At 39.3% G+C, this 115,343-nt stretch carries 106 protein-coding genes and 1 pseudogene (1 of these 107 running past the window's edge); 85 read left to right on the top strand and 22 right to left on the bottom strand.

Annotated elements, in window-relative coordinates; genetic code table 11:
• Positions 1-122 precede the first annotated feature (122 nt).
• Complete coding sequence (locus tag ACI6MV_RS05575; RefSeq protein ID WP_407269372.1) at positions 123-662, top strand: acyl-CoA thioesterase; 540 nt, start codon at positions 123-125, stop codon at positions 660-662.
• A gap of 40 nt (positions 663-702) precedes the next feature.
• On the opposite strand, the gene ACI6MV_RS05580 is transcribed toward ACI6MV_RS05575, so the two are convergent.
• Positions 703-1,026: a winged helix-turn-helix transcriptional regulator gene (locus ACI6MV_RS05580; RefSeq protein WP_407269175.1), complete on the bottom strand. Its 324-nt coding sequence runs from the start codon at positions 1,024-1,026 to the stop codon at positions 703-705.
• A 174-nt stretch (positions 1,027-1,200) separates the two neighbouring features.
• Here ACI6MV_RS05580 and ACI6MV_RS05585 point away from each other — a divergent pair, with 174 nt between their 5' ends.
• From ACI6MV_RS05585 to ACI6MV_RS05595, 3 genes are all read left to right on the top strand, one after another.
• Positions 1,201-3,084: an ABC-F family ATP-binding cassette domain-containing protein gene (locus tag ACI6MV_RS05585; RefSeq protein ID WP_407269176.1), complete on the top strand. Its 1,884-nt coding sequence runs from the start codon at positions 1,201-1,203 to the stop codon at positions 3,082-3,084.
• A gap of 125 nt (positions 3,085-3,209) precedes the next feature.
• Positions 3,210-4,454, top strand: coding sequence for an aminopeptidase (locus ACI6MV_RS05590; protein ID WP_407269178.1), 1,245 nt, complete (start codon positions 3,210-3,212; stop codon positions 4,452-4,454).
• Between the two features lie 64 nt (positions 4,455-4,518).
• Positions 4,519-4,689: a hypothetical protein gene (locus ACI6MV_RS05595; RefSeq protein ID WP_407269180.1), complete on the top strand. Its 171-nt coding sequence runs from the start codon at positions 4,519-4,521 to the stop codon at positions 4,687-4,689.
• 1,056 nt (positions 4,690-5,745) lie between these two features.
• Here ACI6MV_RS05595 and ACI6MV_RS05600 read toward each other — a convergent pair.
• Positions 5,746-5,883: a hypothetical protein gene (locus ACI6MV_RS05600; protein ID WP_407269181.1), complete on the bottom strand. Its 138-nt coding sequence runs from the start codon at positions 5,881-5,883 to the stop codon at positions 5,746-5,748.
• A 104-nt stretch (positions 5,884-5,987) separates the two neighbouring features.
• A complete protein-coding gene (gene recQ / locus ACI6MV_RS05605) occupies positions 5,988-8,180 on the bottom strand; it encodes a DNA helicase RecQ (RefSeq protein ID WP_407269182.1) in 2,193 nt (730 codons plus the stop codon).
• Between the two features lie 157 nt (positions 8,181-8,337).
• On the opposite strand from recQ, the gene ACI6MV_RS05610 reads away from it, so the two are divergent.
• Positions 8,338-10,203, top strand: coding sequence for a cation:proton antiporter (locus tag ACI6MV_RS05610; RefSeq protein WP_407269184.1), 1,866 nt, complete (start codon positions 8,338-8,340; stop codon positions 10,201-10,203).
• A 262-nt stretch (positions 10,204-10,465) separates the two neighbouring features.
• On the opposite strand, the gene ACI6MV_RS05615 is transcribed toward ACI6MV_RS05610, so the two are convergent.
• Entirely contained in the window at positions 10,466-10,648 is a 183-nt protein-coding gene (locus ACI6MV_RS05615; protein ID WP_407269186.1) for an SE1832 family protein, read from the bottom strand.
• Between the two features lie 133 nt (positions 10,649-10,781).
• On the opposite strand from ACI6MV_RS05615, the gene ACI6MV_RS05620 reads away from it, so the two are divergent.
• The 4 genes from ACI6MV_RS05620 to ACI6MV_RS05635 all read left to right on the top strand — a co-directional run bounded on the left by ACI6MV_RS05620 (position 10,782) and on the right by ACI6MV_RS05635 (position 15,048).
• On the top strand, positions 10,782-11,639 hold the full coding sequence (locus ACI6MV_RS05620; protein ID WP_407269188.1) for a GNAT family N-acetyltransferase: 858 nt from the start codon (positions 10,782-10,784) through the stop codon (positions 11,637-11,639).
• A gap of 306 nt (positions 11,640-11,945) precedes the next feature.
• Positions 11,946-12,527, top strand: a complete 582-nt coding sequence (locus tag ACI6MV_RS05625; protein ID WP_407269190.1) for a TRAP transporter small permease — start codon at positions 11,946-11,948, stop codon at positions 12,525-12,527.
• A gap of 36 nt (positions 12,528-12,563) precedes the next feature.
• A complete protein-coding gene (locus ACI6MV_RS05630; RefSeq protein ID WP_407269191.1) occupies positions 12,564-13,832 on the top strand; it encodes a TRAP transporter large permease in 1,269 nt (422 codons plus the stop codon).
• Between the two features lie 103 nt (positions 13,833-13,935).
• Entirely contained in the window at positions 13,936-15,048 is a 1,113-nt protein-coding gene (locus ACI6MV_RS05635) for a DctP family TRAP transporter solute-binding subunit (protein ID WP_407269193.1), read from the top strand.
• An 864-nt stretch (positions 15,049-15,912) separates the two neighbouring features.
• Here the strand turns inward: ACI6MV_RS05635 and ACI6MV_RS05640 are convergent.
• The 3 genes from ACI6MV_RS05640 to ACI6MV_RS05650 all read right to left on the bottom strand — a co-directional run bounded on the left by ACI6MV_RS05640 (position 15,913) and on the right by ACI6MV_RS05650 (position 18,832).
• Positions 15,913-16,734, bottom strand: a complete 822-nt coding sequence (locus ACI6MV_RS05640; RefSeq protein WP_407269373.1) for an IS4 family transposase — start codon at positions 16,732-16,734, stop codon at positions 15,913-15,915.
• Entirely contained in the window at positions 16,730-16,963 is a 234-nt protein-coding gene (locus tag ACI6MV_RS05645) for a DUF4372 domain-containing protein (RefSeq protein WP_407269195.1), read from the bottom strand. The genes ACI6MV_RS05640 and ACI6MV_RS05645 overlap by 5 nt, the downstream gene beginning before the upstream one ends.
• Positions 16,964-17,722: 759 nt before the next feature.
• A complete protein-coding gene (locus ACI6MV_RS05650) occupies positions 17,723-18,832 on the bottom strand; it encodes an AI-2E family transporter (RefSeq protein ID WP_407269197.1) in 1,110 nt (369 codons plus the stop codon).
• Between the two features lie 462 nt (positions 18,833-19,294).
• Here ACI6MV_RS05650 and ACI6MV_RS05655 point away from each other — a divergent pair, with 462 nt between their 5' ends.
• The 3 genes from ACI6MV_RS05655 to ACI6MV_RS05665 all read left to right on the top strand — a co-directional run bounded on the left by ACI6MV_RS05655 (position 19,295) and on the right by ACI6MV_RS05665 (position 22,081).
• Positions 19,295-20,089, top strand: a complete 795-nt coding sequence (locus ACI6MV_RS05655) for a TerC family protein (RefSeq protein WP_407269198.1) — start codon at positions 19,295-19,297, stop codon at positions 20,087-20,089.
• Between the two features lie 220 nt (positions 20,090-20,309).
• A complete protein-coding gene (locus tag ACI6MV_RS05660; protein WP_407269199.1) occupies positions 20,310-20,762 on the top strand; it encodes an OsmC family protein in 453 nt (150 codons plus the stop codon).
• 80 nt (positions 20,763-20,842) lie between these two features.
• Entirely contained in the window at positions 20,843-22,081 is a 1,239-nt protein-coding gene (locus ACI6MV_RS05665; RefSeq protein WP_407269201.1) for an aminopeptidase, read from the top strand.
• Positions 22,082-22,088: 7 nt separating this feature from the next.
• On the opposite strand, the gene ACI6MV_RS05670 is transcribed toward ACI6MV_RS05665, so the two are convergent.
• Positions 22,089-23,915, bottom strand: coding sequence for a DNA ligase D (locus ACI6MV_RS05670; protein WP_407269203.1), 1,827 nt, complete (start codon positions 23,913-23,915; stop codon positions 22,089-22,091).
• Positions 23,916-24,012: 97 nt separating this feature from the next.
• On the opposite strand from ACI6MV_RS05670, the gene ku reads away from it, so the two are divergent.
• The 5 genes from ku (at position 24,013) to ACI6MV_RS05695 (ending at position 27,163) form a co-directional block, all read left to right on the top strand.
• Positions 24,013-24,921 (top strand): non-homologous end joining protein Ku, encoded by a 909-nt coding sequence (gene ku, locus ACI6MV_RS05675; protein ID WP_407269204.1) that lies wholly within the window; start codon positions 24,013-24,015, stop codon positions 24,919-24,921.
• A 421-nt stretch (positions 24,922-25,342) separates the two neighbouring features.
• Positions 25,343-25,990 (top strand): RNA-guided endonuclease InsQ/TnpB family protein, encoded by a 648-nt coding sequence (locus tag ACI6MV_RS05680; protein WP_407269206.1) that lies wholly within the window; start codon positions 25,343-25,345, stop codon positions 25,988-25,990.
• Positions 25,987-26,436, top strand: coding sequence for an RNA-guided endonuclease InsQ/TnpB family protein (locus ACI6MV_RS05685; protein ID WP_407269208.1), 450 nt, complete (start codon positions 25,987-25,989; stop codon positions 26,434-26,436). The genes ACI6MV_RS05680 and ACI6MV_RS05685 overlap by 4 nt, the downstream gene beginning before the upstream one ends.
• Positions 26,411-26,569, top strand: a complete 159-nt coding sequence (locus ACI6MV_RS05690; protein ID WP_407269210.1) for a zinc ribbon domain-containing protein — start codon at positions 26,411-26,413, stop codon at positions 26,567-26,569. Before ACI6MV_RS05685 ends, ACI6MV_RS05690 begins: the two co-directional genes overlap by 26 nt.
• 450 nt (positions 26,570-27,019) lie before the next feature.
• Positions 27,020-27,163, top strand: a complete 144-nt coding sequence (locus ACI6MV_RS05695; protein ID WP_407269211.1) for a hypothetical protein — start codon at positions 27,020-27,022, stop codon at positions 27,161-27,163.
• A 29-nt stretch (positions 27,164-27,192) separates the two neighbouring features.
• On the opposite strand, the gene ACI6MV_RS05700 is transcribed toward ACI6MV_RS05695, so the two are convergent.
• Positions 27,193-27,918, bottom strand: a complete 726-nt coding sequence (locus ACI6MV_RS05700) for a YwaF family protein (protein ID WP_407269213.1) — start codon at positions 27,916-27,918, stop codon at positions 27,193-27,195.
• Positions 27,919-28,103: 185 nt separating this feature from the next.
• Between ACI6MV_RS05700 and ACI6MV_RS05705 the strand changes: the two genes are divergently transcribed.
• Both ACI6MV_RS05705 and ACI6MV_RS05710 read left to right on the top strand, forming a co-directional pair.
• Positions 28,104-28,385 carry a YwdI family protein gene (locus ACI6MV_RS05705; RefSeq protein ID WP_407269215.1) on the top strand — a complete coding sequence of 94 codons (282 nt, stop codon included), beginning with the start codon at positions 28,104-28,106 and terminating at the stop codon, positions 28,383-28,385.
• A 105-nt stretch (positions 28,386-28,490) separates the two neighbouring features.
• On the top strand, positions 28,491-28,859 hold the full coding sequence (locus ACI6MV_RS05710; protein ID WP_407269216.1) for a DUF423 domain-containing protein: 369 nt from the start codon (positions 28,491-28,493) through the stop codon (positions 28,857-28,859).
• Here the strand turns inward: ACI6MV_RS05710 and ACI6MV_RS05715 are convergent.
• The 4 genes and pseudogenes from ACI6MV_RS05715 to hemQ form a co-directional block, all read right to left on the bottom strand.
• Complete coding sequence (locus tag ACI6MV_RS05715; RefSeq protein ID WP_407269218.1) at positions 28,852-29,100, bottom strand: hypothetical protein; 249 nt, start codon at positions 29,098-29,100, stop codon at positions 28,852-28,854. The genes ACI6MV_RS05710 and ACI6MV_RS05715 overlap by 8 nt on opposite strands.
• 293 nt (positions 29,101-29,393) lie before the next feature.
• Complete coding sequence (gene gerQ / locus ACI6MV_RS05720) at positions 29,394-29,876, bottom strand: spore coat protein GerQ (RefSeq protein WP_407269220.1); 483 nt, start codon at positions 29,874-29,876, stop codon at positions 29,394-29,396.
• 128 nt (positions 29,877-30,004) lie between these two features.
• Positions 30,005-30,139 (bottom strand): annotated as a pseudogene (locus ACI6MV_RS05725) (cell wall hydrolase); the annotation flags it as partial.
• A gap of 224 nt (positions 30,140-30,363) precedes the next feature.
• Positions 30,364-31,110, bottom strand: a complete 747-nt coding sequence (hemQ, locus tag ACI6MV_RS05730; RefSeq protein ID WP_407269222.1) for a hydrogen peroxide-dependent heme synthase — start codon at positions 31,108-31,110, stop codon at positions 30,364-30,366.
• 267 nt (positions 31,111-31,377) lie between these two features.
• On the opposite strand from hemQ, the gene pta reads away from it, so the two are divergent.
• Both pta and menC read left to right on the top strand, forming a co-directional pair.
• On the top strand, positions 31,378-32,349 hold the full coding sequence (gene pta, locus ACI6MV_RS05735; protein ID WP_407269224.1) for a phosphate acetyltransferase: 972 nt from the start codon (positions 31,378-31,380) through the stop codon (positions 32,347-32,349).
• A gap of 851 nt (positions 32,350-33,200) precedes the next feature.
• Positions 33,201-34,322, top strand: coding sequence for an o-succinylbenzoate synthase (gene menC, locus ACI6MV_RS05740; RefSeq protein WP_407269226.1), 1,122 nt, complete (start codon positions 33,201-33,203; stop codon positions 34,320-34,322).
• Positions 34,323-34,360: 38 nt separating this feature from the next.
• Here the strand turns inward: menC and ACI6MV_RS05745 are convergent, their stop codons facing one another.
• A complete protein-coding gene (locus ACI6MV_RS05745; RefSeq protein ID WP_407269227.1) occupies positions 34,361-35,203 on the bottom strand; it encodes a lipoate--protein ligase family protein in 843 nt (280 codons plus the stop codon).
• 257 nt (positions 35,204-35,460) lie between these two features.
• Here ACI6MV_RS05745 and ACI6MV_RS05750 point away from each other — a divergent pair, with 257 nt between their 5' ends.
• The 4 genes from ACI6MV_RS05750 (at position 35,461) to ACI6MV_RS05765 (ending at position 40,228) form a co-directional block, all read left to right on the top strand.
• Positions 35,461-36,759 (top strand): HD domain-containing protein, encoded by a 1,299-nt coding sequence (locus ACI6MV_RS05750; RefSeq protein WP_407269229.1) that lies wholly within the window; start codon positions 35,461-35,463, stop codon positions 36,757-36,759.
• A 13-nt stretch (positions 36,760-36,772) separates the two neighbouring features.
• Positions 36,773-37,273 (top strand): YwgA family protein, encoded by a 501-nt coding sequence (locus ACI6MV_RS05755; protein WP_407269231.1) that lies wholly within the window; start codon positions 36,773-36,775, stop codon positions 37,271-37,273.
• 223 nt (positions 37,274-37,496) lie between these two features.
• Positions 37,497-39,494 (top strand): ABC transporter permease subunit, encoded by a 1,998-nt coding sequence (locus ACI6MV_RS05760; protein WP_407269233.1) that lies wholly within the window; start codon positions 37,497-37,499, stop codon positions 39,492-39,494.
• Positions 39,495-39,700: 206 nt separating this feature from the next.
• Entirely contained in the window at positions 39,701-40,228 is a 528-nt protein-coding gene (locus ACI6MV_RS05765) for a YwhD family protein (RefSeq protein WP_407269234.1), read from the top strand.
• 685 nt (positions 40,229-40,913) lie between these two features.
• Here ACI6MV_RS05765 and ACI6MV_RS05770 read toward each other — a convergent pair.
• Complete coding sequence (locus ACI6MV_RS05770; protein WP_407269235.1) at positions 40,914-42,989, bottom strand: transglycosylase domain-containing protein; 2,076 nt, start codon at positions 42,987-42,989, stop codon at positions 40,914-40,916.
• A 348-nt stretch (positions 42,990-43,337) separates the two neighbouring features.
• Here ACI6MV_RS05770 and speE point away from each other — a divergent pair, with 348 nt between their 5' ends.
• The 4 genes from speE (at position 43,338) to argS (ending at position 48,089) form a co-directional block, all read left to right on the top strand.
• Positions 43,338-44,165 carry a polyamine aminopropyltransferase gene (gene speE / locus ACI6MV_RS05775; RefSeq protein ID WP_407269237.1) on the top strand — a complete coding sequence of 276 codons (828 nt, stop codon included), beginning with the start codon at positions 43,338-43,340 and terminating at the stop codon, positions 44,163-44,165.
• Positions 44,166-44,637: 472 nt separating this feature from the next.
• Entirely contained in the window at positions 44,638-45,720 is a 1,083-nt protein-coding gene (locus ACI6MV_RS05780; RefSeq protein WP_407269374.1) for an AimR family lysis-lysogeny pheromone receptor, read from the top strand.
• Positions 45,721-45,984: 264 nt separating this feature from the next.
• Positions 45,985-46,419 carry a YwiB family protein gene (locus ACI6MV_RS05785; protein ID WP_407269239.1) on the top strand — a complete coding sequence of 145 codons (435 nt, stop codon included), beginning with the start codon at positions 45,985-45,987 and terminating at the stop codon, positions 46,417-46,419.
• Positions 46,419-48,089: an arginine--tRNA ligase gene (gene argS / locus ACI6MV_RS05790; RefSeq protein WP_407269241.1), complete on the top strand. Its 1,671-nt coding sequence runs from the start codon at positions 46,419-46,421 to the stop codon at positions 48,087-48,089. Before ACI6MV_RS05785 ends, argS begins: the two co-directional genes overlap by 1 nt.
• Before the next feature lie 74 nt (positions 48,090-48,163).
• On the opposite strand, the gene ACI6MV_RS05795 is transcribed toward argS, so the two are convergent.
• Positions 48,164-48,349 carry a hypothetical protein gene (locus ACI6MV_RS05795; RefSeq protein ID WP_407269244.1) on the bottom strand — a complete coding sequence of 62 codons (186 nt, stop codon included), beginning with the start codon at positions 48,347-48,349 and terminating at the stop codon, positions 48,164-48,166.
• Positions 48,350-49,146: 797 nt separating this feature from the next.
• Between ACI6MV_RS05795 and ACI6MV_RS05800 the strand changes: the two genes are divergently transcribed.
• A complete protein-coding gene (locus tag ACI6MV_RS05800) occupies positions 49,147-49,935 on the top strand; it encodes a GNAT family N-acetyltransferase (protein ID WP_407269245.1) in 789 nt (262 codons plus the stop codon).
• A 153-nt stretch (positions 49,936-50,088) separates the two neighbouring features.
• On the opposite strand, the gene ACI6MV_RS05805 is transcribed toward ACI6MV_RS05800, so the two are convergent.
• Complete coding sequence (locus ACI6MV_RS05805) at positions 50,089-50,265, bottom strand: DUF1427 family protein (protein WP_407269248.1); 177 nt, start codon at positions 50,263-50,265, stop codon at positions 50,089-50,091.
• A gap of 18 nt (positions 50,266-50,283) precedes the next feature.
• Positions 50,284-51,498, bottom strand: a complete 1,215-nt coding sequence (gene cls / locus ACI6MV_RS05810; RefSeq protein ID WP_407269250.1) for a cardiolipin synthase — start codon at positions 51,496-51,498, stop codon at positions 50,284-50,286.
• A 206-nt stretch (positions 51,499-51,704) separates the two neighbouring features.
• On the opposite strand from cls, the gene ACI6MV_RS05815 reads away from it, so the two are divergent.
• Entirely contained in the window at positions 51,705-53,840 is a 2,136-nt protein-coding gene (locus ACI6MV_RS05815) for a (Fe-S)-binding protein (protein ID WP_407269253.1), read from the top strand.
• Between the two features lie 48 nt (positions 53,841-53,888).
• Here ACI6MV_RS05815 and ACI6MV_RS05820 read toward each other — a convergent pair whose 3' ends face one another.
• Positions 53,889-54,545 (bottom strand): hypothetical protein, encoded by a 657-nt coding sequence (locus ACI6MV_RS05820; RefSeq protein ID WP_407269254.1) that lies wholly within the window; start codon positions 54,543-54,545, stop codon positions 53,889-53,891.
• 180 nt (positions 54,546-54,725) lie between these two features.
• Here ACI6MV_RS05820 and ACI6MV_RS05825 point away from each other — a divergent pair, with 180 nt between their 5' ends.
• From ACI6MV_RS05825 to ACI6MV_RS05855, 7 genes are all read left to right on the top strand, one after another.
• The gene (locus ACI6MV_RS05825) at positions 54,726-55,313 is read left to right on the top strand and encodes a P-loop nucleotide/nucleoside kinase family protein (protein ID WP_407269256.1); all 588 of its coding nucleotides are present in this window, start codon (positions 54,726-54,728) and stop codon (positions 55,311-55,313) included.
• A gap of 47 nt (positions 55,314-55,360) precedes the next feature.
• Positions 55,361-55,798, top strand: coding sequence for a hypothetical protein (locus ACI6MV_RS05830; RefSeq protein WP_407269258.1), 438 nt, complete (start codon positions 55,361-55,363; stop codon positions 55,796-55,798).
• Positions 55,799-55,918: 120 nt separating this feature from the next.
• Positions 55,919-56,734 (top strand): ABC transporter permease, encoded by an 816-nt coding sequence (locus ACI6MV_RS05835; protein ID WP_407269259.1) that lies wholly within the window; start codon positions 55,919-55,921, stop codon positions 56,732-56,734.
• Between the two features lie 43 nt (positions 56,735-56,777).
• Complete coding sequence (locus ACI6MV_RS05840) at positions 56,778-57,557, top strand: ABC transporter ATP-binding protein (RefSeq protein WP_407269261.1); 780 nt, start codon at positions 56,778-56,780, stop codon at positions 57,555-57,557.
• A 72-nt stretch (positions 57,558-57,629) separates the two neighbouring features.
• Positions 57,630-58,703: an ABC transporter substrate-binding protein gene (locus tag ACI6MV_RS05845; protein ID WP_407269376.1), complete on the top strand. Its 1,074-nt coding sequence runs from the start codon at positions 57,630-57,632 to the stop codon at positions 58,701-58,703.
• Between the two features lie 770 nt (positions 58,704-59,473).
• The gene (rpoE, locus tag ACI6MV_RS05850; protein ID WP_407269263.1) at positions 59,474-60,070 is read left to right on the top strand and encodes a DNA-directed RNA polymerase subunit delta; all 597 of its coding nucleotides are present in this window, start codon (positions 59,474-59,476) and stop codon (positions 60,068-60,070) included.
• A gap of 581 nt (positions 60,071-60,651) precedes the next feature.
• A complete protein-coding gene (locus ACI6MV_RS05855; RefSeq protein ID WP_407269265.1) occupies positions 60,652-62,685 on the top strand; it encodes a LuxR C-terminal-related transcriptional regulator in 2,034 nt (677 codons plus the stop codon).
• Positions 62,686-62,730: 45 nt separating this feature from the next.
• Here the strand turns inward: ACI6MV_RS05855 and ACI6MV_RS05860 are convergent, their stop codons facing one another.
• The gene (locus ACI6MV_RS05860; protein WP_407269267.1) at positions 62,731-63,075 is read right to left on the bottom strand and encodes a DUF4870 domain-containing protein; all 345 of its coding nucleotides are present in this window, start codon (positions 63,073-63,075) and stop codon (positions 62,731-62,733) included.
• A gap of 582 nt (positions 63,076-63,657) precedes the next feature.
• Between ACI6MV_RS05860 and ACI6MV_RS05865 the strand changes: the two genes are divergently transcribed.
• The 19 genes from ACI6MV_RS05865 to upp all read left to right on the top strand — a co-directional run bounded on the left by ACI6MV_RS05865 (position 63,658) and on the right by upp (position 82,975).
• Complete coding sequence (locus tag ACI6MV_RS05865) at positions 63,658-65,262, top strand: CTP synthase (RefSeq protein WP_407269269.1); 1,605 nt, start codon at positions 63,658-63,660, stop codon at positions 65,260-65,262.
• A 174-nt stretch (positions 65,263-65,436) separates the two neighbouring features.
• Positions 65,437-65,796, top strand: coding sequence for a response regulator (locus ACI6MV_RS05870; RefSeq protein ID WP_407269272.1), 360 nt, complete (start codon positions 65,437-65,439; stop codon positions 65,794-65,796).
• A gap of 269 nt (positions 65,797-66,065) precedes the next feature.
• Complete coding sequence (locus tag ACI6MV_RS05875; protein WP_407269274.1) at positions 66,066-66,923, top strand: class II fructose-bisphosphate aldolase; 858 nt, start codon at positions 66,066-66,068, stop codon at positions 66,921-66,923.
• A gap of 364 nt (positions 66,924-67,287) precedes the next feature.
• Positions 67,288-68,574: a UDP-N-acetylglucosamine 1-carboxyvinyltransferase gene (locus ACI6MV_RS05880; protein ID WP_407269276.1), complete on the top strand. Its 1,287-nt coding sequence runs from the start codon at positions 67,288-67,290 to the stop codon at positions 68,572-68,574.
• Between the two features lie 733 nt (positions 68,575-69,307).
• Positions 69,308-70,597 carry a transcription termination factor Rho gene (gene rho / locus ACI6MV_RS05885; protein WP_407269278.1) on the top strand — a complete coding sequence of 430 codons (1,290 nt, stop codon included), beginning with the start codon at positions 69,308-69,310 and terminating at the stop codon, positions 70,595-70,597.
• A gap of 225 nt (positions 70,598-70,822) precedes the next feature.
• Positions 70,823-71,068 (top strand): type B 50S ribosomal protein L31, encoded by a 246-nt coding sequence (locus ACI6MV_RS05890; RefSeq protein ID WP_407269280.1) that lies wholly within the window; start codon positions 70,823-70,825, stop codon positions 71,066-71,068.
• A gap of 246 nt (positions 71,069-71,314) precedes the next feature.
• A complete protein-coding gene (locus ACI6MV_RS05895) occupies positions 71,315-71,944 on the top strand; it encodes a thymidine kinase (RefSeq protein ID WP_407269282.1) in 630 nt (209 codons plus the stop codon).
• 165 nt (positions 71,945-72,109) lie between these two features.
• Positions 72,110-72,499, top strand: coding sequence for a hypothetical protein (locus ACI6MV_RS05900; RefSeq protein ID WP_407269284.1), 390 nt, complete (start codon positions 72,110-72,112; stop codon positions 72,497-72,499).
• Positions 72,500-72,612: 113 nt separating this feature from the next.
• Positions 72,613-73,683 carry a peptide chain release factor 1 gene (gene prfA / locus ACI6MV_RS05905; RefSeq protein ID WP_407269286.1) on the top strand — a complete coding sequence of 357 codons (1,071 nt, stop codon included), beginning with the start codon at positions 72,613-72,615 and terminating at the stop codon, positions 73,681-73,683.
• 13 nt (positions 73,684-73,696) lie between these two features.
• Positions 73,697-74,557, top strand: coding sequence for a peptide chain release factor N(5)-glutamine methyltransferase (gene prmC, locus ACI6MV_RS05910; protein WP_407269377.1), 861 nt, complete (start codon positions 73,697-73,699; stop codon positions 74,555-74,557).
• A 703-nt stretch (positions 74,558-75,260) separates the two neighbouring features.
• A complete protein-coding gene (gene spoIIR / locus ACI6MV_RS05915) occupies positions 75,261-75,905 on the top strand; it encodes a stage II sporulation protein R (protein WP_407269287.1) in 645 nt (214 codons plus the stop codon).
• A gap of 110 nt (positions 75,906-76,015) precedes the next feature.
• Positions 76,016-76,453: a hypothetical protein gene (locus tag ACI6MV_RS05920; RefSeq protein ID WP_407269289.1), complete on the top strand. Its 438-nt coding sequence runs from the start codon at positions 76,016-76,018 to the stop codon at positions 76,451-76,453.
• Positions 76,454-77,253: 800 nt separating this feature from the next.
• On the top strand, positions 77,254-78,288 hold the full coding sequence (locus ACI6MV_RS05925) for an L-threonylcarbamoyladenylate synthase (protein WP_407269290.1): 1,035 nt from the start codon (positions 77,254-77,256) through the stop codon (positions 78,286-78,288).
• A gap of 72 nt (positions 78,289-78,360) precedes the next feature.
• Positions 78,361-78,915: a manganese efflux pump MntP gene (locus tag ACI6MV_RS05930; RefSeq protein ID WP_407269291.1), complete on the top strand. Its 555-nt coding sequence runs from the start codon at positions 78,361-78,363 to the stop codon at positions 78,913-78,915.
• A gap of 289 nt (positions 78,916-79,204) precedes the next feature.
• Complete coding sequence (locus ACI6MV_RS05935; protein ID WP_407269292.1) at positions 79,205-79,819, top strand: low molecular weight protein arginine phosphatase; 615 nt, start codon at positions 79,205-79,207, stop codon at positions 79,817-79,819.
• Positions 79,820-79,842: 23 nt separating this feature from the next.
• Positions 79,843-80,283, top strand: a complete 441-nt coding sequence (gene rpiB / locus ACI6MV_RS05940) for a ribose 5-phosphate isomerase B (protein WP_407269294.1) — start codon at positions 79,843-79,845, stop codon at positions 80,281-80,283.
• Positions 80,284-80,310: 27 nt separating this feature from the next.
• A complete protein-coding gene (locus ACI6MV_RS05945; RefSeq protein WP_407269295.1) occupies positions 80,311-80,874 on the top strand; it encodes a TIGR01440 family protein in 564 nt (187 codons plus the stop codon).
• Between the two features lie 70 nt (positions 80,875-80,944).
• Positions 80,945-82,180: a serine hydroxymethyltransferase gene (glyA, locus tag ACI6MV_RS05950; protein WP_407269296.1), complete on the top strand. Its 1,236-nt coding sequence runs from the start codon at positions 80,945-80,947 to the stop codon at positions 82,178-82,180.
• Between the two features lie 144 nt (positions 82,181-82,324).
• On the top strand, positions 82,325-82,975 hold the full coding sequence (gene upp / locus ACI6MV_RS05955; protein ID WP_407269299.1) for a uracil phosphoribosyltransferase: 651 nt from the start codon (positions 82,325-82,327) through the stop codon (positions 82,973-82,975).
• Between the two features lie 278 nt (positions 82,976-83,253).
• On the opposite strand, the gene ACI6MV_RS05960 is transcribed toward upp, so the two are convergent.
• Entirely contained in the window at positions 83,254-84,228 is a 975-nt protein-coding gene (locus ACI6MV_RS05960) for a nuclease-related domain-containing protein (RefSeq protein WP_407269300.1), read from the bottom strand.
• A gap of 540 nt (positions 84,229-84,768) precedes the next feature.
• Between ACI6MV_RS05960 and ACI6MV_RS05965 the strand changes: the two genes are divergently transcribed.
• The 14 genes from ACI6MV_RS05965 to ACI6MV_RS06030 all read left to right on the top strand — a co-directional run bounded on the left by ACI6MV_RS05965 (position 84,769) and on the right by ACI6MV_RS06030 (position 99,253).
• Positions 84,769-86,970, top strand: coding sequence for a S8 family serine peptidase (locus ACI6MV_RS05965; RefSeq protein ID WP_407269302.1), 2,202 nt, complete (start codon positions 84,769-84,771; stop codon positions 86,968-86,970).
• Between the two features lie 456 nt (positions 86,971-87,426).
• A complete protein-coding gene (locus ACI6MV_RS05970) occupies positions 87,427-87,795 on the top strand; it encodes an ATP synthase subunit I (RefSeq protein ID WP_407269304.1) in 369 nt (122 codons plus the stop codon).
• A gap of 26 nt (positions 87,796-87,821) precedes the next feature.
• On the top strand, positions 87,822-88,547 hold the full coding sequence (gene atpB, locus ACI6MV_RS05975; RefSeq protein ID WP_407269307.1) for a F0F1 ATP synthase subunit A: 726 nt from the start codon (positions 87,822-87,824) through the stop codon (positions 88,545-88,547).
• Between the two features lie 136 nt (positions 88,548-88,683).
• Positions 88,684-88,896 carry a F0F1 ATP synthase subunit C gene (gene atpE, locus ACI6MV_RS05980; protein WP_407269308.1) on the top strand — a complete coding sequence of 71 codons (213 nt, stop codon included), beginning with the start codon at positions 88,684-88,686 and terminating at the stop codon, positions 88,894-88,896.
• 188 nt (positions 88,897-89,084) lie between these two features.
• Complete coding sequence (gene atpF, locus ACI6MV_RS05985; RefSeq protein WP_407269378.1) at positions 89,085-89,549, top strand: F0F1 ATP synthase subunit B; 465 nt, start codon at positions 89,085-89,087, stop codon at positions 89,547-89,549.
• Positions 89,546-90,091 (top strand): F0F1 ATP synthase subunit delta, encoded by a 546-nt coding sequence (locus ACI6MV_RS05990; protein ID WP_407269310.1) that lies wholly within the window; start codon positions 89,546-89,548, stop codon positions 90,089-90,091. The genes atpF and ACI6MV_RS05990 overlap by 4 nt, the downstream gene beginning before the upstream one ends.
• 15 nt (positions 90,092-90,106) lie before the next feature.
• A complete protein-coding gene (atpA, locus tag ACI6MV_RS05995) occupies positions 90,107-91,615 on the top strand; it encodes a F0F1 ATP synthase subunit alpha (RefSeq protein WP_407269311.1) in 1,509 nt (502 codons plus the stop codon).
• 40 nt (positions 91,616-91,655) lie between these two features.
• Complete coding sequence (gene atpG, locus ACI6MV_RS06000) at positions 91,656-92,519, top strand: ATP synthase F1 subunit gamma (protein WP_407269312.1); 864 nt, start codon at positions 91,656-91,658, stop codon at positions 92,517-92,519.
• A 67-nt stretch (positions 92,520-92,586) separates the two neighbouring features.
• Positions 92,587-93,981 carry a F0F1 ATP synthase subunit beta gene (gene atpD / locus ACI6MV_RS06005; protein WP_407269314.1) on the top strand — a complete coding sequence of 465 codons (1,395 nt, stop codon included), beginning with the start codon at positions 92,587-92,589 and terminating at the stop codon, positions 93,979-93,981.
• Between the two features lie 575 nt (positions 93,982-94,556).
• Positions 94,557-94,958 carry a F0F1 ATP synthase subunit epsilon gene (locus tag ACI6MV_RS06010; RefSeq protein ID WP_407269315.1) on the top strand — a complete coding sequence of 134 codons (402 nt, stop codon included), beginning with the start codon at positions 94,557-94,559 and terminating at the stop codon, positions 94,956-94,958.
• Positions 94,959-95,376: 418 nt separating this feature from the next.
• Complete coding sequence (locus tag ACI6MV_RS06015; protein ID WP_407269379.1) at positions 95,377-95,607, top strand: DUF1146 family protein; 231 nt, start codon at positions 95,377-95,379, stop codon at positions 95,605-95,607.
• Between the two features lie 103 nt (positions 95,608-95,710).
• Positions 95,711-96,418, top strand: coding sequence for a YwmB family TATA-box binding protein (locus ACI6MV_RS06020; RefSeq protein ID WP_407269317.1), 708 nt, complete (start codon positions 95,711-95,713; stop codon positions 96,416-96,418).
• Between the two features lie 34 nt (positions 96,419-96,452).
• Entirely contained in the window at positions 96,453-97,766 is a 1,314-nt protein-coding gene (murA, locus tag ACI6MV_RS06025) for a UDP-N-acetylglucosamine 1-carboxyvinyltransferase (RefSeq protein WP_407269318.1), read from the top strand.
• Between the two features lie 566 nt (positions 97,767-98,332).
• Complete coding sequence (locus tag ACI6MV_RS06030; RefSeq protein WP_407269320.1) at positions 98,333-99,253, top strand: S66 peptidase family protein; 921 nt, start codon at positions 98,333-98,335, stop codon at positions 99,251-99,253.
• A 190-nt stretch (positions 99,254-99,443) separates the two neighbouring features.
• Here the strand turns inward: ACI6MV_RS06030 and ACI6MV_RS06035 are convergent, their stop codons facing one another.
• Positions 99,444-102,548 carry a carbohydrate-binding domain-containing protein gene (locus tag ACI6MV_RS06035; protein WP_407269322.1) on the bottom strand — a complete coding sequence of 1,035 codons (3,105 nt, stop codon included), beginning with the start codon at positions 102,546-102,548 and terminating at the stop codon, positions 99,444-99,446.
• Between the two features lie 428 nt (positions 102,549-102,976).
• On the opposite strand from ACI6MV_RS06035, the gene ACI6MV_RS06040 reads away from it, so the two are divergent.
• The 14 genes from ACI6MV_RS06040 to ACI6MV_RS06105 form a co-directional block, all read left to right on the top strand.
• Positions 102,977-103,975, top strand: a complete 999-nt coding sequence (locus ACI6MV_RS06040) for a LacI family DNA-binding transcriptional regulator (protein WP_407269324.1) — start codon at positions 102,977-102,979, stop codon at positions 103,973-103,975.
• A gap of 162 nt (positions 103,976-104,137) precedes the next feature.
• On the top strand, positions 104,138-105,190 hold the full coding sequence (spoIID, locus tag ACI6MV_RS06045; RefSeq protein WP_407269326.1) for a stage II sporulation protein D: 1,053 nt from the start codon (positions 104,138-104,140) through the stop codon (positions 105,188-105,190).
• Positions 105,191-105,261: 71 nt separating this feature from the next.
• On the top strand, positions 105,262-105,768 hold the full coding sequence (locus ACI6MV_RS06050) for a hypothetical protein (protein ID WP_407269328.1): 507 nt from the start codon (positions 105,262-105,264) through the stop codon (positions 105,766-105,768).
• 288 nt (positions 105,769-106,056) lie between these two features.
• Complete coding sequence (spoIIQ, locus tag ACI6MV_RS06055; RefSeq protein ID WP_407269330.1) at positions 106,057-106,881, top strand: stage II sporulation protein SpoIIQ; 825 nt, start codon at positions 106,057-106,059, stop codon at positions 106,879-106,881.
• Positions 106,882-107,289: 408 nt separating this feature from the next.
• Positions 107,290-107,448: a hypothetical protein gene (locus tag ACI6MV_RS06060; protein WP_407269332.1), complete on the top strand. Its 159-nt coding sequence runs from the start codon at positions 107,290-107,292 to the stop codon at positions 107,446-107,448.
• A gap of 267 nt (positions 107,449-107,715) precedes the next feature.
• A complete protein-coding gene (gene spoIIID, locus ACI6MV_RS06065; protein WP_407269334.1) occupies positions 107,716-108,015 on the top strand; it encodes a sporulation transcriptional regulator SpoIIID in 300 nt (99 codons plus the stop codon).
• 443 nt (positions 108,016-108,458) lie between these two features.
• The gene (gene mreB / locus ACI6MV_RS06070; protein ID WP_407269336.1) at positions 108,459-109,460 is read left to right on the top strand and encodes a rod shape-determining protein; all 1,002 of its coding nucleotides are present in this window, start codon (positions 108,459-108,461) and stop codon (positions 109,458-109,460) included.
• 104 nt (positions 109,461-109,564) lie between these two features.
• Positions 109,565-109,924, top strand: coding sequence for a DNA-directed RNA polymerase subunit beta (locus tag ACI6MV_RS06075; RefSeq protein WP_407269338.1), 360 nt, complete (start codon positions 109,565-109,567; stop codon positions 109,922-109,924).
• A gap of 86 nt (positions 109,925-110,010) precedes the next feature.
• Positions 110,011-110,433, top strand: coding sequence for a 3-hydroxyacyl-ACP dehydratase FabZ (gene fabZ, locus ACI6MV_RS06080; protein WP_407269339.1), 423 nt, complete (start codon positions 110,011-110,013; stop codon positions 110,431-110,433).
• Positions 110,434-110,784: 351 nt separating this feature from the next.
• A complete protein-coding gene (locus ACI6MV_RS06085; protein ID WP_407269341.1) occupies positions 110,785-111,204 on the top strand; it encodes a hypothetical protein in 420 nt (139 codons plus the stop codon).
• A 186-nt stretch (positions 111,205-111,390) separates the two neighbouring features.
• Positions 111,391-112,002 carry a hypothetical protein gene (locus ACI6MV_RS06090; RefSeq protein ID WP_407269343.1) on the top strand — a complete coding sequence of 204 codons (612 nt, stop codon included), beginning with the start codon at positions 111,391-111,393 and terminating at the stop codon, positions 112,000-112,002.
• A gap of 157 nt (positions 112,003-112,159) precedes the next feature.
• Positions 112,160-113,053 (top strand): TetR/AcrR family transcriptional regulator, encoded by an 894-nt coding sequence (locus ACI6MV_RS06095; RefSeq protein ID WP_407269344.1) that lies wholly within the window; start codon positions 112,160-112,162, stop codon positions 113,051-113,053.
• A gap of 18 nt (positions 113,054-113,071) precedes the next feature.
• Positions 113,072-113,941, top strand: coding sequence for an efflux RND transporter periplasmic adaptor subunit (locus tag ACI6MV_RS06100; RefSeq protein WP_407269346.1), 870 nt, complete (start codon positions 113,072-113,074; stop codon positions 113,939-113,941).
• A 2-nt stretch (positions 113,942-113,943) separates the two neighbouring features.
• Positions 113,944-115,343, top strand: partial view of an efflux RND transporter permease subunit gene (locus ACI6MV_RS06105; protein WP_407269348.1) — the beginning only. It continues 1,693 nt past the right edge of the window; 1,400 of the gene's 3,093 nt are visible here — the first part of the coding sequence; its start codon is at positions 113,944-113,946; the stop codon falls past the right edge of the window.

A 115,343-nucleotide genomic window follows, 5' to 3' on the forward strand; every position in this document is an offset into this window, starting at 1 on the left:
CGCGGAAAGCGAAGTGGATTTCCGGAGCGGTGCAAGCACTCTCCAAGTTACGACGGAGTTTATCTATTTTGCGCACTAACAACAATCTTTTAGAAAACAGCCAAACAGAAAGAGGGTATCAAATGGTAGCGAAACCCTGTGTAGCATCTTTGACGGTAAAAACTTCCCATGTGATGCCACAAGATACAAATTTTCATGGAACATTATTTGGCGGAAAACTAATGGCGCACATTGATGATGTTGCGGCGATTGCTGCTACGAGACACGCGCGTCAGCTAGTGGTCACTGCATCAACGGATTCTGTAGATTTTCTTCATCCGGTAAGAGAGGGAGATACGATCTGCTTAGAAGCAATCGTGACGTGGACGCATCAAACATCGATGGAAGTGTTTGTTAAGGCGGTTACAGAAAACCTGCTTACAGGAGATAGGAAAGTGTGCGCAACAGCATTTATAACGATGGTTGCGATTGATCAGGATAATAAGCCAGTAACTGTTCCAAGTGTGTATCCGGAATCAGACGAGGAGAAGTGGCTACATCAAGAAGCGCCAAGACGTGCAGAGTTGCGAAAAGAACGGAGAAAAAATTCCAAAGATATGGCACGTGATTTTGGAACGGCATTACCATGGAATGAGCAATCCCGATTCGGCGATGCGCCATAAGCTGTAGCAACAAAAAAACCGCTGTTACATGAACAGCGGTTTACTGTTGTTCTATTTCATTTTGACTAACCCAGTTTTCGGACCAATTCTTTATTTCTCTAATAACCGGTTCCAGTGCCTTCCCTTTATCGGTTAACGTATATTCGATACGTACAGGAAATTCAGAGTAAACCTTTCGTTCCACAATGAGCTCTTGCTCTAATAGCTTAAGTCGCTCTGATAATAATCTACCGCTTACGGGAAGTTCAGTTTCCATTTCTGAGAACCGTTTAGACCCGTCAAGTAGTTCAAATAAGATTAAACCAACCCATCTTTTGCTAAACAATTGCATTGCTTTCTCAAATCGTGGACATAGCTGTTGCATTTGTACTACACCCCAAACTAAAGAACATGTATTTTACATCTTTGAGATAAACTTACTAAAAGTAATTAATATAAGAATAGCATATCTGTTGAAGTTAGTAAATAAGTCGAAACTAGTCGTGCATGGTTTGCATGAGACAGACCTTGCTTTATAATAATCATGAGGGTGATAGCAATGAGCATTTTATCTGTAGAAAACTTACATAAATCATATGGAGATAAAATATTATTTAATGATATATCGTTCGTTATTAGAAAGAATGAACGTATCGGGTTAATTGGTGTAAACGGGACGGGGAAATCCAGTCTACTAAAAATAATTGCCGGAATTGAGACAAAAGATGCTGGTGCGATGAAACATGCCAATGATTTTCGTGTCGAGTACTTACCACAAGATCCAGAGCTTGACCAAAATTTATCCGTGTTAGATCAAATCTATTACGGCGAATCGACATTGATGATTGTACTTCGAGCATATCAAAATGCGCTCTTTCAATTAGAAAATGATCCGGATAACACCAAGCTTCAAGATAAGCTAATGAGCTTACAACAAAAAATGGATCAGGAAAATGCATGGGATGCAAACGCAAAAGCAAAAACAATTTTGACAAAGTTGGGAATAACCGATTTTGACCAACAAACAGCAACATTGTCTGGTGGTCAGAAAAAGCGGGTGGCGTTAGCAAAAGCGCTAATCCAACCAGCAGATGTGCTGATTTTAGACGAGCCAACCAACCATCTCGATAATCAAACGATCGAATGGTTAGAAGGTTACCTGCCCCAGTACCAAGGGTCTGTTGTACTCGTTACGCACGATCGTTATTTTTTAAATCGGATTACGAATCGTATCTACGAACTAGATAAAGGTATGCTATATACGTACGATGGAAATTATGAAGCATTTTTAGAGAAAAAAGCTGAAAGAGAAGAACAAGAACTTCATGCCGAGCAAAAACATAAAAATACATTGCGCAGAGAATTAGAATGGCTTCGTCGTGGTGCAAAAGCTCGTACAACAAAACAAAAAGCGAGAATACAGCGAGCGGAAGATCTACAAGAGGTCAATTATGATAATAATAAAGCAAATGTAGAATTTGAGATTGGCTCGACACGATTAGGTAAAAAGGTTATTGAAATAGAGAACATTAGCAAAGCCTATCAATCGGCGACCTTTTTACAAGATTTTAATCTTCTTATCGTTCCGGGGGACCGAATTGGCATTATTGGACCGAACGGAAGCGGAAAATCGACGTTGCTCAATATTATTACAGGCCGGGTCGCACCTGATACTGGAACAGTAGAAATTGGACCGACAGTAAAGCTTGGTTATTATACCCAAGACCATTCAGAGATGGATGAAAATCTACGTGTAGTTGAATATATAAGAGAAGTTGCAGAAGTTATTTACACAAAAGATGGTGAATCAATAACAGCAGAACAAATGCTAGAACGCTTTTTGTTCCCGCGCTCGCAGCAGTGGACCTATATTCGTAAACTTTCTGGAGGAGAGCGAAGACGACTTTATCTTCTACGTGTATTAATGGACGCTCCGAATGTATTGTTATTGGATGAACCAACCAACGATTTGGATACACAAACGTTAAGTGTATTAGAGGATTATTTGGACCATTTCCCCGGTGTAGTCATAACGGTATCACATGATCGCTATTTCCTTGATCGCGTTGTTGACCGGTTGATTGCAGTAGAAGTAGGTCAGGAACCTCAAATATACCGTGGAAACTACAGTGATTACTTAGAATTAATTGCTAGTAAACAACCCAAAATAGTAGAGAAACAAGAGCAACCAAGGCAACGAAACAAAAAACGAAAACTTTCCTACCGAGATCAACAGGACTGGAATAGTATCGAAGATCGTATTGCCGAATTAGAGGAACAGATTGAACAGATCAAAGCTAAAATAGAAGCAGCGGGAAGTGATCTCGGAAAAGTCCAAGATCTCTATAAAGAACAGCAACAGTTTGAAGAACAATTAGAACAAGCAATGGATCGTTGGACAGAGCTGTCTATTTTAGTAGAAGAAATAGAACAGGAAGATTAACCGGATATGAATGTTTAACATCAGTACTATGAAATCGACTAAATATCCGAATATATTTTTTGTCGATTATGAGTTGTTATGAAATAATAGAATAGAAAAAGAAAAAATTTGGAGGGAATAATCAAATGGCAGAACAACAAGCACTAGAAAAATATGCAGAGCTCGCGTTACGAACAGGAGTGAATCTTCAAAAGGGACAACCTTTAATGATCAATGCACCAATTGATGGCGCAGATTTTACAAGAATCGTTGTGCGAAAAGCATATGAACTTGGAGCTTCCGATGTACATATTAATTGGGCAGATGATGAACTGACGCTTTTAAAGTACGAAAATGCACCAGATGAAGTACTAACAGATTTCCCGCAATGGCAGGTTGATAAGTATTTAACATTTGCTGAAAAAGGCGCAGCACTATTATCTATCCGATCAACAAATCCGGATTTGTTAAAGGATATTGATGCAGCACGCGTTGCAAAAGCTTCTAAAGCTGGGGCAGAAGCAATGAAAGAGTTCCGTAAATATACGATGAATGATCGTATTTCGTGGTCAATCATTTCCATCCCAACTGGAGACTGGGCACAAAAAATATTCCCAGACAAATCCAAGGAAGATGCGATGGAAAGCTTATGGGAGCAAATCTTTAAAATTGTTCGTGTTGATAAAGAAGATCCAGTTGCAGCATGGGATGAGCATAACGCAACATTGAAAAAAGCGCGTGAAGTGTTAAATAAAAAACAGTATAAGAAATTAATTTATAAAGCACCAGGAACTGATATTGAACTAGAGCTTCCTGAAGGACATGTGTGGAAAGGCGGAGCTGCAGAAAACACCGAAAAAGGCTATAACTTCAACCCAAACATGCCAACAGAAGAAGTGTTTACACTTCCACATAAATACGGAGTTAATGGTACTGTAACAGCGACAATGCCATTAAACTACGGTGGAAACGTGATTGATAACTTCAGCTTAACGTTTAAAGATGGTAAAGTTGTTGATTATCAAGCGGAACAAGGATACGAGACGTTAAAGCATTTATTGGATACAGATGAAGGGGCACGCCGTTTAGGTGAAATTGCACTCGTTCCACATGAGTCACCAATTTCTCAATCAGGCTTAATTTTCTATAACACGTTATATGATGAGAACGCTTCTTGTCATATTGCACTTGGAAAGGCATATCCGACCAACCTTGAAGGCGGATCAAAAATGAATGATGACGAACTTGATCAGCATGGCGTAAACGACAGTCTTACACATGTCGATTTTATGATTGGTTCAGCGGAGCTTGATATTGATGGTGTTACAGCAAATGGTGAAACAGAAGCCGTTTTCCGTAAAGGTAGCTGGGCGATCAATTTTGATGAGTAAACCGGGTGATGTTTGGGTGCGGTCATAACGGGGTATCTTTTCTATAACAAAGGGGAGATAACAGATGGACCAACCAAATCCTGAGTTAATAGGTTTTCAACCAAATCCAAATAATGATTTTGGAAAATGCTCAAATTGTGGAAAGCTGTTGCAATCGAAGCAAGAGGAAAAAATGCAGCTTTGTGCAGAGTGTCAAAAACGTCATAAAGATAAAGAAGTCATTGGTGAAGATTAATAAAAGCTTGTCTCTGTGTGTATGCAGAGACAAGCTTTTTTTGATGGGTGTGGTTGGTGATTGTACTCCTATGTGTTGGATGTAGTGGTTCAGGAGTTGCTGCGGGAGTGCGAAGCGACGCGAAAAGCTTTGGTTAGTTGAATTACGCGTCGCAAAGACCTGTAAGTGACGCGAAAAACCTGAGTGAGTAGAATTACGCGTCGCAAAGACCAGGAAGCGACGCGAAAAGCATGAGTGAGTAGAATTACGTGTCGCAAAGACCAGGAAGCGACGCGAAAACCCTGAGTGAGTTGAATTACGCGTCGCAAAGGCCAGGAAGCGACGCGAAAACCCTGAGTGGGTTGAATTACGCGTCGCAAAGGCCAGGAAGCGACGCGAAAAACCTGAGTGGGTTTAATTACGCGTCGCAAAGGCCAGGAAGCGACGCGAAAACCCTGAGTGAGTAGAATTACGCGTCGCAAAGGCCAGGAAGCGACGCGAAAACCCTGAGTGAGTAGAATTACGCGTCGCAAAGCCCTGTAAGCGACGCGAAAAACCTGAGTGAGTAGAATTACGTGTCGCAAAGGCCCGTAAGCGACGCGAAAATCCTGAGTGAGTAGAATTACGCGTCGCAAAGCCCAGGAAGCGACGCGAAAACCCTGAGTGAGTAGAATTACGCGTCGCAAAGGCCAGGAAGCGACGCGAAAAGCTTTGAGTACACTAATTGAGTGGAAATTAGTTAATAAAACCTTGTGATCGGGATTAATCTAGTATATTTGGCACTTACCTGTGACAATCATACTCGTTCAGCAGATGATCAAGTACATCTTCCAACTACAACACACCAAACGTACTCGATCACCCGCTGATCAAGTACATCTACCTGCACCATCACACCAAACATACGCAATCACCCGCTGATCAAGTACATCTACCTGCACCATCACACCAAACATACGCAATCACCCGCTGATCAAGTACATCTACCTGCACCATCACACCAAACATACGCGATCACCTGCTGATCAAGTACATCTACCTGCGACATCACACCAAACGTACTCGATCAACCACTGATCAAGTACATCTACCTGCACCATCACGCCAAACATACGCGATCACCTGCTGATCAAGTACATCTACCTGCACCATCACACCAATCATACTCGATCCCCGCTGATCAAGTACATTTACCTGCACCATCGCACCAAACATACTCGATCCCCCGCTGATCTGGTATATCCACCCGGATCATCGCACCAAAACCACAGATCACCGCACGTATGCAAATCCAGACGCTCACAAGCAACAATCTGCCTCTAAACCTCCATAAAACCATTTTTAACAAGCACGGCGCGAATCATGTCATACGTATACCCTTCAGGTAGGGCTTCTTTTAAAGGCTTTAGCTTTTGCTCGTCTGAATCCGTACGAGCCTCTATGATTGTTTGCTCCTCTTCTTCATTGAAAAACAGCGACCAATCTAACGGCTGCCCTTCTTTGCCAGCTTTTAGCAAGTGGGTTAATACCGTTCTTTCTGTTATCGACCGCTCCGCAGCAATGAGTGCAATCGTTTTTCCATCGATAAAAGCCTGATAGCTAACTAGGTGACTTGCTTCTCCGGTACTGCTGCTACTCTCCTTTTTAGGAAGAGCGGAACTTACGCTGGCAGCAGGTGGCCGGGGTGGTGCTTCATGTGTTTCAAGCCAGGCGCTAACTGGTTCTAAGAAGATTTCGCCGTATTGTTCAAATTTCTTAGCACCCACACCTTTTAAAACGAGCATTTCTTGTTCGCTTGTTGGAAGGTAACGGCATATTTCTTTTAATGTAGCGTCAGAAAAAATCACGTAAGGAGGAACGGCTTTTTCCTCGGCCACTTGTCTGCGTAACTGCCTGAGTTCCTCGAACAATGCTTCGTCATAGTCTGTTTGCGCCTCGCTTTTTACGACTCCTGTTTTCATCCATACTTGTATTTGCCCTTTTAATACGTCTGCGGCCGCTGTGGTCAATTTTAGAATCGGGAAGCGATCTTCACCAGCATCTAAATAGCCTTCTGCTACTAGAAAATGAATGAAGTTGGTAATCTCTTTTTCTGTATATTGTCGCATTAAGCCATATGTGGTTAGGTCGTCGAAACGAAATGATTTTACCTTTTTATCACTCGATCCTTTTAATACTTTGGCAACAAGGCCAGCTCCAAACCGTTCACCCATTCGTTTTACACAAGAAAGCACCATTTGGGCTTCCTTGGTCCGGTCCGCGCGTTCACCATCATGCTGACAATTACTACAAGATCCGCAGTCTATTCGTTCTGAAGGATCCTGAAAATAGTCAAGAATAAATGTAGGCAGACAGCTACTCGTGTGACAGTAGTTGGTCATAGCTTGTAGTTTTTTGTATTCTTGCGCCTTTTTATGCTCTTCTAAATTGGACTGTTCTATTAGAAATTTTTGCAGTTGAATGTCTTGTCGGGAAAAAAGTAGAATACAGTCACTTTGTTCCCCGTCCCGACCAGCACGTCCAGCTTCTTGATAGTAGGATTCGATATTCATTGGCATAGAATAATGAATAACATAGCGAACATTCGACTTATCAATTCCCATTCCAAAAGCATTTGTAGCAATCATAAGTAATTTCTCTTCATTAATAAAAGCTTGCTGTGCTTGTTTACGCTTGTCCTCAGATAATCCGGCATGATACTTTGTAACCGAAAGACCTGCTTTTTCAAGGCGATCATACAGTTGATCTGCCTGTTTGCGGGTTGCTGTATAAATAATCCCAGAATCGTATTGCCTGTTGCGTACATACTGAGAAATATAATCTGTTCGATCTTGTCGCGTAACGACATGGAAAGACAGATTATTTCTTGCAAATCCGGTGTTCACTACATAATTCGGATTAATATTTAATAATTGTTGGATATCTTGAATAACTTCTTTTGTTGCTGTCGCAGTAAGTGCAACCATTACTGGTAGGCTTGGAATCTGCTTTAAAGTAGCGACAACTGAACGATAGCTCGGACGAAAATCGTGCCCCCACTGCGATATACAATGCGCCTCATCAAAGGCGATAAGTGCAAGTGGAATGGATGACAAAGTATTCATAAAAGCAGCCGACTCCAATCGTTCCGGTGCGATATATAAAAATTGATAATTGCCTTTCCTTAACTGCTGTAACCGATCATCCTGTTCTGCTTGCGTCAACGAACTATTGATATAGGTTGCCGGTATGCCAAGTGATGTTAATGCATCAACTTGATCTTTCATAAGGGAAATAAGTGGAGAAATAACAATTGCTGTTCCATCAAGCATGAGACCGGGAATTTGATAGCATATTGATTTTCCACCACCGGTAGGCATAATCGCAAGGGAATTATGAGAGGAGAGGGTGTACTGAATAACGGAGTCTTGACCTGGTCTAAAACTGTCATATCCGAAATATTCTTGTAATAAATCAGTTGCTTCCTTAAACATGGCAACACCAACCTTTTCATCGCTAATCGGAAACATCATTTGACGTTTCCGAATCTATCGTATCATGGCAAGGCTAGTAATCACAATTGGTTTTTAAAATGAAGTTGAAATCATACTGGTTTACATTGCCATCTGATAGCCTTAAACTATTTCTATATTAAGAAATCAATATCATAGTGCCGAAAGGGGGAGAGGTATGATTGATTCGTTTCTTTTAGAATTTATGATTATTGGCGTACTTGGGGTCGGATCTCAATGGATTTCTTGGCGACTACGGCTACCAGCTATCGTTGTGATGTCGATTGCGGGACTGTTATCCGGCCCAATCTTTCATATAATAAATCCAGAACAGGATTTTGGAGAACTGTATCGTCCATTTATTTCTGTCGCGGTTGCTATCATATTATTTGAAGGTAGCTTAAACCTTGATATAAAAGAGATTCGTGGATTAGGACGACCTGTCATGCGTATCGTTACTTTTGGTGCTTCGATCAGTTGGGTGCTCGGTTCACTTGCGGCCCATTATGTAGCGGGCTTGTCATGGGCGGTATCTTTTGTGATCGGTGCCATTTTAATCGTTACAGGACCTACCGTAATTCTTCCCTTGTTAAGGCAATCCAAACTAAAGCCGCGGCCTGCAAAAATACTCAAGTGGGAAGGTATAATCGTTGATCCATTTGGCGCATTATTAGCTGTATTTGCTTTTGAAGCGATCGTATTTATGCTTGGTGATGGTGGAAGTGGTGTCTCCTTACTTATTTTCTGTCTTGGTGCTGTGTTTGCGGTAATACTAGGAGTTGTTTTTGGAAAAGCAATTGGCTGGATGTTTGAAGCGGGACATATGCCAGAATTTCTAAAATCACCTTCCATGTTTATTGCAGTTATTGCATGTTTTGCATTAGCTGATGAGGTTGCGCACGAAACTGGACTTCTAGCTGTGACTGCAATGGGAATGAAGCTTGCTAATATGCGGATTGCATCAATCCAAGATATGCGCCATTTTAAAGAAAATATCTCGATGCTGCTAACATCTGCTATATTTGTGATGCTAACAGCTTCGTTAACAAGGGATACGTTAGTTGATGTATTTCAAGTAGAAATTATCGGATTTGTACTGTTAATGTTATTTATCGTAAGGCCGTTATCGATCTTTTTATCAACCTTTGGTACAGACTTAACGAACCGGGAAAAGCTATTAGTAGGTTGGATTGCGCCTAGAGGGATCGTGGCACTAACTGTAGCAAGTTATTTCGCATCTGTGTTGCTAGAAGAAGGTTTTGGTGATGCTGCGATTATCACATCATTAACATTTGCACTCGTATTCTTCACAGTATGTGCGCACGGTTTTTCTATTGGGTGGCTAGCGAGGAAGTTAGATTTATCCTCGGAGGAACAACCGGGTATTTTAATGATAGGAAGTAATAGTTTTACGGTTGCTTTATCTCAACTGCTGAAGGAAGCTGAGATACCTAATTTAGTGACAGATTCTTCATGGCGTCGACTGTCCAGAGCAAGAAACGCTGGAATCAATTTTCATTATGGTGATATTCTATCGGAAAAAACAGAATATGGGCTCGATATGACACCTTATAATTACTTGTTGGCAGCAACGGAGAACGACTCTTATAACAGTCTAGTCTGTACAACATTTGTTCCGGAATTCGGTAGAAGTAATGTGTATAAAATTAATACACATGGTGCGAGTGATCAAGCAGATGATTTAGTATCGACAATCGGTGGGCGACTATTGTTCAGTAAACAAGATACATTAGAATCACTGATTCATAAAATTGATGCAGGACATGTACTAAGAAAAACTAATATTACGAATCAATATACGTATGATCAATATATCGAAGAACGAGATCTACACACGATATTGTTGTTTATCGTGAAGCAATCCAAAAAAATCGAGTTCTTTGTCGACAACGAAACAGTGGAAGCAGAACCTGGTGATGTGGTTATTAGCTTAACGCCACCAAGTAAAGAATTTGATAAAATTCGTGCAAAGTTAGCTGAACAACGCGATGCAAAAGCGGATGAAACAAAAGAGGAGCAGTAACCTAACTTAGGTTGTCTGCTCCTTTTTTGAAAGATAAGAGAGTCTGTGCATATGTCTAGCTCCAAGCGTCAGAAACTAGGCGACTTCACGAACCGCCTTACGATAAGTCATCATGTATTCAAGTTTCATGGAAGGCCGACTAAAAGCGGACTTGTCGTCCAACGGCGACATACCCTTATGCGGGGGATGATTCCTTTATCTCAGTCGACTCACTCCAGCTGCTAAGTTTCTAAGCGGGCTCCCTGAGCTTTTCTTATGCTATTTAATCTTCAAAAGCATCTAACTGTTTATTCAACTCCGCTAACTGGTTTTCTATTTGTTCTAATTGTTTTTCGGCATTAGCTGTATTTCCACCAACAGAGTCTAACTTTTCTAAATCAGATTGAATACGAATATAGTCGGATTTTAATGAACGGATTTCATCTTCTATTTCTTGTTTTGTCATTGTTCAACACTCCTTTAAATAAACTGTAGCCAAAACATGCGTAGTAAGTCAAGAAAACCAAAAATAACCCTTGTCGAATGATGATAAAAAACGTAATATAGGATTACTTTATCAAGGAACAGGGGGCATTTAGATGGAAGTTGTTCGAATCAGTGATCCAAAAGCGTATCTTAAATTAGTTGAAACAATGTTATTGAAAAAAGAAGCGAGCAATAACTTACCTTTAGGGATTGTGAATCGGATAGTGGGTAGCAAGGAGAACGCAGTAGATCAAAACCACCCATACTTCGGTATCGTAAAAGAAAAAGGAGAAGCGGTTTATGCATTTATGCAAACACCACCACATAATTTGATTTTGGCTGATGTAGATAATCTACCTTCTAGCACAATACAAAGTATAGCTGAGCATCTGTATAACGAAGAGGTCATGCTACCTGGAGTAATCGGCCCTAGTAGGCTTGCCCAGCAGTTTGTAGATAGCTGGAAACAGTTAACAAAGGTGGAGACATCGATTGAAATGGAACAATTCGTTTATCGACTAGATCAGCTAATTGAGCCCCCTATAGTTGAAGGTGAATTAGTAAAGGCGTCTGACGCGAATAGTAAGTTAATCGCTAAGTGGCTGATAGCATTCGGAGAAGAAGCGCATGTGCCGACCACTACTGAACAAGCGGAGCAAATGGCAGCACGTTTCATTGAAGTACAATCTGTATACCTCTGGAAAGTAAATGGAACATACGTCTCGATGGTGAATCAATCCCGAAAATCAAAGCATGGGGCATCGATTAACGCAGTTTATACACCAAATGAATATAAAGGAAATGGATATGCTACGGCGAGTGTGGCAGAACTGTCTAAGAGATTATTACAACAGGGAAATCAATTCTGCAGTCTGTTTGCTGATGCAGATAATCCAATATCTAATCATATTTATAAGAAGATGGGTTATCGTGTTGTTAGTGATTCAACTGTTTATAATTTAAAATCATAACTGATATACAGACGGCATAGGCTAATTCCTAGAGACAAGGAGTTAGTCTTTTTGAATCTTTTTAATAAAAATGGGCACAGTACAAACGTGTGATTCATTAAATAAAGAGTATTTACAACTTATTGGAAGTATATAAGCCTATATCTAACCATATGGCTAACATATTAGAACGTTGATTTAAAATGGATATTAATTAAGCCAAATCACAAAATACACTATTTGTACAATCCAAAATATGTTAGTAACATTATAAGTGTCTATTTTATCGAACACGTTTTTCATCCTGAAAGAGGAGGAAACAATTCATTGAATATTTTAGGTTTTTTTAAAAAATCACTAGATATAGTTGATAAAGCTGTTATGAAATTAGAAGAATTTATTTTAAGTTTTTCTGTAATTCTGATTTCCATTATGATTATCGGAAACGTTATTGCACGTGAAATTTTTGGTTCAAATATCTTTATTTTTCATTTAGAAGTAAGTAAGTTCGCCATTGTTATTGCAACTTTTATGGGCATTGCTTATGTTGCTAGAAAAGGAAGACATATAAGTATGTCAGCATTCTACGATTTTGCCCCATTTAAAGGCAGGAAAATTATGATGATTGCAATCAATTTTATTACAGCTATCGCCATGTTCTTTTTAGCCTACCACTCCTATTTATATGTACTATCTGAAGCGAAATATGGTGCGGTAACATCCAATTTACAGGTGCCTGTATGGGTAATGGTAATGTTCATTCCTCTTGGTTTCCTAATGGCAGGTATTCAGTACCTTCGGAATACGTGGATCAATATAAGAGTGAAGGACAAGGTATATTTGGGAATTGATGCAGTTGATTATAATGATAAAGATAAAAAAGAATTGGCAGATGAAATTCATGTGTAAGATGAATAAAAATTACATACGAGAAAGGAACCAATTATGTTATTAACATTAATAGCAATTATGATTGTTCTATTGTTATTGAATTTCCCAATGATGATTCCGTTAATTGTAGCACCGGTGATTATTGTTTCAATTTACTATCCAGATATGGGATTGACGTTAGTATTGGATCAATTAATGACCGGTATTGAATCACCAGTTCTCCTATGTGTGCCTTTATTCATCTTTGCGGCAGACATTATGACATCGGGAAGAACTTCTAATAAACTATTAGATTTCATTGGTGCCTTTGTTGGGCACATTCGAGGTGGCTATGCGGTAACAACAGCTGCTGCTTGTACGTTATTTGGTGCTATATCAGGGTCTACCCAAGCCACTGTAGTAGCAATCGGTCGTCCAATGCGCGAGAGATTACTGAAAGTTGGATACAAAGATTCTAGTGCCATTGCACTCATTATTAACTCAAGTGATGTAGCTTTGTTAATCCCACCTAGTATAGGGATGATTATCTATGCATTAGCTGCAGATGGTGTATCAGTAGGTAAACTATTTATTGCAGGTATCATACCAGGGTGCATCATTTTCTTAAGTTTTGCTACCTATAGTTATTTTTACGCTCGAATAAAAAATATTCCATTAGCAGACCGTGTTAATTGGCCAGATCGATTAAAAGTAACAGCGAAAGCACTACTTCCTTTAGGTTTCCCTGTATTAATTATTGGTGGGATTTATAAAGGTTGGTTTACGCCGGTTGAAGCAGCGGGTATTTCGGTATTGTATGCTTTTATTTTAGAATTTGTTATTTATCGGTCTATTCACATTAAGGAATTACCCAAAATTGCATTATCAACAGGACTTGTTACATCTGCGGTATTTGTATTGGTTGCTGGTGGGCAGGCATTCACTTGGGTTCTTGGTTATGCACAGATTCCACAGCAAATTACAGAAGCTGTATTAGGCTCTGATCCTAGCGGTTGGTATGTATTGTTAATGGTAAGTATATTCTTCTTTGTCGGCTGTATGTTTGTCGACCCAATTGTAGTTATTTTAGTACTAACACCTATTTTTGCACCAGCAGCAACAGCCGCAGGTGTTGATCCTATTCATTTAGGAATAATCATTACATTCCAAGCAGCATTGGGTTCAGCAACACCACCATTTGGGGTCGATATATTTACCGCGAGTGCTGTATTTAACAAATCATATTTAGATGTTATTCGGGGGACTCCTCCGTTCATCATTATGTTACTTATTATCGGAGTACTGTTAATTGTATTCCCACAACTATCGTTAGCGCTTATTTAATTTGTTAAGTAGATTCTCACATTTTCGAGAATCCTTATATATATCAATTTTTAAAATTACTTAGGGGGTAATTACTATTTTTAACAAAAAGTCAATTTTAGCATTGCTTTTCGTCTTAATGTTAAGTTTGTTTCTAGCTGCATGTGGTGGCGAAACAGAAGAACCAGAAGAGAATTCAGATGAACCTGCCAATGATGAACCTGCAAACGAAGATACAGAAAATGCTGCAGGTGAAAATGAAGGTGAAACAGCTGGAGCTGACATCGAAGAAGCTGAATGGAAATTTATCACAGAAGAACTTGATGGTCAAGTACAGTATGAGTACGCAGAAGAATTTGCTAAGCGTATTAGTGAAAAAACTGGCGGCAAAATTACTGTAACACCATATGAATATGGTGGTCTTGGTAGTGAAGTTGACCAAGTGAAATCATTACAACAAGGTGCAGTACAGTTAGCGGTTATGTCACCTGGTTTCACTGGTAACATGGTTAAAGAAGGACAAATCTTTGCTTTACACTATTTGTTCCCAAGTGATCAAAGAGCAACACAAGATATCTTAAATACAAGTGAAGCAATTAACACGGATTTACGTGCAAGATACGAAGAATATGATATTTCACCACTTGGTTTCTGGACAGAAGGTGCTATGGCTTGGACAAGTAACGTTGGAATTGAAGAGCCTGCAGATTTTGAAGGTCTGAAAATGCGTGTGCAAGAATCTCCATTAATGATTAAATCATACGAAGCATATGGAGCTGCTCCACAATCATTAAGTTGGGGTGAGTTATATACTGGTCTAGAACGTGGAACTGTTGAAGGTCAAGAAAATCCAATTTTCTTTATCTATGATGCTAAATTCCACGAAGTTCAAGACACAATGACTATTTCTAATCACAACAACTATGTTGCGATGACAACTGCTAATACATCTTGGTACAATGGTCTTTCTGATAACTTGAAAAAGATTGTTGATGAAACGATAGCAGATATGCAAGATTGGGTATTTGATAAGCAAACAGAATTAAATAATCAATTCCTTGAAGAAATGAAAGCTAATGAAGAATATCCAACTGAAATTATTGAACTAACTGAAGAACAACGTGCAGCATTTGAAGAACTTGCTGTAGATGTTCGCGAATTCTATCGTACTGACGTTTCAACTGTAGATGGAGCTATTCTAGATAAACTAGAAGGCGAAATTGAAGCAGCAGAATAATTGTAGAAAAAAAGGCTGTCCTAAGGGTAACGGGTTCAGTTCTAGGATAGAAAACAATAAATAACACACCAAATAGGAGTACAATTCGTACAGCGTTTTGTATTCCTATTTTTATTGATATAACAACATTTATTATATATTAACACCTAATTTAACATGATAAATCGCAACCTTTTTAGCAAAGAAACATAGAATTGTGTACAACGTGAAATTAGAGTGCTAAAACGATTGTTAAAAGCTATTTTATTTCAACTGTGATATGTGCTGCTAATAATGATTTGTTCTATTTTCGAGAAAGGTTTTCTGGTATTTTATGTTAAAATATAGATAAAGAAACAGTAAGAATACTCGGGTATTTATAAGGAGAATAAACATGCTTAATTATCTTTTTGATGCTATATTGCCCATACTAACAGTTCTTTTTTTGTATAGGATAATAGAAAGAAAAAACGAAATGGAGATAAAGGAAAAGATAACATACTACATTTTTCTATTTATATTTTTATTCATCATGAACATTTTCTAAATATTTTCACTAGCGTTGCATAAAAAATAAAAAGTTATGTCAAACAACAAGTTTTCGTGCTCGGTATATTTTACTGAATTTTCAGATATAATATTTTTCATTTTTAAGAAAAAAAGACAATAGGGCTTTAAAAGTAGTCCTTTATCCATTTTTTTACAGTTATTCAATTGATTGGATCGTAAGTCAGATAATTCAAATGAGAAACATGCCCCGTTTCATATTGCGTTAAGGTTTCTTCAAAGATACGTTGGTGAGAGAGCTTTCGGCGACCATCGGATGATCGATCTGGTTCCTTGATTAATTCTGAAATAAAGGTTTCAAGTTTCTTGGACCAGCAGTCACCAATCCATCATTTCCAGTAATGTGCCTCTATATCCTAATTTATGCTTTATTAAAAGCGTTAAGCAGAACACAATCATTGCAATGTAAATCTGGTTGAATACAGCATTTTGGCTTTTACCATAAAGCTTTTTCAAGACCAAATGTTGCTTTACCCATTTGAAAAACAATTCAATTTGCCAGCGTGTTCGGTAGAGGTCACTAATTTCCTGTGCACTTATTTTTGCGTCATTACACACAATGGAAATGTTGTTTCCTTCGCTATCTACTGTTTCTATTAAGCGTAGAGGATGTTTCATCTTACCAATCCTCACGATAGCATCTCGAAGGATAGACGAGGAAGGATCAACTCTTAATTCTTCTATCACATGTACAACCGTATTCGTTTTGATTCGAGTCACAAATCGAATCCCTATTGCACAATAGAAATCAAACTTTTCGAAGTTGAAATAACCTCTGTCAAATACGTGAAGCGCATTTTTATCTAGCACAATCAATGCATCCAACTGTGTTTCGTCTGCCGGTCTAGCTGGCGTAATGATGACATCGTTTGGGAAAGTCTCACCATTACAAAAGACTACAGATGTGTGCATTTTAACCCCTGATTTTGTATCTCGAAAATCTGCCCACTCATATTGACTAAGACACATGGAAAGTGTCGATGAATCAATTAAATGAATCTTTCCAAGTGATTTTTCAGCTTTTTTGGGACCTAGTATTTGATGTAGCTTTTGAATCAAATGATGCATGATAACTTGGAATATTTCAGGTGGTAACTCACTAAACTTTCTGGAAAGTTGGGATTTACTGATACTCTCAATACCTACTTGTCTTTGTACCGTTTTTTTTACGTTTCACATTTTCACTTACTCGTCGTAAACTAGGCAGTCCTTTTAGCTGGGCTTGGATAAAAAGCCTTGTAAACGTTAGTACATCTAACTTTTTAACATATTTGTCAATCTCAGCATGATCAATCATTTTTTGAATAACTTTCGAATCTAATGGATGAATGTATTCCTTGAATACAGTTTTTATGGTATTATTGTCCATGGATGTATTCTCCTTATAATTAGGGATTTAGACAGGACTACCATACCCTAATTTTAAGGTTTTTTTGTGCATTTTTATAGCTAAAATTTCCAATATTCCCAATCTTCTAACGATTTTTATTCCTTGACTTTTGCTTAGAAAGTTTATGCAACGCTAGTGAGGAAATTATAAAAATAAACAGTTGTGGATATCTTGCTGAGTTATTTAGCCACGTCCAGCTCCGAGCGCCAGCGACTAGCGAGACTTCCCTCACCTCATGACACGATAAGTCAACATCGGTTCACTTTGTTCACCGTGTTTCCTTTATCTCCTCGAAAATATAGAACAATTTTCTTCGTGCGAGATAAAGCTTCGAAGCCTACTCTGGTCCTACGGTTCAGTCCAAATGTTTTCGGTGGGGCGAGTAATCGCAGTCCCAGTCCGTACGTCGCTAACCGGCGCTCTGCGCTTTTGTTCCTTTCTTTTCTAGCAAGTCCAAAGAGGAAACATCTCATGATTTTGTTATCTACTCTACATGTGAAGTTTAGACGTAGTTTAAATAATTAAAGGTGTCAAAATGCTTACCCACTTATGTCTGGTGGAAAGTAAGTCCAGTTGGTTTTGCAGTTCTTAGTACATACGTGCACACCGAGGGTACACGTAATAATGGAAACACGCAGGAAAGTTTACAAAAATAGATCGGAAGTACAAGTATATTACTGTTCCTATGGCGTCCCTCTTATCATCGAACAATTCAAATGTAGAAAGGATCCCAGAGCACTACAAAATATCTTTCTCACCTTTGGGTTGATTCTTTTTCCATTCTTCATAAAAATGCGAAACAATCGTTTTAATTACTGCATAGATTGGAATAATGAACAGGAGCCCAACTAGTCCTGCAATACTTCCTGCAGCGAGGATTAGTGTAATAATCGTTAACGGGTGAATACTAAGTGCTCTACCCATTACATTTGGTGAGATAAAGGTACTTTCTATTTGTTGTGCAACAAACATGACAATGATCGCATAGAAAGCAGTCATTGGGTCTTGAGTAAGACCAACCAATATGGCAGGTATTGCAGATAAAAACGGACCTACAAACGGAATGAAGTTCATAAAGAAACCAAAAATAGCAATTAACAATGGATACTGCAGACCAATAATGTTGTAACCGATATATAACATGGTACCAACACAAACACTTACAATTGATTGCCCTTGAATAAAGGAAGCTAGTGTGTTGTCAATATTACCCATTAACTTTCTGAAGCTTTTAGCCTTTGGTGAACTCAAAAATTTGGTGATGAATGGTACTAGCTTATCACTATCCTTAAGCATAAAAAATAGAAAAAACGGTATTAGAACAATTGAAAGTACAAAACTCACTAATCCACCAATAAAATTAATTAAAAAGGAAGTTACATTTTCAATAGCAGATTGCATGTTCTGTAAGTAAGATTGTAGATTGTTTGTGATATTTTCAATCGTTTGATCTAGTTGCTGTGGTATTAGACTTTGATTGTTTTCCCAAAGACTAATAACAAGATCACTTGCATTATCGACCATGTTTGGCACACTATTTACTAAACGAGAAAATTGTTCTTGAACAATAGGTGCTATATAATTGATCACTAAGAAAATAACTCCGATAATTAAAAGAAATACAATCAAGATTCCAAGTATTCTTGGTACTTTGTATTTTTCTAGAATATTAACAACTGGTTTCGTTACATAAAATAAAAACCCTGCTCCGATAAATGGTACAGCGATGGCTGTAAAATAACCGAAGATTGGAACGAACATAAAATCAACAATGGAAATTAGATAAATCAGTACAAAAATTAAAATAAAAGCAATTAATACCTTAAACCATTTTTGTTGGTACAACATATTCACACCCTCTATCGTATTAGTATTAGATACCTATTTCTATTTTTTGAATCAATGATATAAAACTATGTAAAAAATTGATTATATTACTAAGAATAGCATATTTTACTACCATCTTGCCCATTAATAGATTGATATAAACGAAAAAATGGTTTTCCTTGCTATTGTGAAAATCGGATATTACAAATAAGGAATAATGAAAAAGAAGAAGGGAACGATAAGATTAACTAGTGATAAGGTGCGATATTCCCTGCTGTTTTCTTGACATTTATTAGAGTAGTGATATGATTTATTCATGATTAAAGGGGAGTAGCTGTACAGTTAATGTCGTCATTTCGAGAGTAATCTCCGGCTTAATTGGCAACTAAAACGTTGTTAGCGAGACCTTTACCACTTAGGTAAAGGTCTCTTTTTATGGGCTTTTGTAGAGCCTAGGTGGAAGACTATTGGGAGGGAAAAGTATTGGATGCACAACTTTTTTTAGAATATGGATGGGTATTATTAGTATTAATTGCATTAGAAGGCCTTTTATCTGCGGATAATGCTTTAGTCTTAGCGATAATGGCTAAACACTTACCAGAAGATGAACAAAAAAAAGCTTTAAATATTGGTTTACTCTTAGCATTTATTTTCCGTGTTGGTTCTTTGTTTATCATTTCATTTCTATTTCATGTGTGGGAAGTACAAGCAATTGGTGCGGCATATTTAATTTTCATTGCCGTAAAACATCTATTGCCAAGTAAACACAAAGAAAAAGAGGCAAAAGGCAAAAGTTATAAAGCGACCATTGCACAAATTGCATTTGCTGACATTGCTTTTGCCATTGATTCTATTTTAGCAGCTGTTGCGCTTGTAATCGCATTACCAGATACAACATTTGGTCATATAGGTGGGATGGATGGTGCTAAGTTTGTTGTTATCGTTTTAGCAGCAATTGCAGGACTAATCGTCATCCGATTCGCTGCTGCATTCTTTGTGAAATTACTAAACGAGCGACCAAGTTTAGAAAAAGCTGCATTCGTAATCGTAGGTTGGGTAGGGGTAAAGCTAGTAATGAATGTACTGGCACATGAGGATGTACACCTTATCCCACATGAATTCCCACATTCATTAATATGGAAATTAATCTTCTATGGTGTCCTAGTAGCGATTGTAGTACTTGGGTGGTTTATGTCAGGTAGGAAGCCAAACGAAGAAGAAATCGATGGAGAAGCTGAAGAACTAGTTGAAGAAAATAAAAAAGAAACCGATAAATAAGAAGATTTTGAAATAAAGAATAAAATAAGCACATAGCAATTGAAAAGCCTAAATCCTATGACAGATGATTTAGGCTTTTTAAAATAAAAAAGAATTAGGGGATGTCCAGCTTCAGCGCTAAGCCAACTAGCGAGACTTTCCCTCACCCTCATCATTGGACGAAATAATCGATACCGCATAAAATTATCCACATAGATCAAAAAAGAAAGGATGAAAAGCGATGGCTACTCATCATTTTCACTTAAAGGCAGATTGGCCAGGTGGCCGAAATAGTCAAGGCTATATAGATGCAGGGAATTTAAAGACAAAGATCTCTATTCCACCAGAAATGGATGGACCCGGAGTCGGTTCAAACCCGGATGAAATGTTGTTAGGAGCTGCATCAACCTGCTACATTATTACACTAGCAGCGATGATTGAGAGAGCAGCAATACCGCTGCAACATATGGATTTACAATCAGTAGGAATTGTCGATGTAACAAATGGTGTGTTTACGTATCAAAAGATCATCCATAAACCGACCGTCATATTAGCAAACGGTGCTACAACAGCTCAACTAGATCATGCAAAACAGTTAGTTGAAAAAGCCGAGACAAGTTGTATGATTTCCCGTGCAATTAAAGGAAATGTTGAACTAGAATTGCAGGCAGAAGTGTATATTAATGTAACTTGATGCGGTCATAAGCATCGTTTACATAAATTTGCCAATCATGCTAAAATAGAAGATATGAAACTTAGGAGAGGAAGTAACTTATGAATCAACAACGATTAGAAAAATACGCACAGCTCGCTGTTCAAAAAGGTGTAAATTTGCAAAAAAATCAAGGGTTAATAATAAACGCTCCAGTAGAAGCTTCGCAATTTGTTCGCATGGTAGCAAAAGAAGCGTATGCCGTAGGTGCAAAAAATGTACATATTGAATGGAATGATGAATTGCTGACGTTTTTAAAATTCAAACATGCACCAATAGAAACGTTAGAAAACTTCCCGAAATGGCGTGCAGATGGATTAGAAGCAATGGTGAAAGATAATTATGCGATCCTCTCGGTTTATGGAGAGAATCCTGATTTACTAAAAGACATTGACGGTGAAAAAATCGCAACAGCAGGAAAAGCTGCGGGGCAGGCGTTATCAGAATATCGTAAATATATGATGAACAATAAAGTGTGCTGGTCTGTGATTGGTTATCCTACATCTGGATGGGCGAAGAAATTATATCCGGAAATACCTACTGAACAAGCAATCGATAAGTTGTGGGAGGAAATATTCCGCACGAATCGTATTGATGAAGCAGATCCTGTTGACGCATGGAATAAGCACAACAATGTTTTGCTTCAGGCAAAGAAATACTTAACAAACAAGCAATATAAATCATTAGTATATAAAGCAGAAGGAACGGATTTAACGATCGATTTACCTGAGAATCATATTTGGCACGGCGGATCAGAGTTTTCGGAATCAGGAACAGAATTTAATCCGAACATGCCGACAGAGGAAGTATTTACGATGCCGCACAAATATGGTGTCAATGGTATAGTGGCAAGCACGAAACCACTTAGCTATGGAGGAAATATCATTGATAATTTCAACTTAACATTCAAAGATGGTAAGGTTGTTGAATTTTCTGCTGAAACAGGCGAAAAAGCACTCGGACATTTGCTTGACATGGATGAGGATGGGGCTAGACGATTGGGAGAGGTAGCACTCGTTCCACACGAATCACCAATCTCTCAATCAGGTATTATCTTCTTCAATACACTATTTGACGAAAACGCATCTTGTCACCTGGCACTTGGAAAAGCTTACCCGACAAATATTGAAAACGGGCCGGAAATGACCGATGAAGAAATGGACCAACATGGTGTAAATGAGAGCTTGGTTCATGAAGATTTCATGATTGGTTCAAGTGAATTGAATATTGATGGTATTACTAAGGATGGAAAAACAGAAGCCATTTTCCGTAATGGTACATGGGCAATTTCATTCGACTAAATGACTTCTATTTGGTCTTAATATTTGCGATGAAATCCTTGATTAAATGCAAATCCTGGCTGTCTTTTCGATGATAATAATCAGCGAATGGGCAGCCTTTTTCTAATACACGATCAACAACATTAGCTATTGTGAATTGTGAAGCCGTCAATCCTTGTTGCACTTCATCCCAGAACAGTGGGGTGGAAACCGTTGCATTTGGATTGATTCTTGGCGAGTAAGGCGCGATTAATGTTTTGTCTTTTCCGTGTTGTACATAATCAATATATAGACGATTCCCTCGGTTCTTCTTCATCCGTTCGGTAGTAAAGTGGTCGGGATATTGCTCAACCAATAATTGGGCTAACCCATTTGTTAATGCTGCAGTGTCCTCGTAACTCAAGCTTTTGTCAGGAATCGGGACATAGATTTGTAGTCCTTTATTTCCAGATGTTTTTACATAAGAGATAAGTTGCAGTTTATCGAGTAGTTGTTTTAGCAATTGAGCAGCAAATATAGCCAATTCAAATGCCTCGATGTTTGGTGGGTCCAAGTCAAAGGCGATTTCTACCGGATAATCTTTTCCCATATGTTGAAACGGTACATGATATTCAAGCGCACCGTGATTACCAAACCAAATCAGAGCTTCCACATGATCGCAGCGCAATAAAGTCTCTTTGCCAGATTCTATTCCAGCAACATAATCTGGGGCATAATCTGGGAGGTGTTTTTGAAAAAAAGATTCACCATGAATGCCGTCCGGACAACGAATAATCGTAAGTGCTTTGTTTTTTAAAAAAGGCAGCATAAACGGGGTAATATTTCGTAAATAGACGAGTAAATCACCTTTCGATCGATTTGTCTCATCATAGAAGATTTTATTTCGTTTAGATATATCATTTTGCTTTGGAAACATCGCTAAATCCCATTGTAATTGATCTATAGTGCAATCCTCAGGGTGTAAGTCTAGTCGAAATTGGTTAAACTCTGGTTCGCGTAGCTCCCCGTCACCTGCATCTAAGCAGTTGATTGCAACACATATGCCTGGTGGTAATTCGATTACATTGCCGCGTTTTTGACCTTGTGTGTCGATTAGATTTTTCAATGTATCAAGCTCTTCACCTTCTAATCCGTGTTTGAACTTTCCTATAAGCACGGCTGTAGCTTGTTGATAAACACTAACGTCAAAATACCCATTATTCTGATCAAAACTTGTAATAAAGGCGTGAATTGTTCGCCAATTTTTTATTTTAAACCAATCACTGTGTGCTTTCCCGTCCACATAACGACTTTTCAATCGTTTCGCTACGACACCTTCCCCTTTGTAGGTTATCAACTGCTCCCAAAGTGATTCTTGATTATCGGAATATGAAACTAACCCGAGCCGGTCATGCCATGAAATCGTAGTAACACCAAGACTTGCAAAAACATCGTACAGCTTTTGCTTTCGTAAATGTAATGGTTGTGTTTGCACAGATTTTCCTGCTTGAAGAAGAAGGTCAAAGACAAGAAAATGAGCCGGTCGGACGCTTGCTGCTTGTTTGATTTTTTCGTTTGCTTTAAAGCGGCCACGCTGTTGCAGTAATGGAAAATTACTTTGTAGCAGTGTGTTAAGAATAACCACTTCACCATCTAATTGAAGTGGTAGTAAATCTTCCATGAGTGCTTGTTTTTCAAGACAATAGTCAATGATTTCAGGAAAATTATTTGATAAATCCTTCCCGTTTCGGCTGACAAGCGAAATGCTATTTTGATCCCAAGAGAGGATCGCTCGGAAGCCATCATATTTCACTTCATAAATCCATGAATCGTCACTCGGAATCTTAACGCTTGCAATTGGCTTCATTATATCCATGACGCACACCTCCCACTTTTAGTTTGGCTAGTAGTCATTGTCTTAAACATAAAAAGCGCTTGATTTGGCAGACTAAACACAAAAAGGAGGCGTTAGGATGCACACAATGTGGAAAGGCACGATTAGTTTTGGACTCGTTAACATACCGGTGAAGCTACACGCAGCCACTGAAAATAAAGACGTGAAGCTTCGGCAGCTTCATAAAAAATGCCAGTCACCAATAAAATACGAAAAGATTTGTCCTGTATGTGAAGAAGAAATAGGGAATGATGATATTGTAAAAGCATTTGAATATGCCAAAAATAAATTTGTCATGCTAACTGATGAAGAGTTAGAAGAGATAAGAGAAGAAAATACCGATAAAGCTGTTGAGATTGTTGATTTCGTTCAATTACAAGAAATTGACCCAATCTATTTTGAGAAAAGCTACTATTTATCACCGAGTGAAGGTGGAGGCAAAGCTTATTCATTATTAAGAGCAGCGCTAAAGGATACAGGAAAAATCGGTGTTGCGAAAATGGTGATCCGCTCAAAAGAACAATTAGCAGTTATTCGAGTATATGAAAACACGCTAGTCGTTGAAACGATACATTATCCAGACGAGGTTAGAAATGTGCAAGACGTTCCTAATATTCCAGAAGCAGCCAATATTGTAGAAAAGGAATTAGAAACCGCTAAAATGCTAATCGAGCAATTAACAGCAGAATTTAATCCAGAAAAATATCAAGATGAATACCGGACGGCACTATTAGAATTGATTGAAGAAAAGAAAAATAACGACGAGACAGCGACAGCAAGTGAAAAGCCACGACCTAACAATGTCACTAACTTAATGGAAGCATTAGAAGCCTCTTTAAAACGAGCGGAAACAGCAAAACCAGCAAAACCAGCGGCTAAGAAAAAGACGACTGCACCTGCACCTGCGAAAAAAACAACGACAACTAACAAGAAAACAACAGCCCCCAAAAAGGCAACACCACAGAAGAAAACGAAGAAAAATGCTTAATAGAACTAGCGTAATCCTGCCCTCAAGAAGGCAGGATTTTTATTGGTTTTGGTTGTCTTTTAAAAGGTTGTTAATGCGTAAAATAGCTAAACTCCGTCGTAGTCTTAAACAGACGCTGTGGAAAAATACGTCCATTCCGCGGGGAACGCTCTACTCCTCCTCGATCGCAAAGAGCGCTCTCTGCGGGGTCTTCAGACTGTTCCTTTCCCACTGGAGTGGCGTATTTTTCCACAGCTTAGGGTAGTTTTCTGTTACACACCTTTTATGAAGTGTAGGGACGGAGCGGTGCACATCTAAGATCGTGAGCACCTAACTACTACGACGGATATCACTTCATGTATAAACAACAAACTTTTCAATATGCCCTGTTTTAACAAAAACAGGCGAGAATTCCTCTTCAAAATCTTAGATTTAGTGGAGGATGAATCGCCTCTTTTTTCAGAAAAAACAGAACAAACGTTCGACCACGGTTTGGGTTTGTGGTAAAATGAATGTATCAATGGAAGGGGGTAAATCTATGGTGCTCATGAATTACAAATATGCCATTTATCCAACAAATACACAAACAGATAAGTTGCAGCACTGGATCAATATTTGTCGCATGCAGTACAATTCTGCCCTTCTGGATAAGAAACGTATTTATAAAAAAGAAAAACGTACGTACAAGCGAATGGACATGCAAAAACAACAAACGATGGATAAGAAATCGATTCCTATGTTAAAAGAACTCCCTTCACAACCACTTCAAGAAGTATTTTTTCGTCTAGAAAAAGCATTTGAAAATTTCTTCCGGAAACGCGCAAAATACCCAAAACTCAAAAAATATAAAGAATTTCGCAGTCTCACTTTTACACAATTTGGAATTGGAAAGCAATATTACAAAAAGATTAATACTTATAAAACCGTACGCAGAGCTGCATCTTTTACCAATGATGGCAAACTCCTAATCTCTAAACTGGGTGCAGTCGATATCGTGATGCATCGCCCTCTAATTGGGAAGATTAAGCAAGTAATCATCAAAAAACAAAGTTTAGTGTTGAAAAACAAGTACAAACCCATCCACCGATGATTGCGAATACAATTGGTATTGATTTAGGCATCCAATGCTTTGCTTTTCTTTCCGATGGCAGGAAGATTGAGCCACCCAAGTACCTTCTGCAAGCAGAAAAGAAACTACAGAAGGAACAACGTCGATTATCCCGCAGACAAAAGGGTACCGGGAATTGGGAAAAGCAAGTCGAAAAAGTACAAAAAATCCACACAAAAGTAGCCAACCAACGACGAGATTTTCTCCATAAACAGAGCTATCGGATTGCGGAAGCTTACACAGTTGCAGTGGTGGAAGACTTAAACATACGGAATATGGTCAAAAATCGTCGAATCGCGAAACAAATCTATGATGCTGGTTGGGGTATGTTCCGAGATATGCTAGTCTATAAACTGGAGCATCGTGGGCGGACTTTTATAAAAGTAAAGCCACATTACACCAGTGTGGAATGTTCGGACCTGCGGTAACCATGTAAAGAAATCGCTGTCTGTCCGTACACATATATGCCCGCAATGTGGTCTGGTGATGGATCGAGATGAAAATGCAGCCCGAAATATTCTACACCGAGGATTAGAAAAGGTACAAGCAATTGTATCCTAATCTACAATTCCCTATGCACTGTAGGTCGAGGTCACGACCGAACAGTATAATCTACGCCTGTGGAGATAGTGTAAGACCTTCCTCGAGAGAGAAAGGCAAGGATCGCAGAAGCAGGAAAAGTTCTTTCGATGTTATGAAAGATGCTCCATCAAAATCTTAGATTTAGGTGGAGAGTGTTCACATGTTGTATAAATCTTAATATTTAAATAATACGGCATATTCTATATTAAGCGCGTTTTACTGATAGATAAAGTAATTACTATTAGAGAATTGTGTGCAAAAAATTTTAGAAAAAAGGTTTAGAGGTGTATTGTATTGGGTATAAAAAATATGTTATTTGAATGGGATATCCTAAGTAGTCTTTAAAATGTTGCATAGAAAAGTTAATAAATGTAGAATATATATAATGAAAGCGTTTTCTGTGTGGTGAAGGGGGAGGATTTTAATTATATGGATAACTTTTCTTGTTTCGTTAAAGGGGTAGAAGGGGAGTTAAGACGAGGTCTTGATAATCAAGAATTAGAGTTTCTTTTGTGGGTGTTTCAGCAACATAAACAAGAAAATCGGAAATTTGAAAAGATACATTTCTCATAATTTAGTATTTCTGTAGATTTTGCATAAAGCTATTCTTCATCATTTCTCCGTATCCAGAGCTGTACAGCAACAAGGATTGAGAAGACTGAAAATGTAATGATACCAAGGTTTACATAATACCAAATTCCGGATCCAAGCATATCAAGAGGTGTATTTGCATTCGGTTGGTGAGATAAATATAGATAATTCGAGCCAACAGAAGGATTAATCCATACACCGACAAAAACACCATAAATAACCAAATACAAAAATACTGTGAGCATGTTAAAGAAACGAATTTTTACATGATAAGTAAGTAAAAGATAGATGCTTGACCAAGAAATGAAAATGTGATGAACAAAAAATTTCCAAAAGCGGAAGTGCTCATACCCATGCGGAAGTACGGGGGTTATCAGTGCTAAAAATGCAGGGACAATCCCAATAAATATGGATATTTGAATTAGTTGTTCATTTTTAGATATTAGTGCTGCAACTGCAATAAACGACGCAATTCCACATAAATGTAACGGCATATGGTCTGCAAACGACCATACATTATTAGTAATCGCCCATACTTGATACGAAATCTCAGACAGGACGAGTATGACTACAAATATCCATCTTAACAAGGAATCAATGGAAGGATGATTAGAAATCTGCTTATGTGTGAGTAGCAGTCCGGCTACGCCTGAAAAGTAGACGATTAACATAATCCAATGGCTTGTAGAAAATGCTGTGAATGATTGATCTACTGTTTTTCCAAACCACGCTTCCATCATAATCCCTCTTTTTCTTCATCTTTTCTAGTGATTTAATTTCATAATTATCCGATAAAACAACTAATTATTTGGTGTTTTATAAAAAATTAGATATGAATAGTTTACCATAGGTACCTGACAGTATGGATGAAAACTTTTCATGTTATACTTATGCTAGAAGGATGATTTAGGAGGTTTAGCAGGTGTCAATTTCAAATAACACAATGCTTACAAAAATGATTGAAGAACTAAAGAGAGCAATGGATAAACAAGAAAATAACGCTGTCGTTCGGGAGCATGTTCGCGCAGTGCGCTTACTATGTGATGTACTTTTAGAAGAAAAACAAGTCGACAATCAAGCTGAGTGGAAAACGATGGTAGGAGAGGGTGCTGCTTCAAAAACAGATAAAGGCGCTAAAGAAAAAGCGACGATCCCTACCGAAAATCAAGATGAAGCAAATGGTGATTCGATATTCGATTTCTAATTACATTAATCAATTTTATAATACCTTATTTGCGACTTACATTATATATAAGAGCAAAGGATGGTAATTAATTAAATCAACTTACATAGAAAGTAGGGGACAGACATGAAGTTATTTTTATTGCTAGGCGCAATAAATGGTTTTCTAGCCGTTGCACTAGGAGCATTTGGTGCGCACGGATTGGAAGGAAAAATTTCTGAGAATTCAATAAAGGTTTGGGAAAAAGCGGTAAACTATCAAATGTTTCATACGATGGCATTGTTCGTAACGGGCATTTTAATTAGTAAATTTGCGACTGGTGGCCTACAATCAGCGGGCTGGTTTTTCTTTATCGGTATCCTTTTATTTTCAGGAAGCTTGTACATTTATGCAATATCTAGTGTGAAGTTTTTTGCGATGATTACACCATTAGGCGGTGTTGCTTTCCTAATCGGTTGGGTATTACTTGGGTATAGCATCGTCAAATTTAGTTGAAATATAAATAACTAACAATCGTTAAGACAATTAATGCGCGCACAAGCTGATGCCCAAATTGGACGTGGTTGTGTTTTTTCCATTCAATTAACCCTTCAAATAAAAAACTAAGGGAAAGTGCGAAGGCAGAGAAAAGAGCGATAAGTAGACTTCCGTATATTAAGGCGATCGCTGCAAAGGATATCGCAGCAATCATCGAAATAAATTGAAATTGAACAAATTTTTTATAAGGATGTTTCATGTGATTCACGCTCCTAGTAAGTGATTTGTTATAAATAAACCCTTGCAGCTTTCCTTTTTACTGCAAGGGTTTTTCTGTGTGATTATGGCACAAGCTGGTATTTATCAAATAAGTTGTGCGTATGTCTAGCTCCGAGCACCAGAATCTAGGCGAGTTCACGAATCGCCTTACGATAAGTCATCATTGATTCAGATTTTATCGAACGTCGACATACCCCTATGCGGGGCATGATTCCTTTATCTGGGTCGATTCGCTCCAGTCGCTACGTTTCTAAGCGTCGCCCTGCGCATTTCTTACCTAGGTGGATAAGAAGTTAGTGGGTTTGCAGCTGCAGCATAAGGATATTCATAATTCAACTCTTCATCAAACGTGATGTAATCAAGATAAACCATAAGTAGTAAGTAACGTTTGTTTGATTCAGGGTCACTAAGTATAATATGATCTCTCCCTGCAGCTTCAATAATTCCTTTGAATACTTTTGCATTCCATCGGTCGTTGTTCTCAAAAGTCATATAGACAGTTGCGATTTTCCCTCTGTTTAATCGTAAAATATTTTCAATATAAGACTCTTCTGCCGGTAACATGCCAGGTACATCTGATACTGGAGTAGGGTAAGGTGTTGCCTGCGGATACGGTGTAGCTGGTGTGAAACCCGGTTGAGGTCCAACTGGTGCTTGTGGATAGTAAGGGTTCTGACCATAACCTACTGGTGGTCCTGCATTATAACCTGGATAATATCCTTCCGGTGGCCCTTGTCTTTTTTCATCGTTACTCATGAATGAAACTCTCCCTTCTAAATTTAAATACCTTAACCACGACGTTCATTTACTTATAGAAAACCATTAGTGGTTGAGCTAACTTATGCAAATACTTGCGGGCATTCCGCCTCCGTGGGATTGTAAAAACAATCAGATTGAACGCGGTTAACACCCGTGTTGCCGACAATGAGCATCCCGAGTTCGCTGTCTCCCTCTGCTTCTGCTCGCATTAAACGTGCAAGCAGTTTGACGTCTTCTTCGGTATGTTGCACTACCGCCACGTTGTCACCTCTCCCCCTGAAGAAAGACTATTTAAAGCACTTAACTTTTATGCGCACGCTTCTAAACTATAGTTATGCAGATGATGATACAGCTATGACAAAAAATACCGAAATAAAAAACCGTTGCAAGCTAGTTTTCTAGCTTACAACGGTTAGTGAAGTCGAATATTGATTTTTAGCAATTCACATAGGAAAATATGTGAAAAGGTAGTTATGATACGGACTTAGATGTGCAGAAGCGCAGGTATTTCTTCTGTCGGTAATATATTCCCAACATAGAAAGAACCGAATTCTCCGTAGCGTGCAGTAACTTCATCAAAGCGCATTTCAGATACGAGTTTTTTGATATCAAGTGGATCATGGGCAAACAACGTTACACTCCATTCCCAGTCGTCTAACCCCATTGAACCGGTAATAATTTGCCTGATTTTTCCTGCGTACTTTCTTCCGGTCATGCCGTGCTCATACATTAATCTACGCCGGTCATCCATCGGTAGCGAATACCAGTTATCATTTCCTTGGCGACGCTTGTCCATTGGATAAAAGCAAATATGGTTCCATTTGGGAAGTCTAGGCTTTAATCTAGCTTGAATTTCCGGATTTTGTTCAGGATTTTCTCCTTCTTTACTCATATACTTGGATAATTCTACAATCGACACATAACTATAAGCTGGGGTCGAATATTCAGCAAGCTTTGATTTATTAAATGCTGTTTCTGCCTCTTGAAGCTCCTGTAAAGTAGGTCGTAAGAGCATAAATAAGAAGTCTGCTTTTTGACCAACAACGGTATAAATAGCGTTTGATCCGTTTCTATCTTGCTCTACCGCATTCCATGTTTCTAGTAACTGTTGAAATTCAACAATAGCAGTTTGGCGTTCATCTTCTGTTGCATGTTTCCATGCCGACCAATTCATTTTTCGTAAATCATGTAAGGCATACCAGCCATCCATGGTTTCTACTGCTTCTGCCATGATTATCTCTCCTTCACTGTTTCCATTGTTTTTAATATAACATAATTGGGGAATGATAATCACTAGAGAAGGATATGCAGCTCATAACGTAATAGACGATTAAATCGTAGGGCTTCAAGCGCCTGTATAGGAGAGCGCGCCTTCATGAGATTTTGACAAAAGTATGACAGATTTCTACGAATTTATGTTAGAGCGATTTCACACCCTTTTATTCATACACGAAAAAGAGTAATATATATAACAGATATATAAATGGAGGTAATCAACATGAGCGATTTATTTGTTTCCCTAACAGAAAAAGTAAAATCAAATAGTGTACGTATTGTATTCCCAGAGGGTTTAGATGAAAGGATCTTAACTGCAGCTAGCAAACTTGCCAATGATAAAGTGGTTACACCTGTACTAATTGGAAGTGAAGAAAAAGTGAAACAGAAGGCAAGTGAGCACAATTTAGAGCTGGCTGGTGTTGAAATTATCGATCCTACTACGTATGCTGGCTTTGAAGAAATGGTAACCAGCTTTGTCGAACGTCGTAAAGGGAAAACATCTGAAGATGATGCCCGGAAACTTCTATTAGATGAAAATTACTTTGGAACAATGCTTGTATACTTGAATTTAGCGGATGGATTAGTAAGTGGTGCAGCTCACTCAACCGCAGAAACTGTCCGACCTGCGTTGCAAATTATAAAAACAAAGCCAGGGATTAAAAAGACGTCTGGTGTCTTCATTATGGTAAGAGACGATGAGAAATATGTATTTGCCGATTGTGCAATTAATATAGCACCCGATAGTCAGGATTTAGCTGAAATCGCATTAGCAAGTGCAGATACTGCGGCCTTGTTTGATATTACACCGCGTGTGGCAATGTTAAGCTTTTCTACCAAAGGCTCTGCTCAGTCTGAAGAAACTGAAAAAGTCGTAGAAGCGGTTAAAATTGCTAAACAACAAAAACCAGATATAGTGCTAGATGGAGAATTTCAATTTGATGCGGCATTCGTCCCTGCAGTAGCAGAAAAGAAAGCACCAGATTCTGAAATTAAAGGTGACGCCAACGTATTCATATTCCCAGGTTTAGAGGCAGGAAACATCGGCTACAAAATTGCCCAACGTCTTGGGAAATTCGATGCAGTAGGCCCAATCCTACAAGGCTTAAACAAGCCAGTTAATGACCTATCCCGCGGGTGCAATGCGGAAGATGTCTATAAACTGGCGATCATAACAGCAGCACAAACATTGTAGAATTTGACGGAAGAGCTCGGCGGAGGAGTGCGCTGGGCTCTTTTTGCTGTTTGGTGCAATTAAACTGACGTGTGGTGCAAAAAAGCGAATGTGTGGTGCAATAATCCCGAGTTATGGTGCAATAACCCGCCCGTGTGGTGCAATAGACCCGAAATGCGGTGCAATCCCCTCGCGAGGTGAAGTGCAACCACCCACCTAAAGTGTGGAGGCAGCCCACCGAGGTTAAGGCGTCTCCGTCCACGTTTGGATCAATTATCCACGTGTGTGGTGCAATAACCTGCCCGTGTGGTGCAATAATCCCGAAGTATGGTGCAATAACCCGCCCGTGTGGTGCAATAACCTCGAAATGTGGTGCAATCCCCTCGCGAGGTGAAGTGCAACCACTCACCTAACGTGTGGAGGCGGCCCACCGAGGTTAAGGAGTCTCCGTCCACGTTTGGATCAATTATCCACGTGTGTGGTGCAAATCACCTGACGTGTGGTGCAATAATCCCGAGTTATGGTGCAATAACCCGCCCGTGTGGTGCAATAACCTCGAAATGTGGTGCAATCGCCTCGCGAGGTGAAGTGCAACCACCGACCTAACGTGTGGAGGCGGCCCACCGAGGTTAAGGAGTCTCCGTCCACGTTTGGATCAATTATCCACGTGTGTGGTGCAAATAACCTGACGTGTGGCGCAATAATCCCGAAGTATGGTGCAATAACCCGCCCGTGTGGTGCAATAGACCCGAAATGTGGTGCAATCCCCTCGCGAGGTTAGATGCACACGACCACCACCTTCAATAATTTCACACATAATTCTGGTACAATCATCTTTTTCCACGTATGATGAATGCAAAGGGGTGACCAAAATGCTGATATATTTAAAAAAGATCATTCTCCATCGTTTACATATGCAGTTAAAAAATCCGTTTCAAACTAGTTTTGGTACACTCCAAACGAAGGATTTTTTTATAACAGAGTTGATCGATGAACAGGGCAATCATGGGTTTGGAGAGTCGGTTGCTTTTCCGAGTCCATGGTATACAGAAGAAACGGTAGAGACAACGCAGCATATGCTAGAGAGATTTTTAATTCCTATATTATTTCAAGCACCTATCGAACACCCTGACCAGGTCAGCCATCGCTTTAGCATTATTCGTCGTAACCATATGGCGAAAGCGGCAATTGAGGGAGCGGTATGGGATTTGTATGCGAAAAGACAAGCATTACCGCTTGCAACGGTGTTAGGAGGAACAAGAGAAACTGTGGAGGTCGGGGTAAGTATCGGCATTCAACCAACCATTTCGGAGCTTCTGGATAAAATTGATGGCTTCGTTTCTGAGGGATATAAACGAGTTAAATTAAAGGTAAAGCCAGGTTGGGATATAGATGTTGTTCGAGCGGTTCGTGTCGCATTCCCCACCTTACCCATCATGGTGGATGCAAATGGCGCTTATAGTCTAAAGGATATCGACCATTTAAAGCAATTTGATGCCTACAACCTGCTCATGATTGAACAGCCGTTTGGTGAGAATGATTTTATAGACCATGCGAAATTGCAGGCTGAACTAGAAACGCCAATTTGCTTAGATGAAAGTATTCATTCGCTTAACGATGTTCAGTTGGCTGATCACTTAGGGAGTTGTACGGTAATTAGCATTAAAATTGGACGAGTAGGTGGTCTTTCTGAGGCGAAAAAGATTCATGATTTTTGCGCAGAACATCATATTCCGGTTTGGTGTGGAGGCATGCTTGAAGCGGGGGTGGGGAGAGCGCATAGTATAGCTCTATCAACACTTTCTGAGTTCCAATTTCCTGGGGATACATCTGCTTCCAATCGTTACTGGGAAAAAGATATTATCCAACCAGAAGTGACAATGCAGGATGGATTAATTACTATTCCACAATCAGCTGGAATTGGCTATGCTATTGACTGGGAATCGTTAGAAACATACCGGGTAGATCATCGCAAATATTCAAATGAAAATTAACTAACCCCAAACAGTCAAAGATCCTGTTGGGGCAACTCTCATTTATCATCCACAAGCGCTTTTGTATTGCGTTCTTCCATTTGCTTCAATCGTTCCTGATACCATTGTTGCTCTTGATCACCTAGTTGGTTTGTTTCGATGATACCAAATTGCTGTTTTAAGCCCTTTTCAATCCGCTCTATAACATCTTCCACGGTTAACTTTACGGAGATTAGTTGATTTAATGAAGCCATTGTTTCTGGTTCAATAGTTGGGTAAACAAAGCGACCCTTTTCGTCCTTTAAGCCTAAATGATAAAATTCACGAATCTGTTTTGCCCTGACAACACCATCGCCTTCGACACATAAATAAATTTGCACTGCTATCCCATTTTTTACACGCCGTTGTGAAATACCTGCAAATTTTTTGCCGTTTATACTCAAGTCATAATCACCTGGACAGTAAGAGCCAGTAATTTCATATGCTTCAATCTCTGTAGTGAGATCAGATAAAATAGCTTGTATAAAACTAACTAACATTTCGTAGCCATCACGAATACCAATCCGCTTCACATCAGGTAAAATGAGCGACATATTTAGTACACCACTATCCAACAATACAGCTAATCCTCCTGAATTCCTTACAATTACTTTATAGCCTTGCTGTTTTATCCAATCAATAGCCTCGTGGACATATGGAAGTCTCGCATCGGGAATACCGAGAATTACAGACGGATTATGTACCCACAGTCTGATTGTAGGTGGTGATTGATTATTACCGACAGATATAGCTAACGCATCATCAATTGCAAAGGATGCTAGAGCATTGTCAGCAGCGGTTGGTTTGCTTTGATCGATCAAGCGACATTTAGAGTTGTCTATAAATGGATTCCAATTAAGCATTGTATTTTCTCCTTGCATTTAGTAAGCTAACCTATTATATCAAACTTAGGATTCTCTCAAAAATAATAAAATATTAGTTTGGACAAATACTAATAAGACTAAGGCTTTTAGCATTTATCAAAAATCAAGTCATTTATTTGTGCTTAAACGGTTTTTGTCGACGACCTTTTTAGGTATAATAGTATAATAATCTGTAAAAAGTCGTTAGCAAGACGCCTTTTTAATTTGGACGAAACGAATGTAGGAAGGACCAAATCATGGCCTATAAAGATGAACAATTAAACGAAGAAAAGGTGTTCAAAGACCCTGTTCACCGATATGTCCACGTTAAAGATTTAGTGATTTGGGATTTGATCGGAACTCCTGAATTTCAGCGATTACGTCGGATAAAACAACTAGGAACCTCATACTTAACCTTCCATGGCGCTGAACATAGTCGATTTAATCACTCTTTAGGTGTCTATGAAATATTACGTCGAATCATTTTTAACTTTGAAAAAAAAGTAAATTGGAATCGTGAGGACAAGCTGCTTTGTTTATGTGCAGCATTGCTTCACGATCTTGGGCATGGACCTTTTTCTCACTCGTTTGAAAAAGTGTTTAAACTTGATCACGAAGAATACACAAGGAAAATTATTTTAGGTGAAACAGAAGTTAATCGTATTTTGTTAAAGGTTGATCCTGGATTTCCACAACAGGTTGCAGATGTAATTAATAAAACCCATGAAGATAAGCTGATTATAAGCCTGATTTCCAGTCAAATCGATGCGGATCGTATGGATTATTTGCAGCGTGATGCATATTTTACAGGCGTTAGCTATGGTCACTTTGACATGGAAAGAATCCTGCGTGTTATGCGACCACAAGAAGACCAGGTAGTGATTAAAGAGTCAGGAATGCACGCGGTCGAGGACTATATCATGAGTCGGTATCAAATGTATTGGCAAGTATATTTTCATCCTGTCACACGAAGTGCAGAAGTAATCCTAACGAAAATATTGCACCGGGCAAAACATTTATATTTAAATGACTATGCGTTTAAGCAAAAACCTATACACTTTTTTTCCTTCTTTGAAGGTGATGTAAAACTAGAAGAGTATCTAAAGTTGGACGAGCCTGTAGTCATGTACTACTTCCAAATGTGGTTGGAAGAAGAGGATGCTATTTTAAGTGAGCTGTGTGAGCGATTTATGAATCGTAGGTTATTTAAGTACACCGAATTTAATCCTAATCTTCAAATGAATCAATGGATGGAGTTGTATCGTTTATTTCAGGAAGCAGACATTGATCCTGAATATTATTTAGTCGTTGATTCTTCCTCTGATTTGCCTTACGATTTTTATCGACCTGGTGAAGAGGAAGAACGGCTACCAATTAATTTATTAATTCCAAAGACGAATGAGTTAAAGGAATTATCGAGACAATCAGATATCGTTGAGGCAATCTCAGGAAAAAAACGTACAGACCATAAGCTCTATTTTCCACAAGACTTGTTAGACGGTATGGATGACAATAGTCAAATCAAAAAGCGGATTTTGGAAATATTGTTCGACTAGGGGAGTGATTTTTTTGTTGGCTAATCATGAAAAACTAATGAAGTTCTTTTCTGTAGCAGATGAAGTTGTTGGGCGAAAAAAGCTGCAAAAAATAATTTATATATTAAAGAAATGTGATGTTCCATTTGAAGAAAAATTCCAATTTCATTTTTATGGACCATATTCAGAAGAACTAACATTGCGTATGGAAGAATTGTGTAATCTTGGTTTTATCTCAGAGGTTAGAGAGGATAAAAGTAATTATTATCAGTATCGTTATCACTTGACGGATCAAGGCGAAACTTTCTTACAACAGTCGCTTGTGGAGCTTCCTCCGATGGAAAGTATGATCGATAAAATGAAGGACAGAAGTTCACGTTTCCTTGAACTCGTTTCTACGATGTTGTACTTTGATAATCTCTCTAAGGAAGAAGTAGAGGAAAAAGTGCGCGTAGTTAAAAATAAGCAAAATTATTCAGATGATGAATTAAAAGATGCTTGGGAATTCATTGAAGCACTTAAACAAACAGCATAAAAGCAGCCGATGAGGCTGCTTTTTTTCATCGTATATTTAATTTAAAAATACAACTAAGGAAGTACTGGGCAGCCAGCGCCTAGCGAAAATCCTATACCTTTTATACGTTGCTAAACGAGACCCCTGCGCTTTTGGGCTGAATTTTGCCTATAAGTAATATATTGTAAATATTATAAATATTGTCTAAAATAGTAGAATAGTGTTTAAAAAAGGGGGGATAGCATTGAAAATAGTAAAATTTCTAATCTATTATCTACTAGGCGTTTTAGGTATCTTTGCAATTAGTAACGCACCAATGTTACTCACGAGTGGCACGGCGCTAGTTTTCACCTCTTATATATCGGATACAGTTCAATTAATAAAGGAATTTTTCCAGTTTAATAATTGGACCTATACGACGATGCAAGGCCAAGAAGTACATATGCTATCGCAAATGTGGGATCCGTACCTATATTCGATGAAACTATTTTTAGGTGCAATTCTGCTTGGGGTTACGGTTGCATTAGTACTTGGTATAATTACCTTGTTCCTTCCAAGATCACTAATCAAGCTAGTAAAAAGGCTATTAGGTTTTATGGAGGCAATACCGGATATTATGGTAGCGTTTTTGATCCAGTTGCTTATTGTTTATATTTTTAAACAAACAGACGTTCTGGTTATGCAATTTGTGACACTAGGAAATGAACGGCTTTATATGCTGCCAATGGTGATCTTATCATTCTTACCGATGGTTTCACTTTATCGTATCATTGTTCTTTTACTGGAAGAAGAACTAACTAAGCAATATGTTGAATTTGCACTTAGTAAAGGTATTAAGCACAATACGATTCTCATCATCCACGTATTAAGAAACATAGCAAAGAGTGTCTTTTTTCAATCAAAAATTATCGTTTGGGCGCTATTATCGAGTTTGTTTGTTGTAGAATACATATTTAATATTAATGGATTATCAAACTTCTTATTATTAGAATTTCGTCCACTAGTTGTTGCTATCGTATTATTAATGATATTTACACCGTTGTTTATCATCTATCAAGGGGTAGAGATCTTTTTATTCAAAGAAGCTGCTATTTCAGAAGTGATCGTCAAGCGTAAGAAAATTAACTGGAAACAGTGGCGCGTGTGGTCATGGTTAAATAGGTCGAAGCAAGAGTTTATCACCCACTTAAAAAATCCCAAGTTCCTGTTTGGGTTTACGATTATTTTTGGAATGGTCGTGTACAGTATTTTACACTCCATTATCAGGGAAGTACCAGTTGAACAATTTGTACTAATCTATGATGATGAAGGCAACCTAGTAAGTAGTAAACCGCATCCACCGTCAGAATATGTTTTGTTAGGCACTGACGGATTGGGGTATAGCATTTTGGATCAGTTACTAGCTGGAGCGAAATATACCATTTTATTTGCTAGTTTAATTGCTTTCTTACGCATTTTATTTAGCTTCTTGTTAGCAATTCCGTTTGCGATGTTTATGAAAGAAAGATGGCAAAAAATAATTAATAAGTTTGTAGATAGTATGCATTTCTTACCGCTCACGATTATCGCAATAATTCTATTAGGTCCGATATTGTCAGGCTCAACGTCGGGATTTGAATATTCGTTTATGGACCGGATGTTTTTGGAAGCGATTGTGTTAACTATCTTGGTTGTACCACCTGTTACCGTGTTAATTGGAAATGAATTCAAACTATTATTAGATCAAGAGTTTATTGCTGGTGCTAGAGTATTAGGTGGCGATACGAGACATATCTTGTTTAAACACCTGATGCCGCATTTAGGCTCAAAAATGGGAATCCTATTTGGGCAGCAATTTATTCAAGTGCTCATTGTGTTAATTCATTTAGGACTATTTAATCTATTTCTTGGTGGGACAAGTGTGATGTATGATGAATTCTATCGTGCGCCACAACATTCTGTCACATTTGAATGGTCTGGCTTAATAAGTAGCACGAGAGAAGCATTAATGACAGGTCACCATTGGATCATTATACCTGTGTTCACTGCATTTATTATTGTGATCTTATCAATGCAATTAATTGTGGAAGGTATCCAAGAAGTACAACAAGCACGAGTAGGAGTGACGGTAAAACGCAGTAAATGGCTAACGAAACTTTTCCGTCGTAACAAAACGAAGCAGGAACAACCGAGTGAACAATATGATGTACAAGCAGATAGTTTCCGTTTCATAGAACCAACAGATCAATCAAAACATTTGTAAGATTTAAAGCGCCCTTGTTTCACTAGCAAGGGCGCTTTGGTGTTTTAAAAACTTGATCTAGCTTAATTCTATTGTAAAAGCGTTTGTTCAAACGATACGGTTGAAATAGTAGCGAATCGTCAATCATAGAGGATGAAAAAACAAATTCTTCTATGCTACAATAAAATAAATAAACGGTTTGATAGCTAATCAAGGAGGACAAAAAAATGAGTACAAATGATTCTTCCAATAACAAGAAAAAAAATCAATTTACGATAATGAAAGACGACTCAACTGATGGCCATGGTGGCTATGGTGTTGGTTCGATTAGTTTGGAAAATGTATCTCCTGTTATCATAGATCCCAATGAAGATCGGGCATATGTTGATATGGCAGCGATGCATGCGCGTAGTGAAGTAGAACGTCGTGTAAAATTTCTCCCTGATCGTGATGCTGTGCCAAATGGGAAATTGTATTGGATCGTATGGGTGACTGTAAGTCGAGATGAAAACGGCCCCCATTACTATGGTGTCGGAGCCTGTGAAATTCGTGTTGACAGATCGATAAAGCGTGCTTATAAATCGATGCCAGAACACGTAAATAATTTGGACAAATCGATGAAAGGTAAAATAATCGTAGAGCATATGGATGATCACTCGAAAAAATTGTTGGCAGACTTTATGAAAGAGTTTAAGGCAGATTTATGGGACAATTCTAGAGATGAACTAAAGCAGGCGTTAACGGAGTCAATCTGATAATTGCCTTTTTATATTTATAGTTGAAGGGAAATGCGTCGTAACGTAGTGCTCGTGATTTCCGCTCCAGGCAGTCGCTTTCCGCGGACGCGGCTTCAGCTAACTCAGAAGCAAATGTTTTCGGTGGGACGAGTAATCGCAGTCCCAAAATGCGCTTCTGAGTGGATCTTCAGCTCGCGCTGTCCCGCAGGAGTCGACTGCCTGGAGCTCCAATCACCCCACATGAAGAGCAATCCCGTTAGCAGCGAAGCGGATTTCCGGAGCGGGTTAACCACTCTCCAAGTTATGACTCATATTAGCTATTTTACGCAATAACAGCATTCTTTTAGAAAACTGCGGAGTAAAAAGTTCAATAAAATGTCAATAAATTTTAGCAAGACTACCTTGTTGTCGCTAGCAATTATTTGTACAATAGAAAAACACATGAAAATTCATGTGTTTGGGCAAACGCTGTAGGGTAACTGATTCACTGCAGGTCGCAATTAACCATGCCCTTACTAGGACAAAGAAAAAGGTCGGATTTATATCCTACCTTTTTCTTATTGTATTTAAACTTTTGATTTTAAGAATAGCCACGAACAAACCCCGGTTCAGTCCATATGTTTTCGGTAAGTGAGAAAACGCAATTCTTGTTTCTAATTCCCAGTCTGTACGTCATTAACCGGCGTTCCATACATTTGTTCTGTCAAAAAATCCAATCAAAAAAGCGATTGAGTCTGTTTTCTTCTTCAGTATCGTCAGGTACAGTTTGCTCTTCCTGTTCCACTTCGGCATCACTTGGTAAGTGTAGGGAACAATGCGATGTAGGTTCTGTTCCTTCTGTAAAGAACATTAATCGTTGATCCTTGCAATAGGATGTAGCTAGCTCGCCTGAAGTAGGGTCAACATATGCTCCTACGACACCATCAGGTATAGGGAAGGTTTTAAACGGCATATCTTCATGAGCTTTGTTCATGAATGATGCCCATACTTTCTTTGCCGCACTGCGATCAACTGATTTTTCAATCGGAATGTTGTCATCATAGCCTGACCAAACACCTGTAACGAGGTCAGGGCTATAACCAATCATCCAGTTATCGGTAGTTGTTGTTCCAGATTTACCTGCATACGTGTGCTTGAGTTGGTCGGCAATTGATGCACCGGTAACGCGCATATAACCATTCAATGATTCGTCAAATATACCAGTCATTAAATGTGTCAGTATAAAAGCAGTATTAGGATCAAGTACTTGTGTTACTTCCTTCTCTGGGTGTTCATACAGGACATTGCCGTGCGAGTCAGTAATTTTTTCTACTGTATAGGGCTCAACCTGCATACCACCATTAGCGAGCATACTATAACCTGTTACCATCTCTTGTAAGGAGACAGATGCTGTCCCTAGTGCAAGCGAAGGAACAGCGGGAAGGTAACCCGAAATTCCGAATTGCCGTGCCGTATCGACAAGTTTCTCTGGCGTTAAAAACAGATTCGTTTTAACGGCATAAATGTTGTCTGACAATGCTAAGGCTTGCGCCAAAGTAATCGGTCTATCCGCATAATAGCCATTATAGTTACTAGGCTGATACACTGTTCCATCAGCAAGTTCAAAATTTGTTGGGCTACTCATCAAGGGAGTAATCGCTGTATAACCATTTTCAAGTGCTGCATAGTATAAAAATGGTTTGAACGATGACCCTGGCATTCGCTTTGCTTGTGTGACACGGTTAAATTGGCTTTGCTTATAATCTCGTCCACCAACAAGTGAGATAACCGCACCTGACTCCGGTTCCATCGCCATTGCTCCAATTTGTAGATCTGATTGGGGAGGCAACTGATCCTCTACTGTTTGCTCCAGTTGCTCTTGATGGTCGAAATTCAAGGTAGTATAAACTTGATAACCACCAGAACGAATTTCTTCTCTATTCGTGTCAAGAAGTGCTTCTAACTCACGTAGGACGACATCTTGATAATAAGGAGCGATAGATATTGTCTCGCGTTGCTTGGGCTCTGTAAGCTCGATTAACTGTCTTGAGGCGAGAAATTCTTGTTGTTTGTTAATGACATCTTCTTTCGCTAATGTTGCCAATACTTGTTCTTGCCGCTTTTTTGCATTTTCCCAATGATCAATTGGGGAGTAAAAAGCAGGTCCATTCGGAATGCCGGCTAATAATGTTGCTTCTGCCAAATCCAGTTCACTTGCATGCTTATTTAAAAAGTATCGACTAGCTGCCTCAATACCGTAAGCACCATGTCCGAAATAAATCGTATTCAAATATCCTTCTAATATTTCCTTTTTTTCGTAGAACATTTCCAAACGAATCGTATAAAAAGCTTCTTTTAGCTTCCTTGTCCAAGTTTTTTCGTGTGATAAGTATAAATTTCTAGCATATTGCTGTGTAATCGTACTTGCGCCCTCTACCATTGACATTTCTCTTAAATCGGTAAGTGCGGCACGTAGCATCCGCTTATAATCAAATCCATGATGTTCGTAAAAACGTTTATCTTCTGTTGTCACGGTGGCATCAACTAATAAAGGAGAAATGTCTTCTAAATCCACCCAGTATCTACTCTCCGCTCCATGCTCTTCCCCAATAACAAAACCATCACTGCTGTAGTAAACGGTATTGTGATCATTCGTAAGTGAAGGTGGACCTAAGCTGTAGGCATATAGAAATACTACTCCCAAAAATAAAACAGAAGCAGAAGCGGTTATAAGTAAAGCCACTAATGGCCAGAATACAATTTTTCGTTTTAATAAAGAAATTAATTTCTCTGAGTTCATCTTTTATACCCCTAAAGTTATCAATTTCATCATACAGATTGCAGCCAATTGCAATGGCTAGGTAAAAAATATGACGCGATTGACTCACATACATTTCTGTAAAATTACTATAAATGAGGATAGCTTTTTACCATTATGGGAAAATCAATAGAGATATAAACATTATTTTAGAAGAAATCGACAACATCTTTGTAAAAACCTTACATATCGGGAGCCGGGCCCACGATATCTGCAAAAACACTTGCATTTTCCGGTTGTTTCATTATAATTGTTTCGTTGTACTAATTTTGGTAAATAAGAACAATAATAACAATATTGTTTACTATTGCATAAAGGGGTTTTGTAATAATGGAATTATGGTATACCGAGAAGCAAACGGACGATTATGGGATTACGGCAAAGGTGAAAAAATCCTTGCATTCTGAGAAAACTGATTTTCAACAACTGGACATGCTCGAAACAGTTGAATGGGGAAATATGTTAGTGCTTGATGGTATGGTAATGACAACGGAGAAAGATGATTTTGTTTACCATGAAATGATGGCACATGTGCCGTTATTTACGCACCCGAATCCGAAGCATGTACTAGTAGTTGGTGGCGGGGATGGTGGAGTAATTCGTGAAATCCTCAAGCATGAGCAAGTAGAAAAAGCAACACTCGTTGAAATTGATGGAAAGGTAATCGAATACTCGAAAAAATACTTACCTGAAATAGCTGGTGAATTGGATAATCCGCGCGTGGAGGTACAAGTAGACGATGGTTTTATGCATATTGCCAAAAGTGAAAAAGCATACGACGTGATTATGGTTGATTCAACAGAGCCTGTTGGGCCAGCTGTAAACTTATTCACGAAAGGATTTTACGCGGGAATCTCAAAAGCACTTAAAGATGATGGAATTTTTGTAGCGCAGTCAGACAACCCTTGGTTTAAAGCGGATCTTATTCAACAGGTGTACCAGGATGTAAAAGAAATATTCCCGGTGACCCGCTTGTACACTGGCAACATTCCAACATATCCGAGTGGACTATGGACATTTACGTTAGGAAGTAAGATCCATGATCCATTAAAAGTAAAGCCTGAGCGTTTTACCGATATAAATACAAAATATTATACAAATGAATTGCACTATGCAGCATTTGCATTACCTAAATTCGTGAAAGACTTAACGGAATAAGAAAAGCGGAGAGCGCCGCTCAGAAACGCAGCGACTGGAGCGAATCGACTGAGATAAAGGAATCATGCCCCCGCAAAGGGGGTATGTCGACGTTGGACGGCAAGTCCGCTTTTAGTCGGCCTTCCATAAAATCTGAATCGATGATGACTTATCGTAAGGCGATTCGTGAAGTCGCCTAGTTTCTGGCGCTCGGAGCTAGCCACCTCAGCGGAATTTATTGCGTTTTATCCTAGAAAGAAGACCAAACCGATGCGCTTTGATGAAGCTTACTCATGTAAAGTGTTTATAATGTCGAATCAAAGTGTGGCAGCTGCATAAGCAGTCATCTACGGGGATGCCGATTTACTTGACAGTAAGCTTCCGGCTAGCCTCTCGATTTGGTCCTGTTTCTACCATTAATATACAAATTATGTTACAATAATCTGTAAATTATAACGCATATGTTAAACTGTGGGATAACAGCGTGTTGGAAATGGTAGGGATCGTAATGAACAACCCTTACAATAAAAACAAGCATAATGAGAAAGTAAATAAATGTGACGGACAAGCTACAATTGAACCGTCTCTTTTTACTGTCTTCAAGTTAGCAGCACAGACCAACATAGACGAGGCAATCGAGCACACAAGACAATTTTGCTTTCAGGCTGCTTCGGATCAAACGAAACGAACTGGCTTGGAATTTTTATATGCTTATGGATTTTTAGATGATTTGAACAAACTAATTGAGATAAATATAGCTACAGAAAATGCCTGTAATCAGCAGTGGGCAAAGCTTTACCAGATTATTATGGAGCGTAGACAAAAGCGGCTAGATCCGGATGCTTACATGGATAAGCTGTCGGAGTTATCTTTTGATTCAGCAGAACTAAAATGCTTGCGTGACTTTCTGTATGTATACAGTTATTACGAACGACGTCAGTTTCATATGCTAGGAAATTATTTAGATCCTTTATTAGATCGGATTTATGAAATTAAAGATCTTATGTTAAAAGAGTTGTTTTCGATTCGTTTAGACGAAATATTAATGACGTATCATTGGAAACGTAGTGAAATGATTATTGCTAGAAAACATGGCTACCGCATTCTTGCTACCACGAAAAACAACCGCAAAAAAATAGATATTCATAGCAATATGGCACTTGGTTATCTATTTGAAGATTATGAGCAGGCCATCCATCATGCAAGGGAAGCACAAAAATTAGCCGACCAAATCGAATTCAAACCAGCAATAAACTGGCTAAAGGAATTTACGATTCCATTTATATCTGCATACCATCGCAGAACAGATGGTGTTACAACTAATGATAAAGCAGAGCAAGCACATTTAGCCCTTGCAAATGGAGATAATGAAACATGTATACAGATATTAAATGAATTTGCGGAATTATCTCCTTTTCAGCAATACTACCTTGGCAAAGCAATGGAGGACCAAAGCCTACTTCAAACATCTTATAACCGCTTTATCCATGAACGAAATGATTATTTCTTTGCCAAATTGCCATTAAAGGAAATGCATAGGTTAGCAAACAGGGAGAAACGCGTCCATTTTAAATAATGGGACGTTTTTTTGCTTTATGAGGTTGTTCAAAAAGTCACCAAATGATCAGCGGCGCATCTCTTCGTTGGCTTGTTTTTCCGTTGCTCACGTATTAAAAGCATACGTTCCGCTACTCGAAACTACGCCGCCTTGATCTGCTTGCTGCTAATTCGGCACCTTTTTGAACACGCACTTTATGACATTTTTCCCATGTCCTCACTTGTTTTTTTAGTGATTCATTTTTATACTATAGTGAAGTATGCGTCATAAAGGATGGTAGGTTTGGGAGTATACAAAATACCAGTAAAGATAAAACTGGTATCTGAAATAAGAGAAAAAGGACAAAAGATGGAAACGATCGTTGAGGAATCAGGAAAATACTTTCGTCATGGCGAAAAAAACGTCCTGACCTTTACGGAACACGGCGAGGATCAAGACGTTATTGATTCATTAGTAACAATCCAAGCTGATAAGGTGAGTGTAAAGCGGTCTGGTTCCGTCGATATGCATCAAGTGTTTAAGAAAAAACAAACGACAGAAAATGTTTACCGTCATACATATGGAACGATTCTTATGGAAACATACACGGATCAAATTACATATCAACAGCTAACAGAAGGAAAAACAGGTAAGCTGTTTATTAGTTATAAAACAAAGCTAAATGGTGAAAGCGAAAGAAGACATCGGCTGACACTAACATTTAAGGAGAGAGCCTAATGAATATTGTACAACAGAAACAAGAAAATCTAAAAATAGCGATAGCACAAGCGATTGTCGATGCAAAACTTTCTTCAGAAGCGGATTTACCCGACGTTGTTCTAGAGCAGCCCAAGGATAAGAATCATGGTGATTATGCAACAAATATCGCGATGCAACTAACTAAAATTGCGAAGCAGCCACCGAGAAAAATAGCGGAAGCAATCATTGAAAATTTAGATAAGCAAAAAGCATCGATTGAGAAAGTGGAAATCGCTGGTCCAGGATTTATAAACTTTTTCTTAAATAAACAATTTCTGTCCGAATTAATACCAACTATTTTGGAACAAGGTGAAAATTATGGAGCGTCCAATACTGGTGAAGGGCAAAAAATCCAAGTTGAGTTTGTGTCTGCCAATCCAACTGGGGATCTTCATTTAGGACATGCGCGCGGTGCAGCGGTTGGTGATTCCCTGTGTAATGTGTTGGCAATGGCCGGATATGACGTAGCCCGTGAGTATTATATTAACGATGCTGGAAACCAAATTGCTAACTTAGCAACGTCAGTTGAGGCACGTTACATGCAAGCGCTTGGGCAAAATTGGGAAATGCCGGAAGATGGCTATCACGGCAAAGATATTATCGCATTAGGAGAAGAACTTGTTGAAAAATATCAGGATGAATGGCTAAATAAGCCAGAAGAAGAACGACTGGCATTCTTTCGTCAATACGGTTTAGCTTATGAATTGAAAAAGTTAGAAAAAGATTTAGCGGATTTCCGTGTTGATTTTGATCATTGGTTTTCTGAAACGTCTTTATATACAGATGGAAAAATACAACCCGCTTTAGACATAATTAAAGAAAAAGGCTTTATTTTTGAAGAAGATGGTGCTACGTGGCTGCGCTCAACCGATTTTGGTGACGATAAAGACCGTGTGTTGATTAAACAGGATGGCAGTTATACTTATTTAACACCGGACATCGCTTATCACAAAAACAAACTTGATCGTGGCTTTGAAACGTTAATTAATATCTGGGGTGCCGATCATCACGGGTATATTCCAAGAATGCGTGCGGCTATACAAACCTTAGGCTATGATGCGGATACCCTTGAAGTAGAGATTATCCAAATGGTTAACTTGTTCCAAGACGGTGAAAAAGTAAAAATGAGTAAGCGGACTGGAAAAGCTGTCACCCTCCGTGAATTAATGGAAGAGGTTGGGATTGACGCAATGCGTTATTTCTTTAATATGCGCTCCAGTGATTCCCACTTAGATTTTGATATGGATTTGGCCCGTTCTGAGTCGAATGAGAACCCAGTTTTCTACGTGCAATATGCACATGCTCGTATTTGTACGATGCTAAAGCAGGCAGAAGATAAAGATTATATTGCGGATTCGAATTTCGATGGTTCCTTGCTAATTTCAGAAAAGGAAGAAGACCTGCTTAAACACTTAGGAGAATTCCCGCAAGTTGTAGCTGAAGCAGCAACAAAGCGGATGCCACACCGGGTAACACAATATGTATTTGAACTAGCATCTACCTTGCATAGCTTTTATAATGCAGAGAAAGTGTTAGACGCAGACAATTTAGAATTAACAAAGGCACGTCTTGCATTAATGAAGGCCGTCAGAACAACAATTGTCAATGCACTGCGTTTAATTGGTGTTACCGCTCCAGAAAGTATGTAAATATTGTAAGCTTTGCTGGCACAACAGTGCTGGTGAAGCTTTTTTTCTTTCGTAATAGGGTGAAGATATATAAATCAAGTATATGCTCCTTGAAAAAAGAAAATTATATCACCAATACAACCAATCCCAAAAAATATAAAATAATAGCTAGCATTCGTTATTTCCTTATTAAATAATTCCTTAAATGCTTGGATGAAAAGTGTATTAAACTTAAAAAAGCTTAATATCCATCCGAGAAAAAGAAAGCTAATAATCTTCACTTGCCCTCACCTCCTTAGAAGTATATATCCATTATACGCAGTTTTGTTCGCGTCTTTCCACATTAATTATTCTAATACTAACATCGAAGTAGGAGGACGTTTTCAGAAGTTGTTCTCCAAAAGCTTGTGGAGTTAAAAACTTCATACATGAAGTGAAATCCGTCGTTGTTTGGAGAGTGCTTCCACCGCTCCGGAAATGCCCTTCGCTTTCCGCGGGGGGCTAGTGAGCCTCCTCGCGCGGTCGCGCGAGGCCACTGAAAAAGTCTTTGTCTGTTAAAAATGAAGTTTTTTCAAAAACACTATCCCAAAATCTTGCTACTTTTCTATAGAAAAGTGGAGAAACCAGTTCGATTTACTTCTGATTTTTAGGCGGAAAGTGGGGATGGATTTTTTTGGTATTCACTCTTTTCAAAATTTATCGGACTTTTTCAGTGGCCTACGGTCGCGCTCCGGGGTCTCACATACGCCACTAGTCCCGCAGGAGTCGAAGGGCATTTCCTCCGCTGTTAACGGGATTGCTCTTTACGTCGGGTGATTGGAGCTCCAGGCAGTCGACTCCTGCGGGAACAGCACGGGCTGAAGATCCACTCAGAAGCGCTCTTTGGGACTGCGATTACTCGTCCCACCGAAAACATTTGCTTCTGAGTTAGCTGAAGCCGTGCCCGCGGAAAGCGACTGCCTGGAACGGAAATCACGAGCACTACGTTACGACGAATACTAGCTATTTTCCGCAATAGGATTGATTTTCCAAGGTAACCTTGTTATGATATTTGTCAACATTAGAGGGGGAAATGGTTATGATACGCCAGTTAACGAGCAATGATCATGCAATTTGTCAGCAATTAATTAACAAAAATCCAGCAGAAAATTTATTTATCATTGGCGATATTGAAGCTTATGGATATGAGCAGGATTTTCAACAGGTGTGGGGAGATTTTGACGAGAACGATAAACTACGAGCGGTCTTATTAAGGTATGAACAAAACTATATACCGTTTGCTGATGGAGATTTTGATGCTGAAGGGTTTGCCGCAATTATTAATCAAGATGAAAACGGTAAAATGATGTCAGGATTAAAGCAAATAACAGCGGCAGTAGAGCCGTATATTGCAAAGGATATAATTTCTAAACGTGAGATGTATTATGCGAAGTGTACACAAGTGGAACAGCTTGATGATGTAACGGAAGTTGTCAAATTAGCGAAGGTAGCAGATATTCCAAAATTAAAAAAACTGTTAACAAATGTCCCGGAATTTTCAGGGATCCAGTTTAATGCGGATAGTAAAAAGCGCAATATGGAAAAGGGCGTGGCACGTACCTATTATATAGAGCGGGAGGGGGAAATGGCATCCTCAGTTTCGACGGCCGCAGAAAACAGCATATCAGCAATGGTTGTTGCAGTTTGTACTAATGCTAATCACAAGAAGCAAGGACTTGCCACACAGTGTTTGACGAAGCTTTCTTATGATCTATTGGCAGAAGGTAAAGAGCTTTGCCTTTTTTATGATAACCCAGAAGCGGGTAAGATTTATAAACGAATTGGATTTCAGGATATCGGTTATTGGACGATGTATAAGTTTTTGTAGATATGTCAATTTTATCCTTGTGTGTAAGGAAATATGAGGTTGAATCAAAACAAGCCGTAGACTCAATTCATAGTTGATTCTGTGGCTTGTTTTAACATATAAACATAAAATAACTTAACCAGCGGCTAGCTCCGAGCGCCTAACTTCAGCAAACTAGAAGACTTTATCCATCATTGGTTTTACTATTTCGAACAGCTTAAATCCCAAATAAACACCAGCAATACCAACCACACCTGCTAAAGCAGGTGGAGCTGGAAGGGGGAGCTTAATCCAGCTGAAAATAAAGCCGACGATTACCCCGGCTATGAGTGCTAGCAAAATATCTTTCAAAATATATAACCTCCCATATTATAAAAGTGGTCGGAAAATTTTAGCTATAGTTAATTGCAATTTTACAGATAAGGGTTGATCGTTTATCCATTTTTCCGTTAATGGAATGCTTGCTTTGATATCCTTTAAATATGCAGACCGAACCGCATTTATAAAATCAGGATCGTCTCGGACCACACTGTTTACTTCTTTATTTAAGAAAAAGCTGCGCATATCAAAGTTAGCTGTGCCAATATCACATAATTGCTTATCAATAATCAATATCTTCGTATGATAAAAACCGTTGTCGAATAAAAACACTTCGCCACCTGCATTTGCAAGTGAACGGTAAAAAGGTATTCCTGCAGGCTTAACGAGTGGATGGTCTCCTTTAATGGGAACGAGTAGTTTAACCTTAACATTACGCTGCATCGCTTCCACTAAGGCATTAAAAATTCGTTTGCTCGGTATAAAATAGGGGCTACCAATTAGTATCTCTTGTTCGGCTTGGTTAATCCATGTATAGAAAAGTTGTTCTAATTGACCACCCTCCGTTAATATCATTTCCATAGAAGGTTCGTTTTCGTAGAGTGAATGTCTTTTTGTAAGTGGTGGTACGTCCATAACGGCTTTTTTATAATAAGCACAATTCCAATCATATACAAATACATGCTGTAGGTCGTCTACAATCTCTCCTTCAAGACGTAGATGATAATCTCGCCAGTCGCCTAGTTTTGGATCTTTCCCAATGTACTCCTTACCTAGGTTATAGCCACCAACATAACCAATTTGCTGATCAATAACTGTTATCTTTCGATGATTACGACGGTTAAGCATGTAAAAATAATAGGGGAAACGCGGGATATCGCTGTAAAGGAATTGTACACCGTTTGCGATTAATTCACGTTTGATTTTACTTTTAAATGAGAAGCTTCCGAAGCGGTCAACGAGTAAACGCACCGCAACACCTTCACGGGCCTTTTCTATTAATAATTGATACATCTGTTTACTTAGTTCATCGTTTCGGATGGTGAAAAACATTACATCAATTTTAGCGTTTGCCTGTTTAATGTCTTTAAAGATGGCAGGAAACAGTTCATGACCATTCGTATATAACTTATAAGAAGTTCCTGATTTACGACCAAATTCAAACGAAGGAGCTTTTTTGAAAAATGCGCTTCGACCTAAATAAAAATCTAGCCAAAGTAATAAAAAGAATACAACGATGACGAGTGTGCAAATAAAATAAATCATGCGAAGCTCCTTTCGACAAAAGTCTGACCTTACTTTTCCCATATAAGATGAATTTAATCAATTTGATAATGCCGATTTTTTTGAAACAGCTATCTAAGGTAAACATGAAATTGTCTCAATTAATGAAAAAAATGCGAATAAATATTGACTGAACGTTCATTCATATTTTAAAGTGGAAGTAAGACAAAACTAAGGGGGCGTTTTTGTTGAATGGATGGTTGATTGCAAATTGGATTTTGTTCACCACGGTTACTATTTATGGAATTTATTTATTTATAAGAGTAGTGTCAACACGTGTTGCTTATATCAAGCTTGGAAGAAAGGCTACTTTTGATCGGAAATTAAAAGAGCGTTTGATGAGCGTGCTCGTCAATGTGTTTGGACAAAAGAAGCTGTTAAAAGATAAAAAGTCCGGTATCATTCACGTGATGATGTTTTATGGTTTTATTCTCGTTCAATTCGGGGCGATTGATTTTATTTATAAGGGACTTGTACCAGAACAACATTTGCCGTTCGGTGCGTTATATCCCGCATTCACCTTTTTTCAGGAAATCGTAACGCTAACGATTTTAGTAGCTGTATGTTGGGCTTTTCACCGCAGATATGTGGAAAAGCTGGCACGGCTAAAAAGAGGGTTCAAATCTGGCCACGTATTATTGTTCATTGCGACATTAATGTTATCGGTATTATTAGGAAATGGTTTTCAACTTGTTTTACATGAGCAAGGGTTTACTTGGACAGAGCCAATTGCATCGGTTTTTGCAAGCGCTTTCTACTGGGTGCCATCAATTGTTGCTAGTGTTCTGTTTTACGCGGCCTGGTGGATTCATCTACTTGCGCTACTAAGCTTTTTAGTTTATGTACCGCAGTCAAAGCACGCACATCTATTGGCGGCACCGGTTAATGTGTTGTTAAGCAGACAAACGCCGGTCGGTAAGTTGGAGAAAATTAATTTTGATATCGATGAAGCAGAAGCGGAAACAGCTTCCTTTGGGGTGGGGAGGATTGAAGAATTTACGCAGTTACAAATGATCGATTTTTATGCGTGTGTAGAATGTGGCCGCTGTACCAATGTTTGCCCGGCAACCAGTACAGGTAAGGTGCTGTCACCAATGCATCTAATTACAAAGCTACGTGATCATTTAACGAATACTGGTGCTGCAGTTACAGGTAAATCACCGTGGGTTCCAGCAGTTGCATTTGCCAATACAGAGGGCAATCAGCTTGCTAAGCATTCACGTATGTCGGAAACATCTAATCAAGAGGTGGCTGCTAGCTTAGATACACTTTCACAGACGAGTATGATCGGTGATGTGATCACAGAGGAAGAATTGTGGGCGTGCACGACGTGTCGTAATTGTGAGGACCAATGTCCGGTAATGAACGAGCACGTGGATAAAATTATTGATTTACGTCGTTATCTTGTATTGACGGAAGGCAGAGTGGACCCTGATGCGCAACGGGCGATGATGAATATTGAACGACAAGGTAACCCCTGGGGATTATCGAAGCGGGAACGAGAGCAATGGCGCGAGCAAGACCCTAGTGTGGAAATTCCAACCGTTAAAGAAATGAAAAAAGAAGGAAGAGAATTCGAATATTTATTCTGGGTAGGATCGATGGGGGCATACGATAACAGAAGCCAAAAAATCGCGATGGCATTTGCAAAGCTAATGAATCAGGCGGGAATAAGCTTTGCTATTTTAGGAAACAAAGAAGTGAATTCTGGAGATACGGCACGACGCTTAGGTAATGAATTTTTATTCCAAGAGCTCGCCGAAAAAAATATTAAAGAATTCGAAAAGCATGAGGTGAAGAAAATCGTTACGATTGATCCCCATGCATACAATATTTTCAAAAATGAATATCCTGATTTCGGCTTTGAGGCGGAAGTGTATCATCATACACAAGTGTTATATGATTGGATTATGGATGGTCGAATTAAACCAGAGCAATCGATTAATGAAACAATCACCTATCATGATTCTTGTTATCTAGGAAGATACAACGGCGTCTACGATCCACCACGGGAAATTTTCAAGCAAATCCCAGGTATTCGACTCGTAGAAATGGCGCGTAGTAAAGAAAATGCCATGTGCTGTGGTGCAGGTGGCGGCATGATGTGGATGGAAGAGAAAACAGGCACACGTGTGAACGTTGAACGCACCGAACAAGCGATGCGAGTCAATCCATCGATGATTTCTAGTGCATGTCCATATTGCCTGACGATGCTCAGTGATGGCACGAAAGCAAAAGAGGTAGAGGATGATATTAGCACGATGGATGTTGCTGAGGTATTAGCATTGTCCGTTTTCTCGGATATTACAGAGCAACCTGCATAAACGTAGATGGAGAATGCCTGGATCATTAGCGATCCAGGCATTCTTGTATTATAGCTTTCTTTCGTTATCCCCCGACTTGATAATCACCGGAACAGATGTAGAACTACCAGAATCAAAATTAATATCCTCCTCTGATAGCGTAATGTCCATTTCAATACGAATATTTCGCTGTCCATTTGCATGAACAACAGCATCATATGGCTGATTATGTTGCATCACAGAGTTGATTCCAACACCGTTAGACCGGTAATGACCGTAAAACTCTATTTGGAATGCGACATCTTTGTTGCTGTAGTTTTTAAAGGGGAGTTCACAGATGGCATGCATGGTCGAAGTATCTACAGTCTCGTATTCACAGTAACTTTGATCTTCGTTGTAATGGAGCGCATAAATGCCAGTTGCGATTGTGCGCTGATAAAGGTTGACTAGTGCTGAGGGAATAAAAACAATGATTAGTATAGCAACCAGCATGGACCTGAATTGGTACTTTTTAAGAGAAATAAATAGGAAGTATGTGCTTGCTAGAAAGATGATAAAGCCAATTAACGCAAGAATGTTTAATCCAGAAACGGTCATAATCGAAAATCCGAAAGCCTCGATCATCTCTTCGCCATATGGGTTTTCTTCAAAATATGGAAAACTAACAACGATTGAGATTAAGAGTAGAATAGTAGCAATACCAAACAGTTTTTTGTTTTGAATCATTCGAAGTGGCCCCCATTTTGAACCGAATTATTAGCTTAATTGTACCATTAATTGACTAAGGTTTGGATATAACTGTATTTTTTACTTATGTGAAGCGCGCGTATACAATATTTCGTGCTAATGAAAGCAATATGCGTTAACATAGAAGTATTAATCATACATAAATAGAGGTGTTGTAGGATGCAAAAGTTAGTGTTTTTTGTTGGGGTAGCCGGAACAGGAAAAACGACAGTTGCGAGAAAAATCGCTGAGCAGCAACCATTTGTTTTTCTTGACCGTGATACAGTTGGTGGTCGTTTTGTAGAGAAGTTTTTAGAAATGAACAATCTTGATAAAAATGATCGTGACTCTGCATTTTACAAGCAGCATATGCGCGATTTAGAGTACGATACCACGAAAGACATTTGTATTGAAAACTTATCCGTAGGCCAAAGCGTGATCATGATTTCACCGTTTACCTCGGAATTAAAAAACAAGCAATGGATCAAAGATGTAATTGCGGCAACCGGTAAAAGTGAACAAGATATTGATGTTAAAGTAGTTGTCGTTACTTTACAAGACATTGATTTACAGAAACAACGGATCGAAGAACGATCCACAGTGCGCGATACGTGGAAGCTAGAAAATTGGAACTCTTATGAAACACGCGTAGACTTTGTACCGACAATTAATTGGGAAATCCCACAATCTAATATTCTCGTCTTTGATAACTCTGGTGACCTTACAGAGGAAAAGGTGAGTACTGTAATTAATTTTATTAATGAATAATGAATAATGATTAAACCCTGTGCTGTTGCGGGGTTTATTTTTTTGCGATGCTTTATACCAGGCAAGAAGCGACACGAAAATCGCTCGGGCCGAAGATTACGCGTCGCAAAGCGAGAGAAGCGACGCAAAAAATGCCCGGGTGGAAAATTACGCGTCGTAAAACGGGAGAAGCGACACGAAAAATGCTCGGGCCGAGAATTACGCGTCGCAAAGCGGAAGAAGCGACACGAAAAATGCTCAGGTGGAGAATTACGCGTCGTAAAACGGAAGAAGCGACGCAAAAAATGCTTAGGTGGAGAATTACGCGTCGTAAAACGGAAGAAGCGACACGAAAATTACTCGGGCCGAGAAATACGCGTCGCAAAGCGGAAGAAGCGACACGAAAAATGCCCAGGTCGAGAATTATGCGTCGCAAAACAAAAGAAGCCACCCCAAAATTGCCCTCTCCACTCCCCAATTCCTACACCCTTCTTATCCTCCAATAAAACACCTTCCCCACCCCCACCCCAAAACATCTCATCAAAAAAATTCAGCACACTCGCCTATATTTTTGCTCACACTTTTCTGGGCGAATACATAATATGGGGATTAGAGGTGGTGACATCATGGATGATCAACAAATAAAAGAATCCGCCGAAAAAATTGAGCGGGCGGAATGGAATAAACGGCAACGAAAAGCGAAGCTGCAACAACTACTTACTATTTCATCGCCTATGCTCGTTTTGGTTTTATGGGAAATTGTAACTCGGACTGGAATCATGGACGCAAGGTTTTTCCCACCCCCGACGAAAATATTATTTACGTTGTTTGATATGGGGTTACATGGTGATCTATTCACTGATCTTAGAGTAAGTTTAGTACGGATTTTATTAGGGTTTCTGTTAGGGGTAATTCCAGCGATTGCGATTGGTTTGCTCATGGGCATGTATTCTCCGGTCAGATATACGATATCACCACTAGTTATGGCCTTCATGCCGATTCCGACAATTGCAATGCTTCCGATTATTTTATTCATTTTCGGAATTGGAGAGTTTTCAAAATATATTACCATTGCAATTAGTGTATTTTTTCCAGTCGTTATTAATACAGCTGCAGGTGTAACGAACATTGACAACATTTATGTGGATGTGGCCAAAAACTATGGAGCCAATGCAAAAGATTTTTTCTTTAAGATAGCACTTCCTGGTTCACTTCCGGTTATGCTAGAAGGCATTCAGATGGGGCAGGCGATCGCTCTTTTGACAATTGTAGCTGCGGAAATGATTGGTGCCAACTCGGGGATCGGTTATGTAATCTGGATGAACTATAAAGCATTTTTAGTGCCACAAATGTATGTTGGTCTCGTATTGATTTCGTTTTTCGGCTATTTGTTTTCCCTTGTCCTACGTGGATTACAAAACAAGTTAATACCATGGAAATAGGCTTAATTGTAACCACGATGAGTACGGGAAAGGAGTGGGATGATTGTCAAATAACAAAAAAATTGAAATTAACCAATTAACAAAAATATTTTATAAAAAAAATGAGAGTGTGGCAGCAATTAAAGACGTCACGCTTGATATTAAAGACGGAGAATTCGTTTGTATTCTTGGTCCAAGTGGTTGTGGAAAAACTACGCTTCTACGGATTTTGGCGGGCTTAGAGACACCGAGTATTGGGGATTTTAAAATCCACCGTTCTAGTGATGAAAGACCGCTACAATCGATGGTGTTTCAGGAACGAGGGGTGATTCCGTGGATGACGGTGGAAGATAATGTGGCGTTTGGCTTGAAAATGCGCCATTTGCCATCAAAACAAATCAAAGAGAGAACGCACTATTATTTAGATAAGGTGGGCCTGAAAAAATTTGCGAAGCTTTATCCAAAAGAGTTATCAGGAGGGATGAAGCAACGAGTGAGCATTGCAAGGGCATTTGCTAATGACCCTGAGATTTTGCTGATGGATGAACCATTCGCTGCACTCGATGAGCAGAACAAATTTATTTTGCAGGAAGAGTTATTAAGTATATGGGAAGAAACAAGAAAAACGGTTCTTTTCATCACCCATAGTATTGATGAGGCAATGCTGCTCAGTGATCGAATTCTGCTTATGAGTGCACAACCAGGCCAGATTGCACGGGAAAAAGAAATAACATTACCTCGGCCAAGAACAATGCAGGATGTGCGCTCCAACAAGGATTTAGCAGCTGAATTTGTTGATATTTGGCAGCATTTGCAAACAGAGGTGCAAGGATCTCGTGTGTGATAACCGTGGATGCGACAAATCCTGCGATAAAATTGACAACTTTAGAAAGGTTGATGAAAAATGAAAAGCACGATGCTAAAATGGTTAACACTGCCGTTTTTAGTACTATTATTGGTGGTGGCGGGGTGTAGTTCGAATAATGGGTCTGAGAATCAAGACAATGAACAACAAGATAGTTCAGATCCACTAGCACCATTAGAAGAGACTGCGAAGGTTGTAATTGCAGAGGATGGCTCTGCATCTGGTGCGGGCTTCTATATTGCCAAAGAAAAAGGATATTTTGATGACTATAATATCGAGGTGGAATTTGCTACTTTTGGGAATAGTGATGAAATGCTCCCAGCTCTTGCGGCAGGAGAAGTAGATATAGCGGGTGGTATATCTTCAGCTTCATTTTTCAACTCAATCGCCCAAGGTATTGATGTTCGTATGATTGCCGATAAGGGGCATAACGTTGAAGGTAGTTCTTACTTCTCGTTTGTAATTGATAAAGATATGGAAGGCGAAATTACTTCATATGAAGATTTTGCTGGTAAAAAAGTTGCGGTTTCGACAAAGAATGCAGTGGATGACTATATATTTGAACAAATGCTTGCACATGCAGGTTTAACGAGAGATGATGTGGAATTTGTATTAATGTCCGATTTTGGTAACATGATGGCAGCGATGGGGAACAACTCAGTTGATGCGGCCTTGCAAATTGAACCATTAATTACGCAAGGAGAGACCCAGGACATTCACGTTCGTTTTGGTGATGCAACTGATTTTGCTCCAAAAGCACAGATTGCAATGGTGTTAGGTTCTCCTAAGTTTTTAACAGAACGCAGAGATGTTGCGGAACGTTTCATGGCAGCTTATTTACAAGGCGTCCGTGATTATAACGATGTTTTTGTTAAAGGTGAAGGGGACGAAGATGAGATTATTTCTATTATGACAAAGCATACAGCTTTAAAAGATCCTGAAATTTGGAAAAAGGTTGGCGTTACTGGCTTAAATCCAAATGGCAGTATGTTTGTCGAAGATATTAAAAACCAATATGAATGGTATAAGGAAAATGGTGCAATTGCCGGAGAACTTGATTTTGATAAAGTTGTCGATATGTCGTTAGCTGAAGATGTTGTTGAGATTATAGGCGAATATGAATAAATAGATTGACTGCCCTGTTTACTGCAGGGCAGTCTTTACATAAATGGCTGTTTAATGAAGAATTGCGGCGGGAAATATCCTAGAATGCGATGTAACCATGGGATAGTGCTTCCACTCAAAAGTACAAGTGCACCATTCATAGTACGCCTTTTCCGGAACGTGTGGTACGAAGGTCTGGTCGCCCCGGAAAGGTCTGGTCTAAGCGGACACCAGGGCGCTTATTTCGCCTGAAATCACAGATTTGGTGATTTAGCGGACATGAGAGCCCTTATCTACTAAGAATAGATTCTATTCATGTGCCTTTTGGTTAAATAAGGGCTCTGGTGACCGCACAATTCAAATGATGCCCTTTTTGTCACACATAAGCGCTCTGGTGGCCGCCAAACCACCGAACTTGTCTATCAAGCTTTATCGCCACTTTGCATCTAGCACTACGACGGATATCACTTCATTTATGAAGTTTTTAAAAGCGGCAATAAACTTTACGAAAATAGCATAAAAAACAGTTTAAAACGCTTTCATTATGGTAGAATTGAATGAAACATACTTGATTATGCTGCATTAATTTTGTATGATATCTCTGTTATAATCAGTTATGAATACTAACTTTCATTGCATTTTAATTTTTATAACCATATAATGTATGATAGACTTTTAAAACCTAAGACTACTGGATATACTTGTGGTTACGACAATAAGATATACATGAAAAGGTAAGCTGGCAATCAGCTTGATTTTTGTTATTTTATACATAAAGGGAGTGCTTGAGCGTGGGTATAAAAGATTACAGTAAAGAAGAAATTTTAGAACTATCGATGATTGAAATTGCTACGGAAATTCTTCGAGAAGAAAACAAAGCAATGGATTTTAAAGAGTTATTTGATCGAATTACAAAATTAAAGGGTTTAAGTGAGACGCAGAAAAAGGAATATTTAGCTGTGTTTTATACAGATTTGAACATCAATGGACGCTTTATGACGATTGGAAACAACCTATGGGGATTAAGACGTTGGTACCCAGTGGAACAAATCGAAGAAGAAATTGCCTTAACACCGAAGAAAAAGAAGAAAAAGAAAGCTACGCGTAAGAAGAAGGAAGAAGTATTCGAAGAGGATTTAGATGAGGATCTAGATGAAGAAGATTTAGATTTTGATGAGACTGCTGAATTAGATGATGTCGAAGATTTTGATGATGATACAGATGACGACGATAGTGACGATGATTTCGACGATGATTATGATGGCGATTATGATGAAGTGGATGATGATGAAAAATTCGCCGATGACGACAGTGACGATGATGATGATGATGACGATGATGACCTCATTGGTGAAGAAGAGGATTTAGAGGAAGATGAAGAAAATTAATAATTAATTTAAAAGCCTCACCCAAATTGGGTGGGGCTTTGTTAATGGATATGCAAATTACGCTCCGATGCACAGCTCCAATGACGGAACTTCTCTCTCCTTCGCGTTTGAGAATCGAAGCGGATTTGAGCGGCCACCAGCACACTTATTTCACCTGTAACTCCATTTGTTGATTTGACGGCCACCACAGCACTTATTTACCGATATCAACTCGTTGAAACAACAAATTCACCCAAATAAGTGCGCTGGTGGCCGCGCAATTCTAATAGTGCATCATTTGTCACAGATAAGTGCACTGATGGCCGCAGCAATTAACGGAACAGCATGGTGTCCGATCTGGGATTATGCTGTGGCAAAATTGAAAATATAAACAATTTTTATTCATGCGTTGTATCGCTGTCGTAGTGTTCCTTGTCAGTTGGAAAGGAACAGGGCAAGACATTGCAGTGTGGGATTCTTGTTTCGAGTCCTAGTCCGTAAGTTGCTACTGGCCAGCCACCCGAGCTTATCTTACTGTATTGACTATATTTGTTAACGTCTGTATAATTATCAGAATAGTCTAACGCATTCGGAGGGATCTTATGTCTTTGGAGATAAATAACGACCCGAATCAGAAAATGAGTATGAAGGATGAGCATTTCTTTATTGGTAGAAATAAGGAAATAGAGATTTTTATGCAGCATATAAAACAGGTAAACAGTAATATAAAGCTCCTTCATATTTATGGTATTGGCGGAGTGGGTAAGACCTTTCTGTTGGATGAATATGAACGTTTATCACAACAAGATGGCTTTTTTTTCGTTAAAATGGATAGTCAAGATTTTCCTCAAACTCCTATAGGATTTACTCAATATCTATTTTCGCTCCTCGAAATAAAATCAAACCACAAACACCACAATCAAAATAATGAATTCAGTATAAATAGATGCTTTCAGAGGCTAGAAGATATTGCACATTCACAAAAAATAGTTATTGCTGTTGACTCATTTGAGCATATGATGAATCTTAACAGTTGGTTTCGTGAGGTATTCATCCGACATTTGCCAGATAACTTACTGGTTGTAACTGCTAGTAGAAGTCCATTGAAAGGGAAATGGGAAGAGTCTCCTGTCTGGAGGAAATCAATCATACAACTAGGACTGAAGCAGTTTAATTATGAGCAAACCAATCAATTTTTGGAGCAATACGATCTGAATAACAAGCAATTAATGCATGAAATTTGGAAGTTTTCGGCTGGCCACCCATTGACTTTATCACTTGCATCTATTGTTAAAGCAGATTTGAATCAATTTGCACGTACGCTACCCGAAAACAATACTAAAGTATTAATAGAACTTACCAAAAGGTGGCTACAGGAAGTGCGGAATGGGGGATTATATCCTTTGATTGAAGCTGCTTCCCTATTTGTTCGGTTCGATCAGACAAGTTTATCTGCTATAACAGGACAAGAAATAAGCCTGGAGGATTTTCAGAAACTAGAGTCTCTGTCATTTATCAGAATGACTAATAGTGGTTGGACGATGCACAATCTAATGAAGGATGCTGTGAAAGTCGAGTTAAAACACCGTAATCCAGATCGATACCAACTATTATGTGAGCAAATGGCCAGTTATCTATACCGAAGAGTTATTTCTACACGTTCAATAAATGATATTGCCCAGTTTTTTAATCATCTTGGTGATGAAGCAATTCAATCTATTTTCTTCCTTGAGTCTATCGATGATTCTATGTATTTGGAGCCAGTAGAAACATATAATTTCCATGAAGTGATTACTTTTTTTAAGTATAACAGAGGAAATGTACAAAGTAGCCAAGCAGAATTTTATCACCGTGAGACGAATAAAACGTATCAATTCCATGCGTCCTCTCAACATAACGAAAAAGAATTACAGTTAATCGGTGCGGACTATGTTGAAAAGATGGGGTATAACTGTGCCCAGTTATTAAAAAGTGAAAGCGGTGACATTTTAGGTTTATCTATTGTTGTGCCAATAAATAAAAGCACATTAAAATATTTATCTGAAGAGCCAGTATCAAGGGCATATTTTACAAGGCTAAAGAAAAAGCAATGGAATGAATATGCAGTTCCCGAGGATAAAGTTTGCGGATGGTTTATACGATTGCTTGAATTCACTGGTACTGAATCAATGAACGCTTCTGCACGTTCGTTTATGATGTATCATTTATTTCCTAAGTTGTTGTCAGGTGGAAAGATTGTCATATCGAATCCATTACCTTTTTATCAAAATTTAATTAAAATGTTTGGCTTTGCTGAAGTGTCGGGTGCAACGCATTATGATTATGGAGAGAACTCGCCATCACCTACGTATTTGTTAGATGTTAGTGGACCGAAATTGGCGGCATATTTGAAGCAATTTACTGACGAGGTTTCGCAAACGCAACAATTCGATATTGTGATCAACAGTTTTGAATTAACAAATAGAGAAAAGGATGTTGTAAAACTAATTCTAGAGGACAAAAGTAATGCAGAGATTGCTAATCAACTATTTCTTGCTGAAGTGACGATCAAAAAGCACGTGAGTAGAATTTTTAAAAAGATGAGTGTGAACAGTAGGACGCAATTAATTAAGCGGATTATGGAATTACTCTTATAATAAATAGGCTTAGGCAGGTGTTACAAACAACAACCTGCCTGAGCCTTATTTTATAATGTTGTATTTTCCGATAAACGGTAGTTGCTTTGCTTCTCCTTTTGAAGAATTAACAATCCCCATAATTAACAAGTATAATAAAAAGATATTACCCAACGGCCATATGATGAACCAGCCCAATATAGGAATTGCCCCACCGAGAATATTAATAATAACTGCGGACAGAAATAGTAAAAGACCTTGATTTGCGTGGTACATCGCAAATTTAGATCCTTTCGCAACAATTAAGGGTAAAAAGAAGATAAAATATGCCAAAATGCCGATCACTTTATTCTCTTCAACGTCATTCGTTACTTTATCTTCTTTTGTAGCAGTATTCTCTTGTTCTGTCATAAGTGAACCTCCTCTTCTTAGTCCTAATACTGAATTTTCGCTACTCTCAGTCTGAATTATAATATTGATCAAGTTAATCTAACATTCTAAATGTTAGCACAACTGTTGGCGGGTGTAATGTATACTAGCGTATATAAAATGCAAGGAAATAAGTGGAATTGCTGAAATATTAACGCAATGTAAACATTACACCTTGACTTTGATAACACAAATAAGTAAAATTCAATTTGGGCTCGATTATAATGATTAACACACTATAGCGTTCCCCCAGTAGATTTGGGGGGCGCTTTTTATTTTTATGTCCAATGTCTATTACTAAAAATATGACAAATTATAATAGGAATGGCACAATCATCAAAAGATAAATAAACTTTCCCCAAATGATAACAATAAACACAAGAATTTTACATGATCTTGTGAAGCTTATTCTAAAGAGCTTTCCTTAGTATTTACCCCTGCTTGGCACTTAGAGAACACACTGGTGCTAGACATCGTATCAAACATTTTTACCGTTGAACAAGATTCCATTAACTGATCATTACAAATGGACAGTCTATATAAATCACAGAAAGAGGGATAAGGGTGACGAAGTACATTTTTGTAACTGGAGGCGTTGTTTCTTCCATTGGTAAAGGGATTACAGCAGCTGCTTTAGGGAGATTACTTAAAAATAGAGGTTTGAAAGTAACAATCCAAAAATTTGATCCATACATTAACGTCGATCCAGGAACAATGAGTCCATACCAACATGGTGAAGTTTTTGTCACTGAGGATGGTGCGGAAACTGACTTGGATCTTGGCCATTATGAACGTTTTATTGATATTAACCTTAACAAGTTTAGCAACATAACAACAGGAAAAATATACTCCACGGTCATTAAGAAAGAACGTCGTGGCGATTATTTAGGTGGAACTGTACAAGTAATTCCTCATATTACAAATGAAATTAAAGACAAGGTATTTCGTGCCGGCCAGCAAACGAATGCAGATGTTGTCATAACCGAAATTGGAGGAACCGTTGGTGATATTGAATCACTTCCATTCCTTGAAGCTATTCGTCAGATCAAAAGTGACATAGGTAAAGATAATGTCATGTATATACATTGTACACTTGTACCATACATTAAAGCGGCTGGTGAATTAAAAACAAAACCGACGCAGCATAGTGTTAAAGAGCTTCGTTCATTAGGTATACAACCTGATGCAATTGTTCTTCGTACAGAAATGGAAATCAGTCAAGATATGAAGGAAAAAATTGCGCTCTTCTGTGATATAAATGAAAAAGCAGTTATTGAAATGGCAGATGCAGAGACGTTATATCATGTTCCACTATCATTACAAGAACAAAATCTCGATCAATTAACATGTGAACATTTTGGACTTGACTGTGGGAAAGCAGATATGACGGAATGGAATGAACTAGTGGACAGAGTTCGTAATTTGTCTAAAGTAATTACAATCGGATTAGTTGGAAAGTATGTAGAATTACCAGATGCCTACATCTCTGTCGTAGAATCTTTAAAGCATGCCGGTTATGCCTATAATGCTGACATTGACATCCGTTGGATTAATGCAGAAGAGGTTAACGAAAGCAATGTTAAAGAATTACTTAAAGGTGTAGATGGTGTTTTGGTACCAGGCGGATTTGGTGACAGAGGTATTGAAGGGAAAATCGAAGCAATCCGATATGTTAGAGAGCAACAAATTCCATTTCTGGGTATCTGTTTAGGTATGCAACTGGCAACTGTAGAATATGCACGTAACGTTGTTGGTTTAGCTGATGCGCATTCAGCAGAAATCGATCCCAATACACCGTATCCGATTATTGATTTACTTCCAGAACAAAAGGATATATCTGACTTAGGTGGAACATTACGTTTAGGTGTATACCCTTGTAGATTAAAAGAAGGTACAAAAACACGTGAAGCTTACAACGATGAAGATGTTGTTTACGAACGTCATCGTCACCGCTATGAGTTTAATAACCAATTTCGTGATCAGATGGAGCAAAGTGGTTTTGTATTCTCAGGGACAAGCCCAGATGGTCGTTTAATTGAGACAGTTGAGCTAAGTGATCATCCTTGGTTTGTAGCGTGTCAATTCCACCCTGAATTTAAATCCAGACCAACAAGACCACAACGTCTATTTTATGGTTTTATTGGCGCATCTAACGATTACGTTAGGTAACTTATTTACAAACTCTTGTCATTCTGATGACAAGAGTTTGTATAGTTTCATAAACCTTTTTTACTTTTTCTTACTTTTGTTACTTTTTATTCGAATTAATGCAGGAAAACATAGTATTCCTCTAGAATTTGTAATATAACAAGTACTTGATAGTAGGGGGAGGGGTTGAGTCAAATGGGGAAAAAGGTAATGATTGTCGACGACCAGTTGGGTATTCAGTTATTGTTGGAAGAAATAGTGAAAAGTACGGGTCACCAGGCAATTATAGCGGGGAATGGTAAAGAAGCATTAGATATGATTGAGAAGGAGTTTCCAGATTTACTCATTGTTGATTACAAGTTGCCAATTATTGATGGATTTCGGTTAATTAGTCAGTTAGAAGAAACTGGAATTTTTATTCCGACAATTTTAATGAGTGGTTTGGCTGATGAAATTGCAGAAAAAGCAGAAAAAATGCAATCAGTCCAATATATTTTTGCAAAACCCTTCGATATAGACGTAGCGCGAACACAGATCAATCGACTGTTAGGGTAGATTGTTCAAAGAAAATACATATTTCCATAAGAAATTGAAAAAGCTATATTAAGCCTCTCTAAAAGAGAGGAGTTTTCTGGTGTATGAAGTTCTGAGGTGTAAAGTATTTGTTCCTTATTTCACAAAAATGGAATAAATACATGAAGGTATATGATTTGTCTAGTTGCACCTTTACATTGTAGTTGGTATTCTATTATTGTATCCAATCAAAAATAAATTGACTGGTAACACTTAAAATAAGTTACATATATAAATAAGGAGGAATTATTATGCCATTAGTATCAATGAAAGAAATGTTAGAAACTGCAAAATCAAAGAGCTATGCGGTTGGTCAATTCAATCTTAATAACTTAGAATATGTACAAGCAATTCTTCAAGCGGCTGAAGAAGAAAAATCTCCAGTTATTCTTGGGGTATCTGAAGGTGCAGGAAAATATATGGGTGGCTTCGGTGTTGTAGTTGCGATGGTTAAAGCTACTATGGAAGCACAAGGTACAACAGTGCCAGTTGCAATTCACTTGGATCACGGTTCTAGCTTTGAAGCATGTGCGAAAGCAATTCATGCTGGATTCACTTCAGTAATGATTGATGCTTCTCACGGATCGTTTGAAGATAACGTAGCAGTATCATCTAAAGTTGTTGAGTTAGCTCACTTCCATGGTGTATCTGTTGAAGCTGAATTAGGTGTTGTTGGTGGACAAGAAGATGATGTAATCGCTGATGGCGTAATTTACGCAGATCCAGCTGAATGTAAAGAACTTGTTGAGCGCACAGGTATTGACTGCTTAGCTCCAGCACTAGGTTCTGTACACGGACCATACAAAGGTGAACCAAACCTTGGATTTAAAGAAATGGAAGAAATCGGTTCGGCTGCTAGTGTTCCACTTGTTCTTCATGGTGGTACTGGAATTCCAACAGCTGATATTAAGCGTGCGATTTCTTACGGAACATCTAAAATCAATGTGAATACAGAAAACCAAATTCAACAAACGAAGGTCGTTCGTGAAGTATTGACTGCGAATCCTGAAATGATAGACCCTCGTAAATACTTAGGACCAGGACGCGATGCAATTAAAGCTACAGTAATTGGCAAAATGCGTGAATTCGGTTCTTCTAACCAAGCTTAATTTACTCAATATTTGAATTGATTCTTTACGATAATACCATTGAAAGGAAGCTGTCCTAGGGCAGTTTCCTTTTATCCTATACGCAGAATGTTTATAATATGTTTATCAATAAAGTCAAATTCTTTTATTCGAATAAAAATTGTTGCTAATATTCCGTATGGTTTTGGTAAAATTGTGCAAACTAATGTTGTTTCTCAATTAATAATGAGACAAGGTATTGAAGCTTTAATGATTAGATCGATAAAGAAGACTGATTGAATAACGCTGCTAAGGAGTATCTGGATTACCTTTTAAGGTGGAAAAAGAATCTTAGGTGCGTTAGCCTTGTCTAAAAGATGACAACCTTAAAAGTGAGGAGTTCCATATGCAAAAGATACTTGTTGAAGGTGGCCATAAGTTAAACGGAAAAGTAAGAATAAGTGGCGCGAAAAATAGTGCCGTAGCTTTGATACCGGCAGCTATTCTAGCCGACTCTAAAGTGATCATCGAAGGATTACCATCCATTTCTGATGTGGGTATTTTAGGGGATTTGCTAGAAGAGATTGGTGGTGGTGTCACATGGAAAGGAAATACAATTCACATTGACCCAACAGATATAATCTCCATGCCGCTTCCTAATGGAAAAGTTAAGAAGTTACGTGCTTCCTACTATTTTATGGGTGCGATGCTTGGTCGGTTTAAAAAAGCGGTTATCGGGTTACCTGGTGGCTGTCATCTTGGGCCAAGACCAATAGATCAACATATTAAAGGCTTTGAAGCGCTTGGTGCAAAAGTTACCAATGAACAAGGCGCTATTTATTTACGTGCCGAAGAACTTAGAGGTGCACGTATATATTTAGATGTCGTTAGTGTTGGTGCAACAATTAATATCATGTTAGCTGCCGTAAAGGCAAAAGGCAAAACGGTTATAGAGAATGCAGCAAAAGAACCGGAAATTATTGATGTTGCAACCTTGTTAACGAGCATGGGTGCAAAAATAAAAGGTGCAGGAACAGATGTTATTCGAATTGAAGGTTGTGAAACCTTATCGGGTTGTATGCATACTATTATTCCTGATCGTATAGAAGCAGGTACGTACATGATTATGGCGGCTGCGCAAGGCGAAAAGGTTTTAATCGATAATGTTATTCCGCAACATTTAGAGTCCTTACTTGCTAAACTTCGCGAGATGGGTGTCGTCATCGAAGAAGGTGATGAGCAGCTACTCATTCAACCGGGAAAACAGCTAAGTAGTGTCGATATAAAGACGCTGGTGTACCCTGGTTTTCCGACCGATTTGCAGCAGCCATTAACCTCGTTATTAACGAAAGCAACAGGGACTGGTGTGGTTACTGATACGATTTACCAAGCCCGATTTAAACATATAGATGAGCTACGTCGAATGAATGCACAGATCAAAGTAGAAGGAAGCTCTGCCATTGTATCAGGTCCAGTGCAGCTAGAAGGTGCCAAAGTAAAAGCGAGTGACTTGAGAGCTGGTGCAGCACTTATTGTAGCGGGACTAATGGCTGATGGAATAACTGAAATTACTGGTTTAGAACACATTGACCGTGGTTACGAGCAATTAACGGACAAGATGATCAGCTTAGGGGCAAAGATTTGGCGAGAAGAGATGACGGAAGAAGAAATTGAACAATTTCAAAATTCATAAATGTTTGAAGGAGAGTTAATATTATTGACTCTCCATATCCTTCCATCATAAACTGCATGAAATCAGTTTAAAAATACCTTATACAGCTAAATACATCTCAACATAGTTTAGAACCGGGTTTATTCAACTATATGAAGATGGTAAAAAGCATTATTATCAAATGAACTAAGTTAATAATTCAAAAATAGAGTTGATTAATCGTCATTTTAACGGTAATATTGAATAGGTTTAGAAAAATGGTATTGTGGGAATTCTATTAAAGTAATATATAAACTTCTATTCTATTTTTATGCTTTCCTTCTTAATTCTGCTTGGTTAGTTTTCTTAAAGTTAAAACTTGTATATAATAGACACACATTCCTACTACTTAGAACTTCTTCTTATACACGTAATAATTCTGAAAGCTACTCAAAAGACTTCCAACACAGGAATTGCATTTACCCAAAAATAAAATAATTAACTTCTTATTTCCAAATGGAATTAAGATAGTTTTATAATCTCTACATTTTTTCTGCTGCAGTTAAAAGCCTTCGTGTATAAGCGTGGTTTACGCGTACTCCAACGTATTTTAATTATTGGTTCATTAACTCAGTTCATTAAATTAGGTTGGAAGTAGTGCCTAGTGTTCGTGATTTCAATATTGATTGCAATTACTTTATTCATGAACAACTTGGTTTAAGTAAATAATTTATTAGCTATAAAAAATATTATATTGTTTAGGTGTGGTGATTGTATGGCTGAATTGAGTATTTCTCAATTAGAGACGCTAACATTAAAGGAATTGTATGAAAGAGCAAAAGAGTATAAAGTTTCCTATTATGCGAAATTAACAAAACGAGAATTGATTTTTTCTATTCTTAAAGCACAAGCAGAAAAAGATGGTTTCTTATTTATGGACGGGATTCTTGAAATTATTCCATCGGAAGGTTTTGGATTCTTACGACCGATTAACTATTCTCCAAGTTCAGAGGACATTTACATATCTGCTTCCCAGATTCGCCGTTTTGATTTAAGAAATGGTGACAAAGTGTCTGGAAAAGTACGTCCTCCAAAAGAGAACGAGCGTTACTACGGTTTGTTGCATGTTGATGCTGTAAATGGAGAAAATCCAGAAATAGCAAAGGAACGTGTTCACTTTCCTGCGCTTACACCGCTCTATCCTGATCGTTTAATGAACCTAGAAACAGAAACGAGAAAATTATCAACTAGAATTATCGATTTCTTAACGCCAGTCGGTTACGGACAACGTGGACTAATCGTTGCTCCTCCAAAAGCGGGTAAGACGATGTTGCTTACACAAATTGCTAACAGTATCTCAACCAATCATCCTGACGCAAAGCTGATTATTTTGCTTGTAGATGAGCGCCCGGAAGAGGTAACGGATATTGAGCGTTCTGTTCATCCAGGTGTAGATGTAGTTAGCTCGACATTTGATGAAGTACCGGAAAATCATATTAAGGTTTCCGAGCTAGTATTAGAGCGGGCAATGCGTCTCGTTGAACACAAAAAAGACGTCATCATCCTTATGGATAGTATAACAAGATTAGCACGTGCTTATAACCTTGTGATCCCGCCAAGTGGTCGTACGTTATCAGGTGGTATTGACCCAGCTGCATTTCATAGACCAAAGCGATTTTTTGGAGCTGCTCGAAATATCGAAGAAGGCGGTAGCATGACGATTCTAGCGACTGCACTTGTGGAAACTGGATCTCGTATGGATGATGTAATCTATGAAGAATTTAAAGGTACAGGTAACATGGAATTACACCTAGACCGTAACTTAGCACAACGTAGAATATTCCCAGCGATCGATATCCTTCGTTCAAGTACAAGAAAAGAAGAGCTGTTACTTCCTAAGTCACATCTAGAAAAAGTATGGAAGATAAGAAAGACAATGCAAGATTCACCAGACTTCTTGGAGCGTTTCCTGAAAAAACTAAAATCTACGAAAAACAACGAAGAATTTTTACAAATGTTAGAAGATGAGATGAAGCGCAAAGGAATGACGAGTAATTCGCAGTAGGATTTAATTTCCAAATAGAAAATAAAGCAACATGCGCTTGCAATCGAATTTTGACACTGTTATAATCTTTCTGTGTGAGTTTTAGAAAAATTAATATTCCTGGCACCTTTTTGAACAACCTCTATAAGTGCGTGAAGGTAATTTTAATTTCTAATGCTACAGTATTACTGTAGATATATATTAACTCTGTTTCCTCAGGATTCAGGGCAAAAGGAGTGGAAAGACATGAAAGAAGCAATTCATCCGGATTACAGAAAAGTAGTATTCTTAGATACGAGTTCTGATTTCAAATTTCTAAGCGGTTCTACAAAATCATCAAGCGAAACAATTGAGTGGGAAGACGGAAACACATACCCATTGATTCGTTTGGAAATCAGCTCAGCATCTCACCCGTTCTACACTGGTAAACAAAAAGCTGACAAAGCTGGCGGCCGTGTAGACCGATTCAAGAAGAAATACAACTTATCTTAATTTACAAAGCAGAGACGACCGTTTAACTCTGACTGAATAAGCAATTCATCACTTGTGGTGAATCGCTTATCTCAGCGAGAAGTCGGAAGTCGGAGCTAGATCGATAATAACGATTTTTATAGAAAACAGGCAAATTGTCTAACTTTTGCCTGTTTTTTTACTTTTAATATACGTAAAGATATTTCTGTTTAGGGAAATAATAAAATAAATAAAGTATCATTGATAACGGAAGGGGAGAACCGAGACGTGTACATAATGAAGCAATCTGGTTGGGTTGAATTAATATGTGGTAGTATGTTTTCCGGTAAATCAGAAGAGCTCATTCGTCGAGTACGTCGAGCAACTTTTGGTAATTTATCTGTAAGAGTATTTAAACCAGCAATCGACAATCGATATGCAGAAGAATCGGTTGTCTCTCATAACGGTACATCCATTTTAGCTAGACCAGTGGACAGTTCAGCAGATATTCTTAATTATATTGATGAAAACATCGATGTTATTGGTATCGATGAAATACAATTTTTTGATGAACAAATTGTTGAAATAGTAGACGAGCTTGCTAATCGTGGATATCGCGTCATCGTTGCGGGCTTGGACACTGATTTCCGCGGAGAACCGTTTGGTCCGATGCCGGCTTTAATGGCACTAAGCGAAATAGTTACTAAGTTAAACGCCATTTGCCCCGTGTGTGGCTCACCAGCAAGCCGAACCCAAAGATTAATTGATGGCGAACCTGCCTCCTATGATGATCCAATCATTTTGGTTGGTGCATCAGAGTCGTATGAACCAAGATGCCGCCATCACCATGAGGTCCCGAACAAACCGAAGCAACACGTCGATATTGCTGTATCCGCTGCTTCTAATACGTCGAACTAATTTGCTGCCATATGGCAGCTTTATTTTTAATATAGAAATATACATCACGGATAACCTTCATGTCAGGCTAAGTTATGAAACCTGTTTTATTTTTGCAAATTCATAATTATAATACGTGCTAACAACGGGTAGCCTATTAGCAAAATGGTTAATGAGGTGCACGTAATGCGTAACGTACTCCTGTTCTTATCACTTGTACTTTTAATTGGATGCCAAGATGACGGAACATCTATGCAGGAACAGCGCTTAAGTATAGATGCTCAGGAAACGACAAACGAAGACTATTTGCGTTTACATAATCCTGGTCCGAATGGAATAGATGAACTAGGAGATAAGCGTAATGTTAAATCTGATAGACAATCGATCCAATATGCTGTCGAGCGCATGCCTGGTGTAACAGTTGATGAGGTTACGTTTGAACAGATAACTGTTTTTGTAACAGTAACGGTCGATCGCGCATTAACTAAAACAGATAAACTTGACTGGCAAGCGGAAATCGCTTCAGCAATTAGAATGGTAATTCCGTATGATCAAATTAAAGTCCAAGTGAATTAAAAGTGAATGGGTTCAAGCTATTTTTGACTGGCAAATGCCCCTGTAATATAATGATAGTTAATGTTAACGATAAATTGTAACGGATTGGGCTGTAGGAGAAAGAGGTGGAGCAGTTGTTAGATAGATTAGAAACATTAGAAGCTCGTTACGAGAAATTAAATGAACTGTTAAGTGATCCCGAGATTATTAACGATAACAAAAAATTGAGAGAATACTCAAAAGAGCAATCTGACTTAGGTGATATCGTGCAAGCGTATCGCGAATATAAAGATGTTAGTTCCGAATTAGATGGAGCAAAAGCGATGCTTGAGGAAGACTTGGATAGTGAAATGTATGAAATGACCAAGTCTGAGATCAGTGAACTAAACATAAAAAAAGAAGAGATAGAAGAGCAGATGACGATTCTGTTATTACCGAAGGATCCTAATGATGATAAGAACGTAATTATGGAAGTGCGGGGTGCAGCTGGTGGTGATGAAGCTGCCTTGTTTGCAGGTGATTTATACCGTATGTACTCTCGTTATGCAGAGTCAGAAGGCTGGAAAATAGATGTGATGGAAACGAATTCAACTGGTGTTGGTGGTTATAAAGAGATTATCTTTATGATTAACGGTAAAGGTGCTTATTCCAAGTTAAAATATGAAAACGGTGCCCACCGGGTACAACGCGTGCCAGAGACAGAATCTGGGGGTAGAATTCATACGTCAACAGCAACCGTCGTGGTTATGCCTGAAGCTGAAGAGGTTGAAATTGACATTCATGACAAAGATATTCGTGTAGACACTTTCACATCAAGTGGACCCGGTGGGCAAAGTGTTAACACAACGATGTCTGCTGTCCGCTTAACGCACATACCGACTGGCATTGTCGTATCAATGCAAGATGAGAAATCACAGATTAAGAACAAAGAAAAAGCGATGAAAATCCTTCGTGCACGCATTTATGATAAATTTCAGCAAGAAGCACAAGCAGAATACGATCAAACGCGAAAATCGGCAGTTGGAACAGGTGACCGTTCCGAACGGATTCGCACGTACAATTTTCCGCAAAACCGCGTGACAGATCACCGGATTGGATTAACCATTCAAAAACTCGATCAAATTCTTGAAGGAAAGCTCTCAGAAGTAATCGATGCCTTACTTATTGAAGAACAAACGAAAAAAATTGAGCAAATTGGTGAATAACATGGAAAAGCAAATGAGAATACATGAAGCCCTCGCTTGGGCTTCTTCTTTTTTAGAAAACCATAAGCGAGAATCACGAGTGGGTGAGTTGCTATTACTACATCATCTTGATATGACTAAATCTCAGTTGATCAGCTCAATGCGTGAGCAAATTTCCGCTGAACAGCAGCGGGCTTTTGAACATGATGTGATGGCACATGCAACTACCGGGATCCCGGTTCAGCACCAAATCGGCAGTGAGTCATTTTATGGTCGTGATTTTGTAGTAAATAAAAATGTTTTGATCCCGCGTCCGGAAACCGAAGAGCTTGTCCAAGCTGTGCTCGATTATATCGATCAAATGGATTCGGAACAACAACTCCGGATTGTAGATGTTGGTACAGGTAGTGGAATTATCTCTACGACGATAAAATTAGAATGCTCGTCTGTGGATATGTGGGCAACTGACATTTCGCCGGCAGCTCTTCTTGTGGCGAAGCAAAATGCAGAGCATCTGGGTGCAAGAATTACATTCGTGCAAGGTGACTTTTTACAACCGTTATTGACTAAGGATAAGCAGTTTGATGTGATCGTTTCAAACCCGCCTTACATTGCTTTTTCGGAGAAAGACTCGCTTCAAGATACGGTCAAAAATTATGATCCCGCGTTGGCACTATTCGCTGATAGTAACGGTTTGGCAGCTTATCAAGCTATCCTGTCTCAAGCAAAAAATGTTGTCGCAGACCAAGCCCTACTTGCCTTTGAAATTGGTTACCAGCAAGGTGGCCAGGTCCGTGAATTGATTCAGCAGTACTTTCCACGAAGTGAGGTAGAAGTACGTAAAGATATTAATGGTAAAGATCGCATGGTTTTTGCTACCATTTCCGCTGTTTAATACACCAACAGCGGAGTTATCCCCATGGTTATCCACATTATTCAAGTGACATATCCACAGTTTATTAACAATACTTATTTGAGAGCTGTTTTCTAACAGTATGTTGTTTATGAGCGAAATAGCTAAACTTCGTCGTAACTTGGGGAGTGCTTGCACCGCTCCGGAAATCCCCTTCGCTTTCCGCGGGGGCTAGTGAGCCTCCTCGTCGCTTCGCTCCTGTGGGGTCTCACTTTCGCCACTAGTCCCGCAGGACAAGGAAAGCTACGACAGCGATACATCGCACGAAGAAAATTGGGTTCTATTTTCGAGGAGTCGAAGTGGATTTCCTCCGCTGACTTAGGAATTTCTTCTTTTAATGCACTACCTACCATTAGAAAACATATGCCAGTGGAGGCAGAATACTTCGACTCCTGCGGGAAAAAAGAGCAGGGACGAGACCCCGCAAACATGAGTTCGAGGAGGCTCGTCGCTCCCCGCGGAAAGCGAAGTATTCTGACGGAACGGTGTCAAAGCACGCACCTTTATTTTTACGTTACGTCGCATTTCACTTCAACTATGAAGTTAAATCAAACATCTAAGTAAAATGCCATTTAAATATCTGGACAATTAATCCAGGAATTAAAAAAAATAATAGATTAACAGTTTAAAAGATTTGATTCCTGTCGATAATAAGGACAACAAGAAATTGAGAGGGGCAGGAAGCATGAAAAAGCTTGGAATTTTACTTATATTATTTATTTTATTTTTTACGGCATTCCCAGTTCAAGGGCTAGGAATAGGGGAACAATCAGAATCAGAGGCTTCTGTCTATCAAGTAATCCCTGATGAGGCGATTCGTTTACGGATTTTGGCAAATAGTGATTCAGAAAGGGATCAGCAATTAAAACGTTCGATTCGTGACAGCGTGAACGCGGAAATCAATACCTGGGTAAGAGATATTACTGATATTGAAAATGCGAGACAATTAATTCAAGATAAATTGCCGGAAATAGAGCAAATCGTAGCGGAAGAATTAGAGGATCGTGGAGTTGAGCAGTCCTATCAGGTGGAATATGACTCCGATATTAGCTTCCCGACAAAAATTTACGATACGTATATTTATCCTGCTGGAGATTATGAAGCGATATTGATTTCTCTGGGTGAGGGGAAAGGAGCAAATTGGTGGTGTGTATTATTTCCGCCGTTATGTTTCTTGGATTTCTCTAGTGGAACGAGTGTAGCGGAACAAGAAGAGGAACAGCAATCCGACGAACAACAACAGAACACAATGGCGGATAGTAATCCTTTAGAAGAAGATGAAGAAGAAGAAGTGGAAGTGAAGTTTTTCTTTCTAAGTTGGTTTAGTTAAATCTAGCATATTTCTCCCTATCATTCATAGATATAGTAATAGCTATATTAATAGTTTATCCACAATTCAGGCGGAATTGATTGGGAATAACAAGATAGGGAGTGTAGAAATTGCGAATTGTACCTGCAGTCGAATTAGGAGTAGAACAGCTGGAATTATTTTTTGAAGACAAATGGGAGCAATTAGACGGTAAACAAACGTTACTAGAATATGGGTATGTTATTGAGTTTCAAGGGAAAAACCAAGCTTTTTTTGCTTTATCGCCAGTTGCAGAACAGTCTTATTGGCTGAAAAGACTATACATAAAGGATAAAGCACCAACATCACTGCCGTTAGCAATTATCGAAGCAGCGATCACGTTGGCGCAAGAAAAGTATGGCGATCACATTTACGTTTATAGCCATATCACTGCATTAGACGCTTTATTGGAAGCTTTACAATTTTCTAAATTAAAAACCTCGCCATTTGATGTTGATGTTTCGATAGAGAACGGAAACTGGTGGAACAAGCCGCTGGCAAAGAGGTATCAAATAAATGGTTTAAAATAGAGTAGTGTGGAAAAAATGTGTATAGAAGTTATTTAGAAGTGGATAACTTGGAATAGACTGTGTATAAAGTGGTGTTTTTGTGGATGAAATCGCTTTAATTGTGGATAAATGATTGTGTTGTGGATAAAGTTGTGCATAAATATATTGGAAGAATCCTCTCTTGTTTAGACGAGTGAGGATTCTTTTGTGCGACCGGCAATCGGGTTCACTTGGTTGTGATAGTCCATTAAAGGCATGGAAGTAGTAAATTCCAATAACCATGATATTTCTATTGTATGATTACAAATTTAGCCGGATTACTCATATCCCTTTTTGAGTTCGTTATCTGGAACAATCTTTAGGAAAAGTATGGCGATTCCCATTGCATTTATATCTATATCAATGCTTCTGGCGATTTACTAGAAGGTTTGCATTTATTATACATCGCCATTCGATAGAGAACAGAAACTTGTGGAATAAGAAACTTGCAAAGAGGGGATTTGTGTGGACAATTTGTGCATAGTAGTAACATTGAAGTGGATAACTAACAACAACCTGTGAATAAAGTGGGTATTTTGTGGATGAAATCGTTTTATCTGTTGATAAGTATTTCTGCAGTGGGTTTCATTGTGGATATATATTGTAGGAAAAACTCTCTTGATTAGACGAGTAAGGAGTTTTTAAAAAGTGATTGATGCGGTGTCTAGAACCAACGCTTTACGATTTATTTTTTGTTGCTTGCTATGCAATGGGATTGCTATCATAATGTGGATATTAGCTTAATTTGATCGTTTAATTCATACAAAAGGAGAATAACCAAGGTGCAAACAACAAAGCAATGGAAGGTAGACTTATCAATATCAACAGAGCATCCTGCGATTCTTGAGGCTGCGGAACTGTTGCAAAAAGAACAGGTTATTGCCTTCCCAACAGAAACGGTGTACGGATTGGGCGCGAATGCGTCGAACGAGCGTGCAGTAAGTAAGATTTTTGAAGCGAAGGGTCGTCCTTCTGATAATCCGCTAATTGTTCACGTGGCAAACGCGGAGCAAATCAATCACTATGTGACTACAATTCCGGAGGTGGCCAAGCAATTAATTGAAGCGTTTATGCCTGGTCCACTTACGATTATTTTACCTAGTAATGGAACAATCGCACAAACAGTTACGGCTGGATTGTCAACCATCGCGATTCGCATTCCGGATCATCCTGTTGCACAAGCGCTTTTGAAAGCGACTCAGCTTCCGCTTGCGGCTCCAAGTGCTAATCGCTCAGGAAGACCAAGTCCGACCACTGCCGCGCACGTTCACAACGATTTAGATGGTAGAATTGCAGGAATCCTTGATGCTGGACCAACGGGGGTTGGTGTCGAGTCAACGGTTGTCGATTGTACGTCTGAGGTACCGACTATTTTACGCCCTGGCGGCATTACATTGGAACAGCTGGAGCAAGTGGTTGGTGCGGTGAATGTTGACCCTGCGCTACTAGAGGGGCAGCTTCAGCCGAAGTCACCAGGCATGAAATATAATCATTATCAACCGGAAGTGCCTTTATGGCTAATCGATGGTGACGAGGTTTTTATGCAGTCGGAAATAGATAAGGCTAAAAAGCAGGGAAATAAAGTTGGTGCTATCATCAGTAATGAACTAGCTCAGTTTGTAAGTGCGGATCATGTTAGGGTCTGTGGATCACGTCAAAATTTAAGCGAAGTTGCTGTACATTTGTATGATGCGTTAAGAGCTTTTCATAAGTCGGACGTGGATATTATTTTCTGTGAGACATTTCCACAAACAGGCATAGGACAAGCAATTATGAATCGGTTAACGAAAGCAGCAACTTCCATTATTAAACAATAACTGGCAATCTACATATTTTGATTCTCTCTCGCATATATTGGACTAGCATGTCCAGAGAGGGGATTATACCGGATGCCATTTGTGAATTCAGGGGAAATATTATCACTTACCTTAATGTCGATTGCTTTAGGATTGGATGCCTTTTCCGTAGGCTTAGCAATGGGAATGCAGCAATTAAGATTGAAACGGATTTTTATCGTCGGATTAAGTGTGGGGATTTTTCATATAGCAATGCCGTTTATTGGTATCGTACTAGGCCAGTTTATTTCTTCACAGTTAGAAGGCTTCGCTGTTTTGGGAGGAGGATTGTTGCTATTTGGATTAGGTGCCCATATGGTATTTAATTCATTTCATTTTAGTGAGGAACCTTCCTTCAGCCCTGTTGGTATAGGACTTTTCTTATTCTCATTAAGCGTTAGTTTGGATAGTTTTCCGGTTGGGATTAGTCTTGGGATGTCTGGTGGAAAAACATTCGTGGCCTTATTGTTCTTTGGAATTGCAAGTACACTATTAACTTGGACTGGCCTGTTGTTAGGGAAAAGAGCTCGGGGTTTATTAGGTGTATATAGTGAGTTGCTCGGTGGAGTAATCCTTTGTGTGTTTGGGTTACGAATAATATTCGGTTAACAGTATTTATAAGAGGTTGTTCAAAAAGTCCCATTCCGATCACACTAATTACTCAAGTAGCCGATCGACATCGAAAATTGGATGCAGCTGAAAAATTCGGTCCTCACGTAGGTTCTGCCTACGGCTCCGGTCCTAAAAACGGAACTTTTTGAACAAGCACTATAATAATATTGATAAGTAGGAGAACTGTTCCCGTCAAAGCTGGCTGGGGCAGTTCTTCTTTTTGTGGATATGTATATAATATGCTATAGTTTTGGACAAATAGACAGTTTATGTTTGGAGGTAAATCATGAAGGTTTTATTCGTATGTACCGGTAATACATGTCGCAGTCCGATGGCAGAAGCATTGTTAAAGAATCATGCACCACATGTGGAAGTGAAGTCTGCAGGGATTTTTGCTCATGCAGGAGGGGCTGCCTCTGTGGGGACGACGCAAGCACTTCAGGAAAAGAATATTACAATCAATCACCAATCACAGCCTGTAACTGAACAGCTCCTGGATTGGGCGGATCTTGTTTTGACGATGACAACACAACATAAACAGACCTTGATGCAAAGCTTTCCCTCGTCATATGATAAAGTGTACACGTTAAAAGAATACCTCGATGACGATCTGCAAGGGATTTGGAAAACACTGAAGCAAGCACACATGGAACTTGAAAATAAACGTGCCGCATTTATGAACGAACAAGGAAAAGACTTACCAACGTTTCAACTGGATCGTGCATTGCATAATCATTTACGAGACGAAATTAACCACATTCAAATGCTAGAAGCACAGCTTCCTAATTATGATGTATCAGATCCATTTGGAAGTGAATTAACAGTTTACAAAAAAACTTTACAGGAAATTGATCAATATATTGAACTATTAGTGAAAAAGTTAGACAATGAAAGTAGTTAAGTAAATGGAAAAGGAGTGGGAGTATGCGTGTAGTATTAGCATCAGATCACGGTGGAGTGAGTTTGCGAAAAGAAATCGCTGCATTATTAGAAGAGATGCAGATCGATTATAAAGATATTGGATGTGATTGTGAGGACTCTGTTGATTATCCTGATTATGGCATTCCGGCAGCAGAGCTTGTTGCAAGTGGTGAATATGATAAAGGCATTTTAATTTGCGGAACTGGAATTGGTATGTCGATTGCTGCTAACAAAGTAAAAGGCATTCGTGCTGCGCTTGTCCATGACGTATTTAGTGCAAAAGCAACAAGAGAGCACAACGATTCAAATATGATTACGATGGGTGAACGTGTAATTGGCCCAGGACTTGCTATTGAAATCGTGAAAACATGGCTAGGAACTGATTTTCAAGGAGGCCGACATGCCAATCGAATCGGTAAAGTAACAGAATATGAAAACAAATAAGTTTGCAATAAACGAGGTGGCAAAACGTTGGATCAAATAAAACAACATGTAACGGCCGTCATTGATGAATGGATAAATAGCGGGTATCTAAATGAGGGTGACTTGTTTGTAATCGGGTGTTCAACGAGTGAGGTTGCTGGGGAGCGGATTGGAACTTCTGGTAGTGAAGCGATCGCCGAGATTATCTTTGATGGGATGAAAAGATTGCAACAGGAAACTGGTGTTGAACTAGCTTTTCAGTGCTGTGAGCATTTGAATAGAGCGCTCGTTGTGGAAAAAACAACGATGATTCAACGCGGTTACGAACAAGTGACGGCGGTACCGGTGCCGACTGCTGGGGGTTCAATGGCTTCGTATGCTTACAAGCACATGGAGAAGCCAGTTTTAGTCGAGCATATTAAAGCCGATGCAGGTATCGATATTGGCGAGACGATGATTGGGATGCAAATCAAACACGTTGCTGTACCATTGCGATTTTCAGAGCGGAAGATTGGTGCCGCTCGTGTTAATGCAGCACGGACAAGGCCGAAGCTGATTGGTGGCAAACGAGCGGTTTATCCGGAAGAACAATTGAACAATAAATGTAAATAAACGATAGGCAGAAGCACGTATACTGTGTAAAATATAATGGAACATGAAATGAACTGGGGGGCTACATAAAGTGGATCATTTAAAAGAACAAGATGTTGAGCTTTTTCAAGCAATGGAAGACGAAAGAAAGCGTCAGAACGATAAGATTGAATTAATCGCATCAGAAAATTTTGTATCAGAAGCTGTTATGGAAGCACAAGGGTCTGTGTTAACGAATAAGTACGCAGAAGGCTATCCAGGTCGCCGTTATTATGGCGGTTGTGAATATGTTGATGTTGCTGAAAATCTTGCACGCGATCGTGCCAAAGAGTTGTTTGGAGCAGAGCATGCCAATGTGCAACCACACTCTGGAGCACAAGCAAATATGGCTGTTTACTTTAGTGTGCTTGAACCAGGCGACACTGTTCTTGGGATGAACCTAAGCCATGGTGGACACTTAACGCACGGTAGCCCTGTTAATTTCAGCGGCAAGCTTTATAATTTTGAAGAGTATGGTGTTGATAAAGATTCGGAACAACTTGACTATGATGCAATTTTGGAAAAAGCAAAACAAGTAAAACCAAAATTAATCGTAGCCGGAGCTAGTGCATACCCACGCACTATTGATTTTAAAAAATTCCGTGAAATCGCTGATGAAGTAGGCGCGTATTTAATGGTTGATATGGCGCACATTGCTGGTTTAGTTGCAACAGGGCAGCATCCGAACCCTGTTCCACACGCACAATTTGTAACGACTACAACGCATAAAACACTTCGTGGACCACGCGGCGGTATGATCTTATGTGAAGAGCAATTTGCTAAACAAATTGATAAATCAATTTTCCCTGGTGTGCAAGGCGGACCTTTAATGCATGTAATCGCAGCAAAAGCGGTAGCATTTAAAGAAGCTTTACAACCAGAGTTTGAAACATATTCGAAACAAATCATCGCTAATGCCAAGCGTTTAGCAGAAGCATTACAAGCAGAAGGTGTTCGTATTGTTTCTGGTGGCACAGACAATCACTTATTATTGCTTGATGTTCGTGGCTTGAATTTAACTGGTAAAGTTGCCGAGAAAGCATTAGATGATATTGGAATTACGACAAATAAAAATACAATTCCATTTGATCCTGAAAGCCCGTTCGTAACGAGTGGTATCCGTGTTGGTACTGCTGCAGTAACTTCTCGTGGATTTGGATTAGCTGAAATGGACGAAATTGCTGCAATCATTGCCTTCACATTGCGTAACCATGAGGATGAAGAAAAATTAAAAGAAGCACAAGCACGTGTGCAAGCATTAACAGTAAATTATCCGTTATATCAATAATAGGTGGAGGTCCGTATTCTTACGGACCTCTTGTTTTATTGTTTATTTGTATGTATGGTAAAGCGAAATCAGCTAAAAATAAAAGAAACCGATAATTGCTTGAAAGAGATAGTGTTTTTCTGTACAATTTGAAGGATGTAAAAAATGATAAGGAGTGATCGGAACGTGGGAAATGTATTTGTACTAGATCATCCGTTAATTCAACACAAATTAACTTACATACGAAACAAAGAAACTGGAACAAAAGAATTTCGTGAATTGGTTGATGAAGTCGCAGGTTTAATGGCTTTTGAAATTACACGTGACCTACCATTAGAAGAAATTAACGTGGAAACACCGGTAACAACTGCTGCAGCTAAGGTTTTAACTGGTAAAAAAATTGGACTAGTTCCGATTTTGCGAGCAGGATTAGGCATGGTTGATGGTATATTACGCTTAATTCCAGCGGCAAAAGTTGGACATGTTGGCTTATACCGTGACCCAGAAACATTAAAGCCAGTAGAATATTACATTAAGTTACCAACAGACATTGAAGAACGTGAACTAATTGTGATTGATCCGATGCTGGCGACAGGTGGTTCAGCGAACGATGCGATTCACTCGTTGAAAAAACGTGGTGCCAAACAGATCAAATTAATGTGCTTAATCGCAGCCCCAGAAGGCGTCGAAGTTATCAAAGAAGAACATCCAGACGTTGACATTTATTTAGCAGCGATGGATGAAAAATTAAATGAACATGGCTATATTGTTCCAGGATTAGGAGACGCGGGAGACCGCTTGTTCGGAACGAAGTAGTTTGGGAGGGTGCTGGCAGATTTTCAGTGCCCTTTTTTGTTTTGGGGGCGTGGAGGTGAGGCGGGGGGCGATTGCACCACAGTTTGGTGTAATTGCACCATACGAGCGGGGGATTGCACCACACTGACGTGTGAAATTGTACGATTTGAGCTAGTGGTGGCACCTTCGTGGAGGGGGGATTGCACCACTGTTTGGCATAATTGCACCATACGAGCGAGGAATTGCACCACACCGACGTGTTATTGCACCACACAATCAGTTAATTGCACCAAATCCGGTTACAATTGCACCAAACGCCCTAAACGGTAACGTCTCCCTTTTGTATTTCCTTCAGTTTGTAGGTCCATATCTTTTAAAATTCTCAGCATTGTGTTACGCGACTTTATGTGGAGAAACCTCATCGCCTGTTTATTCGATATAGTGGGTTCGAAAAGACATAGGTAATCACAAATTGCTTGTTTATGGGCGTGTTCAGAGGTGTACTCACATCGGTCGCAACGCCAGACGCCTTTCTTTCGCTTCATCGGGATGTTGTAACAGCTCGGACATTGTACACCAGCTCTTAATTCATTTTTATTAATATGGAAGGCATCTAATACATCTGTTTGAATCGGGCTGTTAGCGTGTAGTACCGCATCGCACAGGTTTTTTGCAAGCTTTCTCTTAGGTTTTCGGTCTTCATATTTTTGCTGTAACATCCGAATCTGTTCAATGATACTATCAACATGAAAAACTTTTTCATAAATATTTTCATGAGTGTCATTTGTTTTTAATACAGAGGATTGGTTCGCAAAAGCAATCAAATGTTCAACGGGGAGAGAATGCAGACGGTGTTCTGTTAACCAGAGGCGAAGTAGCTCTTCGTGGTAGTTTACTTGAGAAATAGGATATTTCAATCCTTCGATGATATCGTCCTTCGTTCGGTACATTTGCTTGAATTTCGTATCGAGAAACAGTAATCCAGAAATGTTTTTTACTTCGATAATAAGAATGAAAGTGGGTGATACTAACAAGGTGTCGATTTGGAAGTGGAGTTCGCCTTGTTTCAAACGGAGATCTTGCATGATGTAAAAATCGGTCTTTTCTAATCTTTGAAGTTGATAACCTAGTGCTTGCTCCCCGCGGTAACCGGCAATTCGGTTCGCGAGGTTTTCATTTATCTTAGCTATTTTTGGATGATTCTCAGGTAAGCGGCGAATCAGTGCTTCTTCAGCTAGCATTCGGTGTGATTTCTGTACCTTTTTTAAAAACATGGGATCAGCCTCCTTCGTGCTACTATCCTAAATGATGTAAAAATTCGTAGCAAATAAAGAAAACATCATTTTAATGAAAATCCAACTCTATAAAACGGCACTTTTTTAACCCGGTTTTCAATTAATCAGCTAAGGTACCTGTTTTATAAACGGTTTTTAGCTGTTATTGCACCAAACAGGTTGTAAATTTTCAACTCGAAAAATAATTGCACCACAAAACTGTGGAATTGCACCACGCGTGAGCATAATTGCACCACACCACAGCCGAATTGCACCATACAATCCAACAATTGCACCACACGTCAGCTTTATTGCACCAAACCGCTCCTATCGTCGCTTTTCGAGCACCTCAGTTACGCTCACGCGCTCCACCCACGCGTCGCCCGTGCACCCTACATGTGCCAACGAACTCAGCGCCCGCCTACGCACACCGCACCGCTCCAACCGTCGCCCGTGCACCTCACTTACGCCCACGCACTCCACAAGTATAATCTCACCCAACCTACACAAACTAGCTAAAAAAATGAGAGGAGCCATTTTATGAAGCAAATAACTCTAATAATTCTCACACTCACGCTTACACTTGTGCTCAACACCAAAGCGACCGAAGTATCAGCAACTGATACAAAGCAGTCGATCATTATCGAAGTAGATGGTGACCCTTACGAGCGTAAACGTTATATCGAAGACTACCACCCTCTCATTGAAGTGATTCAAGTATACGATACGATTTTTACTGGTATAGCACTAAGGGGCGAGGCTCGGTATTTGGAGCAGATGGATGATTTGGACTTTATTAAACAAACATATCCTGTTCGTACCTATCAGACGACCAATGTGAATGAAAGTGTTGATTTTATTCTGCAGTCAGAATCGCCACAACCAATTGGCGGTACCAATCAACGGTATACGGGAAAAGGTGTAAAGGTCGGTGTGATCGATACCGGGATTGATCATTCGCATCCGGATTTGAAAAATAGCTATAAAGGTGGCTATGACCTTGTCGATTTGGACGATGATCCGATGGAAACGCAGCCTGAGCAGGGGATGCCTACGTTGCATGGCACGCATGTATCCGGGATTATTGCTGCTAATGGAAAGATGAAGGGTGTTGCACCAGACGCCGAGCTATACGGCTATAGGGCACTCGGTCCGGGTGGAATGGGGAGCTCTGTGCAGGTGATTGCTGCAATTGAGAAAGCTGTCAAGGATGGCATGGATATTATTAATATGTCGCTTGGTAATAGTGTCAATGGTCCGGACTGGCCGACGAGTGTTGCGGTTAATCGAGCGGTAGAGCTCGGTGTTTCGGTGGTGATTGCCAACGGGAATTCCGGTCCCGCTAACTGGACAGTAGGCTCACCGGCAACTTCAACTGCAGCTGTGTCCGTCGGGGCTAGCACGCCACCTCTAAAAATACCTAGCTTACATGATTCTTTTGCGGATAAAACAATTCCGATGCTCCCTTTAGCAGGATCAGTTCCGTGGGATCTGGGTAAACAGTATCCGATTATCGATGGAGGCACGGGTGAACAGAAAATAGAGCATGCGCGCGATAAAATTGTGTTGCTGGAGCGTGGAACAATCCCGTTTGCTGAAAAAGCGCGGGCAGCTGCAGCAGCGGGTGCTAAAGCGGCTATTATTTACAACAATGAAGAAGGAGCGTTTCAAGGTTCGGTGGATGATGGAAATGGCTCGGTGGATATTCCTGTCGTGGCAATTTCGAACGAAGATGGGAAATGGTTGCTGGAGCATACGGTGAGCGATAATAGCTGGATTAAGACTGTTTATACTACAGCACAAGATGAAATGGCTAGTTTTAGCTCGCGAGGTCCTGTTACTGCGAATTGGCAAATCAAGCCAGAAGTTGTTGCGCCTGGTGCTGCAATTATGAGCACGGTGCCAGATGGATACAGGGAGTTACAAGGAACGAGCATGGCGGCCCCGCATGTAGCTGGAGCACTAGCGCTAATAAAGGAAGCGCATCCTGACTGGAGTCCGGCCAAGCTAAAGGGTGCACTGTTAACAACTGCCTTACCATTGGCCAACCAGGAAAAATTATATGATCCGATTGACCAAGGAATGGGTAGGATTCGTCCTGACAAAGCTATTGAAACGGATACGATTATTTATAACCCGTTGCTGTCGTTTGGGAAAATAGAAAACTTTAATGATCGAGGAGAAGTTGAAATAAGAGTTGAAAATGTTTCTGAAGAAAGCCAAACGTTTTACTTTGAGACGCCGCACAATCAGCAAGGTATGTCTTGGTCAACTCCACAAAGCTTTACAATCGCACCGAAGCAAACAAAAACAGTGACCGTTGCGTTAACAATCAAAAGTAATTTGCTCGACAAAGGCATACATCAAGGTTGGCTAACACTGCATCAGGCTGAGGAAACCTATGAGCTTCCTTATTTGTTTGTGAATCAAGAAGCGGACTATCCAAAAGCAATGGGATTGGAATTTACCTTACAAGCATTTGCACAGAATCAATATCACTATCGACTCTATCTCCCAGAGCAAGCTGAAAAAGTGACAGTAGATTTATACAATCCTGCGACCTTTCGTTTTGAGCGAACGTTATTTGAATTAGAAGACCAAGCCCCGGGCCTAATAGAGGGGACGATGGAGCAACGAAACGTGGGCGATAGTGGAGAATATTTAGCTAATATTACGATTGAAACGGAAGACAGTAAACAATATACGTACCAAGCACCATTAATGGTCGAGCCGATTCGATAAAATTTGGTAGCGTCACAAAATGTTCACAAAACTGTTACATTTAATAGTTGAGTATCGCTTATAATTAATTAAACAGCAAGGGTGGAATGGATTAGAATGAGTTAGTCTTGTGGAACAAGATAGAGTAAATTGAAGGATTTCTATAATAAATTATGGAAATATTGATATTTTTTTCTTCTATTAATAAAGTCCCAAACTAATTGACAATATGACTATCCCTATTGTATGCTAACTTAGTGTGGAATGATAAGGGTTTCAGGTAGTGATAAATATCACTGCGCAACAAGAATTACTTGTATAGACGTAAAGCGCTTGCGTAAAAAGTTTCAACAATTACAAAGTTATTCTATCTCAGTTAAGGAACTCATCTCATCAAACCCGCTTTTATTGTAGTATGCTCAATCAAGAGATAGTACATATTGGATCATCTATTTTTAAACCACGGGAGCTAAAGTGATGCAACAGTATGAAAATATGATAACCCGTCAACGTAAATGGATGTTCTACCTTCTTGCATTTTTAGTACTTGGAGCGGGATTCACGCCGTATCCACGTATTTTCCTCGGTCTTCTCCTTGGATCGATTGTTAGCTTTTACAACTTATGGTTAATGCAAAGGAAAATTAACCAGTTTGGACAAGCAGTTGTAGAAGAACATTCTCCCCGGGGAATTGGTTCATTTTCGCGATTGGCGTCATCAGGATTAGCAGTATTAATCGCACTTCGGTTTGAGGATTATTTCCATCTTATTTCGGTAATTATTGGATTAATGACAGCATACCTCGTCATTATGATAGATTTTTCACTTTCTAGATCTAAAGATTAGTGCATGGAAGAGAGGTGAAGAGATTTATGGAACACGGCAAGCCTACAATAGATAACGTTTTCGGAATATCGTGGCTCGACTTTAACTTGTCAAACGTAATTATGATCGCGATTGCATCTTTAATTGTTTTCATCTTAGGTGTGGTAGCATCAAGACAGTTGCAAATGAAGCCAACAGGTATACAAAACTTTATGGAATGGGTCATTGATTTTGTGAAAGGAATAATAGGGGATACGATGGACTGGAAGACAGGAAAAACGTTTCTACCACTGGGTTTAACTTTAATTACTTATATTTTTGTAAGTAATATGCTGGGTGTAGCGTTCATGGTTGTAGACACTGATCACAACCTATGGTGGAAATCACCAACATCCGATCCAGGTATCACGTTAACCTTGTCGACACTAGTCATTCTGTTATCGCATTTCTATGCAATTAAGATTAGAGGTGCAAAGGAATACGGAAAAGATTATATTCGACCTTTACCTTTCTTATTTCCCATTAAGATCATTGAAGAATTCTCCAATACATTGACATTGGGTCTTCGTCTTTTCGGTAACATTTATGCAGGTGAAATTTTACTTGGATTATTGGCAGGATTGACAGCCTCGGGTATAGGAGGATTTCTTGGTGGAGCAATCCCGATGCTAGCTTGGCAAGGATTTAGTTTGTTTATTGGTACAATTCAAGCGTTTATCTTTACTATGTTAACAATGGTTTATATTTCTCACAAAGTGAGTAGTGACCATTAAATATAAGTTCTATCAAATTTAGAAGTATTGATAGAATCGGTTTTGGGAGGTGGACTCTTTCATTAGAAAGGGAAAATCACTGATTAAAACTGAAAAAATGAATTACTAATATATATTTTAAGAGGAGGATTTTCAAATGGAATTAGGAGCATTAGCAGCAGCAATAGCAGTAGGTTTAGCAGCACTTGGTGCAGGTATTGGTAACGGTTTAATCGTAAGTCGTACAGTAGAAGGTATTGCTCGTCAGCCCGAATTACGTAGCGCGCTTCAAACTACTATGTTTATTGGTGTAGGTCTAGTTGAGGCTATGCCGATTATCGCAGTAGTTATCGCCTTAATCGTAATGTAACAGGTGAAATGAAAATTAAACACAATGGCGAAGTTCAGGTAGTTGAACTTTCGCCATTGCTTTATGCTTATCGAATGTTTTGACCATAGTTGTCTATGGACTGTTACAGTTAGTGGAAAGGAGTGAATGTTGTGCTAACAAGCGGGTTAACCATTAACGCTGGTATTGGTGGAATCTTTATTGGTGATATGTTAACACAGCTGTTCTTCTTTATTTTATTACTTGTCCTGTTAAAAATATTTGCATGGGGACCATTAATGAATGTAATGAAGCAGCGTGAAGATCATATTGCTAATGAAATAGATACGGCAGAAAAAAGTCGTCAAGATGCAGAACGTGCATCGAAAGAAGCAATAGAACAATTAAAGCAAACAAGATTAGAAGCACAGTCAATTATTGACGAAGCTAAAAAAACTGGTCAGAAACAAGAGCAAGATATTGTTGCGTTTGCTAAAAGAGAAGCTGAACGCATCAAAGAATCTGCTCGTGAAGAAATAGAAAACGAAAAAGAAAAAGCAGTGAGAGCCTTACAAGAGCAGGTTGCTACACTATCTGTACAAATTGCGAGTAAAGTGATTGAAAAAGAAATTGATGCTCAAGGTCAAGAGAAGCTAATCAGTGAATATCTCAAAGAGGTAGGAGATAAGCGATGAGTGAGGCAGTAGCTAAACGATATGCAGAAGCTCTTTTTCAAATCACACAGGAACAATCAAGTACTGACCAAGTAGAACAACAACTTCAGATTATTGCTGAAGTTTTCAATAGTAATCAAGAATTGATCCAATTCCTTAAGCATCCACGTGTGGATGAGGAGAAAAAGAAATTATTTCTAAAAGATACTTTCAAGGATTTCTCCGCGGTTGTTACCAATCTACTTCAGTTGTTGGTGGATCGACATCGTGACGACCTTGTCCTAATGATTATAAAGCATTACCTACATTTAAGTAATGATGCAAAAGGAATTGCTGAGGCTACAGTATATTCAGTTCGAAGCCTTGAAAATGATGAAAAACAACAATTATCAGCAGTTTTTGCTAAAAGGCTGAACAAAAATGCACTAAACATTGAAAATATCGTTGATTCCTCTTTATTAGGTGGCGTTAAAATAAAGATTGGAAACACAATTTATGATGGTTCCATAAAAGGAAAATTAGAGCGTTTTGAACGGAATATAGTATCTGCAAATAAAGGATGATAGGGGTGAATTGGCATGAGCATTAAAGCTGAAGAAATCAGTGCGCTAATAAAGCAGCAAATTGAAAATTATCAATCAGATATAGAAGTTAGCGATATCGGTACAGTTATTGAGATCGGTGACGGAATTGCACGTGCCCATGGACTAGATAACGTTATGTCAGGGGAACTTGTTGAGTTTTCTAACGGCGTTATGGGTATGGCGCAAAACTTAGAAGAAAGTAATGTTGGTATCGTTATTCTTGGACCTTACACTGAAATTCGTGAAGGTGACGAGGTTCGTCGTACCGGACGTATCATGGAAGTACCTGTAGGAGAAGCATTGTTAGGTCGTGTTGTGAACCCACTTGGTCAGCCAATCGATGGAAAAGGACCAATCGAAACATCAAAAACACGCCCAATCGAATCTCCGGCGCCAGGTGTTATGGATCGTAAATCAGTTCATGAACCACTTCAAACAGGAATTAAAGCGATTGACGCACTTGTTCCAATCGGTCGTGGTCAACGTGAGTTAATTATCGGTGACCGTCAAACAGGTAAAACATCTGTTGCCATCGATACAATTTTAAACCAAAAAGATGAAAACATGATCTGTATCTATGTTGCCATCGGTCAAAAGGATTCAACTGTAAGTGGAACAGTAGAAACACTTCGTCGTTATGGTGCACTAGACTATACGATCGTCGTATCTGCTGGTGCTTCTGAACCAGCACCACTTCAATACTTAGCTCCATATGCAGGGGTTTCTATGGGTGAAGAATTCATGTACAATGGCCAACACGTTCTCGTTGTATATGATGATCTATCAAAACAAGCCAATGCTTACCGTGAGTTATCACTACTTTTACGCCGCCCGCCGGGTCGTGAAGCATTCCCAGGGGATGTATTCTACTTACACTCCCGTCTACTAGAACGTGCTGCGAAGTTAAGTGATGCAAAAGGTGCAGGTTCATTAACAGCACTTCCGTTCGTTGAAACACAAGCAGGCGACATCTCAGCTTATATTCCAACGAACGTAATCTCAATTACAGACGGACAAATCTTCTTGCAGTCTGATCTATTCTTCTCTGGTGTACGACCAGCGATTAACGCAGGTCTTTCTGTTTCCCGTGTTGGTGGGTCCGCGCAAATTAAAGCGATGAAAAAGGTAGCAGGTACGCTTCGTCTAGATCTTGCATCTTACCGTGAGTTAGAATCATTTGCACAGTTCGGTTCTGATTTAGATAAAGCAACACAAGCAAAATTAAATCGTGGTGCTCGTACGGTTGAAGTACTAAAACAAGGTTTACACAAGCCACTACGTGTTGAATATCAAGTATTAATCATTTTTGCACTAACAAAAGGACATTTAGATGAGATTCCTGTTAATGATATTACTCGTTTCGAATCTGAATTCAATGCTTGGTTAGATAAGAACAGAGCAGAGCTATTAAGCTCTATTCGTGAAACTGGTAATTTACCAGAAGCTGCTGATCTAAATAGTGCGGTTGAAGAATTTAAAGCAACATTTGTTGTTTCTGAATAATTATAGCTTCGTTAACCTTTGAAGGAAGGGGGCTGAACAAGTGGCATCACTTAGAGATATTAAAACGCGGATTAATTCGACTGTAAAAACGAAACAAATTACAAAAGCAATGTATATGGTATCTGCATCTAAGCTAAACCGTGCGGAAGCTAATGCAAAGGCATTTGTACCGTATAGCAAAAAGATTCAAGAAGTCGTAGAAAGCATCGCTAACAGTGGTGAAGTTGTTGATCATCCGATGCTAACGGCACGTGAAGTGAAGAAAACGGCATATTTTGTTATCACTTCTGACCGTGGACTAGCGGGTGGTTACAATAGCAGCATTCTACGTCAAGTGTATCGCACAGTTAAAGAACGTCACCAAAGCACAGATGAATATACGATTATCGTAATCGGACGTGTCGGACGTGATTTTTTCAAAAAGCGCGGTATGCCAATCGCGAAAGAGGTTCTCGGTGTTGCTGACCAACCGAATTTTAATGATGTCAGTGACTTGACCTCTGAAACGATTCAAATGTATCTTGATGAAGAGATTGATGAATTGAACGTCTATTACAACCACTATGAAAGTGCAATTTCACAGGTGGTTACTTCAACAAAGTTGTTACCACTAACAAATATTGCAACTGGTGACAGTAAAGCTCAAAGTACGTATGAATATGAACCAAATCAAGAAGAAATTTTAAACGTACTGTTGCCACAATACGCGGAAAGCCTTATCTATGGTGCGTTATTAGATGGTAAAGCCAGTGAACACGCATCTCGTATGACTGCAATGCGTAGTGCAACCGATAACGCTGATGACATTATTGGCGATCTGTCACTACAGTATAACCGTGCACGTCAAGCAGCCATAACACAAGAGATTACCGAAATTGTCGGCGGTGCAGCCGCTTTAGAATAGGTACACAAAGAAATAATAGAGAGATTTGATCAACTGTTATTTCTAAAGTAAGTTAGGAGGGAAAGCGATGAGCAAAGGACGCGTTACACAAATCATGGGACCAGTCGTTGACGTTAAGTTCGATAACGGCAACCTCCCAGAAATCTATAACGCAATAAACGTTCAGTTAGCTGAAGGTGCTGAACTAGTTTTAGAAGTAGCTTCACATCTTGGTGATGATAGTGTACGTACGATTGCGATGTCATCAACAGAAGGTGTACAACGTGGCGCTGAAGTAGTAGATACTGGAGCTCCAATTAGCGTGCCAGTTGGTGAAGAAACGTTAGGTCGTGTATTTAACGTACTAGGTGAGAAAATTGACTTGGATGAGCCATTGGCAGCAGATCAACGCCGTGACCCAATTCACCGTCAATCACCTGATTTCGAAAATTTAGCAACAGAAACTGAAATTCTAGAAACAGGTATAAAAGTTGTAGACTTACTTGCTCCATATATTAAGGGTGGTAAGATCGGACTATTCGGTGGTGCCGGTGTAGGTAAAACCGTATTAATCCAAGAACTAATCAACAACATCGCACAAGAGCATGGTGGTATTTCCGTGTTCGCAGGTGTTGGTGAGCGTACTCGTGAAGGTAACGACCTTTACTACGAAATGAAAGACTCTGGTGTTATAGCGAAAACTGCGATGGTATTCGGTCAGATGAATGAACCACCAGGTGCACGTATGCGTGTAGCATTAACTGGTCTTACAATGGCGGAATATTTCCGTGATGAGCAAGCTCAAGACGTGCTATTGTTTATCGATAACATCTTCCGTTTCACACAAGCAGGTTCAGAGGTATCAGCCCTTCTAGGTCGTATGCCATCTGCCGTTGGTTACCAGCCAACTCTTGCTACTGAGATGGGTCAACTGCAAGAACGTATCACATCAACCAAAAAAGGTTCTGTAACTTCAATCCAAGCAATCTACGTGCCTGCCGATGACTATACGGATCCGGCGCCAGCGACAACATTCGCGCACTTAGATGCAACAACAAACTTAGATCGTAAACTTTCTGAACAAGGTATCTACCCTGCGGTGGATCCATTAGCTTCAACTTCTCGTGCATTAGACCCTGAAGTTGTTGGTGAAGATCATTACAACACAGCGCGTGAAGTACAACGTACATTACAGCGTTATAAAGAATTACAAGATATCATTGCAATTCTTGGTATGGACGAGCTTACAGACGAAGATAAATTAACTGTATCACGTGCACGTCGTATCCAATTCTTCTTGTCACAGAATTTCCACGTTGCTGAACAGTTTACTGGACAACAAGGTTCATACGTACCTGTAAACGAAACAGTAAAAGGCTTCCAGGAAATCCTAGCAGGAAAATACGACGACCTACCAGAAGACGCATTCCGCCTAGTAGGCCGCATCGAAGAAGTAGTCGAAAAAGCAAAAGAACTGGCTTAGTAATAGAAAGTGGAAGAGCCTTGATCAGCTCCGACACGCATAAGCAGAGCGCCGGAAAGGCCTGATCTTTGGCCTTGCAGGAGAACTGCTATGACGCGAGGAGCTAGGCTCTGGAACTAGACTAAGGAAGTGTAGCCGACCGGTTAGGGGCGACGGGATAAGTAAGGATTCGCAGTGTGTCGAGGTCTTGGACACACGGAGGAGCATTGCTTATCACGCGAGCCCCCTGGGAGTCGGAACTAGACTAAGGAAGTGTAGACGACCGGTTAGGGGCGACGGGATAAGTAAGGATTCGCAGTGTGTCGAGGTCTTGGACACACGGAGGAGCATTGCTTATCACGCGAGCCCCTGGGAGTCGGAACTAGACTAAGGAAGTGGAGACGACCGGTAAGGGGCGACGGGATAAGCAAGGATCCGCAGAGTGTCGAGGTCTTGGACACACGGAGGAGCATTGCTTATCACGCGAGCCCCCTGGGAGTCGTAACTAGACTGCAGTAAATGAAAGCAAGTGTATCGGGATGGGACACAGTGCCTGTCCCCGTGTCCCAGTAATTCCAGCCCAAGGAGGGGTTACATTGAAAACTCTTATAGTGAGTGTTGTCACTCCTGATGGCCCTGTTATGGAAGATACATTTGAAATGGTTAGTTGTAAGGCTGAAAATGGAGAATTAGGGGTCCTTCCTGGACACATTCCACTCGTTGCTCCTTTAACTATTAGTGTTGTCCGTCTGAAAGCAAGCGATCGTACAGACAGAATTGCTGTAAGTGGAGGATTTTTAGAGGTTCGTCCTGATAAAGTCACCATTCTTGCGCAATCTGCTGAATTGCCATCAGATATTGACGTGGAGCGTGCACGCAAAGCTAAAGAACGTGCAGAGAGACGCCTGCAAACTAAACAAGATGATATTGATTTCAGAAGGGCTGAGTTATCGTTAAGACGTGCGCTTAATCGCCTAGACATAGCTCAAAACAGGTAAATGATAACCGAAAAGACTTTAATTACCAGGAATCTGGTGTTAAAGTCTTTTTTTTGTGTAACTAATAGTGCTTTTAATACGTCTAACCAGTAGATCCATGAAAAGAATTTTGTTGTGTTATTGAATATAAATATTGTCGATATTTCCCGGGTAATATCGAATAATGGTAAATTCATAATTATCGATACACCATACAAAAAGTACGGTAGCCAGATAAATGTATGCATGCCATAAAGACATAAACTAAATGTATATATTACGAATATATATCAATTTAATTGCATTAACTGTAATAAGGAATAAATTTAGTGATGAAAGAATATATAATTTATTTTGCATTTTAATTGGTAGTTGACAATGAGCACGAATCATGGCATCTTTTTAAAGTAGTATTTGAAAAAAGAGGTGGAAAAAGTTGCTGCAAACGTTAGGTCAACAAGCGCTCGTAGGTATACTATCACATATCATTTTTATCGTGATTACGTGGCAAGTACTGCAAGCGATTAACATCGATCCAATTATTCGCAAAGGGAAAATTTTCGAAGCTAGAGTACTCTTAATTTTGTTAACTATTGTAATTGGAACAACAGTGAGTAACTTCTTCTTAGACATTCTGCAATGGTCTGGACAATTAAATCTTTTATTCTAGTATTCCCATCAAAACAAAATAGTATATTACTAGTATGATAACATCATTTTCTGACCATACTTGTATCAACATAAGTTTACAAGTATGGAAAGGAAGATTAATTATGCGTAACAGGTTCATTCTCTTATTAATCATAGCTCTTCTGATACCACTCAATTATATACAAGCTTCTTCATTACCACTTTCAGAAGTGGACGATATCCACAAAATTATAGAGGAAGAAAATTTATCTCTACAAGAGTGGGAACTTCTAATCAAGGAACAGGTAGGCTCTGAACAATTTTCAGAGGTGAAAAAGAATATAGAAGTTATGTTTGAAAAGCCGTTAAAAAAGGTAAAAGAAACAGACATGATGATCAAATTACAAGCTTCTATTTATGCAAACGATGTAACTGAAAGCATCACAATTATTATCCCAAAACAGGATAAGCAGCAATTTAACATAATGTATACGATAGTCGGCACAAAATGGAATGAACAGATCGAAGACACCTATAACCAAAAAATAAATAGTTTACTACAACGTGTATTTACAGAGAATTTGACAAAATTCTCTTGTTTTACATCCCAGCCTGATGGTATGATGAATAGTGGCTATTTGTTTAAAAAACTAGTAGATGAATTGAATATAAATACACTATCAAATATAAAAGAAAATGATTTTTCGGTCCTATCTGGTTATACACCGCGTTGGAACTCTGTCATTCCCATTTCGGATGAACCAATGAACGTTCAAATCGCCAGTCGTAAAGGATTGGGCGGTAAAACAACCATTACAATAGGAACACCTATCATTACTAATGAATATTAATAATAGTGAAATTGGACGCAGAGGAGAATGAACCTTGGATAAAATCATCGTCCGTGGTGGAAGGCAGTTGAATGGCACAGTTAAAGTTGAAGGTGCTAAGAATGCCGTACTGCCTGTCATCGCAGCAAGTATGATCGCAAGTAAAGGAAAAAGTGTGATTCATGAAGTTCCAGCCCTTGCTGATGTATTTACCATTAAAGAAGTTCTTAAGTTTATGAATGCAGATATTAGCTTTGAAAACAATACAGTAACTGTTGATGCAACAAATCCATTATCTACAGAAGCTCCTTTTGAATATGTTAGAAAAATGCGTGCATCTGTCCTTGTATTAGGACCATTGCTTGCACGTTATGGTCATGCAAAAGTAGCACTTCCGGGTGGATGTGCTATTGGATCAAGACCAATCGATCTTCATTTAAAAGGATTCGAAGCAATGGGTGCACAAGTGCATGTTGGCAATGGATATGTTGAAGTCTTTGCTAATGGCCGTTTGCAAGGCGCAAAAATTTATTTAGATGTACCAAGTGTTGGCGCAACAGAAAACATCATGATGGCTGCCGCATTGGCGCAAGGTAGAACAATTATCGAGAATAGTGCAAAAGAACCAGAAATAGTTGATCTCGCTAATTTCTTAAACAAAATGGGCGCAAAAGTAGTCGGTGCCGGAACAGAAACAATTAAAATTGATGGTGTTGAAAGTCTACACGGTGTAGAACACACAATCATCCCCGATCGTATCGAAGCAGGAACATTTATGGTTGCTGCTGCAATTACAGAGGGAAATATCGTCATTGAACGTGCAGAAATGGAGCATTTACGTTCCTTAGTCTCGAAACTTGAGGAAATGGGCGTAAAAATCACGGAAGAAAAAGACGGATTACGTGTCATAGGACCTAAGCACTTAAAAGCTACAGACATCAAAACGTTGCCACATCCAGGATTCCCAACAGATATGCAGTCGCAAATGATGGCTTTAATGTTACATGCAAAAGGTACTAGTGTGATTACGGAAACAGTTTTTGAAAATCGATTTATGCATGTAGAAGAATTCCGTCGCATGAATGCTAAGTTGAAAATTGAAGGACGTAGTGTAATCGTCGAAGGTCCAATCACATTGCAAGGAGCAGAAGTTGCTGCCACTGATTTAAGAGCAGGAGCTGCTTTAATTCTTGCAGGGTTGCGTGCTGAAGGATATACACGCGTCACAGAGCTTAAGCATTTAGATCGTGGCTATGTAGATTTTGCAGAAAAATTAGCGCAATTAGGTGCAGATGTAGAACGAGTAAGTGAAGACGAAGAAGCTGATGTTCACAACAATTCTCAGCATGAACACTCTTCCGTATCATAATTCTGCTCATTTATATAGGATCTTTTAGGAGAGTTAGCAAACCTAACTCTTCCTAAAAGCCTATACTCTGACGTATCAATTTGAAAAGTCCAATTTTCAAATCTATACCTATATGTAATAAAAGGCTGTCCATGTGGCGGTCTTTTGTTGTTTTATCGCGGAAGAAGCAACTTCTTAGAATCAATCAGCATAACTTTAGATCGTTAGAATATTTATTGAATTATTAGAAGTTGTTCTTAACGCAATATTTAGTAAGGTTGTTATTTCGGATTATAGCTAGAATGCGACGTAGTGATTGGGATAGTGCTATTACCCGTTCCGTCAGAATACTTCGCTTTCCGCGGGGAGCGACGAGCCTCCTCGAACTTTCGTTCTGCGGGGTCTCGTCCTGGCTCTTTGTTCCCGCAGGAGTCGAAGTATTCTGCCTCCACTGACATAGGTTTTCTGATAGTAGGTAATCCCGGACTAAATACCATGACCCTTGCCAGGTCTGGAGTCGAAGTGGATTTCCTCCGCTACAAACTATCCTTTAGTAAAAAACAACCACTACCATTGGAGTGAGATGAATGATTCTTCCAAATCGATTATATAAAGGTGATACAGTGGGCATTATTGCTCCAGCAAGTCCACCGAATCGTGAGCAGCTTGAACGTGGTATTGCTATCTTGCGTCAACAGGGACTCCATATAAAGCTAGGAAAGCACATTTCGAGTGTATATGGGTATTTAGCTGGAACTGATGCGGAAAGGCTTGAGGACCTTCATATGATGTTTCAAGACACATCTGTGAAGGCGATTATCTGTGCGTGTGGTGGGTATGGTACAGCAAGATTGGTGGATGGTATCGATATTCAGCTAATCCGCCAAAATCCGAAAATATTTTGGGGCTATAGTGATATTACTTATTTACATACAGCCATTCGTCAACGAGCCAACTTGGTTACTTTTCACGGACCGATGGTTGCATCAGATATTGGTAAAGAGAATTTTGATGCATTATCGGAGCAGATGTTTTGTCAGCTGTTCACGCCTACAAACATTGTATACAACGAGGCAATAAGTCCGTTACAAACGATGAGTGAAGGTGAAGCGACTGGAGCGTTAGTTGGTGGCAATTTAACATTACTTACGAGCACATTAGGAACAGAATATGAGATTGAAACGAAAGCAAAATTACTTTTGATAGAAGATGTTGGTGAAGATCCGTACCGGGTAGATGCGATGTTGAATCAACTGCGACTAGCAGGTAAATTACATGATGCTGCGGGGATTGTGATTGGAAGCTTTACGAAGGTGGAACCGCCTACAAATAAACCTTCCTTTGATTTGGACCAGGTGTTAACCGATTATATGGAACCTTTACACATACCGGTTATGAAAGGTTTTAATATCGGTCATTGTATGCCCAATATCGGTGTGCCCTTAGGGGTAACTGCAAATTTGTCCAGCAAAACGAAAACGTTGACAATACATCCAGCTGTAAAATAAAGAGGCTATCCAGTTTGGATAGCCTCTGCTCATTCAAAAAATGGGCTATCCATTATATGGACAGCCCTAACCAACTTTAAAAACCATCTGTTTATTATTATTTCATGAACAAACACTACGTATACTAAAAGTTTATATATTATAAAACGCTGTCAATATTAGTTGCGAAATATATTCGAAGTGTTCCCTATTAACTATGAATTTTTCTTCTGCTATGATAGAAAATCGCAGCAGCTCCACTGAATATTAGTAATAATCCAGCTAACATCCAATTAAATGTACCAGTTGCTGTATCAGGAAGTTCATTACCTTCCTTGTCCTCTTCGCTGCCATCTTCATCTGCACTCTCATCATCAGTAGTTGGTGCAGTTTCAAATGCTGCAAATGTACTTAAATGGTTAACATCAGCTGTAAGAATACCATTTTCGTAAGCACCGCCAACTAGCTCCCATGCATTAGTAGATTCGTTATAATAGTAAAGCATAACTTGATCGGCATTTGTAACCTTAGCACTATCCACGCGGAATTTTAACGTAATCTTTCCGTCGCCTAGGGTCTGTAACGCGCCGTCATTTGAGGTGATTGTAATATCATAGACTCCACTTAATGCACTTTCAGAACCTTCAACATTAGCGACTTCATGCACATCAATCGTTACATCACCATCTGGTAGAATACTAGATGGAATAGACACAGTCGTTTCCGCAGTTTCTACAGAAATGGAAGCGCCTTTAGTTTTTAAGAGAGCGATTTGAGCACTGGTTAGCTCTAGCTTCACTTGTTTTTGATTGGTTACATCAACGACAAGTACTCCACCATCAGCAACAGTTTCTATAGCTGATAAATTGATTTTCGCAACGCCATCGGTAATTGTAGGCTTGGTCGTTACAACAGGTTCGGATGGAGTTTCGCCACTGTTATCACCATCACCCGGATTAGAGCCTTCGTCACCGTCACCGTCACCAGGATCCGAGCCTTCATCACCATCTCCTGGATCAGAACCATCTTCATCACCATCACCCGGATCAGTTGGTTCCGTAACTTTTGCAAAGCGAACGTTATCGATAAACATTGTTCCGGCAAAATCGCTTTCTACGTCTGCGAAAATTAGTTGCATGTTACGCAACACGGTATCTGCTTCCACGTTTTCAATATTGCTTACATCAATTTTAGCTTGATAATGGTATAAACCATCAGGTGTTTTCGTTTGTGCATCTAGTGCTGTTAAATCAATTTCAAACGTATCAGAAGCTTGCGCCCAGTAACCAACACTTGGTGGCTGGAATACTAAGTTAATCGATATCGCACCTTCTGTTGCACGGATCGGATCAACATATAAATCAAATGCAACATGATCGTTGTCGCCGATAACTAAATTATCCATATAAAAATCTAACCGTGGGGCAGAGGCCCAGTTATCTGTAGGCTTAACTTCAGGATACGCATACTCCCACGAAAGTGCAGTGGAATCATTAGCGTCTGCTAGTTTCAGTGCTTCTTTAACGCCAGAATCCGCTGACCAATCCCAAGCTTGTCGTGTTCCATCTTCAAAATCTGATGGAAGTACCGCTTCCCCTTTTGGATCGTGAATTACTGGAATTTCTACGGCATGTCCAGAAACAGAAATGTTATCTAAATAAATTGCATCTGCACTGTCTGTTCCGACAAAAAGAATAATGTTATTCATTTCGTTATTATCAGCACTTGTTGCAATTGTACCTAATGATGGTGCATCTGCTGCTGCAATTGTTAAAGCTGCTTTATATGTACCATCACCTTGATCAACAAAATCATCCGTAGTAACTGTAATTGCCCGATTTGGATTTGCCCAACTTGTTGCTGGCCCTTGTGGAATGGCTGCAATTGTTACGGTTGTCGGATTATCAACGATAACATCCATGGTAAGCTCTTCGGCGCCAAGAATGTTAACGGATTCATTCCAATTATCGGCAGAAAGGCGAGCATTGGCCCAGTAATTACCCTCAGATGTATCATTACTTGCATCTAATCCGTCGATTCTTATTGCATTGTTTTCATTGCTTACGCTAACGCTATCTGTTGGACTATCTGCATTCAAACCAAACCCCTGCGTTGTTCCGTCATTAAAATCCCATAATGTAGTTGAGAAAGCAGTACGGTCAATCGGCTGATAACTGATTCCTTTAATACGAGCTCGTACATATTCACCAGAAATACTTAACTCTTCAGGTGCCCATACTTGATCATCGCCAGGGTTTAAATCCGTTGCTGTAGATTTACCAAGTTCAAACGGCGTAAAAGCTGCTGAAGTTTCGTTCTTATTTGTCAGTGACCAGTTTACCCAACTAATATTGTTTTCATTTAGAAAATTCAGCCACGCGTCTGCTTCATCCAAGAATGGCCCGTTATTTCCACTTGCTTCACTTGTGCCCCATTCAGAAACAAATATGGCAACACCATTTTCTAGTGCATATCTGCCGTTACTCATGACATTTTCTCTGTCCGTTGAATCTGCTGCTGGTACATGTGACCCAGAGTAGAAGTGTAATGTATAAATCGTATTATTTGCCGGGTCTACAACAGGGTTATCTGCTGCTAAATCTGGACGTTGACTCCAGTTCGGACTACCAACAATGACAAGGTTTTCATTTCCTTTATCGCGAAGCATCGCAATGATAGGTTCTGCATAGTTTTTAATTTCTAACCATCCTGCAGCATCATTTGTAACACCTTCACCGCCGTTATTATTGCTACTAGGTTCGTTAGCTACTTCATAGATAATGTTTTCGTTGTTTGGATACAAATCAGAAATTTCATCAAAGAATTCCAGTGCTCCACTGTATATTGCTTCGTTTGGATTACCTGGTGCATGTACATGCCAGTCCACAATCACATACATATCATTGGCGATGGCATGATCGATCCCATCAATAACTTCCTGTTTCACGCTAGAGTCTATCGCATACCCATCTTCACCTACATACATGGCAAGACGAACAACATTAGAACCCCAGTCATTTGCTAAAGCTGCAAATGCATTATCGTTAATTATCTGCGGAAACCATTGCAAGCCGTGTGTACTCATTCCTCGCAGCTGGATAGGGTCTCCATTCTTGTCTCCTAGCGTTTTTTGACCAGCATTATATGGATCATCAATAATTTTCAATGCGCCTGCTTCTGATGGTTTTTTAGCTGCATTTATAATCAGGTTATCGTAATCCGACTCTACTGCACCTACACTAGCAGGAAGCAATGATGTAATAAGTACTATTATTAAAAAAATAGAAAGGGAGCGTTTGACATACAATTTATTCATTAAATACCCTCCATTAATCATTCTCTGTTATCGGACATAACTGCAATTTTCAACGATTTAACCTAAGCCTCCTTTCAATCACTAGCGAAAATTCACAGCTGTAGTTTTCGATGAAATACGAAACTTTATTCGAAACTATCATAACAATCTACGAAACTTTCGTCAATATAATAGAGTGAGTTATGTCCTCGGTTATGTATAATAGGATAATAAAACGATAAGCGGTTGAAATAATTAGTAGATGAAATGTATAATTAGTATATTATTTTGTTCGATTGACCAACTTCATACGATTGATTTTAAGCCGTTCTCGGGCAAAAATTGTTGCGAAGACTGTAAATGGTTATTATAAATGAGGCAAAGTTATAGGTAACGAAAATAATTTTCGAACAATATAGTGAAAATTCATATAGTAGGAAGGCTGCATTATGAAAAAAACAATTAAAGATATAGCGGAGATGACAGGAGTTTCTATAAGCACGGTATCTAAAGTGATCAATGATTACCCAGATGTTGGTGAAAAAACCCGTGCGAAAATTTTAGCAGCAATGAACGAAATGGGATATCGTTCAAATCAAGTGAATAAAGTGAAAACAAAAACACAAATGCTTGCAGTGATTTACGGTTTTAAAGTTGATTTGAACCATCCTTTCTTTAGTGAAGTTATTAATTCATTCAGTAAACACATTGGGACATTTGGTTATGATTTATTGTTCTTCTCTAATAATGAACCAAATCAAGGTGATGTAGATGATTACCTTGAGAGATGTAAGAGAGCTCAAATTGACGGTTGCATTATTCTTGGAGGGGATCCCAACCAATCTTCGCTCTATGACCTTGATCATAGTGAGATTCCGTGTATCGGTGTCGATATCAAATTGACAGGGCCTAAATCCGGCTATTTAATGACGGATAATATAAATTTAGGGAAAAAAGTAGTCGAGCATTTTTATCTGAAGGGTCACCGAAAAATAGCCCATATCGGTGGGTTGCAAACTACGATTGTCGGTAGCGAAAGAACAACTGGTTTTTTGCAAGCGATGACAGAATTTGGGTTACAACTACAGGAAGGATGGGTTAAGCACGGGGATTTTACGGAACAAAGCGGCTATGAAGCAATGAAGTCTATTTTGAATTCGGAAAACGAGCAACCGACCGCATTGTTTTCCGCGTCCGATATTATGGCATTTGGTGCAATGGCGGCAATTAAGGAACATGGCTTACAGGTGCCAGAAGATATAGCGATCGTTGGATGTGATGATATCGAATTAAATAAGTACATGGCAAAGCCGCTATCTACGATGAAGCAGGACAAGCAAAAGATTGGACAGCTTGCCGCATACATGATTATTGATTTAATGAATAATGTCATGGGATCAAGCGCAGTTGTTGTCAATTCCGAGTTAATCGTTAGGCAATCAGGCTAAAAAGCGGGTAATCTAGCACTATACTTGTACTTTTAATCATATAGGGTAGTCGCCTGCATAAAAACTGCATTATCTTTATGGGTCCTCTACATTTTTTGGTTCTATCTGCTACTAAATCTGTATATAGATTATTAGTAGATAAACTAGAAAAGGAGGCCGCCGATGAACAATTGGAAAAACCGCCGAACTACTAATAGTTGGAAAAAACCTAGCATCATTATACTGATCAGTCTCACTAGCATCATTTTAGTAATTCCAACATTGATTGTTGTTCCATTCATTCAACAAGGTGGAGTTGAAAGGAATTCGGTAAATACAGAAGGGCAAGAAACCACAGTTGAAATTAAGCCAAGTGATTCCGCGCTTAAAGTTGATGTGTATCGAACAAAAACAGAGGAAATCGAATCTGTGCCCTTAGAAAATTATGTAGCGAGAGTAGTTGCCTCTGAAATGCCAGCAGAATTTGAAATTGAAGCACTGAAAGCACAAGCGCTCGCTGCACGAACATATATTGTCAATTATTTAACGTACAGTCCAGGTAAAGCAGAAGGTGGCGCAGACGTAAATGACACCGTTCAATATCAAGTATACAAAAGTGAAGAAGACCTTCATGCGCAATGGGGAACAGAATATAACTGGAGAATGAACAAAATCCAGCAAGCAGTCAAAGAAACGGTCGGAGAAATTGTAACCTACAAAGAAGAGCCGATCACGCCAGCGTTCTTTTCAACGAGTAATGGCTACACAGAAAACTCCGAGGATTATTGGCAAAATGAACTACCGTACCTTAGAAGTGTCGCAAGTCCGTGGGATGAAGAATCCCCAGAGTATTCCGATCAAATGATCTTTACTTTGGATGAAGTGGAAGCAAAGTTAGATATTTCTTTAACTAATGAATCAGCAACTGAATTCCCAATCGTACGCACAGAAAGTAATCGTGTTGAATCGATCACATTAGGTGGGAAAACATTTACAGGTAGGGAAATCAGAGAAGATCTAGGCTTACGTTCAAGCGATTTTACCGTAGAACAACGTCAAGAGCATCTAATTTTTAAAACCATAGGCTATGGTCATGGAATCGGTATGAGTCAATATGGTGCAAACGGAATGGCTAAAGAAGGAAAAACATATAAAGAAATCGTTTCCTACTACTATCAGGGAACTGCAGTAGCGAGCTTAACTGCAGTAGTCCCGCAACTTGCTGCGAATAATTAATGTATAGGGGAGACATATACGGCATTGGTCGTGTATGTCTTTTTAATTTGTAATAGGGTGTATGTTTGGAGGTGGTGAAAATCCTGAAGCAACGCGAAATCCGAGTATATGGTGAATTACGTGTCGCAAAGGAGAGGAAGCGACACGAAAACGGAGAGAGTGGTGAATTACGTGTCGCAAAGGAAAGGAAGCGACACGAAAACGGATTGTGCGGTGAATTACGTGTCGCAAAGGAGAGGAAGCGACACGAAAACGGATTGTGCGGTGAATTACGTGTCGCAAAGGAGAGGAAGCGACACGAAAACGGAGAGAGTGGTGAATTACGTGTCGCAAAGGAGAGGAAGCGACGCGAAAACGGAGAGAGTGGTGAATTACGTGTCGCAAAGGAGAGGAAGCGACACGAAAACGGAATGTGTGGTGAATTACGTGTCGCAAAGGAGAGGAAGCGACGCGAAAACGGAGAGAGTGGTGAATTACGTGCCGCAAAGGAGAGGAAGCGACGCGAAAACGGAGAGATGGTGAATTACGTGTCGCAAAGGAAAGGAAGCGACACGAAATCGGTGTATGTTTGGAATTAAGCGTTCCAAAGGATGCTGAAGCGACTCAAAAACAGCACAGGTTTGAAATTAAATGTCGTAAAGCGAGAGCAATGATCTGTATTAAAAGGGAACAGGATTTCACCGTAAGGCACCATTCTACCACCTTCATCCCGTGGCACTCCCGCCCCAGCTAAAACCTACAATAAATAAAAAACCCTCGATTTTATGCATAATTCTAGGCTTTTGTTAAAAAATAAATGGAAAATTTTTAAATTGATGTATATAAGTAGCTGTTTCTGATCAGAATGGTTGCTGAGGTGATGAGATATGAAAGAAGAAAACAACAACGTTTCAGAAAATACTTGGAAACGTATCTTTCGTAAAAAATGGTTTTTCCCAGCTGTATATCTAACGATCGCTGCGTTACTATTAAGTGGGGTGCTATGGTATCAAAATGTTGCGAACCAAGTACCAGAGGCAGATAATAGGTCGGAGACAGAAGATGAAATTTTAAGACCATCTAACGACCGTGATCAAGATGCTAGTCCGGTAATGGATCCGCAGGAAGTAGTTCAGATGCCAGTAAGGGAAGAAAGTCAGACAGAAATCGTAACAAAGTTCTACGATTATGAAGCTGACAGTGAAGATAAAGAAAAAGCACTAGTACTATTCGACAATACTTACTACCAAAGCGATGGAGTAGACATTGCACAAGCGAATGGTGAAAGCTTTGATGTTACCGCTGCACTTAGTGGTACAGTAACAGAAGTCAAAGAAGACCCAATCTTAGGGAATGTCGTTAAGATTGAGCATCAAGACAATGTAACTACTAATTACGCAAGCTTAGGTGAAGTACTTGTTGAACAAGGAGCAGAAGTGAAACAAGGTGACAAAATTGGTACTGCAGGCCAGAACTTATTTGGTCAAGATATCGGTACGCACGTTCACTTCCAAGTCCGCAAAGACGGTACAGCTGTAAACCCAGAATCGTTCTTTAATCAGCCGGTAAGCGCAGTAGCTTTACCACAAGTTGATGATGAAGGCGATGATAGCGATTCTGAGGAAGATGAAACCGAAGACGAAGACGATTCTAAGGAAGAAGATGCTTCAAGCACAAGTACAGAATCTTCTGCAGCAATGGCGAACGCATAATGTTAGATTGATGTATAACCCCTCGGCACATGCCCTGGGGTTTCTTTTTTACAAAACAAGAACTTATCTTACCGCGAACGCAACTTTCCGAAAGAACCAAAAATCAAACATCGACACTTCCGTACCTTCTTCTACCACATTCGCCATCACTCACCATACATTTTACGAAACACAACGAAATTTATCTGTAATTGTCGAACGATAATATCACGAAACTAGTTGAATTTTCCGATAAACATGAAATAATAGAAAACATATACAATTTCAAGAATAACCCCACGATCACACCCATCCGGTAATACTGGACAAGCTGTCCTAAACATCACTTCTTTTAAAACTTTCGACGTTATTAAATTTTTTGTCTAAGCACTACCAGAATAAAAGAATATGAAGAGGAGAGGAATGAAGATGCTGCAAAATATTTTATTGACGTGTTGGATTGCTTTTTGTTTATATGTGCAACCGGTTAACGAACCACTGCCAAATGATGCCCCAATTACTCCTATTGAAATACTTGAGACGCCAATCACTTACTTTTCTGACCCCGGATATGGTGATATCGGCTAGTTTCTAACATGTAAAAATCAAATTCTATTTTCCCGTCTTTAGCACATTGGCTTGGCAGAATTATCAAAATTATTCATATTCAAACAATATCAATAATAAACTGATACAAACCAAGCAATAAAGGGTCTGAGGTGAGAGTGTGAAGCTCTAAGCCAACTAGTGAACATAACAAAAATTCTTACCTATTTTCTCCTATAATTCAGCTACGATCTCCATCACCTTGTCTCATTTCACACCTTAGACAACCAACTCAGGGAGGCGAGTGGTGTGCATGACTACATCAAAGAGAGAACTATCAAGATTGGAAAGTACATCGTGGATTCAAGAAAGACGGTAAGGGTAATTGCAAAAGAATTTGGTGTTTCTAAAAGTACGGTACACAAGGATTTAACAGAACGACTACCAGAAATAAACCCCGAATTAGCCAATGAAGTCAAAATTATCCTCGATCATCACAAAGCGATCCGTCATCTGCGTGGTGGAGAAGCGACGAAAAGGAAATACAGACTAACATCCGCATCTGAACAACATGTCGAATCAATTGAACCAGTTGAACCTGTCAGTTAATACTAGAAGACCCTCCTTTATGCCTATGTTGTATAAGTAATCGATAAGTTGCCAAATTAAATAGGGAGCATGAAAGGTAAATGATGTTCTTGGGTGATTCTGTTAGCAGAGCTCTGCATGTGCAGGGCTTACGTTTTTATCTTGAGTCAATTTTATATAGCGATTTGCATTCGCATATAGTTTGGAAATGAATTAATCCAACTATATGCGAATGTGAATCGCTAAAAATCAATATGTTGCAATTGACTGTATTCTAGGCTGAAACACAAATGCAGAAATACCCATGAACATTAGGTAACTTTTGCATTTTAATCAAAAAAAGTGACTTTTTTTTACGTTTAACTAACGATATACCAAATTTTATGATAAAATACATGTTTAGAAGCATTGTGCTCTAATACTCGTGCAACGTGCAATTAAATTTGGCTGGGAGGATCAAATTCATGTTTTCTAGGGATATAGGCATAGACCTTGGTACAGCAAACGTATTAATACATGTAAAAGGCAAGGGTATCGTACTTAATGAGCCCTCGGTAGTAGCCATGGATCGTAACACTGGTAGAGTACTCGAAGTTGGAGAGGAAGCTCGCCGCATGGTAGGGCGTACGCCAGGAAACATTGAAGCTATTCGTCCATTAAAAGATGGCGTCATTGCGGATTTTGATGTTACAGAAGCAATGTTAAGATATTTTATTAATAAAATAAATGTACGTGGATTTCTTTCTAAGCCTCGCATGCTTATTTGTTGCCCCACAAATATTACCAAAGTAGAGCAAAAAGCGATTAAAGAAGCGGCAGAGAAATCTGGCGGCAAAAAGGTATATTTGGAAGAAGAGCCAAAAGTTGCTGCGATTGGTGCGGGTATGGACATTTATCAGCCAAGTGGTAACATGGTAATTGATATCGGTGGCGGAACTACAGATGTAGCCGTATTATCAATGGGTGATATTGTAACGGCACAATCGATTAAAATGGCCGGAGATAAATTTGATCAAGAATTACTGAACTATGTAAAAAGAAAGTACAAGCTTCTTATTGGCGAACGTACGGCAGAAGATATAAAGATGAATATAGCAACAGTCTTCTCTGGAGCAAGAGAAGAAGTAATGGATATTCGTGGAAGAGATATGGTGACTGGATTACCAAAAACGATTTCGATTAAATCATCAGAAGCTGGAGAAGCATTACGTGAAGCGGTTTCGCTTATTGTGCAAGCGGCTAAAGTGGTATTAGAACAAACACCACCTGAGCTTTCAGCTGATATTATTGACCGGGGTGTAATTTTAACTGGTGGTGGTGCACTATTGCACGGATTAGATCAACTGTTGGCAGAAGAGCTAAAAGTACCAGTTTTACTTGCAGATGAACCAATGAATTGTGTTGTTAAAGGAACCGGCATGATGCTGGAGAATATCGATAAAATAGAGAAAAGAAGTATAAGCTAAAACGGATTATTTTTTTCTATTTTGCGAATTTTGTAGAATATTAAATTCAAATATCTAAACGGGTCGAAACCGTTTAGAATTGATATGTAAGGAGTCATCAAGCTATGTCTACAATGCAAACCGAAAGCAATGAGTTGAACCAACCAACAAAGCGCCGTGAACAGAAGAAATTACAGAAACAGGAAAAAAAATTTGAAAAACGTATCCAAAAAGAAGCACAAGCTGAAGAAAACAGTAACGGTGCTGCTTCTCGACGTGATGAAAAAAAGATGGCAAAAAAGTATCGCCGTCGCATTATGCCTATTTGGTTACGTATCATCATTGTTTTTCTTCTTTGTTATGTGGCGTTAATGGCCGGATTAATGGTTGGTTTTGGAGTCATCGGTAGTGGTGAACCATTAGATGCGCTTGAGTTAAACACATGGACGCATATTAAAAATATTGTACTAGGAAATGCTAATTAAGTATCTAAAAAGAGGAGTTAATCACAACTGGTTAGACTCCTTTTTTGCGAAATTACATAATCAGTTCATATGAAAGGAGTATCACTATGCTTAATGTTAACCAGATAAAAGAAACAATTCCGCATCGTTATCCATTCCTTTTAGTTGATGAAATTGTAGAGTTTGAAGAGGGAAAACGAGTAGTAGGAAAAAAGAATGTGACCATAAATGAGCCGTTTTTTCAAGGCCACTTTCCGGATTATCCTGTAATGCCAGGTGTGTTAATTGTTGAAGCTTTAGCACAGGTTGGTGCTGTAGCTATGTTGAAAAAGGAAGAAAACAAAGGCAAAATTGGTTTCTTAGCGGGGATAGACAAGTGTCGATTCAAACGTCAAGTAGTACCTGGTGACCAGTTAAAGTTAGAAGTGGAAATTACTCGTCTGAAGGGCCCAATCGGAAAAGGGAAAGCAATCGCAACCGTAGATGGCGAATTAGCGTGTGAAGCAGAAATCATGTTTGCGATAAAATAAAATAAAGCGGTCCTTCCAGTTTATGGAGGGTCCGTTTTTATTTGGAAGGCTTTTTTCATGGAAATGCGGAACGCGGCACGGAACGAGGGGTCAGATCTCTCGTCCCACCCCACCTGCTTGCCCTGGAACGAGAGAACTGACCCCGCGTTTCCAGACCCCGCGTTTCACAATTAATTCCTGTATATTTTTATACTTATGTAGAATTCTATACACAACTGTTTTTACAATGTCTCCGTTATTGTAAAGCAGTTACAGCTCGGGGATCTTTAATAAATTGTTTTCAACGATGCAATGTTTAAAGGAAAATGGGGCATATTAAAGATGAAATAAATTTAGAAGGAGGAATTAGTAGTGATAAAAAATAAATTGTTATTTAAACTCGGTACTTCCGTTTTGGCATTGTCTTTAGTTGCGGCGTGTGCGGATGATGAAGAACAGAACCCACCACCGGAAGAAGATGCACCGGCTGAAGAAACGCCAGCAGAAGAAATTGAGGATGGTGCAGAAGAGCTTGGTGATGAAATGGATGATGCTACAGACGGTATGGATGACGCTGGTGAGAACGGCGGTACTACTGAAGATGGAGCTGGCAACGAAAACGGTGGTATGAATGGCGAGAATGGCGAAAATGGTACAACTGGCGATACGGGTGAGAACGCTGGTAATGGAGAAGATGGCGCTACACCTGAAGACGATAATGCTTTAGACATGGACGACGAAAATGTCGACGATACGAATGAAAACACAACAGATAAAGACAAAGATCAATAATCTCTGACTAGAAAGGGGCCTATGTGACCATGGGTTCCTTTCTTTTTAAGCAGAGCACGTGGGCATACACCTACATGCGGACTGCAAACCACTTAAAAAATAAGCTTTTCCAGGTCGCCTGTGCCGTCAATACAAGCAGTCATATGTTATCATAGTACTAACGAAACGAGGAGGTATGATGATAACGTGATCGAATATAACGAACTAAAGAAACTGTTACTTGATCATCAGCAAATGATAAATATGATTGACCCCAAATCATTGGCTATACAAGAATTTCTCCACACCCAATCCCGAAAACAAGCTGTTGATGACAATCATGTATTTACGTTTGTCTATCGTAACTATCACAACCTAACAACACCAAGTTTAACAGCTGAATTTGAAACGAAATATTTTCAATTGATGGAACAAGTGCGAAAAAGCAGCAAGGTTCCTAACATTACACAACTGACCTATAGCTTATATGTAATAAAAAACAGATACAATAATCCCAATATGCAATTTCCACTCGTCATCGACATGGTGCACACATTCTATCCACACTTTCCAACATTTAGTCAAGCAATAGTCCAGACTTTCAAATTTCCGACTACGTATCACTTAACTGGATTTTATAAAAAAATGGCACGGTCGATCGAACAATATCGGTATGTCCATGACACATATCAGCAATTACTTCAAGAGGACGTAATTCAACCGTTATTTAAAAAGTTTGATGAACAGTTCCCGAACAATAATTTTGGAAAGGTTAAAAAGCTGGATCTTATTGTAAATCAATTAGGTGAAATCAAATAGATTCTAGGGTTTGAGGCTGGTCTTTGATTTAGTCTTCATTTATTGTCAGCCTCACTCCTATTTGATATAGTGAAAACTGTATTGACTGACTGGTCAGTACATGAAAAATATGAAACGAAATGTAATAACGACTCGTACATAGTAAGGATGAAAATAGATGAATGAAAAAAAACGGAAAATTATCGAAACCAGTATAAAGCTGTTCGCAGAAAAAGGTTTTCATGTTACATCTATTCAAGAAATTGCCGATCAGAGTAACGTCTCAAAAGGTGCCTTTTATTTATACTTTGATTCAAAAGAAGCATTAGTGCTAGCGATTTTTGATTACTATTTTCAGCAAATAATGGAAAAAATGCAAGTAATTGATGCGCGTGATCTGGAACCGATGGAAAAACTAAAGCAACATATTGCCTTTTTTTTAAATATGATATCGGAACACAAAGAATACATTATCATGCACATAAGGGATAATCTACAACTAGGGAAAAATCTTGATGAATTTATGGTGCGCATGAACAAGCACTTTTTCAATTGGATGCGTGAAACATTTGTAGACATATACGGAGAAAAGATTACTCCTTATATCGTCGATGCAGCAATCCAGTTAGATGGCTTGATGCAAGGATATTTTAAATGGTTAGCAATGCATGATCTTGACATTGATTGCAACGAGACGGCAGGCTTTATCGTACGCCGATTCGATAACTGTGTTCAAGGTATGTTAAATGACGAAGCAAAACCACAAATAACAATGGACCAGTTGCAATATTCATTAGTTTCACCGAGTCAACAGGCATCCATTAGTGAACAGGTACAATTGATCGTCGAGACGATGCTGGAGAAGTTACATAAACAACCAATGATAGATAACAAAAAAAGACAGGAGCTGCAAGAAGCTGCTGCTGTTATTAATGATGAAATCAACAATCGCCAGCCAAAAATGATCGTCATTCAAGCGATGTTGACACCTTTCCAAACGGTGCCGGCCTTGAAAGAGGATTGCAAACAAATAGCTGAAATCTGTGATATAAGATTATTTTTACAGGATTAGAGAGGGGACAAAAAAGAGATGAAAAAAATCGCAATATTATTTATCGGACTAGTATTACTCGTATTAGTAGCTTGTACAGAAGAGGATACAAATACGGAAGAAACAGAGAAAGTAGTTACACCTGTTGAAGTAGCAGAAGTGACACAAGGTGATCTCGTTTTAGAAAAAAGATTTTATGGAAGCATTCAACCTGAATCGACGACACCAGTGGTCTCTCCTTTTGCAGGCGAAGTAGATACAGTAGAAGTCGAAAAAGGTGATCAAGTTGAAGAAGAAGACGTATTGGCGGAAATTACCCGTGCGGACGGACGTGGGACGATTGAAGTAGAAGCTGCTGATGCAGGTGAGATAACGATGCTACAAGCAGAGGAAGGCTCGATGGTTTCGAATACGGAGCCATTCGCTACGATTGTGAACCTTGATACGTTAACAATCATGGTCGGTGTAACAGGAAATAATTTTTCTCTATTTGAAAATGGCGAAGAAGCGACCATTACGGTGGCTGCGGTTGACGAAGAAATAACTACAAATATCGGTTATGTTTCACCAGTACCAAACGAACAAGGTTTATATACGGTGGAATTGACGATTGATAATCCGAATAAAAAGATCAAGCCAGGTATGATCGCCGTTGTTAGTGTTCCAGAAAAAAGAGTGGAGCAAACGCTAATCATCCCAACGTCTGCGTTAGTGGAACAAAATGCTGAAACATATGTGTACATTATTGAAGATAATAAAGCTGTTAAAAAGACAGTAACGGTAACAGAAGCACAATCAGACGTTACGGCGGTTGAAGGTGATCTAGATGCTGGTGAGGAAGTTGTCACAAGTGGACAACTGACACTAGCGGATGGTAATCAGGTAACAATCATGAAGGAGGATCAATAATCGTGAAGCTCGTAGAAACTTCAGTCAAACGTCCCGTAGGCGTAATCATGGTCGTACTCGCGATCCTAGCCTTAGGATTTATTTCGCTTCGGAGCTTGAACGTGGATTTGTTCCCGGAAATTGAGTTACCGATCGCCGTTGTCGCTACTTCTTATCCGGATGCGGCACCACAAGAGGTGGAAAAGCAAGTAAGTAAACCGATCGAGTCTGCTTTAAGCTCGATTGAAGGCGTACAAACAATTCAGTCCCAATCACAATCAGGATCTTCACTCGTGATATTGATGTTTAATACAGGGGTGAATTTAGATAATGCACTGTTAGAAGTGAGGGAAAGTGTCGACAGGGTAAAAGGCTTACTACCAGAGAGTGTAGGCGATCCTAGTGTGCTTCGCTTTAATCCCAATCAATTGCCGATCATGTGGGTTGGTTTAACAGGCGATGACGCTGTTCAGATGCAGCAAATTGCAGAAGACCAAGTTGTCCCTTATTTTGAACGTCAAGAAGGCGTCGCATCGGTTTCGATTGAAGGTGGCCAGGAGCGGGTAATCGAATTAGAGCTGAATCGTTCCGCGTTAGCGCAATACGGACTAAGCTCGCAACAGGTTATGCAAGCGTTAGGTGGTGCGAACAGTTCTGGTTCAGCTGGTGTCATCGAAAAGGGTGACAAAGAACTACAAATTCGTATCAATGGTGATTTCAGTTCTGTTGATGACATACGCGAGACTATCGTGCAAACGCCGCAGGGTGCGCAAATTCATATAGAAGATATTGCAACAATCAATGATACCTTCCAGAAAACATCTGGAACGGCGCTCGTCAATGGCGATCCGTCCGTTGTTTTATCGATTATAAAGAAATCGGATGGTAATACGGTCGAGGTTTCCAACAATGTGCTGGCAGCCATCGACGATTTACAGTCAGACCTACCAGCAGACACAGATTTAGAAGTGGTTGTTGATACGTCTACTTATATTAAACAATCAATCGCAGCCGTTGTGCAAAATATGATCATCGGTGGAATCATAGCAGTATTAATTCTACTCTTGTTCTTAAAAAGCATTCGTGCAACGATTGTTGTCGGTCTATCGATTCCGATTGCAATTATAGCCACATTTACACTGATGTACTTTACTGGTGAAACACTAAACATGCTTACGATGGGTGGACTCGCGCTCGGAATCGGGATGATGGTCGACAGTTCGATCGTCATTTTAGAAAATATCGTCTCCTATCGACAGCAAGGCTACAGTTTAACAGAAGCGGCCAAAAAAGGTGCCTCTGAGCTCGCGCCAGCTGTTATAGCGTCAACGACAACAACATTGGTTGTATTCCTGCCAATTGTATATGTAGAAGGGATTGCGTCGGATATCTTTACGCCGCTCGCATTAACCGTGTCGTTTTC

It is taken from the genome of Radiobacillus sp. PE A8.2 (assembly GCF_045635475.1).
In the GTDB taxonomy this organism is placed as follows: domain Bacteria; phylum Bacillota; class Bacilli; order Bacillales; family Amphibacillaceae; genus JBJGXI01.

Bases quoted from the DNA above. Each gene is read 5' to 3' on its own strand.
- ACI6MV_RS05630 (WP_407269191.1), top strand. From the start codon at position 12,564: ATGTTATTAACATTAATAGCAATTATGATTGTTCTATTGTTATTGAAT.
- ACI6MV_RS05855 (WP_407269265.1), top strand. From the start codon at position 60,652: ATGTCTTTGGAGATAAATAACGACCCGAATCAGAAAATGAGTATGAAG.
- ACI6MV_RS05700 (WP_407269213.1), bottom strand. From the start codon at position 27,918: ATGGAAGCGTGGTTTGGAAAAACAGTAGATCAATCATTCACAGCATTT.
- ACI6MV_RS05780 (WP_407269374.1), top strand. From the start codon at position 44,638: ATGGTAGGGATCGTAATGAACAACCCTTACAATAAAAACAAGCATAAT.
- ACI6MV_RS05645 (WP_407269195.1), bottom strand. From the start codon at position 16,963: ATGGACAATAATACCATAAAAACTGTATTCAAGGAATACATTCATCCA.
- ACI6MV_RS06075 (WP_407269338.1), top strand. From the start codon at position 109,565: ATGTCTACAATGCAAACCGAAAGCAATGAGTTGAACCAACCAACAAAG.
- menC (WP_407269226.1), top strand. From the start codon at position 33,201: ATGCTGATATATTTAAAAAAGATCATTCTCCATCGTTTACATATGCAG.
- ACI6MV_RS05670 (WP_407269203.1), bottom strand. From the start codon at position 23,915: ATGGATATAATGAAGCCAATTGCAAGCGTTAAGATTCCGAGTGACGAT.
- ACI6MV_RS05830 (WP_407269258.1), top strand. From the start codon at position 55,361: ATGCTTTATACCAGGCAAGAAGCGACACGAAAATCGCTCGGGCCGAAG.
- atpB (WP_407269307.1), top strand. From the start codon at position 87,822: ATGGAACACGGCAAGCCTACAATAGATAACGTTTTCGGAATATCGTGG.
- spoIID (WP_407269326.1), top strand. From the start codon at position 104,138: ATGAACAATTGGAAAAACCGCCGAACTACTAATAGTTGGAAAAAACCT.
- ACI6MV_RS05960 (WP_407269300.1), bottom strand. From the start codon at position 84,228: ATGTTTTTAAAAAAGGTACAGAAATCACACCGAATGCTAGCTGAAGAA.
- ACI6MV_RS05825 (WP_407269256.1), top strand. From the start codon at position 54,726: ATGCAAAAGTTAGTGTTTTTTGTTGGGGTAGCCGGAACAGGAAAAACG.
- ACI6MV_RS05835 (WP_407269259.1), top strand. From the start codon at position 55,919: ATGGATGATCAACAAATAAAAGAATCCGCCGAAAAAATTGAGCGGGCG.
- ACI6MV_RS05590 (WP_407269178.1), top strand. From the start codon at position 3,210: ATGGCAGAACAACAAGCACTAGAAAAATATGCAGAGCTCGCGTTACGA.
- ACI6MV_RS05650 (WP_407269197.1), bottom strand. From the start codon at position 18,832: ATGTTGTACCAACAAAAATGGTTTAAGGTATTAATTGCTTTTATTTTA.
- ACI6MV_RS05680 (WP_407269206.1), top strand. From the start codon at position 25,343: ATGAATCGCCTCTTTTTTCAGAAAAAACAGAACAAACGTTCGACCACG.
- ACI6MV_RS05745 (WP_407269227.1), bottom strand. From the start codon at position 35,203: ATGCTTAATTGGAATCCATTTATAGACAACTCTAAATGTCGCTTGATC.
- ACI6MV_RS05595 (WP_407269180.1), top strand. From the start codon at position 4,519: ATGGACCAACCAAATCCTGAGTTAATAGGTTTTCAACCAAATCCAAAT.
- ACI6MV_RS05610 (WP_407269184.1), top strand. From the start codon at position 8,338: ATGATTGATTCGTTTCTTTTAGAATTTATGATTATTGGCGTACTTGGG.
- atpF (WP_407269378.1), top strand. From the start codon at position 89,085: ATGTTAACACAGCTGTTCTTCTTTATTTTATTACTTGTCCTGTTAAAA.
- rho (WP_407269278.1), top strand. From the start codon at position 69,308: ATGGCTGAATTGAGTATTTCTCAATTAGAGACGCTAACATTAAAGGAA.
- ACI6MV_RS05615 (WP_407269186.1), bottom strand. From the start codon at position 10,648: ATGACAAAACAAGAAATAGAAGATGAAATCCGTTCATTAAAATCCGAC.
- ACI6MV_RS06040 (WP_407269324.1), top strand. From the start codon at position 102,977: ATGAAAAAAACAATTAAAGATATAGCGGAGATGACAGGAGTTTCTATA.
- ACI6MV_RS06035 (WP_407269322.1), bottom strand. From the start codon at position 102,548: ATGAATAAATTGTATGTCAAACGCTCCCTTTCTATTTTTTTAATAATA.
- atpE (WP_407269308.1), top strand. From the start codon at position 88,684: ATGGAATTAGGAGCATTAGCAGCAGCAATAGCAGTAGGTTTAGCAGCA.
- ku (WP_407269204.1), top strand. From the start codon at position 24,013: ATGCACACAATGTGGAAAGGCACGATTAGTTTTGGACTCGTTAACATA.
- ACI6MV_RS05620 (WP_407269188.1), top strand. From the start codon at position 10,782: ATGGAAGTTGTTCGAATCAGTGATCCAAAAGCGTATCTTAAATTAGTT.
- ACI6MV_RS05935 (WP_407269292.1), top strand. From the start codon at position 79,205: ATGAAGGTTTTATTCGTATGTACCGGTAATACATGTCGCAGTCCGATG.
- spoIIR (WP_407269287.1), top strand. From the start codon at position 75,261: ATGAAAAAGCTTGGAATTTTACTTATATTATTTATTTTATTTTTTACG.
- ACI6MV_RS05715 (WP_407269218.1), bottom strand. From the start codon at position 29,100: ATGAAACATCCTTATAAAAAATTTGTTCAATTTCAATTTATTTCGATG.
- rpiB (WP_407269294.1), top strand. From the start codon at position 79,843: ATGCGTGTAGTATTAGCATCAGATCACGGTGGAGTGAGTTTGCGAAAA.
- atpD (WP_407269314.1), top strand. From the start codon at position 92,587: ATGAGCAAAGGACGCGTTACACAAATCATGGGACCAGTCGTTGACGTT.
- prmC (WP_407269377.1), top strand. From the start codon at position 73,697: ATGAGAATACATGAAGCCCTCGCTTGGGCTTCTTCTTTTTTAGAAAAC.
- ACI6MV_RS05880 (WP_407269276.1), top strand. From the start codon at position 67,288: ATGCAAAAGATACTTGTTGAAGGTGGCCATAAGTTAAACGGAAAAGTA.
- ACI6MV_RS05575 (WP_407269372.1), top strand. From the start codon at position 123: ATGGTAGCGAAACCCTGTGTAGCATCTTTGACGGTAAAAACTTCCCAT.
- ACI6MV_RS05710 (WP_407269216.1), top strand. From the start codon at position 28,491: ATGAAGTTATTTTTATTGCTAGGCGCAATAAATGGTTTTCTAGCCGTT.
- ACI6MV_RS05890 (WP_407269280.1), top strand. From the start codon at position 70,823: ATGAAAGAAGCAATTCATCCGGATTACAGAAAAGTAGTATTCTTAGAT.
- ACI6MV_RS06060 (WP_407269332.1), top strand. From the start codon at position 107,290: ATGCTGCAAAATATTTTATTGACGTGTTGGATTGCTTTTTGTTTATAT.
- upp (WP_407269299.1), top strand. From the start codon at position 82,325: ATGATAAGGAGTGATCGGAACGTGGGAAATGTATTTGTACTAGATCAT.
- ACI6MV_RS05900 (WP_407269284.1), top strand. From the start codon at position 72,110: ATGCGTAACGTACTCCTGTTCTTATCACTTGTACTTTTAATTGGATGC.
- atpA (WP_407269311.1), top strand. From the start codon at position 90,107: ATGAGCATTAAAGCTGAAGAAATCAGTGCGCTAATAAAGCAGCAAATT.
- recQ (WP_407269182.1), bottom strand. From the start codon at position 8,180: ATGATGTTTCCGATTAGCGATGAAAAGGTTGGTGTTGCCATGTTTAAG.
- ACI6MV_RS05990 (WP_407269310.1), top strand. From the start codon at position 89,546: ATGAGTGAGGCAGTAGCTAAACGATATGCAGAAGCTCTTTTTCAAATC.
- ACI6MV_RS05770 (WP_407269235.1), bottom strand. From the start codon at position 42,989: ATGAACTCAGAGAAATTAATTTCTTTATTAAAACGAAAAATTGTATTC.
- ACI6MV_RS05765 (WP_407269234.1), top strand. From the start codon at position 39,701: ATGAGTACAAATGATTCTTCCAATAACAAGAAAAAAAATCAATTTACG.
- ACI6MV_RS05870 (WP_407269272.1), top strand. From the start codon at position 65,437: ATGGGGAAAAAGGTAATGATTGTCGACGACCAGTTGGGTATTCAGTTA.
- ACI6MV_RS05860 (WP_407269267.1), bottom strand. From the start codon at position 63,075: ATGACAGAACAAGAGAATACTGCTACAAAAGAAGATAAAGTAACGAAT.
- ACI6MV_RS05685 (WP_407269208.1), top strand. From the start codon at position 25,987: ATGATTGCGAATACAATTGGTATTGATTTAGGCATCCAATGCTTTGCT.
- gerQ (WP_407269220.1), bottom strand. From the start codon at position 29,876: ATGAGTAACGATGAAAAAAGACAAGGGCCACCGGAAGGATATTATCCA.
- argS (WP_407269241.1), top strand. From the start codon at position 46,419: ATGAATATTGTACAACAGAAACAAGAAAATCTAAAAATAGCGATAGCA.
- speE (WP_407269237.1), top strand. From the start codon at position 43,338: ATGGAATTATGGTATACCGAGAAGCAAACGGACGATTATGGGATTACG.
- hemQ (WP_407269222.1), bottom strand. From the start codon at position 31,110: ATGGCAGAAGCAGTAGAAACCATGGATGGCTGGTATGCCTTACATGAT.
- ACI6MV_RS05580 (WP_407269175.1), bottom strand. From the start codon at position 1,026: ATGCAACAGCTATGTCCACGATTTGAGAAAGCAATGCAATTGTTTAGC.
- ACI6MV_RS05820 (WP_407269254.1), bottom strand. From the start codon at position 54,545: ATGATTCAAAACAAAAAACTGTTTGGTATTGCTACTATTCTACTCTTA.
- ACI6MV_RS06020 (WP_407269317.1), top strand. From the start codon at position 95,711: ATGCGTAACAGGTTCATTCTCTTATTAATCATAGCTCTTCTGATACCA.
- ACI6MV_RS06030 (WP_407269320.1), top strand. From the start codon at position 98,333: ATGATTCTTCCAAATCGATTATATAAAGGTGATACAGTGGGCATTATT.
- ACI6MV_RS05970 (WP_407269304.1), top strand. From the start codon at position 87,427: ATGCAACAGTATGAAAATATGATAACCCGTCAACGTAAATGGATGTTC.
- pta (WP_407269224.1), top strand. From the start codon at position 31,378: ATGAGCGATTTATTTGTTTCCCTAACAGAAAAAGTAAAATCAAATAGT.
- ACI6MV_RS05600 (WP_407269181.1), bottom strand. From the start codon at position 5,883: ATGTTTGGTGCGATGGTGCAGGTAAATGTACTTGATCAGCGGGGATCG.
- ACI6MV_RS05845 (WP_407269376.1), top strand. From the start codon at position 57,630: ATGCTAAAATGGTTAACACTGCCGTTTTTAGTACTATTATTGGTGGTG.
- ACI6MV_RS05800 (WP_407269245.1), top strand. From the start codon at position 49,147: ATGATACGCCAGTTAACGAGCAATGATCATGCAATTTGTCAGCAATTA.
- ACI6MV_RS06100 (WP_407269346.1), top strand. From the start codon at position 113,072: ATGAAAAAAATCGCAATATTATTTATCGGACTAGTATTACTCGTATTA.
- ACI6MV_RS05665 (WP_407269201.1), top strand. From the start codon at position 20,843: ATGAATCAACAACGATTAGAAAAATACGCACAGCTCGCTGTTCAAAAA.
- ACI6MV_RS05585 (WP_407269176.1), top strand. From the start codon at position 1,201: ATGAGCATTTTATCTGTAGAAAACTTACATAAATCATATGGAGATAAA.
- mreB (WP_407269336.1), top strand. From the start codon at position 108,459: ATGTTTTCTAGGGATATAGGCATAGACCTTGGTACAGCAAACGTATTA.
- ACI6MV_RS05875 (WP_407269274.1), top strand. From the start codon at position 66,066: ATGCCATTAGTATCAATGAAAGAAATGTTAGAAACTGCAAAATCAAAG.
- cls (WP_407269250.1), bottom strand. From the start codon at position 51,498: ATGATTTATTTTATTTGCACACTCGTCATCGTTGTATTCTTTTTATTA.
- ACI6MV_RS06095 (WP_407269344.1), top strand. From the start codon at position 112,160: ATGAATGAAAAAAAACGGAAAATTATCGAAACCAGTATAAAGCTGTTC.
- ACI6MV_RS05695 (WP_407269211.1), top strand. From the start codon at position 27,020: ATGGATAACTTTTCTTGTTTCGTTAAAGGGGTAGAAGGGGAGTTAAGA.
- ACI6MV_RS05750 (WP_407269229.1), top strand. From the start codon at position 35,461: ATGGCCTATAAAGATGAACAATTAAACGAAGAAAAGGTGTTCAAAGAC.
- ACI6MV_RS05660 (WP_407269199.1), top strand. From the start codon at position 20,310: ATGGCTACTCATCATTTTCACTTAAAGGCAGATTGGCCAGGTGGCCGA.
- spoIIQ (WP_407269330.1), top strand. From the start codon at position 106,057: ATGAAAGAAGAAAACAACAACGTTTCAGAAAATACTTGGAAACGTATC.
- fabZ (WP_407269339.1), top strand. From the start codon at position 110,011: ATGCTTAATGTTAACCAGATAAAAGAAACAATTCCGCATCGTTATCCA.
- ACI6MV_RS05965 (WP_407269302.1), top strand. From the start codon at position 84,769: ATGAAGCAAATAACTCTAATAATTCTCACACTCACGCTTACACTTGTG.
- ACI6MV_RS05930 (WP_407269291.1), top strand. From the start codon at position 78,361: ATGCCATTTGTGAATTCAGGGGAAATATTATCACTTACCTTAATGTCG.